At 70.4% G+C, this 115343-nt stretch carries 97 protein-coding genes (1 of these 97 running past the window's edge); 62 read left to right on the top strand and 35 right to left on the bottom strand.

Annotated features, from left to right (window positions below):
- The 3 genes in view from ME121_RS02955 to ME121_RS02945 are tightly spaced (at most 8 nt apart) and all read right to left on the bottom strand, a layout consistent with a single transcriptional unit that may run on beyond the window.
- Window positions 1–1183, bottom strand: partial view of a branched-chain amino acid ABC transporter ATP-binding protein/permease gene (locus ME121_RS02955; protein ID WP_059408328.1) — the 5' portion only. 1286 nt of this gene lie to the left of the window's left edge; only the first 1183 of its 2469 coding nucleotides appear in the window; its start codon is at window positions 1181–1183; its stop codon lies beyond the left edge, outside the window.
- A 4-nt stretch (window positions 1184–1187) separates the two neighbouring features.
- Window positions 1188–2057 (bottom strand): branched-chain amino acid ABC transporter permease, encoded by an 870-nt coding sequence (locus ME121_RS02950; protein ID WP_043348786.1) that lies wholly within the window; start codon window positions 2055–2057, stop codon window positions 1188–1190.
- Between the two features lie 8 nt (window positions 2058–2065).
- Window positions 2066–3247 (bottom strand): ABC transporter substrate-binding protein, encoded by a 1182-nt coding sequence (locus tag ME121_RS02945; RefSeq protein ID WP_053620493.1) that lies wholly within the window; start codon window positions 3245–3247, stop codon window positions 2066–2068.
- A gap of 197 nt (window positions 3248–3444) precedes the next feature.
- Here ME121_RS02945 and ME121_RS02940 point away from each other — a divergent pair, with 197 nt between their 5' ends.
- A complete protein-coding gene (locus ME121_RS02940) occupies window positions 3445–3861 on the top strand; it encodes a nuclear transport factor 2 family protein (RefSeq protein WP_012320244.1) in 417 nt (138 codons plus the stop codon).
- 9 nt (window positions 3862–3870) lie between these two features.
- Here ME121_RS02940 and ME121_RS02935 read toward each other — a convergent pair whose 3' ends face one another.
- Window positions 3871–4578: a GntR family transcriptional regulator gene (locus tag ME121_RS02935; RefSeq protein ID WP_043074106.1), complete on the bottom strand. Its 708-nt coding sequence runs from the start codon at window positions 4576–4578 to the stop codon at window positions 3871–3873.
- Between the two features lie 536 nt (window positions 4579–5114).
- Here ME121_RS02935 and ME121_RS02930 point away from each other — a divergent pair.
- The 4 genes from ME121_RS02930 (at window position 5115) to ME121_RS02920 (ending at window position 9842) form a co-directional block, all read left to right on the top strand.
- Window positions 5115–5495, top strand: coding sequence for a hypothetical protein (locus ME121_RS02930; RefSeq protein WP_012320242.1), 381 nt, complete (start codon window positions 5115–5117; stop codon window positions 5493–5495).
- A gap of 213 nt (window positions 5496–5708) precedes the next feature.
- On the top strand, window positions 5709–6572 hold the full coding sequence (locus ME121_RS02925; RefSeq protein WP_059408327.1) for an outer membrane protein: 864 nt from the start codon (window positions 5709–5711) through the stop codon (window positions 6570–6572).
- A 366-nt stretch (window positions 6573–6938) separates the two neighbouring features.
- A complete protein-coding gene (locus ME121_RS33185) occupies window positions 6939–7172 on the top strand; it encodes a hypothetical protein (protein WP_158682012.1) in 234 nt (77 codons plus the stop codon).
- An 888-nt stretch (window positions 7173–8060) separates the two neighbouring features.
- Complete coding sequence (locus ME121_RS02920; RefSeq protein ID WP_012320240.1) at window positions 8061–9842, top strand: putative bifunctional diguanylate cyclase/phosphodiesterase; 1782 nt, start codon at window positions 8061–8063, stop codon at window positions 9840–9842.
- A gap of 407 nt (window positions 9843–10249) precedes the next feature.
- On the opposite strand, the gene ME121_RS02915 is transcribed toward ME121_RS02920, so the two are convergent.
- From ME121_RS02915 to ME121_RS02905, 3 genes are all read right to left on the bottom strand, one after another.
- A complete protein-coding gene (locus ME121_RS02915) occupies window positions 10250–10537 on the bottom strand; it encodes a hypothetical protein (protein ID WP_053620491.1) in 288 nt (95 codons plus the stop codon).
- Between the two features lie 202 nt (window positions 10538–10739).
- The gene (locus ME121_RS02910; protein WP_012320238.1) at window positions 10740–11003 is read right to left on the bottom strand and encodes a hypothetical protein; all 264 of its coding nucleotides are present in this window, start codon (window positions 11001–11003) and stop codon (window positions 10740–10742) included.
- 1 nt (window position 11004) lies between these two features.
- Window positions 11005–12696 carry a methyl-accepting chemotaxis protein gene (locus ME121_RS02905; RefSeq protein WP_012320237.1) on the bottom strand — a complete coding sequence of 564 codons (1692 nt, stop codon included), beginning with the start codon at window positions 12694–12696 and terminating at the stop codon, window positions 11005–11007.
- A 554-nt stretch (window positions 12697–13250) separates the two neighbouring features.
- Here ME121_RS02905 and ME121_RS02900 point away from each other — a divergent pair.
- Window positions 13251–13670 carry a Ros/MucR family transcriptional regulator gene (locus tag ME121_RS02900; protein WP_059408326.1) on the top strand — a complete coding sequence of 140 codons (420 nt, stop codon included), beginning with the start codon at window positions 13251–13253 and terminating at the stop codon, window positions 13668–13670.
- A 264-nt stretch (window positions 13671–13934) separates the two neighbouring features.
- Here the strand turns inward: ME121_RS02900 and ME121_RS02895 are convergent, their stop codons facing one another.
- Both ME121_RS02895 and ME121_RS02890 read right to left on the bottom strand, forming a co-directional pair.
- Window positions 13935–14117 carry a hypothetical protein gene (locus tag ME121_RS02895; protein WP_024829393.1) on the bottom strand — a complete coding sequence of 61 codons (183 nt, stop codon included), beginning with the start codon at window positions 14115–14117 and terminating at the stop codon, window positions 13935–13937.
- Window positions 14118–14315: 198 nt separating this feature from the next.
- Window positions 14316–14720: a DUF983 domain-containing protein gene (locus ME121_RS02890; RefSeq protein ID WP_206406684.1), complete on the bottom strand. Its 405-nt coding sequence runs from the start codon at window positions 14718–14720 to the stop codon at window positions 14316–14318.
- Between the two features lie 199 nt (window positions 14721–14919).
- Between ME121_RS02890 and ME121_RS02885 the strand changes: the two genes are divergently transcribed.
- The gene (locus ME121_RS02885) at window positions 14920–16311 is read left to right on the top strand and encodes an aminotransferase-like domain-containing protein (protein WP_012320233.1); all 1392 of its coding nucleotides are present in this window, start codon (window positions 14920–14922) and stop codon (window positions 16309–16311) included.
- A gap of 160 nt (window positions 16312–16471) precedes the next feature.
- A complete protein-coding gene (locus ME121_RS02880) occupies window positions 16472–16981 on the top strand; it encodes a c-type cytochrome (RefSeq protein ID WP_012320232.1) in 510 nt (169 codons plus the stop codon).
- Between the two features lie 61 nt (window positions 16982–17042).
- Here the strand turns inward: ME121_RS02880 and ME121_RS33180 are convergent, their stop codons facing one another.
- Together ME121_RS33180 and ME121_RS02875 are read right to left on the bottom strand one after the other, a co-directional pair.
- The gene (locus tag ME121_RS33180; protein ID WP_012320231.1) at window positions 17043–17174 is read right to left on the bottom strand and encodes a hypothetical protein; all 132 of its coding nucleotides are present in this window, start codon (window positions 17172–17174) and stop codon (window positions 17043–17045) included.
- Window positions 17175–17398: 224 nt separating this feature from the next.
- Entirely contained in the window at window positions 17399–19153 is a 1755-nt protein-coding gene (locus ME121_RS02875) for an ATP-binding response regulator (RefSeq protein ID WP_012320230.1), read from the bottom strand.
- 134 nt (window positions 19154–19287) lie between these two features.
- On the opposite strand from ME121_RS02875, the gene ME121_RS02870 reads away from it, so the two are divergent.
- The 5 genes from ME121_RS02870 (at window position 19288) to ME121_RS02850 (ending at window position 24956) form a co-directional block, all read left to right on the top strand.
- Window positions 19288–20049, top strand: coding sequence for a response regulator (locus ME121_RS02870; protein ID WP_012320229.1), 762 nt, complete (start codon window positions 19288–19290; stop codon window positions 20047–20049).
- 140 nt (window positions 20050–20189) lie between these two features.
- Complete coding sequence (locus ME121_RS02865) at window positions 20190–20447, top strand: hypothetical protein (RefSeq protein WP_012320228.1); 258 nt, start codon at window positions 20190–20192, stop codon at window positions 20445–20447.
- Between the two features lie 15 nt (window positions 20448–20462).
- Window positions 20463–20696, top strand: coding sequence for a hypothetical protein (locus ME121_RS02860; RefSeq protein WP_024829399.1), 234 nt, complete (start codon window positions 20463–20465; stop codon window positions 20694–20696).
- 262 nt (window positions 20697–20958) lie between these two features.
- Entirely contained in the window at window positions 20959–23322 is a 2364-nt protein-coding gene (locus ME121_RS02855) for a sensor histidine kinase (RefSeq protein WP_059408324.1), read from the top strand.
- Entirely contained in the window at window positions 23319–24956 is a 1638-nt protein-coding gene (locus ME121_RS02850) for an ABC transporter substrate-binding protein (RefSeq protein WP_059408323.1), read from the top strand. Before ME121_RS02855 ends, ME121_RS02850 begins: the two co-directional genes overlap by 4 nt.
- 33 nt (window positions 24957–24989) lie before the next feature.
- Here the strand turns inward: ME121_RS02850 and ugpB are convergent, their stop codons facing one another.
- Together ugpB and ME121_RS02840 are read right to left on the bottom strand one after the other, a co-directional pair.
- Window positions 24990–26297 carry a sn-glycerol-3-phosphate ABC transporter substrate-binding protein UgpB gene (ugpB, locus tag ME121_RS02845; protein WP_089231076.1) on the bottom strand — a complete coding sequence of 436 codons (1308 nt, stop codon included), beginning with the start codon at window positions 26295–26297 and terminating at the stop codon, window positions 24990–24992.
- Window positions 26298–26347: 50 nt separating this feature from the next.
- Window positions 26348–28693 (bottom strand): sensor histidine kinase, encoded by a 2346-nt coding sequence (locus ME121_RS02840; protein ID WP_012320224.1) that lies wholly within the window; start codon window positions 28691–28693, stop codon window positions 26348–26350.
- 209 nt (window positions 28694–28902) lie between these two features.
- On the opposite strand from ME121_RS02840, the gene ME121_RS02835 reads away from it, so the two are divergent.
- The 3 genes from ME121_RS02835 to efeB all read left to right on the top strand — a co-directional run bounded on the left by ME121_RS02835 (window position 28903) and on the right by efeB (window position 31538).
- Entirely contained in the window at window positions 28903–29088 is a 186-nt protein-coding gene (locus ME121_RS02835; protein WP_024829403.1) for a hypothetical protein, read from the top strand.
- Window positions 29089–29329: 241 nt separating this feature from the next.
- The gene (gene efeO / locus ME121_RS02830; RefSeq protein ID WP_043074092.1) at window positions 29330–30217 is read left to right on the top strand and encodes an iron uptake system protein EfeO; all 888 of its coding nucleotides are present in this window, start codon (window positions 29330–29332) and stop codon (window positions 30215–30217) included.
- A 79-nt stretch (window positions 30218–30296) separates the two neighbouring features.
- Entirely contained in the window at window positions 30297–31538 is a 1242-nt protein-coding gene (efeB, locus tag ME121_RS02825; RefSeq protein WP_012320221.1) for an iron uptake transporter deferrochelatase/peroxidase subunit, read from the top strand.
- A 308-nt stretch (window positions 31539–31846) separates the two neighbouring features.
- On the opposite strand, the gene ME121_RS02820 is transcribed toward efeB, so the two are convergent.
- The 6 genes from ME121_RS02820 to ME121_RS02795 all read right to left on the bottom strand — a co-directional run bounded on the left by ME121_RS02820 (window position 31847) and on the right by ME121_RS02795 (window position 40570).
- Window positions 31847–32527 (bottom strand): helix-turn-helix domain-containing protein, encoded by a 681-nt coding sequence (locus ME121_RS02820; RefSeq protein ID WP_012320220.1) that lies wholly within the window; start codon window positions 32525–32527, stop codon window positions 31847–31849.
- A 72-nt stretch (window positions 32528–32599) separates the two neighbouring features.
- Window positions 32600–33007, bottom strand: coding sequence for a response regulator transcription factor (locus tag ME121_RS02815; protein WP_024829406.1), 408 nt, complete (start codon window positions 33005–33007; stop codon window positions 32600–32602).
- A gap of 191 nt (window positions 33008–33198) precedes the next feature.
- Entirely contained in the window at window positions 33199–33816 is a 618-nt protein-coding gene (gene fixJ, locus ME121_RS02810) for a response regulator FixJ (protein WP_012320218.1), read from the bottom strand.
- On the bottom strand, window positions 33806–35359 hold the full coding sequence (locus ME121_RS02805; protein ID WP_024829407.1) for a PAS domain S-box protein: 1554 nt from the start codon (window positions 35357–35359) through the stop codon (window positions 33806–33808). Before ME121_RS02805 ends, fixJ begins: the two co-directional genes overlap by 11 nt.
- A gap of 137 nt (window positions 35360–35496) precedes the next feature.
- Complete coding sequence (gene hemN / locus ME121_RS02800) at window positions 35497–36843, bottom strand: oxygen-independent coproporphyrinogen III oxidase (RefSeq protein ID WP_059408321.1); 1347 nt, start codon at window positions 36841–36843, stop codon at window positions 35497–35499.
- A gap of 388 nt (window positions 36844–37231) precedes the next feature.
- The gene (locus ME121_RS02795) at window positions 37232–40570 is read right to left on the bottom strand and encodes a PAS domain S-box protein (protein ID WP_089231060.1); all 3339 of its coding nucleotides are present in this window, start codon (window positions 40568–40570) and stop codon (window positions 37232–37234) included.
- A 287-nt stretch (window positions 40571–40857) separates the two neighbouring features.
- On the opposite strand from ME121_RS02795, the gene ME121_RS02790 reads away from it, so the two are divergent.
- The 3 genes from ME121_RS02790 to glpT all read left to right on the top strand — a co-directional run bounded on the left by ME121_RS02790 (window position 40858) and on the right by glpT (window position 44830).
- The gene (locus ME121_RS02790; protein ID WP_012320213.1) at window positions 40858–41619 is read left to right on the top strand and encodes a DeoR/GlpR family DNA-binding transcription regulator; all 762 of its coding nucleotides are present in this window, start codon (window positions 40858–40860) and stop codon (window positions 41617–41619) included.
- 97 nt (window positions 41620–41716) lie between these two features.
- Window positions 41717–43219, top strand: a complete 1503-nt coding sequence (gene glpD, locus ME121_RS02785) for a glycerol-3-phosphate dehydrogenase (RefSeq protein WP_024829410.1) — start codon at window positions 41717–41719, stop codon at window positions 43217–43219.
- 270 nt (window positions 43220–43489) lie between these two features.
- Complete coding sequence (gene glpT, locus ME121_RS02780; protein WP_012320211.1) at window positions 43490–44830, top strand: glycerol-3-phosphate transporter; 1341 nt, start codon at window positions 43490–43492, stop codon at window positions 44828–44830.
- Window positions 44831–44939: 109 nt separating this feature from the next.
- On the opposite strand, the gene ME121_RS33175 is transcribed toward glpT, so the two are convergent.
- The 10 genes from ME121_RS33175 to ME121_RS02740 all read right to left on the bottom strand — a co-directional run bounded on the left by ME121_RS33175 (window position 44940) and on the right by ME121_RS02740 (window position 53941).
- Window positions 44940–45128: a hypothetical protein gene (locus ME121_RS33175; RefSeq protein WP_306419131.1), complete on the bottom strand. Its 189-nt coding sequence runs from the start codon at window positions 45126–45128 to the stop codon at window positions 44940–44942.
- 101 nt (window positions 45129–45229) lie between these two features.
- Window positions 45230–45406: a hypothetical protein gene (locus ME121_RS33170; protein ID WP_306419132.1), complete on the bottom strand. Its 177-nt coding sequence runs from the start codon at window positions 45404–45406 to the stop codon at window positions 45230–45232.
- Window positions 45407–45510: 104 nt separating this feature from the next.
- Entirely contained in the window at window positions 45511–46794 is a 1284-nt protein-coding gene (locus ME121_RS02775) for a TRAP transporter large permease (protein WP_012320210.1), read from the bottom strand.
- Entirely contained in the window at window positions 46791–47378 is a 588-nt protein-coding gene (locus tag ME121_RS02770) for a TRAP transporter small permease (RefSeq protein WP_059408320.1), read from the bottom strand. Before ME121_RS02770 ends, ME121_RS02775 begins: the two co-directional genes overlap by 4 nt.
- Window positions 47379–47406: 28 nt before the next feature.
- Window positions 47407–48408: a TRAP transporter substrate-binding protein gene (locus ME121_RS02765; RefSeq protein ID WP_059408319.1), complete on the bottom strand. Its 1002-nt coding sequence runs from the start codon at window positions 48406–48408 to the stop codon at window positions 47407–47409.
- Window positions 48409–48534: 126 nt separating this feature from the next.
- Window positions 48535–49338, bottom strand: coding sequence for an enoyl-CoA hydratase/isomerase family protein (locus ME121_RS02760; RefSeq protein WP_024829414.1), 804 nt, complete (start codon window positions 49336–49338; stop codon window positions 48535–48537).
- The gene (locus ME121_RS02755; RefSeq protein WP_245337765.1) at window positions 49335–50591 is read right to left on the bottom strand and encodes a CaiB/BaiF CoA transferase family protein; all 1257 of its coding nucleotides are present in this window, start codon (window positions 50589–50591) and stop codon (window positions 49335–49337) included. The genes ME121_RS02760 and ME121_RS02755 overlap by 4 nt, the downstream gene beginning before the upstream one ends.
- Before the next feature lie 16 nt (window positions 50592–50607).
- Window positions 50608–51723 carry an acyl-CoA dehydrogenase family protein gene (locus tag ME121_RS02750; RefSeq protein ID WP_245337766.1) on the bottom strand — a complete coding sequence of 372 codons (1116 nt, stop codon included), beginning with the start codon at window positions 51721–51723 and terminating at the stop codon, window positions 50608–50610.
- A 5-nt stretch (window positions 51724–51728) separates the two neighbouring features.
- On the bottom strand, window positions 51729–52880 hold the full coding sequence (locus tag ME121_RS02745; RefSeq protein WP_059408316.1) for an acyl-CoA dehydrogenase family protein: 1152 nt from the start codon (window positions 52878–52880) through the stop codon (window positions 51729–51731).
- Window positions 52881–52930: 50 nt separating this feature from the next.
- A complete protein-coding gene (locus tag ME121_RS02740) occupies window positions 52931–53941 on the bottom strand; it encodes an ABC transporter substrate-binding protein (protein WP_245337767.1) in 1011 nt (336 codons plus the stop codon).
- A 323-nt stretch (window positions 53942–54264) separates the two neighbouring features.
- On the opposite strand from ME121_RS02740, the gene ME121_RS02735 reads away from it, so the two are divergent.
- The 21 genes from ME121_RS02735 to ME121_RS02635 all read left to right on the top strand — a co-directional run bounded on the left by ME121_RS02735 (window position 54265) and on the right by ME121_RS02635 (window position 76827).
- Window positions 54265–55101, top strand: a complete 837-nt coding sequence (locus ME121_RS02735) for an IclR family transcriptional regulator (protein ID WP_059408314.1) — start codon at window positions 54265–54267, stop codon at window positions 55099–55101.
- A gap of 189 nt (window positions 55102–55290) precedes the next feature.
- A complete protein-coding gene (locus ME121_RS02730; protein WP_245337768.1) occupies window positions 55291–56484 on the top strand; it encodes an MFS transporter in 1194 nt (397 codons plus the stop codon).
- A 320-nt stretch (window positions 56485–56804) separates the two neighbouring features.
- Window positions 56805–57614 (top strand): N-acyl homoserine lactonase family protein, encoded by an 810-nt coding sequence (locus ME121_RS02725; RefSeq protein WP_012320200.1) that lies wholly within the window; start codon window positions 56805–56807, stop codon window positions 57612–57614.
- A gap of 12 nt (window positions 57615–57626) precedes the next feature.
- On the top strand, window positions 57627–57953 hold the full coding sequence (locus tag ME121_RS02720; RefSeq protein ID WP_053621025.1) for an NIPSNAP family protein: 327 nt from the start codon (window positions 57627–57629) through the stop codon (window positions 57951–57953).
- Between the two features lie 55 nt (window positions 57954–58008).
- Window positions 58009–58881: an NAD(P)-dependent oxidoreductase gene (locus ME121_RS02715; protein ID WP_059408313.1), complete on the top strand. Its 873-nt coding sequence runs from the start codon at window positions 58009–58011 to the stop codon at window positions 58879–58881.
- 4 nt (window positions 58882–58885) lie between these two features.
- Window positions 58886–60322, top strand: coding sequence for an aldehyde dehydrogenase family protein (locus ME121_RS02710; protein ID WP_059408312.1), 1437 nt, complete (start codon window positions 58886–58888; stop codon window positions 60320–60322).
- Between the two features lie 58 nt (window positions 60323–60380).
- Window positions 60381–60782: a carboxymuconolactone decarboxylase family protein gene (locus ME121_RS02705; RefSeq protein ID WP_059408311.1), complete on the top strand. Its 402-nt coding sequence runs from the start codon at window positions 60381–60383 to the stop codon at window positions 60780–60782.
- Window positions 60783–60874: 92 nt separating this feature from the next.
- Complete coding sequence (locus tag ME121_RS02700) at window positions 60875–62251, top strand: MFS transporter (RefSeq protein WP_059408310.1); 1377 nt, start codon at window positions 60875–60877, stop codon at window positions 62249–62251.
- 26 nt (window positions 62252–62277) lie between these two features.
- Window positions 62278–63183, top strand: a complete 906-nt coding sequence (locus tag ME121_RS02695; protein WP_029358585.1) for an NAD(P)-dependent oxidoreductase — start codon at window positions 62278–62280, stop codon at window positions 63181–63183.
- 9 nt (window positions 63184–63192) lie between these two features.
- Complete coding sequence (locus ME121_RS02690; RefSeq protein WP_024829427.1) at window positions 63193–63582, top strand: cupin domain-containing protein; 390 nt, start codon at window positions 63193–63195, stop codon at window positions 63580–63582.
- Window positions 63579–64343, top strand: a complete 765-nt coding sequence (locus ME121_RS02685; protein ID WP_059408309.1) for a carboxymuconolactone decarboxylase family protein — start codon at window positions 63579–63581, stop codon at window positions 64341–64343. Before ME121_RS02690 ends, ME121_RS02685 begins: the two co-directional genes overlap by 4 nt.
- 85 nt (window positions 64344–64428) lie before the next feature.
- A complete protein-coding gene (locus ME121_RS02680) occupies window positions 64429–65121 on the top strand; it encodes a GntR family transcriptional regulator (RefSeq protein ID WP_024829429.1) in 693 nt (230 codons plus the stop codon).
- Between the two features lie 282 nt (window positions 65122–65403).
- The gene (locus ME121_RS02675) at window positions 65404–66342 is read left to right on the top strand and encodes a MurR/RpiR family transcriptional regulator (protein WP_053621031.1); all 939 of its coding nucleotides are present in this window, start codon (window positions 65404–65406) and stop codon (window positions 66340–66342) included.
- A complete protein-coding gene (locus tag ME121_RS02670) occupies window positions 66339–67316 on the top strand; it encodes an isoaspartyl peptidase/L-asparaginase family protein (protein WP_053621032.1) in 978 nt (325 codons plus the stop codon). The genes ME121_RS02675 and ME121_RS02670 overlap by 4 nt, the downstream gene beginning before the upstream one ends.
- 8 nt (window positions 67317–67324) lie before the next feature.
- Entirely contained in the window at window positions 67325–69238 is a 1914-nt protein-coding gene (locus ME121_RS02665) for a dipeptide ABC transporter ATP-binding protein (RefSeq protein ID WP_059408308.1), read from the top strand.
- Window positions 69239–69269: 31 nt separating this feature from the next.
- Complete coding sequence (gene gsiB / locus ME121_RS02660) at window positions 69270–70817, top strand: glutathione ABC transporter substrate-binding protein GsiB (protein WP_245337769.1); 1548 nt, start codon at window positions 69270–69272, stop codon at window positions 70815–70817.
- A 105-nt stretch (window positions 70818–70922) separates the two neighbouring features.
- Window positions 70923–71843: a glutathione ABC transporter permease GsiC gene (gsiC, locus tag ME121_RS02655; protein ID WP_058608377.1), complete on the top strand. Its 921-nt coding sequence runs from the start codon at window positions 70923–70925 to the stop codon at window positions 71841–71843.
- A gap of 7 nt (window positions 71844–71850) precedes the next feature.
- A complete protein-coding gene (gene gsiD / locus ME121_RS02650; RefSeq protein ID WP_012320185.1) occupies window positions 71851–72753 on the top strand; it encodes a glutathione ABC transporter permease GsiD in 903 nt (300 codons plus the stop codon).
- Entirely contained in the window at window positions 72753–73826 is a 1074-nt protein-coding gene (locus ME121_RS02645; RefSeq protein WP_059408306.1) for a DmpA family aminopeptidase, read from the top strand. Before gsiD ends, ME121_RS02645 begins: the two co-directional genes overlap by 1 nt.
- Before the next feature lie 3 nt (window positions 73827–73829).
- Entirely contained in the window at window positions 73830–74645 is an 816-nt protein-coding gene (locus tag ME121_RS02640; protein ID WP_024829436.1) for a M55 family metallopeptidase, read from the top strand.
- A gap of 142 nt (window positions 74646–74787) precedes the next feature.
- The gene (locus ME121_RS02635) at window positions 74788–76827 is read left to right on the top strand and encodes a molybdopterin-containing oxidoreductase family protein (protein WP_059408305.1); all 2040 of its coding nucleotides are present in this window, start codon (window positions 74788–74790) and stop codon (window positions 76825–76827) included.
- A 199-nt stretch (window positions 76828–77026) separates the two neighbouring features.
- Here the strand turns inward: ME121_RS02635 and ME121_RS02630 are convergent, their stop codons facing one another.
- The 3 genes from ME121_RS02630 to ME121_RS02620 form a co-directional block, all read right to left on the bottom strand.
- The gene (locus ME121_RS02630; protein ID WP_059408304.1) at window positions 77027–78163 is read right to left on the bottom strand and encodes a M48 family metallopeptidase; all 1137 of its coding nucleotides are present in this window, start codon (window positions 78161–78163) and stop codon (window positions 77027–77029) included.
- Window positions 78164–78166: 3 nt separating this feature from the next.
- On the bottom strand, window positions 78167–79459 hold the full coding sequence (locus ME121_RS02625) for a YjgN family protein (protein WP_059408303.1): 1293 nt from the start codon (window positions 79457–79459) through the stop codon (window positions 78167–78169).
- A 275-nt stretch (window positions 79460–79734) separates the two neighbouring features.
- Window positions 79735–81024 carry a cystathionine gamma-synthase family protein gene (locus tag ME121_RS02620; RefSeq protein WP_012320179.1) on the bottom strand — a complete coding sequence of 430 codons (1290 nt, stop codon included), beginning with the start codon at window positions 81022–81024 and terminating at the stop codon, window positions 79735–79737.
- Between the two features lie 628 nt (window positions 81025–81652).
- Here ME121_RS02620 and ME121_RS33165 point away from each other — a divergent pair.
- The 12 genes from ME121_RS33165 (at window position 81653) to ME121_RS02560 (ending at window position 94696) form a co-directional block, all read left to right on the top strand.
- Window positions 81653–82291 (top strand): response regulator, encoded by a 639-nt coding sequence (locus ME121_RS33165; protein WP_139342574.1) that lies wholly within the window; start codon window positions 81653–81655, stop codon window positions 82289–82291.
- A 976-nt stretch (window positions 82292–83267) separates the two neighbouring features.
- Complete coding sequence (locus ME121_RS02610; protein ID WP_059408302.1) at window positions 83268–85484, top strand: TonB-dependent siderophore receptor; 2217 nt, start codon at window positions 83268–83270, stop codon at window positions 85482–85484.
- A gap of 821 nt (window positions 85485–86305) precedes the next feature.
- On the top strand, window positions 86306–87337 hold the full coding sequence (locus tag ME121_RS02605) for a polyamine ABC transporter substrate-binding protein (RefSeq protein WP_089231062.1): 1032 nt from the start codon (window positions 86306–86308) through the stop codon (window positions 87335–87337).
- Window positions 87338–87373: 36 nt separating this feature from the next.
- Entirely contained in the window at window positions 87374–88237 is an 864-nt protein-coding gene (locus ME121_RS02600) for an ABC transporter permease (RefSeq protein WP_059408301.1), read from the top strand.
- The gene (locus ME121_RS02595) at window positions 88237–89055 is read left to right on the top strand and encodes an ABC transporter permease (protein WP_059408300.1); all 819 of its coding nucleotides are present in this window, start codon (window positions 88237–88239) and stop codon (window positions 89053–89055) included. Before ME121_RS02600 ends, ME121_RS02595 begins: the two co-directional genes overlap by 1 nt.
- Window positions 89036–90262, top strand: coding sequence for an ABC transporter ATP-binding protein (locus ME121_RS02590; protein WP_059408299.1), 1227 nt, complete (start codon window positions 89036–89038; stop codon window positions 90260–90262). Before ME121_RS02595 ends, ME121_RS02590 begins: the two co-directional genes overlap by 20 nt.
- Window positions 90259–90867: a glutathione S-transferase N-terminal domain-containing protein gene (locus ME121_RS02585; protein WP_059408298.1), complete on the top strand. Its 609-nt coding sequence runs from the start codon at window positions 90259–90261 to the stop codon at window positions 90865–90867. The genes ME121_RS02590 and ME121_RS02585 overlap by 4 nt, the downstream gene beginning before the upstream one ends.
- A 281-nt stretch (window positions 90868–91148) precedes the next feature.
- A complete protein-coding gene (locus ME121_RS02580) occupies window positions 91149–91571 on the top strand; it encodes a RidA family protein (protein WP_024829447.1) in 423 nt (140 codons plus the stop codon).
- Entirely contained in the window at window positions 91568–92242 is a 675-nt protein-coding gene (locus tag ME121_RS02575; RefSeq protein WP_024829448.1) for a DUF1028 domain-containing protein, read from the top strand. Before ME121_RS02580 ends, ME121_RS02575 begins: the two co-directional genes overlap by 4 nt.
- A gap of 59 nt (window positions 92243–92301) precedes the next feature.
- On the top strand, window positions 92302–93249 hold the full coding sequence (locus tag ME121_RS02570; RefSeq protein WP_024829449.1) for a LysR family transcriptional regulator: 948 nt from the start codon (window positions 92302–92304) through the stop codon (window positions 93247–93249).
- Window positions 93250–93311: 62 nt separating this feature from the next.
- Window positions 93312–93767 (top strand): type II 3-dehydroquinate dehydratase, encoded by a 456-nt coding sequence (locus ME121_RS02565; RefSeq protein ID WP_058607671.1) that lies wholly within the window; start codon window positions 93312–93314, stop codon window positions 93765–93767.
- Window positions 93764–94696 carry a 2-hydroxyacid dehydrogenase gene (locus ME121_RS02560; protein ID WP_089231064.1) on the top strand — a complete coding sequence of 311 codons (933 nt, stop codon included), beginning with the start codon at window positions 93764–93766 and terminating at the stop codon, window positions 94694–94696. The genes ME121_RS02565 and ME121_RS02560 overlap by 4 nt, the downstream gene beginning before the upstream one ends.
- A 69-nt stretch (window positions 94697–94765) precedes the next feature.
- Here the strand turns inward: ME121_RS02560 and ME121_RS02555 are convergent, their stop codons facing one another.
- Window positions 94766–96016 carry a flavin-containing monooxygenase gene (locus ME121_RS02555; RefSeq protein ID WP_059408297.1) on the bottom strand — a complete coding sequence of 417 codons (1251 nt, stop codon included), beginning with the start codon at window positions 96014–96016 and terminating at the stop codon, window positions 94766–94768.
- A gap of 1012 nt (window positions 96017–97028) precedes the next feature.
- On the opposite strand from ME121_RS02555, the gene ME121_RS02550 reads away from it, so the two are divergent.
- The 10 genes from ME121_RS02550 to ME121_RS02505 all read left to right on the top strand — a co-directional run bounded on the left by ME121_RS02550 (window position 97029) and on the right by ME121_RS02505 (window position 109320).
- Window positions 97029–98582, top strand: coding sequence for an ABC transporter substrate-binding protein (locus ME121_RS02550; RefSeq protein ID WP_059408296.1), 1554 nt, complete (start codon window positions 97029–97031; stop codon window positions 98580–98582).
- A gap of 118 nt (window positions 98583–98700) precedes the next feature.
- Complete coding sequence (locus tag ME121_RS02545) at window positions 98701–99672, top strand: ABC transporter permease (protein ID WP_024829453.1); 972 nt, start codon at window positions 98701–98703, stop codon at window positions 99670–99672.
- Window positions 99669–100508: an ABC transporter permease gene (locus ME121_RS02540; RefSeq protein ID WP_012320163.1), complete on the top strand. Its 840-nt coding sequence runs from the start codon at window positions 99669–99671 to the stop codon at window positions 100506–100508. Before ME121_RS02545 ends, ME121_RS02540 begins: the two co-directional genes overlap by 4 nt.
- An 11-nt stretch (window positions 100509–100519) precedes the next feature.
- Window positions 100520–102277 (top strand): ABC transporter ATP-binding protein, encoded by a 1758-nt coding sequence (locus ME121_RS02535; protein WP_059408295.1) that lies wholly within the window; start codon window positions 100520–100522, stop codon window positions 102275–102277.
- On the top strand, window positions 102277–103626 hold the full coding sequence (locus ME121_RS02530; protein ID WP_053621046.1) for an aspartate aminotransferase family protein: 1350 nt from the start codon (window positions 102277–102279) through the stop codon (window positions 103624–103626). The genes ME121_RS02535 and ME121_RS02530 overlap by 1 nt, the downstream gene beginning before the upstream one ends.
- Before the next feature lie 5 nt (window positions 103627–103631).
- Window positions 103632–105071: an amidase gene (locus ME121_RS02525; RefSeq protein ID WP_179239940.1), complete on the top strand. Its 1440-nt coding sequence runs from the start codon at window positions 103632–103634 to the stop codon at window positions 105069–105071.
- Window positions 105072–105115: 44 nt separating this feature from the next.
- Complete coding sequence (locus tag ME121_RS02520) at window positions 105116–106183, top strand: phosphotransferase (RefSeq protein WP_059408294.1); 1068 nt, start codon at window positions 105116–105118, stop codon at window positions 106181–106183.
- A gap of 9 nt (window positions 106184–106192) precedes the next feature.
- Window positions 106193–107494: an aspartate aminotransferase family protein gene (locus tag ME121_RS02515; protein WP_059408293.1), complete on the top strand. Its 1302-nt coding sequence runs from the start codon at window positions 106193–106195 to the stop codon at window positions 107492–107494.
- Window positions 107495–107528: 34 nt separating this feature from the next.
- The gene (locus ME121_RS02510; protein ID WP_059408292.1) at window positions 107529–108383 is read left to right on the top strand and encodes a GntR family transcriptional regulator; all 855 of its coding nucleotides are present in this window, start codon (window positions 107529–107531) and stop codon (window positions 108381–108383) included.
- A 4-nt stretch (window positions 108384–108387) separates the two neighbouring features.
- On the top strand, window positions 108388–109320 hold the full coding sequence (locus ME121_RS02505; RefSeq protein WP_012320156.1) for a 2-hydroxyacid dehydrogenase: 933 nt from the start codon (window positions 108388–108390) through the stop codon (window positions 109318–109320).
- Window positions 109321–109833: 513 nt separating this feature from the next.
- On the opposite strand, the gene ME121_RS02500 is transcribed toward ME121_RS02505, so the two are convergent.
- On the bottom strand, window positions 109834–111924 hold the full coding sequence (locus tag ME121_RS02500; RefSeq protein ID WP_059408291.1) for a response regulator: 2091 nt from the start codon (window positions 111922–111924) through the stop codon (window positions 109834–109836).
- Window positions 111921–115343: response regulator (locus tag ME121_RS02495; RefSeq protein WP_491892819.1), on the bottom strand; the 3423-nt coding region annotated here is incomplete at its 5' end. The genes ME121_RS02495 and ME121_RS02500, both read right to left, overlap by 4 nt.

Here is a 115343-nt window from a genome sequence, read left to right as displayed (position 1 = left end):
CGCCGAGCCGGATCGCCCCGGCGCTCGGGCGGTAGAAGCCCGAGACCATGTTGAGCACGGTCGTCTTGCCGGCCCCGTTCGGGCCGATCACGCTGGTGACCGCGCCGGGCCGGGCGGTGAGGTCGACGCCCTCCGCCGCCGTGATGCCGCCGAAGCGGATGCCGATCCCCTCGAGGACGAGGGCCTCGCGCGCCGCCGTGCCGGGCAGCGGCGCCGCCCCGATCTCCTCGGCGGCTCCGTCGGCGCGGCCTCGGGGCAGCAGGCGGGCGAGGCTGCCGACCAGCCCCGACGGCACCAGCCAGAGCACTGCCAGGGTCGCGATCCCGAAGAACAGCAGGCGGTACTCCGCGAGGCCGGACAGCGCCTCCGGCAGCAGCACGGTGACGAGGGCCCCGAGGAGCGGGCCGAGCACCGTGCCGGCGCCGCCGACGATCACCGACAGGACGAACAGGATCGACTGCGAGAACGGGAACGAGCTCGGTGCGATGAACAGCATCAGCGGCGGCAGGACGGCCCCCGCGAGGCCGGTCAGGGCGGCAGAGATCGCGAAGGCCAGGGTCTTCACCCGGACCGGATCGAAGCCCAGAGCCGCGGCCGCGACGTCGGCGTCGCGCACGGCGCGCATCGCGCGCCCGAGGCGGCTGCGGGCGAGGAGGTCGAACCCGGCGAGGCTCGCGCCGGCGGCGAGCACCGCCAGCACCGCCAGCCCGGCCGCACTCACCGGCTCGCCGAGGAGCGTCGGCGGGGCGGTGACGACGAGGCCGTTCTGGCCGCCGGTCAGCTCCCCGCCCTCGATCAGCCCGTGCTCGACGATGAAGCCGAAGGCGATCGTCAGCATGGCGAGGTAGGGGCCCTTCACCCGCATCGCCGGCACCGCCACAAGGCCGCCGACGAGCGCCGCGATCAGGGCCGCCGCCGGGAGCGCCAGCCAGAAGCTGACGCCGTGGAGCGTCAGGATCGCGCTGGCGTAGGCGCCGATCGCGTAGAAGCCGGCCTGGCCGAAGGAGATCAGCCCGGTCAGGCCGAGGAGCACGTTGAGGCCGACCCCCGCCACCGTGGTCAGCGCCACCAGGGCGATCACGAAGTGGCTGTAGCCGGCAGTCAGCGCGACAAGGCCGAGCGCGGCGGCGGTGAGGCCGGCAATGCCGAGCCGCATCGCCGGGGCCGAGCGCAGACGGTGCATCGCGTCAGACCTTGTTGACCGCGGCGCGGCCGAGCAGGCCGTCGGGGCGCAGGGTGAGGGCCAGGATGATCACCGAGAACACCACGAGCTGCGTGTAGGTCGAGCCGAGGGTCGCGGTGACGCCGGCCTCGACGAGGCCGTAGAGCAGCCCCGCCAGGATTACCCCGGTGGCGGAGCCGATCCCGCCGAGGATCGCGACCGCGAAGGCCTTGATGCCGAACAGCGTGCCGAGCTCGGCCGAGACCGAGAACAGCGGCGCGATCAGGAGGCCCGCGATGCCGGCCAGCACCGCCGAGAGCGCGAAGGCGCAGGCCACGGTGCGGCGCACGTCGATCCCCATCAGGCGGGCGGCGTCGGCGTTCTGCGCCACGGCGAGCAGGACGCGGCCGAGATCGGTCCGGCGGAACACCGTGCGGATCGCGAAGGCGAGCGCGATCCCGACGACCGGGATCACGAGCTGCAGCGGGTAGATGCCGGTCCCGAGGATCTCCACCGGCTTCGTGGCCAGCGGCGAGGGCAGGCTCCGCGGCTCCTTGCCGAAGGTGAACAGCACGGTGTTGTCGAGGACGATGCCGCCCGCCACCGTCGCCAGGAGCCACGCATCCGAGCCGCGCGCCACGAACGGGCGGACCAGCGCCCGCTCGACCACGAGGCCGAACAGGGCGCAGCCGGCGAGCGCCAGGACGATCGCCGCCGGCATCGGCCAGCCGAGGGTGACGCCCAGCGCGTAGGCCAGGACCGCGCCCAGGGTGACGACGCTGCCCTGCGCGAAGTTCACGGTCCCCGACACCGCGTAGGTCACGTGGAAGCCCAGGGCCACGAGGCCGTACATGCTGCCGAGGCCGAGGCCGCTGACGAGGATGGAGGTCAGCATCGCCGGGCTCAGTTGGTCACCGCGACGATCTCACCGTCCTTGAAGCGGGTGAACACGTAATCGTTCGGTCCCAGCGCGTCGTGCTGGCCGGGGGCGAAGGGCTTGTCGTAGGTTTTGATCAGGCCCGGATAGGTGCCGATCTTGTAGAAGCCGTCGCGGACCTTCGGGCCCTCGGTCGAGCCGGCGGCCTGGATGGCGAGCGCCAGCAGATGCGTCGCGTCGTAGGCGTTGGCGATGCCGACGGCGGGGGTGACGTCGGCCATCGACTTGATCGCCGGGTACTTGGTCTTGAGCGCGTCGAGGACGGCGCTCGCCTTCGGCGACGTGTTGCCCGCGAAGGTGAAGGTCTGGATGAAGTGGACCTTGCCGGCGCTCGGGCCGGCGAGCTCGTCGAAGCGGCCGCCCGCCGGGCCCCAGTGCGAGACGACCGGCACCGACCAGCCCATCCGGTCGAGGGATTTCACCACCTGGGCCGAGGGGCCGACATTGCCGACGAGGAACAGCGCGTCGGCGCCGGCCTCCTTCAGCCGGGACAGCTGGGGCACCATGTCGACGTCGTTGGCCTCGTACTTCTCGATGCCGGCCGCCGGCAGGTTGGCTGCCTGGAGGGCGTCCTTGAGGCCCTTCTGGTTCGACTCGCCCCAGGCGTTGTTGACGAGGATCATGCCGGGCTTCTTCGCCCCGTAGGTCTTCACCGCGTAGGATACCAGCGCCTCGTCGACGAGGGCGTCGACCGCGGAGACCCGGAAGGCGTAATTGTCGGCGGCGCCGTTGCGGGTGATGCCGGTCCCGGCCGCCCACGGGCCGATGAACGGCACCTTCATCTGGTTGGCGATCGGCACGATCGCCATCGAGACCGGCGTGTCGAGGCCGCCGACCACCGCGACGACGCCGACCCGCTGGATCAGCTCGCGGGTCGCCAGCACGCCCTTGGACGGGTTGGCCTCGTCGTCGCGGGCCACGAGCTCGAGGGGGCGCCCGAGGACGCCGCCCTTGGCGTTGATCTCGTCGATCGCGAGCCCGATCCCGCGGGAGATCGCCTCGCCGGATTTCGCGGACTGGCCGCTCAGGGCGGTCACGAGGCCGATCTTGACGGTGTCGGCCGCCTGCGCGGCCGAGACGGCGAGGCCGAGCAGGGCGCTCGTCGTCACGGCGATGCGGCGCAGGGTCGGGGGCAGGAAGGAGGCCATGGCTGTCTCCGAGGGGCGGGGCAGCCCAGCCGACCGCAACCTCCATGCCACTGAAAAATCGAAGCTTCGCCGCCCGCACGTGACCGTGCGTGCTGCACCGAAGGCAATCTGTGCTCAATCGTCGATCAAAGTGCATACACTTCCTGCATGCACAGAAGAGGCTTTTGCGGCACGTTAGGGCCGACAGGAGGCCTGCCATGACCGACGTGACCCACGATGCCGCGACCGCGCGCGACGCCGCCAACGTCACCGCCTATCTCGAAGCTTCGATGGTGCCGGATCCCGAGACGGCCGCGCGCTACATGGCGCCGGGCACCCGGATCGTGTTCACCGGCGCCCGGGTCTTCAACCATCCGTCCGAGGTCACGGCCTTCAATGCCGGCCGCTACGCCTGGGTGAAGAAGCGGATGGAGCGGCTGGACGTGGTCCCGGGCGACGGCGTCACCACGGTCTACAGCCTCGGCACCCTGTACGGTGCGTGGCCGGACGGCACGCCCTTCGAGGGCAACCGCTACGTCGACCGTTTCACCGTGCGCGACGGCCTGATCGTCGGCATGGAGGTCTGGAACGACAGCGCCGAGCGCCTGCTGACGAAGCACGGCCTCACGGCCTGAGGCGGGAGGTCAGGCTCCGCGGCCGGCACCCGCGACGTAGGGCGCCAGCAGGCGGGCGAGATCGCGCTCGCGCGGGGTCGGCGGCACGATGCGCGCCCGCTCGGCGACGGCGTCGAGGTGGTGGTCCATGAGCGTGGCGGCGCGCTCGGCATCGCCCGCGACCAGGGCGGCGACGATGTCGCGGTGCTCGCTCACGGCGCAGTCCGAGGAGTGCGGCCGGCTGTAGAGGGACAGGATCAGGGCGCAGCGATAGCCGAGTTCGGCGACGTAGCGGGTCAGCACGGCGCTGCCGGTCATCTCGGCGAGCATCAGGTGGAACTCGGTGGCGAGGCGGATCGACAGCGCCTCGGGCCCGCCCCGGGCGGCCTCCTCGCGGGCGATCTGGTCCAGCAGAACCTGGCGCTGCTCCGGACTGAGCTGTCCGGCGAGGCGGCGCACCACGAGCCGCTCCAGGCCGAGGCGCACGTCGAAGGTGTCGCGCGCCTCCTCCCAGCTCGGCGTCGCCACGACGGCGATGCGGTTGCGGCGCAGGTCGACCAAGCCTTCCCCGGCCAGCCGCAGCAGGGCTTGCCGCGCGATGGTGCGGCTGACCCCGAAGCGCTCGCCCAGGGCATCCTCCGGCAGGCGGTCTCCGGGGGCGAGCGCCCGTTCCACGATGGCCCGTCGCAGGGCCTGGCAGATCGCGCCCACGCGATCGCCCTCGTCCGCCGCCTTCATGGACGGCGCCTGGACTCTGTCGCCCGTATCCGCGCGGACTGAACCGTCATGATCCTCCCTCGGGTGCGATCCATCGCGACGCGTCGGGCCTGTGCCCGATCGGCTCTTCGCAGACCTGATGCCGGGTGTGCAACGGTCGCGCCAGCGCCGGCGGCGACCGCCCGGAGCCCGGAAAGACCGTCGATCGGGCGGCGCGGGCGGCCACATAGCCATCGCGGAAGCGCGTCTGCCGACTCGCCGACGGCCCGCGTCGTGCGGGCCGTACGGTGATCGTGAACAAAGTGTCGCCGATCCTCCGACCTGATCCCTCGCCATCGGTGGCCGCGCGATCGCGATGTCGCCAAATGTCCGCTCGGTGTTCGGCAGGACGCTCTGTCTCAAAATCGGTCTTCTGCGTCCCAAAACACGGGTATGATCCGCGGTGTGTAGGGCCAGCTACAGCGGCTTCACGGATCGGACCTTACGGACCTTCGCGGACGCAGACGACGTCGAGGTCGCGCGAAAGATCGCGACGACGATCGTGCGGGGGCGGGGTCATGAAGCAAATCGTTCTTCCATCCGTGGTCGTGGGCATCCTGTGCGGTGCCTGCGCGACCTCTTCCGACAAGGTCGCCGCGACGTACGTGTCGCCGATCCAGTACAGCAACCTGTCCTGCACCCAGATCCGCGAGGAGGCCGGCCGCGTCTCGGTGCGCGCCGCGCAGGCTGCCGGGGCGCAGGACGAGAAGCGCCGCGGCGATCAGGTCGCCACGACGGTCGGCGCCGTGGTGTTCCTGCCGGCGCTCCTGTTCATCGACGGCGACAATCACCAGACGGCCGAACTCGCGCGGCTCAAAGGCGAGGTGAAGGCGCTGGAGCAGGCTTCCGCCGAGAAGCGCTGCGGTCTCGACTTCGAGCCGCAGCCCGCGCGCCGCTGAGCCGTCCGGCCCGGACCCGCGCGAAGCACAACTCAAAGACGATGTAGTTTGTGACTTCTATTCTTTGAGTAGATTATGGACGTTGAGGAGTTGGTAACTCTATGTAATTCAATCCCTGAAGACATGCAAAGTGTTGCCGGTGCGTTACATCGTCAATGAAGCGCGCCTGATAAGTCATCGCCACTCAATGGCACCAACGGAAACTGCGCAGACATGACCAAGATTCTGGCCTCTCTGGCCGCCTTCACTGCCCTCAGCGCCGCGGCTTCCGCTGCCGACCTGCCGCGTCGTGTTCCGCCGCCGGTGTTCACGCCGGTGCCGGTGTTCACCTGGACCGGCTTCTACGTTGGCGTGAACGCCGGCTACGGCTTCGACGCCAACAGCCGCAACACCACCAACTACGCCCTGCGCGGCGGCACGCTGGCGAACTCGCCCGACACCAACGCGGTGGTCAGCGTCAACAACCGCAGTAACAACAATGGCTTCTCGGGCGGCGCCCAGATCGGCTACAACTGGCAGCTGACCCCGGGCTCGGGCATCGTGGTCGGTTTCGAGGCCGACGCCCAGTACGTCGACTTCGCCCGCCGCGCCAACGGCACGCTCAACTATGGGCTGACCGGCACCCCGGGCTTCGCTTTCTCGGCGCCGCGCGCCTACGTGGCGACCAGCGGCAACGGGCTGGATTACTTCGGCACCGCCCGCGGCCGCCTCGGCTACGCCTTCGACCGCACCCTCGTGTACGGCACCGGCGGCTACGCCTACGGCTCGGGCCAGGACGACCAGAACTTCGCCGGCCGCAACTTCCGCAGCAGCTTCCGCAACGGCTACGCGGTCGGCGGCGGCGTCGAGTACGCCCTGCCCACCGACTCGTTCCTGAACTTCTTCCGCTCCTCGGCCGTCACCCTGAAGGTCGAAGGCCTGTACGTGAACCTCGACCGCCAGAAGAACACTGCCAGCGGCGTCTTCATCCCGAACCTGCTGCCGCCGCGCGGCGTCGCCTACCTCAACGGCGCCGCCGCCGGGACCGAGTTCGCCGTCGTCCGCGCCGGCCTGAACTACAAGTTCGGCTCGTACTGAGCCGAACCCGCGCCTCGAGGGTTGGCATCGGCCCGCGCGGCGGCTCGGCATGGGACTGGTCCTCTGCATGCCGGTCGCCGCGCGGCGGCGATGCCCTTCGTTCGATCCTTGCATCCCCAGCCCGATCAAACTGGCGCGAGGTCGACAGAGCCCCGGGAGCCGACCGCTCCCGGGGCTTTCGTTCGAAGGGCCCTCCGCGGTCCGGGACGCGCATCGGGACCGGGTCGCGCGGGGTTGCCGTCCTCGCGCACCTGCGCACCGTCGCGCCGCGCGGGCCGTGTCGATCCTGGGACGGCCGTCCGCGCCACGGGCATGGGCCGCGCTCGACCCCGGTGTCCGACCGCGTGTCGCTGTTCGACGCGGAGAATGCGGACCGACGTCGGCGAGATTTCGGACGACATGGAGAAGCGGCTGGGCGTCGCCCTGGCCGCCGGGTCGATCGTCGGAATCGGCGTGACGCTGTTACCGCAGGAGCAGGAAGATGCCCTGCTGGGCGGATCTGGCCAGCGACAGGGCCAACATGCTCACCGACTGGCGGGTCGACAGCGCCTGCGAGTTCGCCGAATCCCGGCTCAACTCGGCGTCTGTCGGGTGATTTGATGAACCCGTTCCTCGTGCCTGCGCGATCTCAGGCCTAAAATTCGATGTCACTGATGTGTCCGAATGGCCGTGAAAGGTTGTGGCAAAGTAAATAGGCCGTGAGAACGGTTTTACCCAGAACTCGCCGAAGATGTCTACTGCTGGTTGATTTGATGCTGGCCCTGGGATGCCGGGCCCCGAGGGAGGTCGGAGGATACCGGACCAGTCCGGGGTCAGGGACCGTCCGTCCAGGGTCCGGGCCGCACGATGTGGCGCCCGACACCGCGAGACGGGCGACTGACCCTCATCAAAGTCGAGCCCCGCGAGAGAAAGCCGATCCTTAGAGGTCGTCCTGTCCCCAGCTTCTGCGCGGAAGCAATGCTGCCATGCAGGGACGGGGCCGCAGGCAACCTCACGGCCCTCCGCCGATCCATGAGCGGCCAAAGCCGGATGATCGGCGACGAGAAGTGCGTCGAGGTCCCCTATCGGCAGATCGAGAATTTCGCATGACGGTAGTGGTCTCAGGCCAAAATTCTACTCCTAATGTAAATTTCCGTCGATATTTGTTAAAATGCTTCGCTCTCAAAATAGTGGCGCGCTTGCAATTCGGAACGTGATGTACTTACGTAGAGGATGTATCGACAGCGGTCTCTTGTTTCTGCATCCGACATGTTCCTTCTGCACGGCTCTGGTTCGGGATCACGCGCGTGACGGGTTTGTCCCAGCCCACCGGGTCCGGTCCGCGATCACGGGCCGCCCGCCATCCGCCGATCGCACCGACGATCCCGGCGCTCGAGGCGGTCACACGCCAGACCTGCGCGGCGGCCTCCCGGACGATCGCTTAGCGCGCCCGACCGATCGCGCCGCCCCGCGCGGCTCGGCGCCCCTTTCCCACTCGAGGACATCATCGTGCCGCATACCAGTCTCCGGCGCAGCGAGACTTCGGACAGTTCGCAGTGCGTTCCGGTTCTGCGGCCGAGAGCCGAGGGCATCGACCGGCTCGCGGCGCTGAACGCGGCCCTCTCGGAGCAGATCCGCCTGTTCGAGGGCGCGCTGCAGAACATGAACCAGGGCCTGTGCATGTTCGACGCGCAGTCCCGCCTCGTCGTGTCGAACAAGCGCTACCGCGATATCTTCAACATCCCGCAGGACATGGTCCTCACGGGCATGGCCCAGCACGCGATCTGCTCAGCTCTGGTCGCGCGCGGCCTCTACTCGCCGGAGGTCACCGTCGCGGAGATCGAGCGCAGCACCCGCGCCGCCCTTCAGGCCGCCGAGCCCGCGCCGATCACGCGCGAACTCTGCGACGGGCGCACGCTGGCGATCAATCACCGGGTCATGGACGGCGGCGGCTGGGTCTCGACATTCGAGGACATCACCGAGCAGCGGCGGAGTGCGGAGCGCATCGCCCACCTGGCCCATCACGACGCCCTGACCGACCTCGCCAACACGCGGGCGATGCGCCAGGGCTACCGAGATCTGATCGCGGCGCAGGACGACGAGCGACCGCTGCTCGCCATGTATTACATCGACCTCGACCGGTTCAAATTCGTCAACGACACCTACGGACATGCCGCCGGCGACGAGCTCCTGCAGGAGGTCGCCGCGCGGCTGCGGAGGAACACGCGGCGGGGTGACGTCGTGGCCCGCCTCGGCGGCGACGAGTTCGCGCTGGTCCACAGGGTCGTCGACGCGGCCGCCGCGACGTCGACCGCCCAGCGCCTCGTCAACGTTCTGTCGGAGCCGTTCGATCTCGCGAGCGGGCGCGTCCATACCGGCGCCAGCATCGGCCTCGCGATCCGCGCGGTGCAGGACCTGGACATGGACCCGTTGCTGCACGACGCCGATCTCGCCCTGCGGCACTCGAAGACCGAGGGGCGCGGCGTCTTCAGCGTCTTCGAGGCCAGCATGTCCGAGGCCTTCGAGGCGCGCCGCCAGATCGAGGCCGACCTCCAGGCCGCCCTGGCGGCGGATCAGTTCGAGCTGCACTATCAGACCCTCGTCGATGCCCGCGACGGGCATGTCGCCTGCGTCGAGGCGCTGGTGCGCTGGCGCCATCCCACGCGCGGCCTGGTCCCGCCGCTGTCCTTCATCCCCCTGGCCGAGGAGACCGGTCTCATCCTGCCGCTCGGCCGCTGGGTCCTGGAGCGCGCCTGCCGGGATGCCCTGGCGTGGCCCGAGAGCGTCGACGTCGCCGTCAACGTCTCCAGCGTCCAGATGCGTCAGAAGGGGTTCGGCGCGGAAGTGCTCGCCGTGCTGGCGGAGACCGGTCTGGCCGCGGCGCGGCTGGAGGTCGAGATCACCGAGACGTCGCTGCTGGAGGAGAGCGAGGCGACGCGGGAGAATCTCGCCACGCTCCACGGCGCCGGCATCCGGATCGCCATGGACGATTTCGGCACCGGGTACTCGTCCCTGAGCTATCTGCGCCGGTTCCCGATCGACAAGATCAAGATCGATCGCTCGTTCATGAGCGAGGCCGAGACGAGCGCCGACGCGCGCGCCATCATCCGGGCGGTGGCGGGGCTGGGGGTCAGCCTCGGCATCACGACGGTGGTCGAGGGCGTCGAGACGGCGCAGCAGCTGGAACTCGCGCGGGCCGAGGGTGTCGGGCAGGTTCAGGGCTATCTCCTGGGACGTCCGCAGCCGCAGGCGTCGCTGTCGCGCGCGGGCCTGCCGACGCATCGATGGTGATCCGATCGGCCATCCGCGGGGCCTCGGACCCGCGTCTCCGTAATGCCACCGGGCCGGAGACGGGTCATCGAGCGGGCGCGCCGGAGCCGCGCCGCTCAGGTCGAAGGCGGTCATCACGGGACGGAAGGTCTCCACGAAGGCGGGATCCAGGTTGCCGGACATCGATCGCAGGAGGCCGCAGGCCACTTCATCCGACATCGACGGTCGGTAGGGCCGCCGCGCGGTCAGCAGCCCCGGCTTGTTGAGGATCGACAGCGGGATCTTCGTCTTCCCGACATCGTGCGGCCGCGCGGCCTCGGTCAGGCGGTAGGCGTCGAGATCGCCGAAGCCCAGCTCGATCGCGAAGGCGGCCGCGAGGCCCGTCACCCGCAGGCAGTGCCGATGGGTGGCCTCATCGAGGCCGGGCGTCACCGTCCGGCCGGAGAAGAAGGTCTCGACGGGAACGGCCGGGCCACCTCCGTCAGCCCGGCCGCGGCGGCGGAGCCGCCCTGATCCCGGAGCTGATCGATCCTGTCCTGCACGATTCTCACCGCCGACGCGGCCGGGAGGGTCTCGCTCGTACCCAGCAGCCGCGCCAGGGCCTCGGTCGGCGCGGCGTTGCCGTGGATCAGGAGCGGCGACGGCGCGCCCGTGTCGCGGGCCGGCGCCAGTATCCGTCGCAGGCGCACGATCGCGTGCGACGTGAGTTGCGCCACGTCGCCGACGACGAGGTCGGCTCCGGCCGCCGGCGCGGCCTCGTCATAGAGGTCGTGGGTGCTTCACGGCCGGGCCGGATCGACGTCGCGCGCCAGACGCTCGGTGCGGGACAGGTCGTCGGAGACGAACAGCAGCCCGCCCAAGCCGGCTTCCCTGAGTCGGGGTGCGCGACGCCGTGACCGATTGGGGTCGCGGTCGCGATCAGGAGCCGAGCAGGTGCCGGAGGGCTGCGCCCGTTCCCGGATCCCGCAGCGTGAGGTCGTCCAGCGACTGATCCATCCCGCCGATGGCCTGCTCGAACACGTGGCTGAGTTCGGGCAGCCGCTCTCCGCAGCCCTGGATGTGCGGAGCGCGAGCCGAGATCCTCGCCGCGCGCGTGCGCGGCGACGAGATCCGCGCGCAGCCGGCGGACTGGTCCGAGCCGCGGGGCCGGACCGGGAGGACGCGGATCTCCGCCGCGATCACCTCAAGCGGCGCGGACGGTGGCGAGGAAGCGTGCGACTTCGGCGCGGAGATGCTCGGATTGCCGCGACAGCTCCGAGGCCGCCGACAGGACCTGACCGGCCGCGGCCCCCGTCTCCTCCGAGGCCTGCGCCACGCCCGCGATGTTGCCCGTCACCTCGCCGGCGCCGGTCGAGGCCTGCGCCACGTTGCGCACGATCTCCTGGGTCGCCGCACCCTGCTGCTCGACCGCCGCCGCGATCGACGTCGCCACGCCGTCGATCTCCCGGATCCGCCCCGTGATCCCGCCGATCGCCGTCACCGCCTGCGCGGTCACCCCCTGAACCTCGCCGATCTGGCGCGCGATCTCCTCGGTCGCCTTGGCGGTCTGCTCGGCCAGCGCCTTCACCTCGGAGGCCACCACCGCGAAGCCCCGCCCCGCCGCGCCGGCGCGCGCCGCCTCGATCGTGGCGTTGAGCGCCAAGAGGTTGGTCTGGCCGGCGATGCCCGAGATCATCCCGACCATGTCGCCGATCCGCGCCGCGTTCTGGCTGAGCGCCTGGACGAGGTGCGCAGTCTGGTCGGCCTCGCCCACCGCGGCCTGGGCGAGATGGGCCGAGCCCTGCACCTGCCGGCCGATCTCCTGCACCGACGAGCCGAGCTCCTCGGCCGCGGCCGCGACCGTGTTGACGTTGGTGGCGGCCTCTTCCGCTGCGGCGGCCACGGTGGTCGATTGCGCGGCGGTCTCCTGGGCGGTGGCGGTCATCTGCTGGGCGGTGGCCTGGAGCTCGGTGGCCGAGGACGAGACCAGGCCGACGATGCCGCCGACGGCGCGCTCGAAGCCGTCGGCGAGCTCGATCATGGTGCGCTTCCGCTCGGCGGCGGCGGCCGCGTCGGCCAGGCGCTTGACCTCGGCCTCCTCGGCGGCCTTGCGGGCGACCATGGCCTTGATGCCCTCGACCGCCTTGCCGACGGCGCCGATCTCGTCGCCGCGGCCGGCCTCGCGGATCTCCGCGTCGACCTCGCCCCGGGCCATCCGCTGCAGCACGCCGACGAGGCTGCCGAGCGGGCGGGTGATCCCGAAGATCACGATCAGCGCCGAGAGCGCCATCGCGCCGATCAGCCCCGCGACGGTGGCCGAGGCCAGGACCATCTTGGCGGTGCTCGCGGCTTGTTCGGCGCCGTCGCGCGCCTGCCGCAGCTCCGATGTCAGCCGGTCCACCCGGCCCTGGACGAAGTCTCGCACCTTGGCGCGGGCGACGGAACCTTCGGTCAGCAGGATCTTTGCAGCGGCTTCATTGTCGTTCTTGAGGCCGAGGCTGTTGGACCTGTCCATGGCGGCGAAGAACTCCTCCAGGATACCCTGGAGAGCCTGATTGGTGTTCTTCCGCTCAGGGGTGTCGGCGAGCGCGATCAGCGCCTTCGTCGCGTCGAACGCCCCCTTCGCCGCGGCATCGTAGCGGGCCCGGTAGCTGCCCATCTCCTGCTCGCGGGTCTCGAGAATGAGATTGCGCGCGTTGACGGCGGCCTCGTTGACGTTGATCCGGACGGCGAGGATCTTCTCCAAGCGAACGACCTGCAGATCGACGATGTCCCGGGTCTGACGCGACAGATCGTTCAGGTTAGCGTTCGCGTAGAAGATCAAACCAGCGGAGAGCGCCGCCATCAGCAGAAGTGGCAGGAACGATTTCACCAGGACTTTAGTATTGCGCAACATCACGGCCCCCGTCAGTGTCTGATGTGCTAGGTGTCAGTTATCATACTTAAAAAATAGTGAAGACAGGTTTTGACCGACTTATCGTCGTCGCGTAGATTGTCAATATCCGCGTGATGCAACTTGAGAGATCAGTTCTGGTCCGTGGCCGACACAGGGACGTGGACGTTGTCCGCCGCCGGGATTGGAGAGGATCTGCGGCGCGGGTCCCGTCATCAGGGTCGTCCGAGGAGCCCCTTCCGACCTCGGACCGTGACGCGCCCGGCACGCTCGGAGCCGAAGGTCTGCATCCCCGCGGCGCGTCCGCATTTGTCCGCGGCGCGAGGATCGCGCTCAGTGTCCGGTGGGACGATAGGCGGACGATATACGGACGAGGTGTGAAGGGTGCGCGATATGCATAACGCCCCTTTCTGGTTGAGCTATTTCTCTATCGATGTTTCCATAAGTAGAATATCGATCACAGGGTTCTTTTTTCAAGCTCAATCAAGGCAACGGATTGACATGCGAAAATTGATATACAACTCTTACGCTGCGTGTCTTGAGGGGGATTGGCAGGTATGCTACCTGAGGTTGGTACTGGCGGGAGAAATGTTTTTGACGCGGCTTTGAAAAATTCAATAAAGATCGTTTGTGCCTACGTCTCCCGAAATTCGGTCTCGCACACCCAGCTCTGTGAGATTTTGGTTAGTACGTACGAGATGCTTTGCCAGATCAGCGTGGGACCGGCGCCCGCGGTCGCGACGCCCGAAGCCGCGACCGCGCGGGAGATCCGCACGTCCATCCAGGCCGAGGGCCTGATCAGCTTCATCGATGGCAGGTCCTACAAGACGCTCAAGCGTCATCTGACGGCGCACGGCCTGACACCGCAGGATTACCGCGCCAAGTACGGGTTGCCGCGCGACTATCCGATGGTCGCTCCGGGTTACGCCGCCAAGCGCTCGGAGATCGCGCGATTGCTGCAGCTGCGCCATAAGTGAGGATAGGCCTGCGCGACCGCGCGAGGATCGGTCCGCCGGGATGGGTCCGACATCGCGGCGGGCGTCGCCGAACCGGCCGCGACTGCCACCGGCGCCACCGGAGGCCGGCCCCGCCGCGCTGCGCGCGCACGCCCGAGCGTCGCGATCGCGGTCTCCTTCGCGGAGGCGGTCGCGGCCGGCGGCCGCGACGACAAACGAGAAGATATCCTCGAGCCCTGAGCGGCGCTCTCGGGCGAGACGCGCTGACCCCCTCCCTTCGGGCTGTCAGGCGCGTCCGAGCGGGTATCGCGCCTTCTGCTCGGCCGCGAACCGGCTCGCCTCCGCCCGCATCCGGGTCCGGAACCGGTCGGCCTCCTGCCGATCGTCAACGCCCTCGGCGCTGATGAGCCAGCGGGACGTCGCCGCCGCGACGGCTGGGCCGACGCCGACGAGGGTGCCGTCGCGCATGTCCCGCTCCATGGGCGCGCCCCGGCCGCGGGCAACGCCCAGGCCCGCGGCCGCGCTGCCAGTCTTCGAAGAGGCGGATGTTGCGCTGGGCGGAGGCGGGAGCCGCCCGAGACGGAGGGCGCGATCGAGAACTCGGATCCCGGCGAGCTGCGGGGGCCACGCCTCGACCAGGATCGGCCGGAGCGGGCGGCGACGCGGTCAGTCCCGCGGTGTCGGGCCGGCGACGGGCGCCTTCGGCACTGCGAGACGTCCCTCCGCGGCCTTGTTGATGTACTGGCTGGCGATGAAGAGTCCCTTCAGCGGCCGGATGATCGGCACGCAGGCCAGGATGAGCAGCGGGAGCGTCACCGCCGCGTGGACCCAGAGCGGCGGATCGTAGGCCAGTTCCAGCCAAATCCCGAAGGCGGTGACGGGGAACGCCATCGTCATCATGATGAAGAAGGCGGGCCCGTCCGCCGGGTCGGCAAAGCTGTAGTCGAGGCCGCACGCCTCGCAGCGCGGCCGCAGGGTGATGAAGCCGTCGAACAGACGGCCTTCCCCGCAGCGCGGGCAGCGGCAGCGCAGCCCGACCGACATGAGCGATTGATCGGTAGTCCTCTGCATCATCCACGTTCCTGAACAGCGGGCCGGTCCCTGTGCGGACGGGCTTGTGCCTGTCGATTGTATGGCATATTAAACCATACAATAGCGGTGGAAACCGAGCGACCCGGTGAATCGTCCGCCGAGCGCGGAACGGACGCACGGCTGTGCTCGCCGGTCGTACTCTGAATGTATGCATACGCTAGCGCGAGAACAGGGGTCAATGTTGGAATCCTGGAGCCCGACAATCGCCGGCGAGACCGGGCCCAAGTACCTCGCCATCGTCCGGGCGCTGACCGCGGACATCCGTGCCGGCCGGCTCGCGCCGGGAGCGCGCCTGCCGCCGCAGCGCGCGCTGGCGAAGCAGCTGAACGTCGATCTCACGACGGTGACGCGCGCCTTCAACGAGGCGCGCCGAGTGGGATTGATCGACGCGACGGCTGGCCGGGGCAGTTTCGTCCGGGGGCCCCGGTCGCCGGCCGCGGAGGTGCCCCGGCCTGATCCGTCCGGCAGCATCGACTTCAGCATGAACATGCCGCCCCAGCCCGCGGCGGCGCGACTGGCGGAGCGCCTGGAGGCAGGTCTGTCGCGGCTCGCCGGATCGTCCGGCTTCCTCGCCCGAATGCAGTACCAGGACAGTGCCGGGAACCTGGCCGACCGGGCGGCGGCGGCCCACTGGCTCGGTCAACGGCTCGGGACACTCCCGGTGCAGCGCGTCCTCGTGGCGGGCGGTGCCCAGGTCGTGCTCGCCGCCGTGCTCGCCGCCATCCTGAAGCCGGGCGACGCCCTCTGCGTCCCGGCGCTCACCTATCCCGGGCTGCGCACGGCCGCGGAGCGCCGCGGAGTCCGCCTCGTGCCGGTGGCCGGCGACGCGGAAGGGCTCGAGCCGGACGCCTTCCGCGAACGCTGCGAAACCGAGCGTCCGCGGGCTCTGTACCTCGTTCCGACGCTCGACAACCCGACCACCGCGACCCTGCCGGCGGTCCGGCGGCGGCAGATTGCCGAGATTGCCAGAACGCACGGCGTCGCCATCATCGAGGACGACGCGTACGGCGCACTGCCCCTGGACGCTCCGGCTCCCATCGCGTCCCAGGCGAGCGACATCACGTGGCACATCGCGACGCTGTCCAAATGCGCGAGTCCCGGCCTGCGCGTCGCCTACGTCGCGGTCCCGGGAACGAACGAGGCGGTGCGGCTGGCGGCCGAACTGCGCGCCATCAACTTGATGGCCTCGCCTCTCACGGCCGCGCTCGCCTCACACTGGATCGCCGAGGGCGAGCTCGACGCCGTCGTCGCGGCGATCCGGCAGGAGAACGCGCTCAGGCAGGCCGTCGCGCGCGAGACGCTCCAGGGTCTCGACGTCCGGGGGCATCCGTGCGGGCACCATCTGTGGCTCCGGCTTCCCGCTTTCTGGCGTCGCGGCGAGTTCGGCGCCCACGCGCGGCAGCTCGGCGTGTCGGTCATCCCGAGCGACGCCTTCGCGGTCGGGCCTGCTCCGGAAGCCATCCGCGTCTCCCTGGGCGCGGCGCCGGACGCCGAGACGCTCCGATACGGCCTCAGCCTGCTCGCGACGTTGCTGGCGCATCCGCCCGGCGCGATCTCGACCGTTGTCTGAGCCGGCCGAGGCGGCCCGTGCCTCGCGCGTTCGGGCAGTCCGCGCCGCCCGGACGAGCGCTGTCCCTCGATCGTCGGCCGACTCCTGCTGGGGGAGGCGCGCTCCCCGTGGGACGCCCGGCGCGTGCCGATCCGAATCCGCTCACCGCGAAGGGAACGCGATGCTGTGCTGTCTTGGGCAGACGCGATCGCGGATCCTGCGCCGTCCCGCGCGCGCCGTGGCGCTCGCGCTGGCCCTGCTCGCGTCCGCCTGCTCGGACGATGGGCGGGAACGCCGCCGTGCCCTGGGCGAGACGTCGACGTTCGACGACGTCATGCGGGTGGCCGACGCGGAGCGCGGCGGGCGGCTGTTCGGTCAGTGCGCCGCCTGTCACACGATCAGCCCCGGCGCGGGCGATCGGAACGGTCCCGGACTCTACGACGTGCTCGGCAAGCCCGTTGCCAGCAACAGCAGGCGCTACGGCTATACCGGGGCGCTGCGGTCGCTGGGCGGCGTCTGGACCCCGGAGCTTATGGACCTCTGGCTCTCCGCCCCGGCGAAGCTCGCGCCCGGCACCAGCATGAGCTTCCGCGGCCTCCCCGATGCCCTCGATCGGGCGGATATCATCGCCTACCTTCTGACGCAGTCGCCCGGGGACGGTGACGCCGAGCCGCGGCCGGCGCGGCCCTGAGCCGGTCCTGTCGGCGTCGCTCGTCCGCCCGCACAGGTCGGAAGCGGGGCAGTGCTGCCGGTCAGACGAAATGCGCCGGCAGGGCCACGTCCTGCGCGTACTGGATCACAGCCAGTGCGAGACCCGCGATCATCGACCAAGCGACGATGCGGTCGGATCCGGACGCGGTGTTCGTCATCATGCGCGTGACCATCTGCCGTCTCCTCCTCGTCGCGGCCCGAGATCGGCCGCCGTGAGGCGGCGTTATGGTCAAGCTCCTTTGCCGCAGGATTGCGCGAAGTATTTCGTCCCGTGCGGCGGCATGGGCTGACCCGACGATCCCGGCCCGCGCGGGATCGCCGGAACCGGCAGTCTGCGGCCGTCCTTCGCGACGGCGGCAAGCCGACGTCGGTCCGGCAGAGCTCCGGGAGCCTCCCCTCAGAACAGGCCGACGGATTCTTCCGGGAAGCGGATCGCGAAGACCGCGCCTAAGCCCGGCCCGGCGCTCTCGGCCGTGGCGCGGCCGCCGTGCAGCTCGGCGATCCGACGGACGATCGAGAGCCCGAGACCGGTCGAGTTCTCGCCGCCGGTGGGCTTGGCCGACAGGCGCTGGAACCGGCCGAACACGCGGGACGAATCCTCCGGCGACAGGCCGGGCCCGTGATCGGCGACGGCGCAGACCAGCTCCGCGCCCCTCGGGCCCGGCTCACGGCTGACCCGCACCGTGATCGCGCCGCCGGCCGGGCTGTACTTGATGGCGTTGGAGACGAGGTTGTCGAGCGCCTCGCGGAGGCGCTCGGCGTCGCCGCAGAGGAACAGCTCGTCCGGGCCCTCGCAGACCAGGGTCTGGCCCTTGGCGTCGGCCAGCGGCCGGTCGGCCTCGCAGACCTCCTGGGCGAGGCCCGCGAGGTCCACCGGTTCCCGGCGCAGGCTGATGTCGAGGGCGTCGTTCATCGCGTCCGCCATGAGGCTGTCGATCATGGTCGTCAGCCCCTTCGCGCTGGTGCGCACGTGCTGCACCTGCGCCCGCATCTGCTCCCGGTCCCCTTGCATGTCGATCAGGTCGGACAGCATCTCGGCGCGGCCGAGGATCACCGCCAGCGGATTCTTCAGATCGTGCGCGATCGTGCCGAGGATCTCGGTCTTGAGGCTGTTGGCGCGCCGCAGGTCCGAGCGCTGCAGGTCCAGCCGGCGGTTCGCCCGGATCAGCTCCGCGGTCCGCTCGACGACCCGCCGCTCCAGGTCGGCGTTGGTTTGCTGCAGCCGCTCGTAGAGGATGACGTTGTCGAACGCGATCGACAGCCGGCTCGTGAACAGGGCGATGAGCGACCGGTCCGTCTCGGAGAGCTGGCGGTCGGCCTCGATCAGCGCGACGATCTCGCTGCCGCTCGCCGTGTGCAGGTACAGGGTCGACCAATGCTCGCCGAAGCTGTGGCGGCGCTCGGCGAAGGCCCGCTCAACGAGGGGTTGCACCCGCTCCTCCAGCGGCCAGGCCGGCTCGCGCCCGGCATAGTGGCCATAGCAGCCGGACCCGGCCAGGACGCAGAAGCGCTCCTGCGGGGCGGCGGTCTCGCGCAGGACCAGGATCCCCGCGCAGGCGACGTTCAGGAGCGAGGCGACCTGGGTGAGGACACCCTCGGCCAGGCGCTGCATCGATTTGTGGTCGAGGAGCATCGGCGCCGCGTCGATGATGATCTCGAGCCCACGCCGGGTCTCGTCGAGGCGCTTCAGCTGCTGATGGGCGCGCAGGGCCGCGGTGAGGCTGGTGAACAGCTTGTCGGCGGTCAGTTCGGTCTTCGCCTTGTAGTCGTTGATGTCGTAATCGACGATGATCCGCCGCTCCGGTGCCTGGCCGGGCTGGCCGGTCCGCAGGATGATGCGCACGGTCTCCTGCCGGAGTTCGCGCCGGATGTAGTCCACCAGCTCCAGCCCGGCATTGTCGGTCTCCATCACCACGTCGAGCAGCACCACCGCCACGTCGCGGCGCTCGGCGAGCAGCACCCGCGCCTCCGCGGCCGACCGGGCGGTGAGGATCTCCAGGCCCCGCCCGTCGAGGGTGTAGCTCGCCAGCGCGTAACGCGTGCCGTCATGGACCGCCGGATCGTCGTCGATCACGGCGATCACCCAGGCTCCCGCGGTCGGTTGCGCCTCATCGGGATCGTCGGGGATCAACGTGAGGGTATCATCGTCCATGGCTATGACCCGAAATGCTGCTCGCAACCGGACGACTACGCTAGAAATCGTGTTGAAAACTTGTCACGGTAACGTGAGCCGATACGATTCCTGCATTCGTTCCAGAGCGAACCCGGAAAGTGCGCACCGCTGCGATGACCATTCCAGACAGCCCCGCCCCCGGCACCGCCCGCGGCGTCGCGGCGATCCCGTCGATCGCCGTGGTCGACGACGAGGCGGCGACCCGCGAGATGGTCGGGGATTACCTCAAGCTCCACGGGTTCGCGGTGGTCCTGTGCGACGGCGGGCGCGCCCTGCGCGAGCACCTCGCCCACCACAGTCCCGACCTGATCGTGCTCGACCTGAACATGCCCGAGGAGGACGGGCTCTCCATCGTGCGCGACCTCAAGGCCCGCACGGCGATCCCGATCATCATGCTCACCGCCACGGCGAGCGCGATCGACCGCGTGGTCGGGCTGGAGCTCGGGGCCGACGATTACCTGCCCAAACCGTGCGAGTTGCGGGAGCTGGTCGCCCGCGTGCGATCGGTGCTGCGCCGCGTGCAGATGCCGGGCGCCGCGCCGGCCCCGGCTCCCGTGGGCGGACGCCGGATCCGGTTCGGCACCAAGTGGCTGGAACTCGACGCGCTGCGCCTGAGCGACGATGCCGGTCTGGAGCAGGCGCTCACCCGCTCGGAATTCGATCTGCTGAAGGCCTTCGCCGACAACCCGCGGCGCGCGCTCTCGCGCGAGCGCCTGCTCGACCTCGCCGACGCCCGCGACCCGGACGCGTTCGACCGCGCCATCGACGTGCGGATCAACCGCATCCGCAAGAAGGTCGAGCCGGATCCCGGCAATCCGCGCTACATCCGGACCGTGCGGGGTCTCGGATACATATTCCGCCCCGAGGGCGACTGATGTTCCCAGCTCAATGTTGCGTCGTGACGTGACAACGCAACAATTCGTGCTCCGACTTGGGCTGGAAGCAATATCGGCGGTACCGAGCTACCCTATCAGCGTGGCAGGACCGAGGGCCGCGGGTGCCCGGAGGACGGGCCATGCAACACGTGATCGGAACCTCGTCGGCCGCGGCGGTCGGCACGCTCTGCATCCTGGCCTTCGTCGGCTGGACCCCGGTGCCCGGCACCGTGACCGTGGAGGCCCGCGGCGGCGGCCGGGCCGCCGCGGCGGCCCGTGACGGCGTTCCCTGTGCTGGAGCGACCTGGCCCTACCCACCGGGCGCCTGCGCGGGTGCCGGCCCGGCCGCCCGGCGCGTCCGCCTCATCGCGGTCGATGCCGCGCCCGGCCCGCGGTGAGGGGCGGACCCGGCCATGCCGCACTTCAGCGATGATCCCGGCTTCGACGAAGATCCCGACCTGCTTCTCCGGCTGCGCCGCATGCTGCGCGGCGGCGATCCCCGGCCACGGCGTCTGCCGACCTGCGCGGAGCGGTTCGGCGTGCCCACGCCTCACGGCGCACCCACGCCGCGCGATGGCGCGCGTGACGCGCAGGATCCGGTGCTGGCCGGCCCCGCCCCGCGACGGGTCGGATCCCGACCGCGCTGAGACCGCGCGTGGTGGGTGGCTGCGAGGCGGCCTTTGCGAGCACAGCGAAGCGATCCGGCGGCGCCAGACCGACCGGGCGCGCGCAGCCCTGGATCACTCCGCTGCGCTCGTGACGGCGGAGCGGGCGGCATCGACCGAAGGCTGCGAGCGGCGACCGGAAGACTTGGTCGCCCGGGCGCCAGGACCCGTCGGAGCGCCGCCCGATTGCACCGCACTCCGGCCCGGCCTTAAGTTGCTGCCGGACCCCTATGTCGGGACGCGGATGCGGGTTGGACCCAAGATCGCCCTGGTCGGAGGCGTGCCGATCCTCGCCGCCGGCGCGATCGCCATGGCCGGCTGGCTGCTCCTGGCGCAGGAGGAGCGCGCCCGGCGCGGTGCGGTCCTGGTGGCCGACGTCTACCACGACATCGCCACCGCACGCTTGGTCCGCGATCAGTACGCCGCCGCGGACGCGCGGGACCGGTCCGCCTATGCCGAGCGCTTCGCCGGCCTGACGGCGCGGGCCGAGGCCGGTCTCGGCCGGCTCGCCGGCTTCGCCCGCATCGACGAACAGCGCGCGCGGATCGCCTCTGTGGAGCGGGCCCTGGCCCGCTATCGGGGCGAGATGGACGCCTTCGTCCGGCGGACGCGGGAGAATGACGGCCTGATCCGCGAGATGACGCAGCGGGCCGACACCCTGATCGACCTCACCGATCGGGCACGCCTGCGGCAGCAGGCCTCGAACGCGGACCTCGCGCGCTCGATGGCCGAGAAGGTCGAGGCGCTGCGTGTCGCCCGGGGACTCGTCGCCCGCCTCAACGCTCTGAGAGCCCGGAGCGCGGAGGGCGCCGTGGTCGCCGCCCAGACCGCCGCTCAGAATGCCGCCCAGACCGCGGCCCAGGCGGGAGCGCAGGTTGTGGCCGGGAGCGACGCCCCCGCGGGAGCGGCGGGCGCGGAGAGCGAGGGCCCGCGCGCGCAGAGCCTTTTCCGCGCCGCCAGCCGCGATCTCGCGACCGCTCTGCGGGCCGACGGCCGGGATGCCGACGCCGAGTCCCTCGACGGGCTCGCCGCCGAGGCGGCGGCGCAGAAACCGGATCTCCGCGCGAAGCTCGACGGCTGGATCGAGCGCGTTCTGAAGATCGAGACCTCCGGCCAGGAGAGCCTGCACGACGAGGTGGCGCAGCTGCTCGCCTATTCCGTGGAGGCCAACGAGATCGAGCAGGCCACCCAGAACGTCGCGATCGGCACCCTCAAGCTGGGGCCGCGCACCGCCGGCGCCCTCCTGCACCGGGATGCCGCCCTCGCCGAGCGGATGCGCGACGAGGGCGAGCGCCTCGCCCGGAGCGCCGCCTCGCTGCCGATCTCGCCGCTGATCCAGGCCGAAATGATTCAGGCCCTCGACGGCTGGCGCGCGCGCCTGACCACCACCATCGGGGGCCTGCGGCAGCAGAACGCCATGATCGTCGCGATGGACGGGCTCGCCGCGACGATGATCGACAGCGCCAAGGCGCTCAACGACGCCTTCGTGGAGGATGCCGACCGGTTCGGCATCTTCATCCAGCGGATCCTGCTCGCCGGCGCGGCCGGCCTCCTGCTGTTCGGCGCCCTGGTGGTGATCTTCGTCGCCCGCTCGATCCTGGTGCCGCTGCGCGCGCTCCAGGGCGATATGGTCATGCTGACCGGGAACCCGGCGGGGGCGGCCGTGCGGGGCACGGCACGCCGGGACGAGCTCGGCGACATCGCCCGCGCCACCGCGGTCTTCGTGTCCGAGATCACCCGCCGGGAAGGCGCGCTGCGCCGGGCGAAGGATCAGGCGGACGTCGCCCTGGTCGAGCTGCGCCGGACTCAGGACGACCTCGTCCGGGCCGAGAAGCTCGCCTCCCTCGGGCAGCTCGTGGCCGGAGTCGCCCACGAGATCAACACGCCGCTCGGCATCGCGCTGACCACCGGGACGCTCATGAGCGACGAGGCGCGGACCTTCCGGACGGGACTGTCCGCCGGCACGCTATCGCGCTCCCGGCTGACTCACTTCGTCGACCGGGTCGAGGAGGGCGCCACCCTGCTCTGCGCCAACCTCACCCGGGCCGCCGACCTCGTCCAGGGCTTCAAGCAGGTCGCGGTCGACCGGGTCAGCGACGAGAGCCGCAGCGTCGCGCTGGCGACCTGGCTCGACGACCTGCTGACGAGCCTGCGGCCGATGCTGCGCAAGGGCGGCCACGTCGTGGAGCGCGCCTGCCCGGCGGACCTCGTCATCGTCACCAATCCCGGGGTGCTGGCGCAGATCGTGACCAACCTCGTCGCCAACGCGGTCGTGCACGGGTTCCGGGCGGGCGAGCCGGGACGGATCACCGTGGACGTGTCGGAACGGGAGGGGGGCCTCGTGCGGATGGAGGTTCGCGATACCGGTCAGGGCATCCCGCCGGAGCACCTCGAGCGCATCTTCGACCCGTTCTTCACGACGGCCCGGAGCGCCGGCAGCACGGGACTCGGCATGCACATCGTCCACAATCTCGTGACCGCCAAGCTCGGCGGCCGCATCGCGGTCAGCAGCGAGCGCGGTCAGGGGACCGTCGTGCAGGTCGATTTTCCCGCAGAGGGCGCGGGAGCGGCCGCGCGGCCGCGGACCAGCGCGATCGGCACGCCGTGAGGCCGGCCGCGGCATGCCGGGCCGGGCTCCTCGCCCTGGCGGCCGGCCTGGCTTCCGGCCCGCTTTTCGACCCCGGCCCGGCGGCGGCGCGCACCTTCGTGTTCTGCTCGGAGGGCAGCCCCGAATCCTTCGATCCCGCCCGCGCCACGACCACCACCACGATGAACGCCGCGTGGCAGGTCTACAACACGCTGGTGGAGTTCGCGCCCGGCACGACGACGATCCGCCCGGCCCTCGCCGAATCCTGGACGATCTCGGAGGACGGCCGGACCTACGTCTTCGCCCTGCGGGACGGCGTCCGCTTCCACGCCAACGCGCGCTTCACCCCCACGCGGCCCCTGAACGCCGACGACGTGGTGTTCTCCTTCGCCCGGCAGCGGCGCTCCGGACCCGACGGCGCCGCGCCGGGCTTCCCCTACTTCCACGACCTCGGCCTCGCCGACCTGATCGAGGCCGTCGACGCCCCGGATCCGCGCCACGTCCGGTTCCGGCTGCGCGAGGCCGACACCACCTTCCTCGCCAACATCGCCCAGGCCTTCGGCGCGATCCTGTCGGCCGAGTACGCGGCGACCCTCGCGGCCGGCAACGCGTCGGACGAGATCGCGCGGGCGCCGATCGGGACCGGCCCGTTCGTGTTCGAGGGGTACCGGCCGGATCAGGTCCTGCGCTACCGCGCCTTCCCGGAATACTGGCGCCGCGCCGCGGACGACGGCGAACCGGGCGAGCGCCCCGACGGCCTCGTCTTCGCGATCACGCCGAACGCGGCGGTCCGGCTGACCAAGCTGCGGGCCGGCGAGTGCCACGCGATGGCGTTTCCGGCGACCGGCGATCTCGACGCGATCCGGGCGGAGCCGGGCCTGACGCTGCTCGCGCTCGCCGAGCTGAACGTCGCCTACCTCGCCCTCAACACGACCCGCTCACCCTTCGGAGACGTCCGGGTGCGGCGCGCGGTCAACCTCGCCATCGACCGGCGGGCGATCGTGGCGGGGGTCTACGGCGATGCCGGGATCCTGGCTCAGGGGCCGCTGCCGCCGGGGATCTGGGCCTATGACGCCGACCTGCCGGACACCCCCTTCGACCGCGGCGAGGCGCTGCGCCTGCTGGCCGAGGCCGGGCTCGCCGAGGGCTTCGACGTCGAGCTGTGGTATCCGCCGGTCAGCCGGCCCTACAATCCGAACGGTCGGCGCGTCGCCGACATGATCCAGGCCGACCTCGCGCAGGTCGGCATCCGCGCGCGCCCGGTGACGCGTCCCTGGAACGCGTACCGCGCCGCCCTGTACGGCGGAGAGCCCGCGCTGATGCTCTACGGCTGGACGAGCGACAACGGCGACCCGGACAACTTCCTGAGCGTCCTGCTCGGCTGCAAGGCCGCCCAGACCGGCGGCGCCAACCTCGCCCGCTGGTGCGACCCGGCCTACGACCGGCTGGTCGAGGCCGCCCGCCGCACCGGCGACCGGGCGGCGCGGCAGGCGCTGTACCGTCAGGCCCAGGCCATCGTCCGGCACGCGATGCCCTGGGTGCCCCTGGCCCACACCAAGGTGCATCTGGCGCTCCGCAACGACGTGCGCGGCCTGACGATGGATCCCCTCGGCCGCCACCTCTTCGAGACGGTGCGGTTCCGCGCCGCCCGGTGACGACGGCGGCGCGGGCCGACCTATCCGCCACGCTCACTTCTTGGTCCGCTGCTGGAAGACCCGCAGCACTTGGTTGCCCTGCGCCACGGCGTCGTCGAGGGCCTGCTGCGGCGACTTCGCACCGTTGAGCGCCGCCTCCAGCTCCTCGGCCCAGAGGTCGCGGATCTGCAGCATGTTGCCCAGGCGCAGGCCGGCGGTGTTGCGCGTCGGCGGGCGCCGGGTCAGCTCCTGCACGGCGACGTGGAGCTGCGGGTGCCGCTCGAAGAAGCCCTCCGCCACCGCGTCGGCGTAGGCGGCGCGCGTCGTGGGGATGTAGCCGGTGTTCCGGTACAGCGCGGCCTGCTGCCGTCCCTCCATCAGGAACGCCAGGAACCGGGCGACGCCGCGGTACTCGTCCGGCGTCTTGCCCTGCATCGCGTAGAGCGAGCCGCCGCCGAGGATCGCGTTCTGCGGCTCCGCGACGACGTCGGGATAGAAGGGCATCGGCACGACCGTCCAGTCGAACCGGGCCGCGGTGGAGACCTTGCCGTACAGGCTCGACGAGGTGAGGAAGATCGCGCAGTCGCCCGAGACGAACCGACTCTCGCCGCGATTGACGCGGTCGTTGTACTCGAACACGCCCGCGCGCTTCAGGTCGACGAGGTTCTGCAGGTGACGGACTTGGAGCGGGCCGTTGAAGACGAGCTCGGCGTCGTAGCCGTCCAGGCCGTTGGAGCGGGTCGCGAGCGGCCGGTCGTGCCAGACGGACAGCTGCTCGATATGCACCCAGGTCGGCCAAGCCGACGACAGGGCGCACCGCTTGCTGTCCGCCGCCTTGAGCCGCCGCGCGGCCTCGAAGACCTCCGGCCAGGTGGCCGGGGGTTTCTTGGCGTCGAGGCCCGCCAGACGGAACCGGTCGCGGTTGATCCACATGACCGTCGACGAGACGTTGAAGGGCAGGGACAGCATCCCGCCCTCGGCATCCAGGTAGTTGGTGGCGACGACCGGCAGGAAATCCTCCGGCGCCACCGAGAGCCCCGCCTCCCGCATCACGGTGGCGACGGGCCTGACGGCGCCGATCGCGGCCGCCATGGTGCCGTTCCCGACCTCGAAAACCTGCAGCAGGTGCGGCGCCGCGCCGGTACGGTAGGCCGTGATGCCGCTGCTGATCGTCTCGGCGTAGGAGCCCTTGTAGACCGGCACGACCCGGTAGTCGGGCTGCGAGGCGTTGAACGTCTCGGCGATGCGGGTCACCAGCTCGCCGTTCGGCCCATCGAGGGCGTGCCAGAACTGGAGTTCGGTGAGGGCTTCGGCGGGCAGCGGGCGCAGCGCGAGGAGCAGGCCGGCGAGCGCGCCGGACATCAGCGGCCTCAGGCGGCCGTCCCCGCGCCGCGCCGGTTGCCGCGCTCCGCTCATGCCAGCCGCTCCGGAAGCCACAGCCGCAGCACCGTGCCGGCGCCCGCGCTGCTCTGCAGTTCGACCCGCCCCTGGAGGCGGTTGACCACGAGGTTGTGGACGATGTGCAGGCCGAGGCCCGTCCCGCCGCGGGCACGTGCCGTGGTGAAGAACGGGTCGAACACGCGGCCGAGGTCGGCGCCGTCGATGCCGCGCCCGTCATCGGCGATCGAGAGGCCGATGCCGTCCCCGGACCGGATCCCCGTGATGGTGATGCGGCCACCCTCCCGCTCCTGAAAGCCGTGCTCGATCGCGTTCTTGACAGCGTTCGACACGACCTGCGCCAGGATGCCCGGCAGCGTGTCGACGACGAGATCGGGCGGGCATTCGACCACGAAGACGTGCCGGCCCGGTCGCGCCAGGGCGCGCAGGCTCTTCAGCAACTCGTCGATCCAGTCCGCGAGGTTCAGCGCGCGGCGGTCCTCGATGGCCTGATCGGCCGCCACCTGCTTGAAACTGTAGAGGAGGTCGGCCGCGCGCATCAGGTTGCTGGTCAGGAGCTGAGCGCCCTCCCGCATCCGCCCGGCATACTGGGTCAGCCGCGAGCGGGAGAGCTGGTTCTCGCCCACCAGCCGCTCGAACGCGGCCGAGTCGGACTGGACCTGCGTCGCCGTGGTCAGGGCGATGCCGAGCGGGGTGCTGATCTCGTGCGAGACGCCCGCCACGAGCTGGCCGAGCGACGCGAGCCGCTCCGCGCGGATCAGGTCCTCCTGGGCCTGCCGCAGAGTGGTGAGCGCGTCGTCGGCCCGCTGCGAGGCGTTGCGCCGGTCCGCCTCGCGACGGCGGATCTGCTCCAGGAACGCGTTCGTCGCCCTGGCGATGTCGCCGAGTTCGTCGCGCCGCGTGAGCAGGTGGCCGTCGCGGCCGATATCCTCTGGGGCGGGCGCGGCGGCGGCCGTGACGATGCTGTGCTGCAGGGCGTGCAGCGGCCGGGTGATCGAGCGCGCCACCGCGGCGGCGGCGCCGATCCCGAGGCACAGGGCGCCCACTGCCCCGACGACCAGGAGCTGCCGGATCACGCTGCCGAACTGGTCGGCATCGTCGATGAAGGCCCGGCTCAGGGTCTGCGCGTTGGCGCTCATCGTGGCGGCGCGGCTGTCCATGTCGGCGATGGTGTCGTTCTGCTCGCCGATCTTCTCGATCGTCGCGGCGAGCTGCGCGCGCCAGCCGTCGATCGCCTCCGCCATCTCGTCCCGGATGCTCACCGGGATGAGCAGCGTCCGGGACGTGCCCGACAGCTCCGCGCCCGCCTCCAGCACCCGCGACGCCTCCGCGGTGTCCCGGCGCGCGAGCGCCGCATCGGTCCGCCGGGCGAGGCGCAGGGCCGTGAGGGCGATGTCCTGGGCGGAGAGTTCGGCCTCGTTCGAGAGGACCGAGTGACGGATCAGGAGCGCGACCTCCTCGTACAGCCGGTTCTGGCGGGCGACGCTCACTTGGACGAGCTGGTCGCACCACTCGACCAGGACGCGGCCGGCCTGGGTGGCGCGGGTCAATTCGAAGCCCTCGGACAGGACCCGGTTGAGGTCGTCCTCGGTCCGGCTCCGGTCGCGATACGCCTTCAGGAGCTCCGTCGCCCGGTCCGCCGCCCCCGCCTCGCCGTCGACCCGCAGGACGCGGCGCAGCCGGTCGCCCACGGCGTCGAGCTGGCGCAGGTCGGCGGCGAGTTCGTCGAACTCGATCGGGAAGACCGGGCGGCCGATGCGCGCCCGGTTCAGCTCCGCGGTGCTGATCGCCTCGCGCAGCTCCCGGAGGGCGGTGACGACGCCCTGATTCCGCTCCAGCTCGGCATCCTTGACGGCCAGGACGGCGATCAACTGGGCATTGTCCTGCTGCTGGCGCCGGCGCGCGACGTCGGTCAGCGCGACCAGGGCGTCCGCCCGCCGGGCCATGTCGGCGATCGTGGCGGTCGCCGTGCGCTCGGAGAGCAGGAGCGAGCGCATCCGCGTCACCTGCGAGTTCAGATCGCCCGTGACGGTCGCCACGAGCGCGGACTGGCCGCGCGTGCGCGCGAGACCCTCGAGACGTTCGAGCTGCCCGGCCGCGGTGGCGGCCCGCTCGTCGAAGCGGCGCTCGGCCTCGTCCCGCCGCGCGGTGCCGCCGCTGACGGCGTCCGCCCGCGCCCGGTTCATCGACGTGAGCGTCTGCGCCGTCTCCGTCGCCACCACGGCGCCGGTCCGGGCGCGCTCGGCCTCGTAGAGCAGGATCCAGGCGCCCAGCGCGATGGCGGCCGCGACGAGGATCGGGATCGCGCCGACCACGAGGACGCGGCGCGCGATCCCGGACCGCCCGAACCCGCGGGTCATCGCGCCTCGCACCGTGTCCCGCGCCCCGTCACCCGTGCGGCCTCCCGATCGGTCGCCGATTCCGCGACGACACATTCCGTTATTCTGCCATCGGCGCGATGACTTCCCGAGAGCGCTGAAGCAACACGGGACGCAATATTCCCGCAGCACGGCTTCCGTAGATACCGCCTCGCACAACGGTCCTCGAAGACCGAACGAGGGGAAACACCATGCTCGACGTCATCGCCCGCCTCCTGCTCTCGGCCGGGATCATGGTCGGTACGACCTACCTGCCCGCGCTCTCGCGGGCCGTCAGCGGGCAGCCGGCCGGCACCCGGGTCGCCACCGCCCCCGCGCCTGCCTGCCCGGCGAAGCCCGCGACGGCCGGGATCCGCGCCCTGGCCTGCCTGGGCTGACCGGCATGGAGACGCTGCCTCTGGTCCTGCTCGTGGGCGGGAATGTTCTGCTCGCCATCCTGATCCCGCTCCTCGTCTGACAGCGCCGCGATCGTGATCTGCGAGCCGCCCGGGAAGCCGGTCGATCAGCACCGGCCCCGAACCGCCGCTGCGGTCGGAAGTTGCCCGACGGTGAGGCCTCGATTAGCCGGACCCCGCGGCCGGCTCGGGCCGCGCCCCGTGTCACGATCCGCCGCCGCCCATGCCCGAGTCTCCACGCCTCGCCCGGGACCGATCCCGCACCGCGGCCCTCGCTCTGGCGATGCTGATCGGCGCCGGCGATACCCGCCCGGGCTGGTCCCTCGACCTGCCGGACGGCCCGCGGCCCGCGCGGCCGTCCCGGCCGGTGGCGCCGGAGCTGGCCGCGGCCCTCGCGGCCTACAGGACCTACGTCGTGGCCCAGGCCGACGCCTTCGTGCGCGAGACCGCGCGCTTCGTCGCGGCGATCCAGGCCGGGCAACTCGCGGAGGCGCGCCGGCTCTACGCCCCGGCGCGCGCGCCCTACGAGCGCATCGAGCCGGTGGCGGCGCTGTTTCCCGAACTGATCAAGCGGCTCGACGTGCGCAGCGACGAGTTCGAGCTGCGCGAGCGCGATCCCGCCTTCGTCGGGTTCCATCGCCTGGAGATGGTCTTGTTCACCCTGAGCACGACGGAGGGGCTGGGCGAGATCGCGGAGCGGCTCGCCGCCGAGACCGTGACCCTGCGCGACCGCATCGCGGCGCTCGCTATCCCGCCCGCCAAGGCGGTCGGGGCGGCCTCGGCCCTGATCGAGGGTATCGCCGCCACCAAGATCAGCGGCGAGGAGGAGCGCTACAGCCGCACCGACCTGTGGGACTTCCAGGCCAACATCGAGGGCTCGAAGGTCGTGTTCACGCTCCTGCGCCCGCTCCTATCGGACCGCGACTTCGTGGCCCGGGTCGAGCGCAGCTACAAGCGGGTCGAGGACCTGCTCGCCCGCTACCGCAGCCCGGACGGCGGTTTCCAGAGCTACGACAACCTGACGGCCCGGGATCGCAACGCCCTGAAGGGTCCCATCACCCTTCTGGCTGAAGATCTGTCGACGCTGCGTGGCCGGCTCGGTCTAGACTGATATCATTGCCGAGGTGTCACCCTGTGGCCTTCCTTATAGGCTACAGTGCGGTAGCACGACCAGATTTTGCCGAGCGACAATGCGGTTCCCTTCACCGGTCACCACCCGCCGCCGGTTCCTCGGCGGCTTCGGCGCCGCCGCGCTCCTCGGGCCCGCCCGGGCCGAGGACGCGACGCCGACCACCGCCACCGAGGGCACGCTCGTCGCCCAGCCCTTCTACGGGCCTCATCAGGCCGGGATCGTCACCCCGCAGCCGGCCGCCGCCCTCTACGTCGCCTTCGACGTGCTGGCCGAGCGGCGCGGCGAGCTGCCCCACCTGTTCCGGACGCTCACCGAGCGCCTCGCCTTCCTGACGCGGGGCGGCGCCGTGCCCGATCTCCACCTCCAACTGCCGCCGCGCGATTCCGGCATCCTCGGGCCGACGGTCCTGCCGGACAATCTCACCGCCACGGTCTCGGTCGGCGCGAGCCTGTTCGACTACCGGTTCGGCCTGGCCCGCGCCCGCCCGCGCCATCTCGGACCCATGGAACGCTTCCCCAACGACGCCCTCGACCCGGCCCAGTGCCACGGCGACCTGTTGATCCAGTTCTGCTCGAACACCGCCGAGACCAACATCCACGCCCTGCGCGACGTCATCAAGGCGACGCCCGGCCTCCTCACGCCGCGCTGGAAGATCGAGGGTTTCCTCCCGCCCCACGTGGTGAAGACCATGGGGGCCGACACCGTGCGGAACATGCTCGGCTTCAAGGACGGCACCGCCAACCTCGACGTGCGGGATCCCCGGCTGATGGACCGCTACGTCTGGGTCGGGGCGGGACAGGACGAGCCGGCCTGGACGGCGGGCGGAAGCTACCAGGTGGTGCGGATCATCCGCACCCTCGTCGAGCGCTGGGACCGCACGCCGCTCGGCGAGCAGGAGGCCATCATCGGCCGGCACAAGGGCAGCGGCGCGCCGCTCAGGCAGGGACACGAGCGCGAGGTTCCCGACTACGCCGCCGACCCGGACGGCGAGGCCATCTCGCTCGCCGCCCACATCCGTCTGGCCAATCCGCGCCTGCCGGGCACCGAGGGCAGCCTGATCCTGCGCCGCAGCTACAACTATTCCCGCGGGCTGACCGCCGCCGGCCAGCTCGACATGGGCCTGCTGTTCGTCTGCTACCAAGCTGATCTCTCGGCCGGCTTCATCACGGTGCAGAACCGTCTGTCCGGCGAGGGCCTCGAAGAGTACATCCGCCCGACCGGCGGCGGCTACTTCTTCGCTCTTCCCGGCGTTCCGGGGCCCGAAGCCTTTCTCGGGGAAGGCCTGCTGGCCGCGGTCTAGACATCGCCGTACCAGGTACCGGTTTCCGGATGCGACGGAGCGGCCGCCGGATGTCGGGTCCGATCCGTTGCGTCGGATCATTGCGCGACGGCCGGCTCCATCCATCCTGACCGGACGGACGGGACGGCGGGACGAGCCGGGCGATGCGCCCCGCCGTCGCGGGGAGCCGACATGCTGGTCGATACCGGGGCGTGCGAGGGGATCGCGCACCTCTGCCGCGACGGGCGCGCGGTCCCGTGAGGGCCTGTGGCATCGACCGGGATGGCCTGCCTCCCGAACCGTCCCAATCCGATCGGACCGCGCGCCCGTCAGTCGGCGAGGTGCCGCAGGGCGGCGGCGTTGCGCAGGATGACGGTCCGGCGGTTCGGAGGCAGCTCGATCAGCCCCGCCCGCTCGAGCTGGGTGACGGCGCGGGAGACGCTCTCGATCGTCAGGCCCAGATGGTCGGCCATGTCGTTGCGCGACATGGGCAGGCAGACCGCCCCGCCAGCGTCCGCCGTCCGCTCCGAAAGGGCGAGCAGGAAGCTCGCGATCCGTTCCCGAGCGGATTGGCGGCCGAGCAGCATCATGTGCTCCTGCGCCCGCTCCAGGTCGCGCATCATCGCGGCCACGACCTCGCGGGCGAGGTTGCCGTCGTCGCCCGTCAACGCCCGCGGCTCGCGGCGATGGACGACGAGCCGCGTCTCGGTGACGGCGTCGGCGCCGAACCGGTGTTCCTCACCGCATTCCAGACCGAAGATGTCGCCCGGCAGGTAGAAGGCGCCGATCTGCCGCCGACCGTCCGACAGCAGCTTGTAGGTGCGCACCACCCCGACGACGATCTTGTAGAAGGACATCGCCCGGTCGCCCTCGGCGTAGATCTCCTCGTTGGCCGCGAGGGTCCTGCGCGTCACGGTCCGCGCGTCGGACGCGAGCGACGCGGGGAGGGCTGCCGGCGCGCCGCGTCCGAAGACGGGGGCGAGGCCGGCGGCGGCGAGGGCGGTCTGCATGGGAGCCTCCGGGAGCGGAACGTGGCTCTTGGCTACGCCCTTCCCCGGCGCGGCGACATTCGGGGGCTTCTCTTAAGGGGTTTTACGGAGGCCGATCCGGTCGTCGGGGTGGAGGGCCAGGGCCTCGTGGATCCCCTCCAGGAGCGAGCCGTCCTCGAAAGGCTTCTCGACCACGCGTCTGAAGCCGGCATCCGCCGCGAGGCGGCCCAGGTCGCCCGACAGGCGGCCGGTGATCAGGATCGCCGGCAGAGCGACGTTGCGCGCGCGCAGCCGGGCCACGAGTTCGAGCCCGTCCATGTCGGGCATCCGGTAATCGACCAGGAGACAACCGTCCGTCGGCAAGGCGACGTCGCGCAGAAGCTGCGCGGCGCCCGCGTACAGGCGGACCTGCAATCCTTCGAGCTCCAGGACGAATTTCAGGGAGTCGCGGACGGCCTCGTCGTCGTCGACGACGAGGACCGGCCCCGTGAGCTTCGGCATTGCGGTGCCCGATCCTTCGTTGGGCCGGCGTAGGCCCGCCTCGGGCCGGGCGCCTTGATCTGCCTCAAGCAGGTCCCCCGCGTGTCGCGTGGCCCGCGAACGCGGTTCCCGCTTCGCGCCCGACGCTGCCCCGACACGGTGCCCCGGAGGTCCGGAAGACTGGCCGGACACATGCCGGGTCGCCGCCGCGCTCAGTCGCCGTCCGCCTGTCCCGCGATCAGAGCCATGCGGACGAGCTCGGAGAGGCTGCCTGCCTGAAGTTTGGACATGACGTTCGCGCGGTAGATCTCCACCGTCCGCGGGCTGATGCCGAGGTCGAGGCCGATGACCTTGTTGGCCTTGCCGGCGACCAAGCCTTCCAGCACCTGCCGCTCGCGCTCGGTCAGCTCGGCCAGGCGCGCCCGCACCGCGTCGCGCTCGGACGCGCGCTTGCTGGTCCGGTCCGCCCGCGCCAGGGCCGAGCGGATGCTGGCGAGGAGCACCTCGTCGTCGAACGGCTTCTCGATGAAGTCGACCGCGCCGGCCTTCATGGCCTCGACCGCGAGGGCGACGTCCGCGTGGCCCGTCATGACGATGACCGGCGGCAGGCCGCCCCGTTGGCGTAGACGGTGCAGGAGCTCGACGCCGTCGATGCCGGGCATCCGCACGTCGGTGACGACGCACCCGACGCGCTCGGTCTCCGCGGCCAGGAAGGCGGTCGCGGAGTCGTGGACGCGGACGGCGAGCCCGTCGGTCGCCAGCAGGAAGGCCAGCGCCTGGCGCACCGCGAGATCGTCGTCCACGATGTGCACGGGCGCGTCACTCGACATGAGCCATCTCCTCGCGGTCGAGGGTGCGCAGGGTGAAGCGGAAGGTGGTCCCGCCGTCCGGGCCGGGGCCGGCCTGGATCTTGCCGCCGTGGGCCTCGACGATGGTCCGGCAGATGGACAGGCCGACGCCCATGCCGTTCGCCTTCGTGGTCACGAAGGGCTGGAAGAGCTGCTCGGCGATCTCTGGGGCGATGCCGGGTCCGGTATCCGACACGCGCACCTCGACCAGGCCCTCGGCGGGGAGCGCCCGCGTGGCGACGGTCAGGTCGCGCCGGGCGACATCCTGCATGGCCTCGATCGCGTTGCGGATCAGGTTGAGCAGGACCTGCTGCACCTGGATCCGGACCGCCATCACGAGGGGCGCGTCCGGGTCGAGGTCGAAGCGGACGCGCACGCCCTTCTCCTTGGCGCCGACGAGGGCGAGGGCGCTCGCTTCCTCGATCAGCTTGGGCAAGCCCTCGATGTGCCGCTCGCTCTCGCCGCGCGACACGAAATCCCGCAGGTGCCGGATCACCTGCCCGGCTCGCAGGGCCTGGTCGGCAGCCTGGTTCACCGCGTCGGCGAGCAGGGGCACCTCGGGACCTTCCATGCGCCCGAGGAGGCGGCGGCAGCCTTTCAGGTAGCTCGCGATCGCCGTCAGCGGCTGGTTGATCTCGTGGGCCAGGGTCGATGCCATCTCGCCGAGGGCGGTGAAGCGCGACATGTGCACCAGCTCGGACTGCAGCTCCTGCAGGCGGGTCTCGGTCTGGTTCCGCTCGGTGAGGTCGCGGATGAAGCCGGTGAAGTAGCGCTCGCCGCCCGAGCGCATCTCGCCGACCGACAATTCCATCGGGAAGGTCGAGCCGTCCTTGCGCTGCCCGACCACGACTCGGCCGATGCCGATGATCCGGCGCTCACCCGTCACGAGGTAGCGGGACATGTAGGCGTCGTGCTGGCTGCGGTACGGTTCCGGCATCAGCAGGCTGACGTTCCGGCCGACCACCTCGTCCGAGCCGTAGCCGAACTGGCGCACGGCGGCCGCGCTGAACGATTTGATCTGCGCCTGCTCGTCGATGACGATCATCGCATCGGGCACCGTGTCGAGGATCGAGCGCAGGTGGGCCTCGCGCGCCCGCAACTCCTCGTCGGCCTGCTTCTGCTCGTGGATGCTGAAAACCACGCCGCGGTGCCGGCACGGCCGACCGTCGGCACCGACCTGCACGCGCCCGCGCGAGCGCAGCCAGTGAACGCGTCCGTCGGGATGCACGGTGCGGAAGTCGATCTCGTAGCTCCCGCCGTCCGTCAGCGCCCGCCCGATCGCCGCCGCCCTGGCGGCGCGATCGTCCGGATGCACGAAGGCCTGCGTCTCGGCAAAGGTCGTGAGACGCTCCGGCGGCACACCGAACAGGCGGATGCAGGACGGGAGGATCGTGACGCGCCCGGTCGGGATGTCGAGGGCCCAGCCGCAGATGCCGGCTTCGTCGAGCGTCAGCCGCAGGCCGTCCGCGTCGAACGGGTCGCCGTTGCCCGCGGCGGGCACGTATGGGGGTTCAGGCGTCGTCATGTCGGCCGCGCAGGGGGACGGCACCGTCATCCGTCCAGGTCGTCGGCGCCCGTCTTACACCGCCGGTTGCATCGGAAAACAGCCGGCGCGCGGGGATGTCCTCGGTCCGGCCTCATCACCGCGCGCGGCGCTGCCGGCTAGGCCGCGCGGCTGTGCATCGCGGCAGAGGTGCCGAGATGCGCGTCGAAGGCGGCGGCGACGCTTCTCACGAAGGCCCTCGCGTCGTCGGGGACGTGGAGGGTGGCGCCTTCCCGGCGGACCAGCCCGTCGGCCAGGAGCCGCGGCAGGCGAGGCAGCGCGGCGAGGAGCGCGTCCGGATCGCGCCGATGCGCGCGGCACACGGCACCGACATCGACTCGGAACTCGCACATGACCCGCTCGATCAGGTCGGCCCGGAGCCGATCGTCCGGCGTGAGGGCGTAGCCCTTCAGCGTCGCGAGCGCCCCTCCGGCGACCCGGTCCGCGTAGCCGCGCAGCGCCGGGTCGTTCTGGACGTAGCCCTGCGGCAGCCGCCCGATCGCCGATGCCCCGAAGCCGATCAGCAGGTCGCCCGGATCCGTCGTGTAGCCCTGGAAATTCCGGCGGACCGCACGTCCCGCCCGCGCCAGCGCATCCCCCGGCAGCGCGAAGTGGTCGAGCCCGATCCGCGCGTAGCCGGCCTCACCGAGCAGGGCGGCGATGGCCTCGGCTTGGGCCTGCCGGACGCGGCCATCCGGCAACGTCGCGTCCTCGATGTGGCGCTGATGCTTCTTGAACGTCGGGACGTGGGCGTAGCCGAACACGGCCAGGCGATCGGGCCGCAACCGCAGGGATTGCCGGACCGTCTCGACGCAGGACGCCACCGACTGATGCGGGAGGCCGTAGATCAGATCGAGATTGATCCCGTCGACGCCCGCGGCCCGGAGACCCGCGACGGCCGCCGCGGTCTCCGCGAAGCTCTGGCGGCGCCGGATCGCGTCCTGGACCACCGGGTCGAAGCTCTGGACACCGAGGCTGGCCCGCGAGACGCCCGCGGCGCCGAGCGCCCGCGTCATCGCAGGGGTCAGGGTGCGCGGATCGATCTCGACGGCGATCTCGGCGTCCGAGGCGACGGGGAAATGGTCGCGGAGGAGCGCGACGAGCTCGCGGAAGGCGTCCGGCGTCACGATGGTGGGCGTACCGCCCCCGAAATGCACGTGGCGGACGCGCGGAGCCCGGTCGAGGTGGCGCGCGACGAGCACCGTCTCGGCCCGCAGGGTGGCGAGGTAGGCGGCGATGGGCGCGTCGTGCTGGGTGATGGTCGTGTAGCACCCGCAGTACCAGCACATCGACCGGCAGAAGGGGACGTGCAGGTAGAGCGACGCGGTCGCGTCTGCGGGGATCCCGCGCAGCCAGTCCCCGTAAGTTCCGGCATCGACCGCGTCGGTGAAATGGGGACTCGCCGGGTAGCTCGTGTAGCGAGGCAACCGCTCCGCGCCGTAGTGCGTCCGCAAGACCTCGCGCATGCGCGTTTCCTCATCGTCCGCGCCGGGACCCGCACCGGCCCGCGCTGTCGAAGCAGCCGTATCGTCTGGCTGCCTGCGCGACCTTGATCTGACGCAATCGCCCTGACGGCAGGACGTGCGGTGGCGCGCGCCTCCGGGTTGGCAGACTGAACCGCTCCGGATGCCGCGGCCGCGTGACGTCGGCCGTCGTGCAGGACGCGGGACTCCGCGCCTCGGCGATTTTCGCCAGCGCGGTCGCCATCGGGCGCCGGCCGGAGAGGGCGATCCGGTGAGGGCCTCTGGCTGTCCGCTTCAGCGGAGTCCTACCGAGGGACCACGGTTGCGCATCTGATTAGGGACATCAGGCCGAGGGTCTGACGTTCTCCTGTCCTGTGCCGAACAAGGCCCGTCATCGCGTCGACAGGGCGTCCCGCTTCGGCGCGGTGACCTGCCGGAGCAGGCGTCCGAGCTGCTCGGCCGAGTACGGCTTGTGCAGGACGGAGAACCCGTGCGTGCCGTCCTGTGCGAGGACGTGGCTGTAGCCCGAGGCCAGGAGCACCGGCAGTCGCGGCATCCGGCGCCTGAGCTCCTGCGCGAGGGCCAACCCGCCCATCCCCGGCATCACCACGTCCGAGAACACGACGTCGAAATCCGCCCCCTCGGATCCGAGCCGGTCCAGAGCCTCCTCGGCATTCGCCGCCCAGCTGGTCTCGTAACCGAGATCCTCCAGGATCTGCGTGGCGAAGGTGCCGACCTCGACATTGTCCTCGACCACGAGAACGCGCTGTCCGGAACCGATGGGAGAGGCCGGCTCCGCGGCGGCGACGGCCACGTGCGGCAGGGTCTCGGCCGCGACTTCGGGCAGGTAGAGCGTGAAGGTCGTCCCCGCGCCGAGCACGCTCTCGACCGCGACATCGCCGCCCGATTGCTTCGCGAAGCCGAACACCTGGCTCAGGCCCAGGCCCGTCCCCTTGCCGACCTCCTTGGTGGTGAAGAAGGGCTCGAAGATCCGGTCCAGCACCTCCGGGGCGATGCCGGAGCCGGTATCGGTCAGCGCGATCGCGGCGAAGGGCTGGGCGCTGGCCGCGTGGCCCCGGATCGCCGGCAGCGGGCAGGTGCAGGTCAATCGCAATGTGAGGGTGCCTTCGCCGTCCATCGCGTCGCGCGCGTTGACGGCGATGTTCACCAGCGCCGTCTCGAACTGGCTCAGGTCGGCGCGCACGGCGCAGGAGATTTCCGGGACCTCGGTGACGACGCGGATCCGCGCCCCGGTCACCGTGTCGAGCAGCTCGGCCACGGCCCGCAACCGGTCGCCGAGGTCGAAGACCTGCGGGGCCAGGGTCTGGCGGCGGGCGAAGGCGAGAAGCTGGCCGGTCAGCTTGGCGGCGCGATCGACCGTGTTGGACACCGCGTCGAGGTAGCGGGCCTTGCGCGCCTCGGGCAGTTCGGGCCGGCGCAGGAAGTCGACGGACGAGCGGATGATGGTGAGCAGGTTGTTGAAGTCGTGCGCGACGCCGCCCGTGAGCTGACCCACCGCCTCCATCTTCTGCGACTGGCGCAGCGCTTCCTCGGTCTTGAGCAGCTCCCCGGTGCGTTCCGCGACACGGCTCTCGAGCGTCTCGTTCAGCTCGCGCAGACCGTCTTCGGCGAGCTTGCGGTCGTGGATGTCGGTCGACGTCCCGAACCAGGCGGTGATGGTCCCGCCGGGATCGCGCAGCGGCTCGGCCCGGGCCATGTACCAGCGATACGCTCCGTCGTGCCGGCGGTAGCGGACCTCGATCTCGTAGGTGACGCCGCGCTCGCGCGCGTCCGACCAGACCGCCGCCGTCCGCGCGCGGTCGTCCGGATGAACCGCCTCGATCCAGCCATCGGGCAGCGACGCCCGCGTGTCGAGGCCGGTATACGCGCACCAGCGGTCGTTCAGGAAATGCAGCTGGCCGTCCGGCGAGGCGAACCAGACGAAGGCTGGCACGACGTCGGTCAGCGTGCGCAGCCGTGCCTCGGCCTCGCGGCGCTCGTCGATGTCGATCACCGACCCGAAGTAGCCGAGAAACGCGCCGTCGGCGTCGAAACGCGGCGAGGCGGCGTCGAGCGCCCAGCGGTAACGTCCGTCCCTGTTCCGGAGGCGGTATTCGAGGCGGAACGACGTCCGGTCCGCGTTCGCTACCAGGAACGCCTGTTCGGACCGGATGCGGTCGTCGGGATGGATCGCGTCGAGCCAACCGAGCCCGAGTGCCTCGGCCTCGGCCTGCCCCGTGAACTCGTACCAGCGACGGTTCAGGTAGATGCACGCGCCGCTCTCGTCGGTGATCCAGGTCATCACCGGGGCGTCGTCCGCCATGGCGCGGAACCGCGCCTCGCTCTCCCTGAGCCGCGCGTCGGCCTCGTGCCGGAACGTGACGTCGCTCGCCATCCCGAACCACTCGGTCACGGTCCCGTGCCGATCGATCACCGGCACCGCGCGCGACAGCGTCCAGCCGACGCGGCCGTCGGCGCGCCGGACCCGGTGCTCGAGCTCGAACAGGCCCTTGCGGCGGACCGCGTCGTTGACCGCAGCCTTGACCGCCGGCCTGTCGGCCGGATCGACGTAGTGATCGAGCCAGCGCACGCTCGGCTCCGCCAGGTCGGACAGGAAGCCGCGGCCGTCGAGCTGGCGCATCTCCTGCCAGTCCGAACTCATGTGGTAGACCACGTCGGAGGTGGCGTGGACCAGGGCCCGGAGCCGCGCCTCGCTGACCCGCAGGCTCGCCTCGACCCCGACACGCTCGATATGCGCCCAGCAGCGCTCGGTGACTTCGCGGATGAGCGCGAGCTCGGCGTGCGACCAGCGGTGGGGGTGCGCGTGGTGGATGGCCATCAGGGCCGCGAGCCGGCCGTCCTTCACCAGCGGCATGCAGATGGTGGCCGCGATCCCGATCGCCCGGAAGGTCTCGGCCTCGTGCGGGGCGAGCTCGGCGACGTTGTCGTTGACGATGAGGGGCCGACCGGCATTCAGCTCCTGGACGGCCAGCGCGCCGAAATCGGCGAGGCTGTAATGCCCCAGGATCGAGGGCGATGTCGGGGCGTGCCAGTTGCCGCGGATGGTGAAGCCGTCGCCGTCCGGATCCATGTCGGCGTAGGCGCAGTTCGACAGGTTCAGGTGCGCGCCCACGCAACGCGTGGTGATCTCCAGGATCGCGCCGGCGTCGCGAGCATTCGCGGTTGCCTGACCCAGCTGGTCGAGGAAGCGGAAGCGGCTCTCGTTCTCGGCGATCCGGCGCGCGCTGAGGACGCGTTCGGTGATGTCGAGCGCCGTGGCGAGCGTGCCGATCGGCGTGCCCCGATCGTCCAGGACAGGGGTGTATTCCAGGTCCATCCAGGCCGTCTCGGCGCGCCCGTGCCGCCAGAGCTCGAGTTCGTGGGCGCGGAAGCTGAGCGGGCGACCGGACAGGCCGCTCGCGATCACGTGCGCGTTGAAGGCGCGGGCTTCCGGCCAGAGCTCCAGGAGGCGCCCGCCGAGGGCCTCCGGATGATGGGGGCCGCAGATCTCCGCGTAGCCCTGATTGTAGACCAGGATGCCGTCCCGGCCCCAGATCGCCACAGTCGGGACCGGCGAGAGCAGCAGGGTCTGGACGATGGTGCGGACGGGCGCGGGCCAGGTGCCGATGGCTCCGAGCGGTGTCGCCGCCCAGTCGTGGCTGCGGATCAGGTCGCCGAGCGCCCCGCCTCCGACCGGAGACCAGTTCTGCGGGACGGCCGCGCCCGTCATCGATGTGAATACGGAAACCAATGCATCGCGGTGCTTGTCGACGCGCGGGCGCGCGTCGTCAACGGGGCGGGCGCCTCGGGGCAGGCGGCGCCCTGATGGCGCGCCGCGCGAGTCCCGCCTTCGCACCCAGCGGGGCGACCGGTCGGCCTCGGGCGTCCCGACGTTCCCTCCCGGGGGCGAATCCGCTAGGCGTGGTCGCCGGTCCAGAACGCGCTTTCGCTTTCCCACGACGCTGGCGCGCTCGCACCGAAAAGGGTTTCGTTTTCGTCGCGCGGAGGTCTGCCGGTATGCTCTCGGAGCGTCAGAACGCGATCATGGACATCGCGCGGACCGAAGGGCGTGTCTCGGTCGACGCCCTGTCCGGTCGGTTCGCGGTCAGCGTGCAGACCATCCGGAAGGATCTCAACGACCTGTGCGACGCGCGTCTGCTTTCGCGCATCCACGGCGGGGCCGTGCTCGGCGCGGGGGCCGAGAACCTCGACTACGAGGCCCGCAACGCGCTGGCGGCGCCCGAGAAGGCGGCGATCGCGCGCGCGGCCGCCGACCTGATCCCGGACCGCTCCTCGCTGTTCATCAATATCGGTACCACCACCGAGGCCGTCGCCCGGGCGCTCCTCGGCCATTCCGGGCTCATGGTGATCACCAACAACCTCAACGTCGCGCTCGCCCTGCGGCCGAGCCCCGAGATCGAGTGCATCGTGGCGGGCGGCCTGATCCGTCGCTCGGACGGCGGGATCGTCGGGGAGGCGGCGGTGGACTTCATCCGCCAGTTCAAGGTCGATTTCGCGGTGATCGGGGCCTCGGCGATCGACGAGGACGGGGCGCTCCTCGATTTCGATTATCGCGAGGTCCGGGTCGCCCAGGCGATCATCGCCAACGCCCGCCACGTCGTGCTGGTCGCGGATTCCACCAAGTTCGAGCGGAGCGCCCCGGTCCGGCTCGCCCAGCTCGGCCAGATCGGAACCTTCGTGACCGATCGCTGCCCCAGCGAGACGCTGCGCGACCTCTGTCGCGCGTCCGGCGTCCGCCTCGTCGAAACCGGTCGTTGAGCGTATCGCTTTCGATTGACTTTCCTTTGGTTTCGTATTCAATTCCTCTGCTTTCGCAGTCGCGCGCCGGACGCCGCGACACGAAAGGGGGAGGATCATGCGCACGTTCGACGTTGCCGTCATCGGCGGGGGGATCAACGGCTGCGGGATCGCGCGGGACGCGGCCGGCCGCGGATACTCGGTCTCGCTGACCGAGCAGAACGACCTCGGCAGCGGCACCTCGTCATGGTCGACCAAACTGATCCACGGCGGCCTGCGCTACCTGGAGCACTACGAGTTTCGCCTCGTGCGCGAGGCGCTGGCCGAGCGCGAGGTGCTCTGGGGCATCGCGCCCCACATCGTGCGCCCGCTGCGCTTCGTCCTGCCGCTGCATACCGGCCTGCGTCCGGCCTGGCTGCTGCGGATCGGGCTGTTCCTCTACGACCATCTCGGCGGCCGCAAGCGCCTGCCCGGCACGCGCCCCGTGGACCTCTCCGGCCCGATCGGCGCCCCGCTCAAATCCGAGTTCCGGCGCGGCTTCGAGTATTCGGACGCGCGCGTCGACGACACGCGGCTCGTTGTGCTCAACGCGCGCGATGCCGAGGCGCGGGGCGCCGAGATCGCGGTCGGAACCCGCGTCGTCTCGGTCCGCCGCGAGGGCGATCTGTGGCGCATCGTCCGGCGCGAGCTGCAGACCGGCCGCGAGGACGAGATCGCCGCGCGCTTCCTCGTGAACGCGGCCGGACCCTGGGTCGACCGGGTGATTCAGGGGCCGCTCGGCCGGAGCGAGGCGAAGCACGTGCGCCTCGTGCAGGGCTCGCACATCGTGACGCGCAAGCTCTACGACCACGACCGGGCCTTCATCTTCCAGAACGCGGACGGGCGCATCATCTTCGCGATCCCCTACGCGAACGACACGACCCTGGTCGGCACGACGGACCGTGATTTCTCCGGCGATCCCGCCGACGCGGCGATCACCGAGGAGGAGACCGCGTATCTGCTGAGCGCCGCCAGCGAATACTTCGCGACGCCGCTGCGCCGCGACGACATCGTCTGGTCCTTCTCGGGCGTGCGCCCCCTCTACGACGATCACGCCTCCGCGGCGCAGGAGGCGACGCGCGACTACGTGCTGAAGACGGACGGCGCGGCCGGCGAGGCGGCGGTGCTCAACATATTCGGCGGAAAGATCACGACCTACCGCAAGCTGGCCGAGGATGCCCTGAAGGAGATCGGTCAGCGCCTCGGCGCGCGCGGCCGCCCTTGGACCGGAAGCGCCGCGCTGCCGGGCGGCGATTTCCCGGTGGACGGGGTGGCCGAGCTCGAGGCGCGCCTCGCCCGCGCCGCGCCCCAGCTCGCGGCCGCCACGGTCCAGCGCCTGGTGGCCGCCTACGGGACGGACGCGCTGCGCATCGCCGCGAATCTCGGGCCCGACCTCGGGCACGGCCTCCACGAAGGCGAGCTGCGCTGGATGATGGACCGGGAATGGGCCCGCACCGCCGAGGACGTGCTCTGGCGTCGGTCCAAGCTCGGCCTCGCCTTCTCGGCTGACGAGGTCGCGGCGCTGCGGGCGCGGATCGCGACCATGACCGGCCGGCACGCCGGCGCGATGGCCGCCGGCTGAGCCGGCCGCCCCGCGCGGGCGGCAGGGGAACCGCACGACGGCGACCCGGCTGAGCCGGAGACGCGCCGCACCACAAGGAGGAAACGATGCCGCGACCGGACAACGCCGTCCACCATCGCCAAAGGTCGAGACCGGACGCGCGGATCGCGCGTCGGCACGCCGCGGGATCCGCTTCGGCGCGACGCTGAGCGCGGCCCGTCACCACCCCGTCCAATCCGAGATGCGCCCGGGATGAGCCTGGGTCCGTCCGCGATCTCACGAAGGCGCGCCATGATCGGCTTCCTCGCTCCCGCGGCCCATCGGCCACCCATTCAGACGGATCGCGTCGATCCGACCTACCGCAAGCTGCGTTGGCAGATCTTCGCGGGAATCTTCCTGGGCTATGCGGGCTATTACCTGCTGCGCAAGAACTTCTCGCTGGCCATGCCCTACTTGGTCGAGCAGGGCTACAGCCGCGGTGAGCTCGGCACCGCGCTCTCCGCGGTGGCGATCGCGTACGGCCTGTCCAAGTTCCTGATGGGCATGGTCTCGGACCGCTCCAACCCGCGCTACTTCCTGCCGATCGGCCTCGTGCTCTCGGCGCTGGTGATGTTCCTGTTCGGCTTCGTGCCCTGGGCGACGTCCAGCGTCGGCATCATGTTCGTGCTGCTCTTCCTCAACGGCTGGTTCCAGGGCATGGGCTGGCCGCCGAGCGGTCGCACGATGGTGCACTGGTGGTCGCAGAAGGAGCGCGGCGGCGTCGTCTCGGTCTGGAACGTGGCGCACAACGTCGGCGGTGGCCTGATCGGGCCGCTGTTCCTGCTCGGCCTGGCCTGGTTCAACGACTGGCACGCGGCCTTCTACGTGCCCGCCGCCGTGGCGCTCGGCGTCGCGGTCTTCGCCTTCCTGACCATGCGGGACACGCCGCAATCCTGCGGGCTGCCGTCCGTGGAGACCTGGAAGAACGATTACCCGGAGGGCTACGACGCCAACCACGAGCGCGAGTTCTCCACGCGCGAGATCTTCGTCGAGCACGTCCTGAAGAACCGGATGCTCTGGTACATCGCCTTCGCCAACGTGTTCGTCTACCTGCTCCGCTACGGTGTGCTGGACTGGGCGCCGACCTACCTGAAGGAGGCCAAGCACTTCTCGGTGGACAAGACCTCCTGGGCCTACTTCCTCTACGAGTGGGCCGGCATCCCCGGCACCCTGCTCTGCGGCTGGCTGTCCGACAAACTGTTCCGCGGCAATCGCGGCGCGACGGGCGTGGTGTTCATGTTCGGCGTCATGGCGGCGACGCTGGTCTACTGGCTCAACCCCGAGGGCAACCCGGGCGTCGATCTCGCGGCCCTGATCTGCATCGGCTTCCTGATCTACGGGCCGGTGATGCTGATCGGTCTCCAGGCCCTCGAGCTCGTGCCCAAGAAGGCGGCCGGGACGGCGGCGGGCTTCACGGGCCTGTTCGGGTATCTGGGGGGCTCCGTCGCGGCGAGCGCGCTGGTCGGCTACACGACCGACCATTACGGCTGGAACGGTTGCTTCATCCTCCTGCTGGCGGCCTGCGTCCTCGCGATCGTCTGCCTGGCCCTGACCCTGCGGCACACCGGCACCGCGGCCCCGCAATTCGCCTGACCGCCGGTCCTGTCGGCGCGGCAGGGAGGCTGAAGCCCCCCTGCCGATCCCGTGCCGGCGGATCAGGCCGGAGCGCCCAGAGCGGCCGACTGGCCCGCGCGGCGGTCGATCAGGCGCGTGGTGACGGGGCCGCAGGTGCCCCTGATCGCCGTCCACAGGCCGCGCGGTTGCCGTCGGCTTCGGTGAGCCACGTCGTGACCGGGGGCGTGAAGCCGCCGGGCAGGGCGGTCGCCAGCGGGTCGGCGAGGACGAAGCCGGCCGTGCGCACCCTCGCCGGGACCACCTCGGTCGGCGCCACCACCATCGCGCCGTTGCCGCTGCCGTACAGGAAGGACAGCCGAGGAGCGCGATCAGCACGTTGCCGACGCTCGCGTTGGCCGCGGGCCAGCCCAGCACCGCTTAGGCGGTGCGCAGGGTGAGCGCCGAGATGACGAGCAGGATCGGCTTGCGCCCGATCCGGCCGGACAGCGCCCCCATGACCGGCAGCCAGAACAGGTTCGACAGGGCGGTGCAGAACGGCAGCAGCAGGCTGTCGGTCTCGGACAGCTCGGATCGGCGGAGCGGTCGCGCTCGCATCTGCTGCCGAGCGGGCGGGGCCGGTGGCGCGCGTCGATCTGCGCGTGCCCCGGGCGCCGCAACGCCGGCCGAGCCCTGGGCTGCACCCGCGCGGCGCGCGCCCGTCACATCGCCCCGAGCGCCCGCGGGAGCCACAGGGAGAGGGCCGGCCAGTAGGTCACCAGGACCAGGAAGGCCAGCATCGTCAGGAGCCAGGGCAGCACCGCCACCGTCAGCTCGGAGATGCCCATATGGGCGATGCCGCTGGCCACGTAGAGGTTGAGCCCGACCGGCGGGTGGCACAGGCCGACCTCCATGTTGACCGCCATGATGATCCCGAAATGGATCGGATCGATCCCGAGCTTGACGGCGATCGGGAACAGGATCGGCGCCATGATCAGCAGGATCGAGGACGGCTCCATCACGTTGCCGGCGATCAGCAGGATGATGTTGACGACGAGCAGGAAGACCAGCGGGCTGAAGTTCATGGCGATCAGCCACGCCGCCATCGTCTGCGGGATGTTCTCGGAGGTCATCAGGAACGAGAACAGCACCGCGTTGGTGATGATGTAGAGCAGCATCGCGCTCATGTTGGCGGAGGCGAGGAGCACCCGAGGCACGTCCGACAGCTTCAGGTCGCGGTAGACGAACACCGCGATGACGAAGGCGTAGACGGCGGCGGTCGCCGCCGCCTCGGTCGGCGTGAAGATGCCCGCGTAGATGCCGCCGATCACCATCACCACGAGGAACAGGCCCCAGGCGCTCTCGCGGAAGGCGCGCAGGCGCTCGGCCCAGGAGGCCCTGGGCATGCGCGGATAGCCCCGGCGCTTGGCGATGACGAAGGTGACGGTCGCCAGCATCGCCGACAGGACGATGCCGGGCATCACCCCGGCCAGGAACAGGTTGCCGATCGAGGAATTCGTCGACACCCCGTAGAGCACGAGGATGATCGAGGGCGGCACGAGGATGCCGAGCGCCCCCGACGTGGTGATCACCCCGGCGCCGAAGCGCCGCGGGTAGCCCTCGGCCACCATGGCCGGCAGGATGATCGAGCCGATCGCCACGACCGTCGCCACGCTCGATCCCGACACGGCGGCGAACAGCGCGCAGGCGACCACGCCCGCGAGGCCGAGGCCGCCCGGCCAGTGCCCGACGAGCGAGGTCGTGAAGGCGATCATCCGCCGCGCCACGCCGCCATGGGCCAGGAAGTTGCCGGCGAGGATGAAGAACGGGATCGCCATGATCGAGAAGTTCTCGATCCCGGTGAACAGCTTGAGCGCGACGCTCTCGATCGGCACCTGCGTCAGCGTGAACAGGAAGGTCAGCACCGTCAGGCCGAGCGCGATCGAGATCGGCATGCCGGTGAGCATGAGGGCGATGAGCAGCCCGAAGATGATCAGGCCGCTCATGCGGGGCCTCCCTCGCGGCCGAGCTGGACCGGGTCGACGCCCTCGACGGTCGGGACGCCGTCGACATGGGCGTGGTCGCGCGCGGGCAGGTGCCCGGTCGTCCAGTAGCCCCACGCGACCTGCAGGAAGCGGAAGCACATCAGGTAGGAGCCGAGGGGGATCGCGAGGTAGACGATCCAGACCGGGATCTCCATGTCGGGCGTCGTCTGGTCGGTGTGGCCTATGCGCCAGACGAAGTTCGTGCCGAGCGTGCCGACGATCCCGGTGAACAGGGCGCCCGCCGCGAGGCTGATCAGGACCATGATCCGGCGCGCGCTCGGCGGCAGCCGGTTGACCAGCACGTCGACGCCGACATGGATGCCGGTGCGCACGCCGTAGGCCGCGCCGAACTTCGCGACCCAGATGAACATGTAGATGCACAGTTCCTGCGACCAGCCGAAGTCGATCCGGTCGGTGTAGTCCTGCAGCGCCGGGATGCCGGAGAGGAACCGGTGCACCACCGTGGCGAAGGTGATGACGGTCGCGGCCGCCATCAGCGTTCCGATCAGCACCTCTTCGAGCCGATCGAGCAGTTTCAGCAACATGGTCGGTCCGGGCGGCGCGGCGGCGGGATCAGTTGTTCGGCGCCGCCTCGGCTTCCTTGTTGAGCGCCGCGACGAGATCCTTGCCGACGCGGGAGGCCATCTCGCGCTGGACCGGTGCGAGCGCCTTGCGCCACGCGGCGTTCTCGGCCTCGGTCGGGGTGTAGACCTCGGTCTTGCCGGTGGCGCGGATGTCGGCGAGCGCCTTCTCGTTCTGCTTGTCGGCGATCTCGTGCTCGTAGGCGGTCGCGTCCTTCATGGCGCCCTCGAGCGTCGTGCGAATGTCGGCGGGCAGGCCGTCCCAGAAGCCCTTGTTCACGATCACCGCGTAGCCGATGTAGCCGTGATAGGTCAGCGTGGCGTGCTTCTGCACCTCGTTGATCTTCTGGGTCGTGACGTTCGACGGCGGGTTCTCCTGGCCGTCGACCACACCGGTCTGCAGCGCCTGGTAGAGCTCGGAGAAGGCCAGGACCTGCGGCAGCACGCCGAGCTGCTTGAACTGCGCCTCCAGCACCTTCGAGGACTGGATGCGGAACTTCAGGCCCTTCACGTCCTCGGGGGCGTGCATGGGCTTGTTGGCGGTGAGGATCTTGAAGCCGTTGTCCCAGTAGCCGAGGCCCTTGATCCCCTTCGATTCGAGCTTCTTGAATAGGCCCTGGCCGATCGGCCCGTCCTGGACGCGGCGGAGCACCTGCTCGTTGGGGAAGATGTAGGGCAGGTCGAAAGCCTCGAATTCCTTCACGCCGAGGGGGCCGAACTTGCTCGTGGACGGCGCCAGCATCTGCACGGCGCCGAGCTGGAGCATCTCCACCTCTTCCTTGTCCTTGTAGAGCGTGCTGTTCGGATAGATCTCGACCTTGACCGCGCCCTTGGTGCGCTCCTCGGCGAGCTGCTTGAACCGCTCGGCGCCCTGGCCCTTGGGCGTGTCGGTGGTGACGACGTGGCTGAACTTGATGACGATCGGGGTCTGCGCCGCCGCCGGCGCGATGAAGGCGAGCGCACAGGCGAGCGCACCGAGAATCCGAGCCGTCATCGCGTCCTCCCAGACTGATTCCGCGTCGTTGCGCGGATTGAATTTTGGATAGACTTGCAGGTAGTCGCGGTGGCGACAAGCACCAAAGCGTGATGCTTGGGGGGAGATGTTGTTCGCGCCGGTGGTTCAGCCCCTGTCGCGCTGGCCGATAAAGGCCTGCACCGCCTCCCGATGCTCTGGGGTCGCGGTGACGACGGCGTAGTGCGAGGAGATCAGGTCGAGGTTGGTGCGCAGGTCGTTGCGCATGCCCTGATAGACCGCGCGCTTGATCAGGCTCAGGGTCAGCGGCGGCGCCTGGGCGATCTTCCGCGCCAGCGCCGCGACGGCCGGCATCAGGTCGGCGTCGGCGTGGACGCCGTTGACGAGGCCGATCCGCAGGGCCTCGTCGGCGTCGACGAAATCGCCGGTGAAGAACAGCTCCAGCGCCTTCGCGGTCCCGACGAGCCGGGGCAGGAAATGGGCGCCGCCCGCGCCCGGGACGAGGCCGACCCGCACGTAGGTCTCGGCGAAGCGGGCGCTCCGCGCGGCGAAGCGCAGATCGCACATCAGGGCGAGGTCGAGGCCCGCGCCGGTGGCCACGCCGTTCAGGGCGGCGATCACCGGCTTGTCGAGATCCTCCAGCGTCAGCGGGATGCGCTGGATCCGCCCGTGGAGTTCGTCCTTGCGCCGGGCCGGAGGCTGGTCGAGGCGCTCGCCCATCTCGACGATGTCGCCGCCGCTGCAGAAGGCCGAGCCCGCGCCGGTCACGACCACGACGCGGATCGCCGCGTCGGTGCGGCAGCGCTGCAGGGCCGCCGTCCAGGCCTCGATCATCGGGAAGGTGAAGGCGTTCTTCCGCTCGGGCCGGTTCAGCGTGATGGTCGCGACCCCCTCGGCGACGGAGAACAGCAGGTCCTCGCCCGCGTCGCGGGTCCCAGTCTCGGCACTCATCGGGCGGCCTCCAGGGGCGCGGGGTGGGTTTCGCCCGGCGCGTCGATCAGGGCCGCGATCTCGACCGGGTCGAGCCCGGCCTCGGCCAGGACCTCGGCGGTGTGCTCGCCGTGCCGCGGGGCGTGGCGGCGGATCGCGAAGCGGCTGCCGCTAAACGAGGCCGGTCGGCGCATGGTCCGGTAGGCCCCCTCGCTCGGGTGCTCGGCGGTGCCGAAGAAGCCCACCGCCTTCAGGTGCGCGTCCTCCGGCAGGTCCTCCAGCCCGAGGACCGGCATGCACGGGATGCTCACCGAGTCGCAGAACGCGACCCACTCGGCGGTGGTCCTGCGCGGCGCCTCCTCCTCCACCAGCGCGTAGAGGATCTCGATGTTCTCCACCCGCACGGGTAGCGGCGCGAAGCGCGGATCGTCGACGAATTCGAGCCGGCCGGTATGGATGAAGAAGTCGCGCCAGTTCCGGTCCGAGTAGGGCAGGATGCAGGCGTAGCCGTCCCGGGTGCGGTAGGGCTTGCGCTTCGGGCTCAGCACCCGGTTGAAGCCCGGCGGCCCCAGCGGCGGCTCGAAGGCGTAGCCGACCATGTGCTCGACGAAGTTGAACTCCACCATGGTCTCGAACATCGGCACCTCGACCGCCTGCCCGCCGCCGCCGGACCGGCGCTCGTAGAGGGCGGCGAGGATCGCGCAGGCGATGGCTTGGCCGGCGATCTTGTCGCACAGCACGGTGGGCAGGTAGCCGGGCCGGCCGGTGGCGGCCGTCTGGAGCGCCGCGAGGCCCGAGCCCGCCTGGATCAGGTCGTCGTAGGCCGCCTTGTGGGCGTAGGGGCCGTCGGCCCCGAACCCGTAGGCGCCGCAGAAGACGATGTCGGGCTTGAGCGCGCGCACGCGCTCGTAGCCGTAGCCCAGGCGCAGGATCGCGTCCGGCCGCATCGAGTGGACGAACACGTCAGCCGTGGCGATCAGCCGGTCCAGGGCGGCCCGGGCCGCGGCCCGCTTCAGGTCGAGGCGGACGCTGCGCTTGTTGCGGTTGAGGTGCAGGAAGTTGCCGCCCATCCCGGCGCTCCGGGCGGGCCGGTAGTGCCGGAAGGAATCACCCTCCGGCGTCTCGATCTTGATCACGTCGGCGCCGAGATCAGCGAGGATATGCGTCGCCGAAGGACCCATGATCACGCTGGTCAGGTCGACCACACGCACGCCCGCGAGCGGCCCGGCCTTGTTCGTCTCGGCGGAGTGAGTCTCGGCAGAGTGATCCGGCACGCACAGGTCTCCCATCTCAGCCGGCGCCGCCCCGGAGCCGGACCAGCATCGGCCAGAGGGCCGCGCCGCCGCCCGCGCAGACCGCGCGCCCGATCCGCTCCTGCCAGAGGGCGTCGGATCCGAATTCGTCGCGCCAGGACCACAGCCGCCGCGTCGCGCGGTGGAGCGGGTGCTCCTGGGTGAAGCCCATGGCCCCGTGGATCTGGTGGCCGATCGCCGCGACGTGGCCCGCCGCCTCGCCGCAGCGCGCCTTCGCGATAGCGGTGGCGAGGACGAAGCGCGGGTCGCCCCAGCAGGCGGCCGCGAGGTCGGCGGCCGCACTCGCCGCCGCGACGTGGCCCGCGGCCTCGGCCAGCATGTGCTGGATCGCCTGGAACTTGGCGAGCGGCCGGCCGAATTGCTGCCGCTCCTGCGCATGATCGAGGGCGGAGCCGAGACAGCTCTCCAGGGCACCCACCATCTGCTGCGCCCGGACCCAGGCGCCGACCGCCTCGACGGCCGGCACACCCGCTCCGGTGGCCCAGCCCGGCGCAGCCCGGACTTCGCCGGTGGAGACGGTGCAGCCGGTCAGGTCGAGCGTGTCGCGCGGCTCGCCGGCGAGGTTGTGGTGCGTGTCTCGGATCGTGCCGGGCGCGGCGATATGCACGAGGTGCGGCTCGCCCGTCGCGTCGACGGCATCGAGGAGCAGGGACGCGACTGAACCGCCCCAGGGCACCTGCGCGACCCGGCCGTCCAAGACGAAGCCGTCCGTGTGGGGTGCGATCCGCACGGGGCCGCCCGGGACAAGCGACAGGGCGTCCGCGTTCGCGTCCCCGCCTGCCGCGCTCCAGAGCGCCGCGCCCACGACGGTCTCCGGCAGCGGCAGGGGCAGGGCGGCCCCGCCGCAGCGCCGGATCAGCCGGGCGGCCGTCGTCGCGGCGAGGCCGATCCCGTCCTCCGCCTCGGGCACCAGCGCCAGCGGCAGGCCGCTCTCGGCGAGCGCCGTCCAGAGATCCGCCGGCCAGGCTGTCGCGTCCACGGCCCCATCGCACGCCGCCAGCAGCGCCGGCGTGAGGTGCTGGGCGAGCAGCCGCTCGACCTGATCGAGGACGATCCCGTCGACCATGTCGCCGGCCTCCACCGCGTGGTCCATCCGGCTCATCGCAGCCCCAGCCCCCGGGCGATGACGCCGCGCAGGACCTCGCGGGTCCCGCCGCGCAGGGTGAAGGACGGCGCCCGCAGGGTCACGCCGCCGAGCGCCTCGCGGAAGGCGTCGCCCTGCGCCGACAGGCTCGGCTCGACCGGCACGAGCCGCCGGGCGATCTCCGGCACCGCGCGCTCGAAGCCGTTGCCGACGTCCTTGACCAGAGCCGCCTCGATGCCCGGCACGATGCCCTGGTCGAGGAGGCGGGCCACCGAGGCCGACATGCCCAGCAGCGCGGTGAGCTGCGCCACCATCCGCCCGGTCTCGACCGCCTGGAAACGGTCCGGTTCCGGCCCGATCCGGTCGACGAGTTCGACGAGCAGGCGGTAATCCGACAGGAACCGGTCGGGTCCCGAGCGCTCGAAGGCGAGCTCCTCCGTGACGAGGTTCCAGCCATCGCCCTCCGCACCGACCCGCATCGCGTCGGGAACGCGGTAGTCGGTGAAGAACACCTCGTTGAACTCGTGATGGCCCGACAGGTCGAGGATCGGGCGCACCGTCACCCCGGGGGCGGCCATGTCGACGATGAACTGGGTCAGCCCGCCGTGCCGGTCCGGCCCGGGCTCGCCCGTCCGAACCAGGGCCAGCAGATAGTCGACCTGATGGGCGTTCGTCGTCCAGATCTTGGAGCCGTTGATGACCCAATCGTCGCCGTCGCGCACCGCGCGAGTCCGCACGGCGGCGAGGTCCGAGCCGGAATTCGGCTCGCTCATGCCGATGCCGAAGGCGCACTCGCCCCGGCAGATGCGCGGCAGGATCGCCCGCTTGGCCGCCTCGGTGCCGTGCCGCAGGATCTGCGGGCCCGACTGGCGGTCGGCGATCCAGTGCGCGCCGCAGGGTGCGCCCGCCGCCAGCATCTCCTCGGTGATGACGAAGCGGACGAGGCCGGAGCGGCCGTGGCCGCCATAGGCCTCCGGCAAGGTCAGCCCGATGAGGCCCGCCGCCCCCGCGCGCCGGCTGAAGGCGGCGTCGAAGGTCGTCCACGAGGTCCGGTGCGGCACGAAATGCCCGGCCGCCCGTTCCGCGTCGAGGAAGGCGCGGACGGACGCGCGCGCGGCCTCGACCTCGGGCGGGAGCGGCTCGGCGCTGAAGCGGAAGCTGTGCATCCGGGTTCCGTGAGCGATGGGACGTGTGGGCGGCGCCGGATCCGCGTCGCTCAGCTCCCGTCGCGGCCCTGGAGGCCGGGGAAGAAGATCTCCTGCCAGTCGCCCGGCACCTTCCGCAGGAAGCCCTGCGTCGCCATCGCCTTGGCCAGGTTCACCATCCCCTTCGGCGCCACGTCGTAGACGATGGAGCCGTCGGTCAGGATCGTCTCGACCTGCGCGCGGTCGATCTGCACCTGCTCGGAGGCGAGGTAGATCGTCGCCGCGCGCTTGGGGTCGCTCCGGATCAGCGCCACCGCGTCCTCCATCCCGGCGCGGATCGCCTGCGCGACCTTCGGGTTCGCGTCGACGAAGCCCTGCTTGGCGTTCAGGGTGGCGGCGGTGATGTCGCCGCTGCCGATCAGGCCGGTCGAGGTCATGATCGCGCGGATCTTGGGGTCCGCCTGCAGGACCTGCGTGAAGGGCGGCGTCGCGAAGTAGCCGGCGATGCCCTGTCCGGCGCGCATCGCCGCGGTGGCGTCCGGATGGGGCAGGCTCACCATCAGCGCGTCGGCCTTGGCCGATCCGCCGAGCTGCTGCGCCGCCGCGACCCGCAGCAGGATCGCCTGGGGCGAGTTGAAGGCTGGGACCGCGATCTTGTCGCCGAAGGTGAAGTCCTTCAGCGCGGCGACGCCGGGCTTGCCTGTGAACAGCGTGTAGACGACCGAGCTCAGGGCGGTGAGGCTCTTGATCTGCTGGTTCCCGCGCGTCTTGTCCCACGCGATCAGGGCGCCGGCCGAGCCGAGGGTGCCGAGCTCGACGCTGTCGGAGAGCAGCGCGTCGTTCATCGCCGTCGAGCCGCTGAAGCGGGTCAGCGTCACGGTCAGCCCGTCGAGCCCGGCCTCCTTGGCGCGCTTGTCGAACAGCCCCTCGCTCTGCGCGATCATCACCGGCAGGTAGACGAGGCCGTACTGGAGACCGATGCGGACGGAGGCCGTCTCGGCCCGCGCCGCCCCGCCGAGGACCGGAAGCGTCAGCGCGGCGACGAGGAGGCGCGCGGCGGCGGCCGCGTGGCGGATCGACATCGGCATTCCTCCCGGACAGGGCCGCGCTTGCCGCGCGGTCTCCCGGTGCCGGTCGGTCAGACCGACGCGACACCGCGGACGAATAGGGCAGAGCGCGGACCCGGCTTCAACCGCCATCGGCCATCTGCTGAAGAATATCACATCCGTGATGGTGGCCACCGATCGTGCCGGCGCTATACTGCCGATCGACGACGATCCGGGGTCGCGTCGCAGCAACGGGGACGCGCCGGCGATGCGCCGCGATCACCACGGCTTCGGGCAGGGACGCGCAGGGCCGTCTTGCGCCATGCGGCTTCCGGGGACCCCGTTCCGCGGGTCCCGGCATGGGTGAGCGCATCGGCGAGCGGGGCGCCGCGTGCACGGACCTGACGGTCGGGGCCGATCCCGCCGGCTCGGATCTGGCCCTGGTGAAGTCCGCCGGACGGGTGCTCCAGATCCTGGAGATGTTCGACGAGATCCAGCGCGAGGCCCGTGTCTCCGAGATCGCCGAGCGGCTGAAGGTCCCGCAATCGTCGACGTCGGTGCTCCTGAAGAGCCTCGTCCGGCTCGGGTACCTCGACTACGACCCGGCGAGCCGCAGCTTCCTGCCGTCGCCTCGTGTGGCGCTCCTCGGCGCGTGGCTCGACAAGGGGCCGGTGCGCGACGGCAGCCTCGTGCGCATGCTCGAGCACCTGTCGGAGCGCACGGGCGGCACGGTGATCCTCGCCGCGCGCAACGCGATCTTCTCGCAATACGTCCACGTCCTGCAGGCGCGCACCGCCATGCGCTTCCACGTCCCGCCCGGGACGCGCCGCCTCGTCGTCTGGTCGGCGACCGGCACCGCGCTCCTTGCCGACAGCCCGGAGGCCGAGATCGGTCCGCTGGTCCGCCGCACGAACGCCGAGGCGCCGGCCGGGCAGCCGCCGATCGCGCTCGCGGCCGTCCTGGCCAATCTGGCCCAACTGCGGCGGGACGGGCATTTCTTCTCCCGCGGCCTCGTCACGCCGGGCGCCGGCTCGATCGCGGTCCCGCTGCCCAAGCGCATCGACAGCAGGGGCCGCCCGCTGGCGGTCGCGGTGTCCGGCCTGCTCGATGAATTCGAGCGTCGGGAAGCGGAGTTCGCCGCGACGATCCACGACGCGGTCGCGCGGTTCCTGCCCGAGGATCCCTTGAGGTCTTGAATCCCAATTGCCGTCGCAATCGCCGCGACCTCCGAAGCGCGCGCACGGCTGCAGATCAAGGATTGCGGGGCTGGAGCGCCCGGCGGCGCGCTAGTGAAGGGCGAGGCCCTGCAGCCTCGAACGCGACCCAGCGGAGACATCATCATCGTGCCCGGCGCCCCATTTGCGCGCAGTTCCGAGCCAACCGAGGTGCCGCCGCGGCCGACCCTCGCCGGCAACACCGCCCTCGGCGTGACGCAGATCGTCCTGTGGGGCGGCACCTTCTTCCTCACCGCGGTCGTCTCGGACCCGGTCGTCGCCGAGACCGGCTGGCCGCAGGCGATGGTGGTGGGTGCCCTATCGCTGGCGATCTTCGTGTCGGGTCTGCCGGCGCCCTTCGTCGGCCGCATGATCCGGCGCCACGGCGGGCGGCCGGTCCTGGTCATCGGTGCCACGATCATCGCGGCCGGCCTCGTGCTGATGGCGGTCGCCCAGACCCTGCCGGTCTTCCTGCTCGCCTGGGTGGTCGCCGGTCTCGGCATGTCGGCCGCGCTCTACGATCCCCTCTTCGCCGCGATCGGCCAGGCCTACGGCCCCGCCGCACGCGGGGCGATGACGCAGATCGCGATCTCGTCGGGCTTGGCGGTCTCGCTCTGCTGGCCGGCGACGCGGTTTCTGGTCGATCATGTCGGCTGGCGCGGGGCCTGCCTCACCTACGCGATCCTGTCCGTCGCCTTCGTGGCCCCGCTCTTCGCCTGGGCGCTTCCGGCGCGGAGCCGGGCTGCTGCAGGACCGACGCCGCCGCGGCCTGCCGGGCCGGCGGGGTCGGCCGAAGCCGCGCGTCTGCCGGCCGAGCGCCTGCTCGCGGTGACCTTCACGATGGCGGCGATGATCATGACCGCCGCCTCGGTGCAATTGCTCAACCTGCTCCAGACGCTGGGCGTCGGCGGCACCGCCGCCGTGGCCCTGACCGGCCTGATCGGTCCGGCCCAGGTCGGCGTGCGCGTCGTCGAACTCGCCTTCGGCCGCCGCGCCCATCCGGCCTGGGCCCTGCTCCTGTCGAGCGCCAGCGTCGGGCTCGGCCTCCTGCTGCTGGCGACTTTGCCGTCGCTGGCGTGGCTCGCGATGCTGCTCTACGGCGCCGGCAACGGCATGCGCACCGTCGTGCGGGGCACGCTGCCGCTGGCGCTCTACGGACAGCGCGAATACGCGGCCGCGATGGGCCGGCTCGCCCGCCTGCCGCTCCTCGGTCAGGCGGTCACCCCGCTGGCCTGCGGCTACATCGCCGAACGGTTCGGCCTCATGCCGCTGCTGGACGTCATGCTGGCCGTGGCGGCGATCAATCTCGGCCTGTCCCTCTGGGTCTTCGGCTTCGCGATGCGCCGCCCGAACGAGCAGGCGTGATCGGCTCCGCGCGCCGGTCACGGAAGCGAGGCAGCGTTCCGCGGGGGGCTCGCCCGGGCCGTCCGCAGCGATCCCCGATGCCGCGTCCAGGCGTGCCCCGGGGTGCTGACAGACGCCAACGCCCCCGGGCTGGCCGTTTCCATCCCACGCGAACGACCTGATGGCGCCCGGCATCACTGAGCGGGACGATCGACTGCGGCCGTCAAAAACGCTATCGCCTGATTGACAGATTGTCGGACGATATGCTCAATTCGAGTCGCGGATGAGATGCACCCGCGAGGAAGAGCCGGTTCAACCGGCCGCCTGAAGGAAACGCCCGCATGGACGCAGAGATCTACAAGATCTACGCGATCAAGTACGCGCATCATCACCGTATGGCCCGCGAGAACTTCATCGGCGGGGACATCCACGATGGGCCAATGCCGATCGACTACTTCGTGTGGGTCGTCGCGGGCGCTGGCCGAACGATCGTCGTCGACACGGGCTTCGACCGGGCGATGGCGACGAAGCGGGGCCGCGACATCGTCCGGCCGGTCGAGGAGGGGCTGGCGCGGATCGGGGTCGACCCGCTTCAGATCGAGGACGTCGTCCTGACCCACCTGCACTACGACCATGCCGGCAACCACGACCTGTTCCCGAAGGCCCGCTTCCATGTCCAGGAGCGCGAGATGGCCTTCTGCACCGGCCGCTGCATGTGCCACCCGGAGGTCCGCCACCCCTTCGCCGCCGAGGACGTGAAGGCGATGGTGGACCGGCTGTTCGAGGACCGCGTCCGCTTCCGCGAGACGACCGACACGCTGTATCCGGGGATCACCCTCCACCGGGTCGGCGGGCACTCGGATGGCCTGCAGATCGTCCGGGTCCGCACGGCGCGCGGCTGGGTCGTTCTGGCCTCCGACGCCGCGCACTTCTTCGCCAATATCGGCCGCCGGCTCGCCTATCCGATCGTCTTCAACGTCGGCGACATGTTCGAGGGCTACCGGACCGTCCGGCGCCTGGCCGAATCCGAGGATCACATTGTCCCGGGCCACGATCCGCAGGTTCTCGCGATCTACCCGCCGGCGGCCGAGGATGTCGCCGGATGGATCGCGCGCGTCGACCTGCCCCCGACCGCTTCACCGACCTACTGACTGGAGGATTCCATGATCGTCGAGATGCGTGTCTACTACTGCGCCCCGACACGTCTGCCGGCCCTGCTGGAACGCTTCCGCTCCACGACGCTCGGCTTCTTCCAGAAATACGGCATCGAGCAGATCGGCTTCTGGACCACGCTCGTCGGTCCCGACAACCACGCGCTCACCTACCTGCTCAAGTGGGACGACATGGCCCAGCGCGAGGCGCGCTGGAACGCCTTCCAGGCCGATCCGGACTGGATCGCCGCCCGCGCCGAGACTGAGAAGGACCGGCCGATCGTCGCCCGGATCGAGAACACCTTCCTCAGCCCCACGGACTTCTCCGCCCTGCGCTGACGGGGACACGCGGCGTCGAGCCGCTCCGGCTGTCGCCCAGAGGGACATTCACGGCATGGAACAGAGAACCATCGGCGTCATCGGTCTCGGCATGATGGGCGACCCCATGAGCCGGTGCCTCGCCAAGGCGGGGCACGTGCTCCGCCTGCTCGACGCGGACGCGGGCCGGACCGACGCGCTCGCCCGGGACCTCGGCGCGACGACGCTGACGCGGGAGAACGCCGCCGGGCTCGATCTCCTGATCACGATGCTGCCGAACTCCGCCATCGTCGAGGCGGTGCTGCTCGACGAAGGCTGGGCCGACGCGCTTCCGGTCGGCGCCACCGTGATCGACATGAGCTCGTCGGAGCCGGTGCGGTCCCGCGCGCTCGGCGAGACGCTCGCCGGGAAAGGGCTCGGCTACCTGGACGCGCCGGTCTCGGGCGGCGTGAAGCGGGCGGTCAACGGCACGCTCGCGATCCTCGTCGGCGGCGCGGCGGACCTCCTCGCCCGCTGGCGGCCGGTGCTGGAGGCGATGGGCACCTCCGTCCTGCATATCGGCCCGGCGGGATCGGGCCACGCCGCCAAGGCGCTGAACAACTTCGTCTCCGCCGCGGGCCTGCTCGCCACCGTCGAGGCGCTCCACGTGGCCCAGCGCTTCGGCATCGCGCCGGAGGCCATGACCGACGTGCTCAACGCCTCGTCCGGGCGCAGCAACACCTCCGAGAACAAGGTCAAGCAGTTCATGCTCAGCGGCAGCTTCGCCTCGGGCTTCTCGCTGAAGCTGATGGACAAGGATCTCGGCATCGCCGGGGCGCTGGCCGAGTCGGTCGACTACCCGCTCGACTTCGGCCGCCACTGCATCGAGACCTGGCACGCGATCGCCGGGGAGGTCGGGCCCGCGGCCGACCACACCGAGATGTACCGCCTGCTGGCCAAGGGAGCCTGAGACGATGGCACTCCCGGACCTGAGCCGCTTCTACATCGACGGCGCCTGGGTCGAGCCGGTCGCGGCCCGGCCGTTCCCGCTGATCGATCCCGCCACCGAGACCGCGTTCGGCACCCTCGCGCTCGGCAGTGCCGAGGATGTCGACCGGGCCGTCCGCGCGGCCCGCGCCGCCTTCCCGGCCTTCTCGGAGACGGCGCCCGCCGCGCGCGTCACGCTGCTGCGCCGGATCCTCGCGCTGTTCGAGGAGCGGTTCGAGACCTTCGCCGAGACGATCCGGCAGGAGATGGGCTCGCCGATCGGCTTCGCCCGCAAGGGGCAGGCGGCGCGGGGACCGGCGCACCTCAACGCGCTCATCGAGGTGATGGAGCGCTTCGCCTTCGAGGAGGATCGCGGCACCACCCGGATCCGGCGCGAGCCGATCGGCGTCTGCGGTCTGATCACCCCCTGGAACTGGCCGATCAACCAGATCGTCGTGAAGATCGCCCCCGCGCTCGCGGCCGGCTGCACGATGGTGCTGAAACCCAGCGAGTACTCGGCCGTCAGCGCGATGCTGTTCGCGCAGGTCCTGCACGACGCGGGCGTTCCGCCGGGCGTGTTCAACCTCGTCAACGGGGACGGCCCCGGCGTCGGCGCGGCGATCGCCTCGCATCCGGGGATCGACATGGTCTCGTTCACCGGGTCGACCCGCGCCGGGATCGAGATCGCCCGGGCGGCGGCCCCGACCATCAAGCGCGTCGCGCAGGAGCTCGGCGGCAAGTCCGCCAACATCCTGCTCGAGGACGTCGACTTCGATCAGGCGGTCCGGCGCGGCGTCGCGGCCTGCTGCACCAATTCCGGCCAGTCCTGCTCCATCCCGACGCGGATGCTCGTGCCCCGAGCCCGGATGGACGAGGCGGCCGCCATCGCGGCCGAGGCGGCCTCCGGCTTCCGGCTCGGCCCGACCGCGGATCCTGAGACGGATCTCGGCCCGGTGGTCAACCGCACCCAGTACGAGCGCGTCGTCGGGCTGATCCGCACTGGCATCGCGGAGGGCGCGCGGCTCGTCGCCGGCGGCCCGGAGCGGCCGGACCACCTGGACCGCGGCTTCTACGTCCGTCCGACGGTGTTCGCCGACGTGACCCCCGACATGACCATCGCGCAGGAGGAGATCTTCGGCCCGGTCCTGTCGATCCTCGCCTACGACAGCGAGGACGACGCCGTCGCGATCGCCAACGGGTCGCGCTACGGGCTCGCCGCCTACGTGCAGGGGCGAGACCGCGACCGGGCGCGCGCCGTGGCGCGGCGGCTGGTCGGCGGCCAGGTCCACATCAACTACCCGCCCCCGGACGTCCACGCGCCCTTCGGCGGCTACCGCCAGTCCGGCAACGGCCGGGAATGGGGCGAGGCCGGTCTCCAGGAATACCTCGAGACGAAGGCGATGATCGGCTTCGGCCTCGACTGATCCGTCCCGCGTGATGCGGCCGGCGTCTTCGCGCGTCGGCCCCGACCAGGAGAAGTAGATGTCCGACGAGAGCGAGCTGTTCGGTAAAGGTTTCGAGAACCGCAAGACCGTCCTCGGCGCCGCCCATGTCGAGAAGTCCTGGGCCAATGCCGACGCGTTCAACCGGCCGGTCCAGCGGCTCGTCACCGAGTATTGCTGGGGCGCAGTCTGGGGCGACGAGACGCTGCCGTTCAAGACCCGCAGCATGCTCAACATCGCCATGCTGACCGCGATGAACCAGCACCACGAGCTCGGCGTCCACGTCAAAGGCGCGCTCAACAACGGCGTGACCAAGGACGAGATCCAAGCCGTGCTGATGCAGGCCCTCGTCTATTGCGGCGCCCCGGCGGCCCTGGCCGCCTTCCGCACCGCCTCTGCGGCGATCGCCGCGTGGGACGCGGAGCAGGCCGGCGGGCGCTGATCCCGCGGACGACCGCGCGGGCTCGGCGCCCGCGCCCACGCTCCGACGCAGTCAAAAAAGTTGCGCGGCAGTACAACAGGGAGGGAGACGCCATGTCGGTCACGTCGGCGGCCTTGGCAACGGACGCAGCGGGCGCGCGCCCGGCCTCGTCCCAGTCGATCGAGGAGAAGCGACGAAGCGCCATCCGCGGCGCGTTCTTCTCCGAATACATCGACATGTTCGACATCTACCTGCCGGTGGTCGCGCTGGCGCCGGTGATGTTCATGTTCCAGCCGAAGAACCTGTCACCCCAGATGGAGACGGTGCTGGCGTCGCTGGTGTTCATCACCACGCTGCTCGGCCGCCCGATCGGCGCGCTGATCTTCGGGCTGATCGCCGACAAGGTCGGGCGCCGGGCCGCCTCGATCTACTCGGTGGCGGGCTTCGGCGTGATCACGCTGCTGATCGGCCTGCTGCCCGGCTACGAGACGCTCGGCCTCGCCTCGTACATCCTGCTGGTCCTGCTGCGCTTCCTCGACGGGATCTTCCTCGGCGGCGGCTACACCGGGGCGATGCCGCTCGCCATCGAGTACTCGAAGAAGGACAAGCGCGGCTTCGTCGGCGGCCTGATCATCGCGGGCTTCCCGGCCGCCTATGTCAGCATCAACCTCATCACGATGCTGATGTTCTACCTGTTCCCGCTGGACGGGCCAGGATCGCCCTACACGGTCTGGGGCTGGCGCATCCCCTTCATCGTCGGCGCGGCGCTCGCCGGCCTGCTCGCCCTCTACTACGTCCACAAGGTCTCGGAATCGGAGGTCTGGAAGAAGGAAGCGGCCGGCGGCGCGGTCCAGGCCGAGACATCACCCATGGCGGGTCTGCTTTCCGGGAAGGGCGGGCGCGATCTCCTGCAGGTCCTGCTTCTGATGACCGGCTTCTGGACGACGCAGAACATCATCACGATCTACATGCCGACCGGTCTGCTGGTGAAGACCCTGCACCTCGACGGCTTCGCGCTGACCGCGACGCTGATGATCTGCTACACGATCCTGTTCTTCAGCTACATCGGCTCCGGACTGCTGGGGCAGATGATCGGCCGCCGGCGCTTCTTCCTGGTCGTCGGCCCGCTGATCGCGACCGTCGGCGCGTACATCCTCTACACGCTGACCGTCACGCCCGGGATGGCCTTCGGCACCCGCGTGCTGCTGGTCAGCCTCCTGGCGGTGATCGTGACCTCGCCCTGGGGCGTCATCGTCACCTACATCAACGAGCGCTTCGCCACGGATGTCCGCGCCACCGGCTTCGGCATCGGCTTCAGCCTCTCGGTGGTGATCCCGTCCTTCTACGCCTTCTACATGGACTGGCTGAGCGCGCTGATGCCGCTCGCGCTGACGCCCGTGGCCCTGCTGATCGTCGGCGGCCTGATCGGCACCGTGGGCGCGCTCATCGGGCCGGAGACCAGGGACGTCGATTTCGGCACCGGGCACTGAGACGGACGCCGCGCGGAGGTTGCAGCATGAACGGGAACCGGATCGGCTTCATCGGGCTCGGCAACATGGGCGGCCGCATGACGCGCCGCCTGACCGGGGCGGAGATCGACGTCGTCGGCTTCGACACCGACCCGGAGGCCGCGGCGCGCTGGGGCGCGACGGAAGCGGCCTCGATCGCCGCGGTCGTCGAGGCGGCGGACGTGGTCCTGATGTCCCTGCCCGACAGCAAGGTGGTCGAGCGCGTCGTGCTCGGCAAGGGCGGCGTCCTCGCGGGCTGCCGGCACGGGCAGATCGTCGTCGACCTCAGCACGGCCTCGGCCAGCTCGACGCGCCGCATCGCCGCGGCGCTGGCCGAGCGCGGCGTCGCCTATGTCGACGCGGGCATCTCCGGCGGCGCCGCGGCCGCCGAGAAAGGGACGCTGACCCTGATGGTCGGCGGCGATCCGGCCGTGATCGACCGGCTGGGCTGGGTGTTCGCGCCGATCGCCCGGAAGGTCGTCGTGATGGGCGGCTCCGGCGCCGGCCACACGACCAAGCTGCTCAACAACTTCCTGAACGCGGTCAGCCTCGCCGCCACCGCGGAGGTCATGGTGGCGGGCCGGAAGGCCGGGCTCGACCTGCACCGGCTCCTGGAGGTGCTGAACGCCTCCAGCGGAGTCAACTTCGCGACGCTGAACCGCTTCCCGAAGATCGTCGACGGCGACTACCTGGAAGGCGGCCTGACCGGCAAGCTGATGACCAAGGACGTCGTGCTCTACACCGATCTCCTGCACGAGCTCGGCGTCGCCTCCCTGAACGCGTCGGGCCCGATGGCGAGCTTCGGCCTCGCCACGGCGCTCGGCTACGGCGACGTCATCTCCAACCGCGTCGTCGACGCCATCGGCGACGTCTCCGGCGGTGTCCGGCTTCACGGCAACCGACACGAGAACTGAGAGGATACGATGCAGATCTTCCACGGTCGCGAGAACAGCGCGAAGTCCGAGAGCCGCGGGCCGACCTTCACCGGGCAGGTCTGGGCCGATCCGGTCATGCCGTCGACGGGCGGCGTGATGATCAACAACGTCTTCTTCACGCCCGGCGCGCGGACCTTCTGGCACGCGCACGCGCAGGGTCAGATCCTGCAGGTCACCGCCGGCAAGGGCTGGATCTGCGTCGCGGGCCAGCAGGCGCAGCCGATCCGGGCGGGCGACACCGTCTGGATCCCCGCGGACGAGCGGCACTGGCACGGCGCGGCCGCCGACAGCTACCTGATCCACACGGCGATCTCGCTCGGCAAGACCGACTGGCAGGACGAGGTGGTCGAGGCCGATTACGCCGGAGCCACGGCATGACCGGAACCGCCCCGAACCCGGAGAGCCTCCGGCACACCGTGCAGGGCGAGCTCGGCTACTGGGATCCCGAGCAGGCGGCTCTGGCCGAGCTGGCCCCGGGCTTCCTCGACGCCTGGGCGCGGCTGGCGACGGTCCCGGTGCGCAAGAACCATCTCGGCGCCAAGGACCGCGCCCTGATCGCGCTCTCGGCCGCGACGGCCGCGACCCACCTCTACGCGCCCGGAACCCGCCGCCAGATCCGCAACGCCCTCGACGCGGGCGCGACGGCCGACGAGATCACGGAGGTGCTCGCGCTCACCGCGACGCTCGGTATTCACGCCTGCAACATCGGCGTGCCGCTGCTGCTGGAGGTGCTGGAAGAGGCTGGCCAGCGGAGCGGCCCCGCGCCGCTGACACCGCGCCAGGAGCAGCTGAGATCCGACTTCACCCGCGACCGGGGCTACTGGCACACGTTCTGGGACGGTCTTCTCGAACTCGATCCCGACCTGTTCGAGGGCTACCTCGACTTCTCGGCCTGGCCCTGGCGCCACGGCGTGCTCACGCCGAAGATGAAGGAGTTCGTCTACTGCGCCTTCGACGCGGCGGCGACCCATCTCTACGTGCCGGGCCTGAAGATGCACATGAAGAACGCCCTCGGCTACGGGGCGACCAAGGAAGAACTCATGGAGGTTCTCGAGATCGTCAGTCTGATCGGCATGCACGGCGCGGAACTGGCCGCGCCGATCCTGCGCGACGAGCTGGAGGCTCGGGGCCGGGGCTGACGGGCGCGCTGCGGGGCATGCCTTGCCACCCGAGGCCGCGCCATGTCACCCGTGCGGCCCAGCCGCGATCCCCGAACACCCAGCGATGAACAAGATCAGCGCCATCCAGCCGGACACGCTCCGTCGCAAGGTCGAGGACGCCGTCCGCGAGGCGATCACCTCGGGCGTCTACGCCCCCGGCGAGCGGCTGATCGAGCGCGAATTGTGCGAGGGGCTCGGCGTCAGCCGCGCCTCCGTGCGCGAGGCCCTGCGCCGGCTCGAGGCCGAGAAGCTCGTCCACACGGTGCCGCATCGCGGCCCGGTCGTGGCCTCGATCTCGGTGGAGGAGGCGCGTCAGCTCTACGCACTGCGCGCCGTCCTCGAGGGCTACGCGGCGCACGAATTCGCCACGCAGGCCGCGGATGCCGCCATCCTGCAGTTCGGGCGGGCCGCGGCGGATCTGCGCGAGGCCGCCGGCAGCGGCGACACGGACCGCGTCCTGCGCGCCAAGGGCATCCTGTACGACGTCATGCTCAGCCATTGCGGCAACGATCTCGTCCGCGAGATCCTCCGCGGGTTCTACTCCCGGATCAACCTGCTGCGGGCGACATCCCTGATGCATCCGGAGCGGCTGCCGCACAGCCTCGCCGAGATCGACGCCCTCGTGGCCGCTTTCCAGAAGCGGGACGCCGCGCAGGCGGAGCAGCTGGCCCGCCTCCACGTCACCAACGCGTGCGCGGTCGCCCTGAAGCAGCTCGCGTCTCGGACCGCGCAGACGCCGCTCGACGCGGTGAGCTGAGCCGAAACCCCTCGGCCGCGAGCCCGCCCGTCCTTCGGCCGACCCGCTGACACGATCCGGTGCCGGTCGCCGGCGATGGCCGACCAGCCATGCCGCCAGGCCGGGGAGGGGCGGCGGGGCGCGCCGCAGCGCGCGTTCGCCGCCGATGCGCCTTCCGGCGACTCATGGAACGCGATGATTTGTACAGGGGATGTCACCGGAAGCGGCAGGTCTCGGCTTGCAAATGATCTAAAAGTTTCTCAATCTCGGCTCAGTTGAGAATTTTCGATCGAGCCTGGCGCCGTGGCACTGCAACCGGGGGAAGCATCCGTCGCCCAGCGCATCGCGCAGGCGTACCCGTCCCTCAGCGCCGCCCATCGGCAGGTCGCCCGGTTCGTCCTCGATCACCCGCTCCGCGCCGCGACGCTCCCGGTGAACGAGCTGGCGGATCTCGTCGGCGTCTCCGTCGCGACCGCCAACCGGTTCGCCCGCGCCGTCGGCTACGCGGGCTACGCGAGATTCCGCGCGGCCCTCGTCCTCGGCTACGAGAAGGCGCTCGCCCCGGTCGAGAAGCTGCGCGGCGGCCGGGAGCAGCCCGCGACCGTGTCCGGCATCCTCGACGGGGCCCTGGCCGACATCGTCCGCAACATCGAGGCGACGCGGCGCGGGCTCGACAGCGAGACGTGCGGGCGCGCGGTCGAGGCGATCCGGCAGGCCCGGCGGGTCTACGTCGTGGGCCTGGGCAGCAGCAGCTGGCCGGCCGGCATCCTCGCGCGCAACCTCGACGTGAACCGCGAGGACGTGCACCTGCTGGCGACGCTGGAGGGACCGGGCTTCGCCGCGCGGACCCTGCGCCGGCTGACGGCCGACGACCTCGTCATCGCCCTCGCCACCCCGCGCTACTTCGCCGACACGGTGCGGCTGGCCGAGATCGCCCGGAAGCACGGCGCCGCGGTGCTGGCGCTGACCGACGGCCCGCACTCGCCCCTCGTGGCGACCGCCACCCTCGCGCTCTACGCCCAGACGGACTGCCACTACTTCGCGGCCTCGGATGCCAGCCTGACGGCCCTCGTCGAGGCCCTCGCGAGCGCCTTCGCCCACGCGACCGTGGATCTCGTCCCGGCCGCGACGCGGGTGACGGAAGCGGTGCTGCCCTGGCTCGACCGCGACTACGCCGCCTGGCCGCCGCAGGGCGGAGCCGACGACCTGCCCGACACCCCGCCTCCGGGAACCGTTCCATGAGCGACCACCGCCCCGTTCTCGTGATCCACGGCGGCGCCGGGACGATCGCGTCGGGCCAAGCCGATCCCGGCGAGGCGCGCTATCACGCGGCCCTCGCCGACATCCTGGCGGCCGGAGCGGCCTGCCTCGCCGCCGGCGGCAGCGCCCTCGACGCCGTGGGTGTCGCCGTCGACCTCCTCGAAGAGTGCCCGCTCTTCAACGCCGGCCACGGGGCCGTCTTCACCAGCGCCGAGACCCACGAGCTCGACGCCGCGATCATGGACGGCGCCACCCTGCGGGCCGGCGCCGTCGCGGGCGTCGCGCGGGTGCGCCGGCCCGGCCGCGCGGCCCGCGCGGTGATGGAGGCGGGCGAGCACGTCCTGATGGCCGGGGCCGGCGCCGAGGCCTTCGCGCGGCAGCACGGCCTGGAGATGGTCGAGCCGGACTTCTTCTCGACGGAGGCCCGCCGCGACCAGCTCCGCCGGGCCCGGGCCGCCGGACAGGTCGCCCTCGACCACGACGCGGCGTCGGGCCCCCTCGACGAGACCCGCAAGTTCGGCACGGTGGGTGCCGTCGCCCTCGACCGGGACGGCCATCTCGCCGCCCTGACCTCGACCGGCGGCATGACCAACAAGCGTCCCGGCCGGATCGGCGACTCGCCGCTGATCGGCGCGGGCACCTACGCGGACGACCGGACCGCCGCAATCTCCTGCACCGGCACGGGGGAAGCCTTCATCCGCGTCGCGGCGGCGCACGATGTCTGCGCGCGCATGGCCTACGGGGGCCAGGACCTCGCGGCGGCGGCTCGGGCGGTGGTCGAGGACGCTCTCCCGGCGGTCGGGGGCCGCGGCGGATTGATCGCCGTCGACGCGCACGGCCGGGTCGCGATGCCGTTCAACACCGAGGGCATGTATCGCGGTGTCGTCCGCCCCGGCGAGGTGCCAACCACCGCGATCTTCGGCGAATCCCGCCGCGTCCCGGCTCCCGCGCGCTGAGATCCGCCATGCCGACCATCGCAGCCGGAACCGGCTCTCCCACCGCGATGCCCGACGAGCGGGTCGTCTCCGTCAGCGGCCTCACCGTCCGCTTCGCGACCTCCGAGCGGGTCGTGGAGGCGGTCCGCGACCTGTCGTTCCACGTCGATGCCGGCGAGACCCTGGCGATCGTCGGCGAGTCCGGGTCGGGCAAGTCCGTGACCTCGCTGAGTCTGATGCGCCTCGTGGAGCACGGCGGCGGCCGGATCGCGGCCGGGCAGATGCTGTTCCGGCGCGGCTCGGGCGAGGTCCTCGACCTCGCCGCCGCCCCGAACGCCAAGATGCGGGCGATCCGCGGCGCCGAGATCGCGATGATCTTCCAGGAGCCGATGACCTCCCTGAACCCGGTCTTCACCGCCGGTGACCAGATCGCGGAATCGATCCGCGTCCATCAGGGAAAGAGCGCCTCCGCCGCCCGGGCCGAGGCCCTGCGGATGCTCGACCTCGTGCGCATCCCCGAGGCGCGCAGCGTCCTCACGCGCTACCCGCACCAGCTCTCCGGCGGCATGCGCCAGCGCGTGATGATCGCCATGGCCCTGTCCTGCAAGCCGCAACTGCTCATCGCCGACGAGCCGACCACGGCCCTCGACGTCACGATCCAGGCCCAGATCCTCGAACTGATCCGCAGCCTCCAGGCCGAGATGAAGATGGGCGTCGTCTTCATCACCCACGACATGGGGGTCGTGGCCGAGATCGCCGACCGCGTGCTGGTCATGTACCGCGGCGACAAGGTCGAGGAGGGGGCGGCGCCCGCGCTCTTCGCCGCGCCGCGCCATGCCTACACCCGGGCGCTGCTCGCGGCCGTGCCCCGGCTCGGCGCGATGGCGGGCAGCGACCTGCCGCGGAAGTTCGACCTGCTGCGGGCCGGGGCCCGGGAACAGACGGCAGGGCAGGGGGCGGCCGCCGCGGTCGACGCGCCCCACGACACAGTCCGCGCCGGCGCCGGTCCGATCCTGCGTGTGCGCGACCTCGTCACCCGGTTCGACATCCGCGGCGGCCTGCTCAACCGCGTGCGCCGCCGCGTCCACGCGGTGGAGCGGGTCAGCTTCGATCTCCATCCCGGCGAGACCCTGGCCCTCGTCGGCGAATCCGGTTGCGGCAAGTCCACGACGGGCCGCTCGCTCCTGCGCCTCGTGGAGAGCGAGAGCGGCCTGATCGAGTTCGACGGCGGCAACGTCCGCGACCTGCCCCCCGGGCAGCTCCGCGGCCTGCGGCGCAACATCCAGTTCATCTTCCAGGACCCGTACGCGTCCCTCGATCCCCGCCTGACCGTGGGCTTCTCGATCATGGAGCCGCTGCTGGTCCACGGGATCGCGACGCGCCGGGAGGCGGAGGCGCGGGTGGCGTGGCTGCTCGAGCGCGTCGGGCTGACGCCCGACCAGGCGCAGCGCTACCCGCACGAGTTCTCGGGCGGGCAGCGGCAGCGCATCGCCATCGCCCGGGCCCTCGCCCTGAACCCGAAGGTCATCGTCGCCGACGAGGCGGTCTCGGCGCTCGACGTGTCGATCCAGGCGCAGATCGTGAACCTGATGCTCGACCTCCAGCGGGAGTTCGGCCTCGCCTACCTGTTCATCAGCCACGACATGGCGGTGGTCGAGCGGATCAGCCACCGGGTCGCGGTGATGTATCTCGGCCAGATCGTCGAGATCGGCCCGCGCCGGGCGATCTTCGAGAACCCGCAGCACCCCTACACCCGCAAGCTGATGGCGGCGGTGCCGGTCGCCGACCCGGCCCGCCGGCACCTGCGCGCCCGCCGGCTCCTGACCGACGAGATCCCGAGCCCGGTCCGGGCCATCGGCGACGAGCCGCAGGTCGCGCCCCTCGTCGAGATCGGCCCCGGCCATCTCGTCGCCCGCCACACCGTCGGCGGCCTCGCCGCCTGACATTGCCTATCCCCGCCAGCAGGATCGTCCCATGCCCCGAGGTCTGACCATGTTCGAGCGCTTCCTCCTCGCCGCCGGCCTGCTCGCCGTGGCGGCCGCGCCCGCCGCCGCGGCGGGCGACCCGATCCTGGCGATCAGCGGCCAGCCCGAGACCCTCGACCCGTACAACACGAACACCACGCTCACGACCGCCGTCACCAAGTCGTTCTACGAGGGCCTCTTCGGCTTCGACAAGGACCTGAAGGTCCGCAACGTCCTGGCCGAGAGCTACGAGACCTCGCCCGACGGCCTAGTCTACACGTTCAAGCTGCGCGAGGGCGTCAAATTCCACGACGGCACGACGTTCGACGCCGCTGCGGTGAAGGCCAATCTCGACCGCGTCCTCGACCCGGAGAACCACCTCGCGCGGTACAACCAGTTCAACCGCATCAAGACGATCGAGGTGCTCTCGCCCACGAGCCTGCGCATCACCCTGAAGGAGCCCTTCGGGCCGTTCATCAACTCGCTGGCCCACGCCTCGGCGGCGATCATCTCGCCCATGGCCCTCAAGAAATACGGCAAGGACATCGCCTTCCACCCGGTCGGCACCGGGCCGTTCACCTTCGTCGACTGGAAGCAGACCGACTACGTCAAGGGCGCGAAGTTCGCCGATTACTGGCAGGCCGGCTTGCCCAAGGTCGACACCATCACGTGGAAGCCGGTGCCCGAGAACGGTACGCGCGCCGCCATGCTGCAGACCGGAGAGGCCGACTTCGCCTTCCCGCTGCCCTACGAGCAGGCCAAGATGCTCGAAGCCAGCAAGAAGCTGAAGATCGAGGTCCACGCCTCGATCATCGAGCGGTATCTCAGCATGAACGTGCTGCAGAAGCCGTTCGACGACCTGCGCGTCCGCCAGGCGATCAACTACGCGATCAACAAGGAGGCGTTGGCCAAGGTCGCCTTCGCGGGCTACGCCTTCCCCGCCCAGGGCATCGTCCCGCAGGGCGTGCGCTACGCCCACAAGATGGATCCCTGGCCCTACGACCCGGCCAAGGCGCGCCAGCTCCTGAAGGAGGCCGGCTACGCCAACGGCTTCGAGGCGACCCTCTGGAGCGCTTACACCACCACCACGGCCCAGAAGGCGATCCAGTTCCTCCAGCAGCAGCTCGGGCAGGTCGGCATCAAGGTCCAGACCCTGGCCCTGGAGCCCGGCCAGCGCACCGAGTGGGTGCAGACCGCTCCGGATCCGAAGACCGCCCGCGTCCGCCTCTACTATGCCGGCTGGTCGTCCTCGACCGGCGAGGCCGACTGGGGCCTGCGGCCGCTGCTGGCGACGGAGGCGTGGCCGCCGAAGCTCAACAACACCGCCTATTACAGCAACGCCGAGTTCGACGCCCTCCTCGCCAAGGCGCTGGTCTCAACGAACGACGCGGAGCGGGCCGAACTCTACGCCAAGGCCCAGGAGATTGTCATGAAGGACGCCCCCTGGGCGCCGCTGGTCACCGAGCAGAACCTCTACGCGACCTCCGCGCGGCTCTCCGGCGTGTACGTCATGCCCGATGGCAACATCGATTCCGGCGAAATCGCCGTCGCTCAGTAGCCGCCGATCGCGGACCCTGCGCCGGGCGGCCCGATCGATGGCCGGCCCGGCGCGGCGCTCCCGCGCGATCGCCTCACGGAAACCCCGGATCCCGGGCGCGAGCCTATGCTGACCTTCCTGCTCAAGCGGCTCCTCGGGCTGCTGCCGACGCTGCTGATCGTCTCGGTGCTGGTCTTCCTGTTCGTCCACCTGCTGCCCGGCGATCCTGCCCGGCTGGCGGCCGGGCAGGATGCCGACGCCCAGACGGTGGCGCTGGTGCGCACCGAACTCGGCCTCGACCGGTCCCTGCCGGAACAGTTCGTGCGCTACTTCGCCAACCTCGCCCGCGGCGATCTCGGCGTCTCGATCCGCACCCGCCGCCCGGTCTCGACCGAGATCGGCGAGCGCTTCCTGCCGACCCTTCTGCTCACGCTCACCAGCATGGCCTGGGCGGTCGCCTTCGGGCTGATCATCGGCATCGTCTCGGCGGTCTACCGCAACGAGTGGCCCGACCGGGTCGGGATGACGCTCGCCGTGTCCGGCATCTCGTTCCCCGCCTTCGCGCTGGGCATCCTCCTGATGCAGATCTTCTCGGTCGAGCTCGGCTGGCTGCCGACCGTCGGCGCCGACACGTGGCGGCACTACGTGCTGCCGTCGCTGACGCTGGGCGCGGCCGTGGCCGCCGTGATGGCCCGCTTCACCCGCGCGGCCTTCGTGGAGGTCATCGGCGAGGATTTCGTCCGCACCGCGCGCGCCAAGGGGCTCAAGGAGCGGGTCGTCATCGCCAAGCACTGCCTGCGCAACGCTCTGATCCCGGTCGTGACCATGATGGGCCTGCAGTTCGGCTTCCTGCTCGGCGGCTCGATCGTCGTGGAGGCGGTGTTCAACTGGCCCGGCATGGGCCGCCTGCTCGTCGATGCCGTGAACCAGCGCGACTACCCGGTGATCCAGGCCCTGGTCCTGCTGTTCTCCCTGGAGTTCATCCTGATCAACCTGGTCGTGGACGTGCTCTACGGCCTCATCAACCCGACCATCCGCTACAGGTGAGCCGGCCGTGACCGACATCCTCGTCCCCGCCGCCCCCACCGTCGCGCCCGTTCCCACCGGCATCCGGACGCCGTGGTCGGAATTCTGGCGCAAGTTCCGGCGCCAGCGCGTCGCCGTCGTTGCCCTGGGCTTCATCGGCCTGCTGGTCGTGGTCGCCGTGCTGGCCCCGTGGATCGTGCCCTACGACCCGGTCAACGACTTCGACTACGACCGGATCAACGAGGGCCCCTCGCTCGCGCACTGGCTCGGCGTCGATCCCCTCGGGCGCGACATCCTGAGCCGCATCGTCGAGGGGGCGCGGATCTCCCTCGCGACCGGCTTCCTGTCGGTCGCCGTCGGCGGCCTCGTCGGGACCGTGCTCGGTCTCCTCGCGGGCTATTACGGCGGCTGGTGGGACCGGATCGTCATGCGCATGTCCGACGTGCTGTTCGCCTTCCCGGGCATCCTCCTGGCGCTCGGCGTCGTCGCCATCCTGGGCTCCGGGCTCGTCAACGTCGTCGTGGCGGTCTCGGTCTTCAGCGTCCCGGCCTTCGCGCGCCTCGTGCGCGGCACGACCCTGGTCCTGAAGAACAGCACCTACATCGAGGCCGCGCGGAGCATCGGCGCCCCCGACCGGACGATCCTCCTGCGCCACATCCTGCCGGGCACGATCTCGGGCATCGTGGTCTACTTCACCATGCGGCTGGGCACCTCGATCATCACGGCCGCGAGCCTGTCGTTCCTCGGCATGGGCGCGCAGCCGCCGACGCCCGAGTGGGGCGCCATGCTGAACGAGGCGCGCGCCGACATGGTCTCGGCGCCGCACGTCGCGCTGTTCCCGAGCCTCGCGATCTTCTTCACGGTGCTGGCCTTCAACCTCCTCGGGGACGGGCTCCGGGACGCCCTCGACCCGAAGATCGACCGCCTGTGATGCAGGCCGCTCCCGCGCGCCCCGCGCCCCGCGTCGGCCGCCTGCCGCGGGGCCCGCGCGACGCCATCACCGACGTCCCGGGCGTGACGGTCGGCCATTGCACGCTGGCCGAGGGCGACGTGCAGACGGGGGTGACGGTCGTGCGCCCGCACGGCGGCGATCCCTACCGCGACCGCGTTCCGGCGGCCGGCGTCGTGCTCAACGGCTTCGGCAAGTCCGTCGGCCTGATGCAGGTCGAGGAACTCGGCGTGCTGGAGACGCCGATCGCCCTGACCAACACCGTCTCGGTGCCGGCGGTGGCCGCCGCCCAGATCTGCGCCGCGATCGCCGACAATCCGGAGATCGGGCGCGCGCTGCCGACGCTCAACCCGCTCGTCTTCGAGTGCAACGACGGCTACCTCAACGACATCCAGCGCATGGCGGTGGCGGCGTGCCACTACCGCGACGCCCTCGACGCGGCCGGTTCCGCCGTCGCGGAAGGGTCGGTCGGAGCCGGGCGCGGCATGTCGACCTTCGGCCTCAAGGGCGGCATCGGCACCGCCTCCCGCCGTGTCCGCACGCGCGCGCGCGGCCGGTTCACGCTGGGCACCCTCGTCCTGTCCAATTTCGGCAAGCCGTCGCAGATCCGGGTGTGCGGCACGCCGCTCGCCGCCCACCTCCGGGCGGCCGCCGGGGAACCGGAATCCGGCGTGGAGCCGCCGGAGAAGGGCTCGATCATCATGATCGTCGCCACCGACGCGCCCCTCGACGCGCGCCAGCTCCGCCGCCTCGCCCTGCGGGCCGGGGCCGGCCTCGCCCGCACCGGCTCGGTGTTCGGCCACGGCAGCGGCGACATCGCGCTGGCCTTCACGACCGCCTACACGGTGCCGCAGGATCCCGACCGCCCGATGCCGGCGCCCACCCTGCTGCACGACGCGGAGCTCGATCCATTGTTCGAGGCCGCCGCGGACGGGGTCGAGCAGGCGATCATCCACGCCCTCTGGCGGGCCCAGGCGGTGACGGGCCGCGACGGCCACCGGCGGGACGCGCTGACGGATCTCCTGCCCGGCTGGGCCGAAATTCTCGGAGCCTGAGCGATGCGCGTCCTGATCTCGACGGATATCGAGGGTGTCGCCGGGATCTATCACCGCGTCCAGACGACGCCGGGGAATCCCGAGTACGAGCGCGCGCGGGTGCTGATGACGCGGGAGGCCAATGCCGCCGTCGCGGGCGCCTTCGACGGCGGCGCGCGGGCGGTGCTGGTCAACGACTCGCACGGCGACTTCCGCAACATGCCCCCGGACCTCCTCGACCCCAGGGCGCAGGCCGTGCAGGGCAAGCCGCGGCCCCTCGGGATGATGGCCGGGATCGATCAGGACATCGATGCGGTCTGCCTCGTCGGCTACCACGCGCGGGCGAGCGGCCGGGGCATCCTGGCTCACACGGTTAACAGCTTCGCCTTCGCGCGGATCGCGATCAACGGCCAGGAACTCGGCGAGGCCGGCCTCTACGGCGCGCTGGCCGGCGCCTACGGCGTGCCTGTGGCGATGGCGAGCGGCGACGACGTGTTCGTCGCGGAGAACCGCGCGCTGCTCCCGGGTACGCGCTTCGTCGAGACCAAGCGCGCGACGGGGCAGAACAGCGGCATCAGCCTCTCGCCGGCGCAGAGCTGCGCGGCGATCGGCGAGGCCGTCGCAGCGGCCCTCCGGGAGTCGAGCGCGCGGCCCTTCCGCCTCGAGGGTCCGCTGGAGGTCCGCGTGCGCGCGCAGACACCGGCCCTGGCGGACCTGTTCTGCCTGTGGCCGAGCCTCCGGCGGGGGGAGGGCAGCGAGGTCGTGTTCGCGGCGGCGCACGTCGCGGAGGCGGTCCAGGTGATCAACGCCCTCTCGGCGATGTCGAGCGCGCTGCGCTGAGCCCTCGCGGCCGGCGCGACGGCGACGATCCGCACGGCGTCGCCCGAGAGGCGGCGGCATGCGCGCCTTGCGGTCTTCCGGCCGAAGGCCCAGAACCGCACGGTCCTTGCTTCCCCATGCTGGCGCCACGGGAGTTCGTCGCTTGGTCCGGACCGTCTGCCCGCACGATTGTCCCTCTGCCTGCAGCCTCGACGTGCAGGTCGCGGACGGGCGCGTCGTGTCGGTCCGGGGCGGCGACAATCCCTACACGGCCGGGGTGATCTGCGCGAAGGTCAGCCGCTACGGCGAGCGCGTCCACCACCCGGACCGGATCCTCCACCCGCTGGAGCGCGTCGGGCCGAAGGGCGGCGGGGCGTGGCGCCGGATCTCCTGGGACGCGGCGCTCGACCGGCTGGCGGCGGCCTTCTCGGAGACGGCGGACCGTTGGGGGGCGGAGGCGGTCTGGCCGTACAATTCGGGCGGGACCATGGGCCTCGTCCAGCGCGACGGTATCCACCGGCTCACCCACGTGATGGGCTACTCGCGGCGCAAGCGCACCATCTGCACGGCGGTCGCGATCGCGGGCTGGAGCGCCGGGGTCGGCCGGATCGCCGGCCCGGATCCCCGCGAGATGGCGCTCTCCGACCTGATCGTTGTCTGGGGCGGCAACCCGGTGAGCACCCAGGTCAACGCGATGACCCACATCAGCCGCGCCCGCAAGACGCGGGGCGCCAAGCTGGTGGTGATCGATCCGTACCGCACCGGGACCGCGGCGGCGGCCGACCTCCACCTCGCGCTCCGGCCCGGCACCGACGGGGCGCTCGCCTGCGCGGTGCTCCACGTCCTGTTCCGCGACGGCCACGCGGACCGGGCCTACCTCGCCGCCCAGGCTGAGGACACGGCGGCGCTGGAGGCGCATCTGGCGTCGCGCACCCCCGAATGGGCGGCGGCGATCACCGGCCTGGAGCCCGCCGCGATCGAGGCCTTCGCGGCCCTCTACGGGCGCACGCCGCGCAGCTACATCCGCTGCGGCTTCGGCTTCACCCGCAGCCGCAACGGCGCGGTGAACCTGCACGCGGTGACCTGCCTGCCGACCGTCACCGGCGCCTGGCAGCACGAGGGCGGCGGCGCCCTCTGGCAGCACGCCGCGATCTTCAACTGGGACAAGACCCTGACGGAGGGGCTCGACGCCAGGGCGCCCGGCGTGCGCGAGCTCGACATGAGCCGGATCGGCGCCGTGCTCACCGACGATCCCGACGCCCTGCTGGGCGGCCCGCCGGTCCGCGCCATGCTGATCCAGTCGGCCAATCCCGCGGTCTCCGCGCCCGACAGCGCCCGGGTGCGCGCGGGGCTGACGCGGCCGGACGTGTTCGTGGCCGTGCACGAGCAGTTCATGACCGAGACGGCCGCGCTCGCCGACCTCGTGCTGCCGGCCACCACCTTCCTGGAACACGACGACATCTACGGCGCCGGCGGCCACAGCCACATCCAGGCCGGGCCGGCGATCCTGGAGCCGCCGGGCGAGTGCCGCTCGAACCACGCGCTCCTGTCGGGGCTCGCCGCCCGGCTCGGCGCGGACCACGCGGGCTTCCGCCTGACCGCCCGGGACCTCGCCGACGCCACCCTCGCGCGCTCCGGCTGGGGCGGTCTCGACAGACTGGAGGCGGAGGGCTGGATCGACGCGCAGCCGGATTTCGCCGAGAGCCACTTCCTGACCGGGTTCGGCCATCCCGACGGGCGCTTCCGCTTCGCCCCCGACTGGGCGGCGCTGGGTCCGCGCGCGGCCGGCATGCCGGCCCTCCCGGATCACTGGCCGGAGGCCGAGCCCGCCGACGCGGAGCACCCGTTCCGGATGATCGCCCCGCCGGCCCGTCAGTTCCTCAACGCGACCTTCACCAACGTGCCCGAGTCGCTCCGCCGCGAGGGGCGGCCGACCTGCCTGATCCACCCGGCGGACGGCGTGCGGCTCGGGATCGGTACGGGCGACGCCGTCGAGGTCGGCAATGCCCGCGGTCGGGTCCGGTTGCACGCGCGGCTCGCCGAGGGGCAGCAGCCGGGCGTCGTGGTGGTCGAGAGCCTGTGGCCGAGCGCGGCCTTCGCGGGCGGGGACGGGGGCATCAACACGCTGATCGGGTCGGCGCCGGCCGCGCCCAACGACGGTGCCGCCTTCCACGACACTGCGGTCTGGGTTCGAGCGGCCTGAGCCGGGCGTTCGGGCCGTCGAAACTCACGCTCCTTTTCCGGTGCCCCCCTCGCAGAAGCCGGGGACGGACAATCGACAGCAATCCGTTGCCCGGAATCCCGGTCAGGCGCACGGCCGGTCGGGGTCGACGGGGTCGGGCGGCGCTCTCCCGCGCCCGCGCTTTCCCGCCCGCGGGCGGTGATCGTGACCGCGGGCCGGGCTAAGGCTCGGCCCTCGTCGACCCCGCCCCGCAGATGCCCTGGAGCGCGGTCCACGCGGCGCCCGACAGGATCTGCCGTTCGGGCGCCGCGGGTCCCGCCTGGGCGCGGATCGCGGCCGCGCGCTCGCGCGTGAAGGGATGGCTGCGCAGCAGGTCCAGCACGTCGCTCTTGCCGTCGTGCTTGTCCTTGGCGATGCGCTCGAGGATGTCGGCGAGCGCCGCGCCGTTGCCGCCCGCGCGCGTCATCAGGTCGACCGCGTAGGCATCCGCCGCCCGCTCGGCGTCGCGGCTGTAGCCGGCCGAGAGCACCGCGTCGCCCAGCGCGATGATGATGGTCGAGCCGGTCAGATCCCCGAGGACGAGGCTCAGGAGGAACGAGGTGCCCGATGCCCGGATGAGGGAGCGGGTCGGATCGCGTCTGCGGACATGGCCGAGCTCGTGCGCCAGAACCGCCGCGGCCTCGTCGGCCGATCGCGCCCGCGCGATGAGGCTCGAGAGCACGATCACGCGGGCGCCCGGCAGGGCGAAGGCGTTGGCCATCCCGTGCCGGCGCACGCTCACGGCGAGAGCCGGCGGCAGTGAGCCCTCAGCCTGCCCGGCCGCGACGAGGCGACCGACGAGCTTGTCGAGGGCCTCGCGCCCGGCGGGCTCCGCACAGGCCGGCGGGTCGCCGAGGAAGCGCAGGACTTGCGGCTCCGCCACCGCCCCGAGCCGCGACTCGGCCGCGTCCGGCACGAGCGGGGCGAGCAGGCCGGCGATCTGCGGGACGCCGAAGACCGCCACGAGCAGGACCGAGAGACCCGCCGCCAGAGACCAGAGCACGAGCCGCACCGTGCCGCCCGAACCCTCCCGAAGGTGCAGGTCCGGGCAGCGCGCGGCGAGCGCCGCGGCGAGCGTCGCGTCCGAGAATTCCACGCGGGCCGGCTCGTCGGCCGGACCGATCCGCATCAGCGGCGGCACCGAGACGGCGGCGCGCAGGTCCAGCAGGTTCCAGTCCCGGGCGACGTCCGGCCCGGAGACGCGGAAGCGGTCGTCGAGGCGCAGGGTGACGGGATGAGCCCGCGCGCTGACGCCGTCGAAGTAGCGGCCTTCGACCTCGATCGGCGCCCCGGCGGTCGCTTCGGAAGGGCTGATCAAGTCTCAGAAGCCGATCTGGAGGGCGCCCCCGACGTCGAGCGCGTCGGCGAGACCCTCCTGCAGGCCGCTGCCGGCGCCGCGGGACGAGGCGAGGACACTGTCCAGGGCTCGGGGATCCACGACCGTCGTGCTCGTCGCCACCGCCGCCCACAACCGGGCCTGCACCACGCGCACGTACAGCACCGCGAAGAGCGGCGCGCCGACGAGGTAGATGAGGACGACGAGCCCGTGGAGCATCCCGAGATCGCCCGCCGCCCGCGCGGCGAAGATCAGCAGCGCGGCGACAAGGCCCAGCACGACGAGGAAGCCCAGAAGCGACAGCATGTAGACGATGTAGGGCCAGTAGAACTGGCGCGCCTTGAGGCTCGAGGCGAGGCGGGCGTGACCGAGGCCGGCGGCGGCCATGAAGGCCCGCGTCTCCCGGGCGCGGTAATAGGGGATCAGAAGCAGCGCCGCGGGCACGCAGATCGCGGCCGCGAAGCCCATCGTCCGGAGGAGGACGCCGATATGCGAGGCCGCGTAAGCGGGATTGAGGATCGTCTCGCCGGCCCTGCCGCCGGGCTTCGGCACCAGCAGGTCGCTGGGCAGCGAGAAATCCGCCGCCGCCAGGAGGGCGATGCCGAGCCCGATCAGCGGCCCGAGCCCGACCACGTAGAGCAGAAGCCAGGGGCCGAGCACGCTGCGTCCACGCGCCGTCGAGTGCATCCGGCTGGTGCCGACCAGGGTGTGACCGATGCGGTAGCGCTCCAGGCTCGCCCGCATGAACGGGACGGCCAGGCCGACGGTGACGAGCGTGAGCAGCCACCAAGCGCCCGCGCGCGCCGCGTAGGCGAGCCCGGAGCCGTCCTGTCCGAGGCGTATGCCGCGCCACAGGGTCCGCATCGCCCGGTAGCGGCGTCCGCGGTAGATCGCGAACTGGCCCAGGAGGAACAGGAACACGAAGGAAATCACCACCGAGAACGGGGCGAGCGCGGGCGCGACGAGCGAGACCGCGAACAGCGCGACGTAGATCGGCACCAGGATCGCGAGCGCGACGAGGAAGCCCAGAAACAGTTCCTTGCCGGTTCCGGTGTACTCGGCGGGCGAGCCGTCGAGCGCGGTGCGCTCCCAGAAGAAGCGGCGCAGATTGGTGACGTACCAGAACCGGTAGATGCCGAAGGTCACCACCGAGAGCAGAAAGCCCTTCAACGCGAGCCACGTGAGTCCCTCGACCCGCGGATCGAAGGTTACGGCGGCCACGCGCGTGGCCGGAGCGCTGCTCCGCGCGTCGAACTCGGTGCCGGTTGCGGAATCCATGGATTCGTCGATCGTCCCGTCGCATTTCGCGGCGGGACACTACGAAGTGAGACCCGCGGTGACCAGTTCCGCGCGGACGCAATTCAATTCCGTCCCCGCAATGTCGTGCGGCGACCGCACGAGACCTGCGGCGTCGTCAACGAGCGACTTCCGGGTTCGAGGCGGTCATCGCAGGCTATCGCGGCCGAGCCGGCCCGGTGAGGGAGGCGTCGCGCTCGGCCGGAGCGGCTCGACGGCGGCGCAGAACCGGCGCGACCGCCACGGCCTGAGCGCCGTCAGCCCAGGACAGCGAGGGCCGCGGCCAGATCGGCGACGAGATCGTCCGGGTGCTCGATCCCGATCGACACCCGGATCGTCGCGTCCGTGATCCCGAGCCGGTCGCGCACCGCCTTCGGCACGCCGGAATGGGTCGTGGAGGCCGGGTGGCTGGCGAGCGACTCCGTCCCGCCGAGGCTGACGGCGAGCTTGAACAACTGGAGGTGGTTGAGGACCTGGAACGCCTCGGCCTCGCCGCCGACGATGTCGAACGAGAATGTCGAGCCCGGTGCCGCGCACTGCCTGGCGTAGACCTGCGCCTGATGCGATCCGGGCTCGAGATGCGCGAGATGGTGAAGGCGCGCCACCTTCGGGTGCTCCGCCAGCATCCGGCCGACGATCTCGCCGTTGCGGTTCGCGGCGCTCATGCGCAGCGACAGGGTCTCGAGCGAGCGCCCGAGCATCCAGCAGGAATGCGGGTCGAGACCGGTCCCGATCGCCGAGCGCAGCAGCCGCACCGGCTTCATCCGCGCCGCCGAGCCGAGGGCGGCGCCGGCGATCAGGTCCGAGTGGCCGCCGACATACTTGGTCAGGGAGTAGACCGAGATGTCGGCGCCTTCGCGCAGCGGGTGCTGGAAGAGGGGCCCGAGCAGGGTGTTGTCGCAGACCACCATCGGCGCCGCGCCGCCCTGCCGGGCACCGATCTCCTCGGCGACCGCGCGGACAAGGCTGAGGTCGACGAGGGTGTTGAGCGGGTTCGAGGGGGTCTCGACCATGACGACGCTGACCCGTCCCGCGTCGGCCGCCCGGTGGGCCGCGGCGCGCACGCTCGCCGGGTCGGTCCCGTCCGAGAACCCGAACGGCGCGATGCCGAACCCGGCCAGGGTCTTGGCGATCAGCGTCTCGGTGCCGCCGTAGAGGGGCTGCGAGTGCAGGATCGCGTCGCCGGGCCGGGCGAACGCCAGGATCGTGGTGGCGATCGCCGACATGCCGGAGGAGAAGACCAGCGCCGCCTCGGCTTCCTCGAAGACGGCCAGCCGATCCTCGACGATCTCGCTGTTCGGATGATTGAAGCGCGAGTAGACCAGCCCCGCCGCCTCGCCGACCGGCGGTTCGCGCCGCCCGGAGACGTAGTCGAAGAAGGCTTTGCCGTGCTCGGCGGAGGTGAAGACGAACGTCGATGTCAGGAAGACCGGCGGCTTCACCGCACCCTCGGACAGGGCCGGATCGTAGCCGTAGCCGAGCATCAGCGTCTCGGGATGGAGCGGGCGGTTGCCGAGTTCCTTCTTGTGGTAGCGGTCGTCCGACATGCTGACCTCGCTCCGACAGGACGCCAGCGCGGAGCTGGACAGCCCGGATGCGCTCCGGGTGCGGGAGCACGGCACAGCCGTGCCGATCTTCCCGTACGGGCGCAGGGGCAGTTTAATGCGTGCCCGCGAGCTCGATCAATCTCGACTCCGGTCTTGAGCCGATCTGGAAACGTTCCGACCGATTGCTTGGTCTGCAGAGTGATATTAAATTTCACGATGATTTACATTCAAAGTGTTCGGCACACGTTCCGGAGCACGGACCGGTTCTCGACCGCGTCGCGGAGTTCGTTCCGATAGGCTGCCGGGCCGAGATACTGCCCGAGGGGCAGGTCGGGCGCCTCCTGAATCGCCCGCGCCTGGATGCCGTGCCGTCGACACCCGCTTCGGCGAGGATCCCGCTAACGTCCCGGCAAGCGTCGAGCTCGCGGCGGTCCGGGCCTCGCCGCGCGCTCCATGAGTTCGCGACCGCGGCTCATCGCAGCCTTTCACGACCTTCGATAGCGACCCGCTGACCCCCTATCGCGCTTCAGCCCCGTCCTTTCACCCGCGGTCACGTTGTCGCTGCCCGATCAGGTATGATCCAAGTGATGGAATTTTACCGCGAGAGACGCGAGCATGTGATCTTTCCGTGCGGCAGAAGACCATGTTTTTCGACCAAAAGGCGCTGATAGGTCGCCATATTCTAGTCGTGGAAGATGATTATTTTGCCGCAGCACACGTCAAAGACTGCCTGCGCACACATGGTGCAACCATCGAGGGGCCCTGGTCGAACGTCGAACATGCCATGTCATCGCTCGATCGGAGTATCGATCGCATCGATTCGGCCGTTCTCGACATCGACCTTCAGGACGGGAAGAGAAGCTATCCAATCGCCAAACGCCTCGATTGGGCCGGAATACCTTATATATTCGCGAGCGCCCATCCGCTATCGCAGATCCCGGAAGAATATCGAGACTGCCTCAACATCGGAAAGCCCCATTCAGATCACAGGCTGATCTGCGGCCTCAGCCAGCTTCTAGAGGGCACCTTCGAGAGCAAGCTCTATCGGGCGCTGACAAGGCTGGGGGCGGTGAGCCGACATATCCAAGCAGGAGAGCGGCGCGTCGCTCAACAGCGAGAGCGGGTTGCTCGATTCCGAGGCATGCGGCACAGCCTCAATCTTGCCGAAGAATTGCTGGAGGAGCTGTTGAATAGTCTTTCCGCCCTGGAAGACACCCGTGCGAAATTTCTTGACGAACTTCGCCTGATACAAGCTGGTGCGCTTTGATCCCGGGCGGGTAGCGTCGAATTCTACCTAGCGCGAGGAGCAGGCGTGACGCTGCTCGTGGCGTCGCCTTCAGGATTCGGGGAATTCACGTCGTCGTCGCTGAGCTCGGAACAATTGATGGACGGCGGAGGGTCGGGGCGACGAACGAGATGCTCCGTCTGATCCAGCAACGTCCGTGAGCGTCGGATCGCCTGCAACGAGGTCTCCAGGAGCCACTGATCGTATCCAGCCGACAGTCGAGCTTTGGGGGACGAGTTTGCCAAGAGGCTGCTCCGCGTCATGCAGGCGGGAGCACACGTATCTCTCAGCCACCAGCGCCCACGGGTTCGAGAACCGGCTGGTGATCGCGACATCCTACGCCGGTCTGGCTGGAGCGCCTAATCGCAGGCGGTCCGGACGCTCGGCGCGCATCAGCCAATGGGCGTGCTCTCGACGCTGGTCGTCAGCCCCGATGCGAAGTCGCGCGGCGGCCGACGGATCGACGCTCTCGGGAAGCGTCGAGGGCGTCCCCTGCGGCCGCCCTGCCGCGACCCGGACCGGCCGCTAGCGGCCGGACCGGGCCGATCGCCGAGCATGCGCTGTCGTCGGACCTGCGCCCGAGACCCTTGCACCACCGGCCGCTGGTCAGGGGGCGGATCTCGAAAGCAGCCACCACCGGCCGTTCGGCAACCTCGGCTCGGGGCGGTGAACGGACGTTTGTTCGACGCCGGGGATCGGAGATCCTGCTGCGCGCCGCTCGCGATCCTGCGCAATATGCCGTCTCGCGTGTCGAAAGGTGCGCGCTGCGCGCAGCACATCCGAGCACAACTCGGTTCCGGCGCTGTAAAACCTCGGCCGGTAATCCATACCTTAGAATAAATTCACTTTTGAATCGTTGTAAGTGTGTGATCTATAACACGTTTTCGGCTTGATCAACGATCCGTGAACGGCGAACACGTGGGCACTGCGCCGCCGGAGGCGCTCGTCAGCGTGATCTATGTCGTATCGCTCGCTCCTCACCCTCCTCCTCGCCACCACTGCTCTCGCCGGGCCCGCGAGGGCGCAGGACGGCTCCGTTCAGCTCAACGAGATCTCGGTCGAAGCGGCGTCGCCCGGCAATTCCGCCCCCGGCCTGACGGGCTCGGGCGGCCTCAACGTGAGCGGGGGCGACGGCGGTACGGCAAGCACCAGCGGCGGCGGTGGCGGTCCGTCCGGGATCACCGGTTACACCGCCCGGGTCGCCACGACCGCAACGAAAACCAACACGCCGCTGATCGAGGTCCCCCAGTCCGTGTCGGTGGTCACCCGCGAGCAGCTGAACGACCGCAACGTTCAGACCTTCACCGACGCGGTCAACTACGTCCCCGGCGCCGTATCCGCCCGGTCCGGCTTCGATCCGCGGTTCGATCAGATCTTCATCCGCGGCTTCGACGTGCTGACCAATCAGGGAATCTACCGAGACGGGTTGCGCGTGATCGGGACCGGCTTCGCCTACCCGAAAAGCGAGCCCTACGGCGCGGAGGCGCTCACCATCCTGCGCGGGCCCGCCTCCGGCCTCTACGGCCTCGGCTCGCCCGGCGGCATCCTCGACATCACGACCAAGCGTCCCGTCTTCGCGCCGTTCGGCGAGGTGCAGTTCCAAGCCGGCAGCTTCGACCGCTTCCAGGGCAACTTCGACGTCGGGGGGCCGATCGAGGGTTCGGGCGGCACCATGGCCTACCGTCTCACCGGCGTGCGCCGCGAGGCGGGCACCTTCATCGGTCTGGGCACGACCGACGACCAGCTCTATCTCGCTCCCGCGTTCACCTGGAAACCGTCGGCCGATACCACATTCACGTTCCTCAGCGAGTTTCAGGTCACGAATACGCCGGCGGCGACGTTCTTTTACAATGACCCGGGCTTTCGGGTGTCCAAGTTCTACCAGGGCGACCCGCGCTTCATCGGCCTCGATCAGACGCAGTACCGGGTCGGCTACGCCTTCGAGCACTTCATCACGCCGGACCTCATTTTTCGCCAGAATTTCCGGCACTACGGGCTCTTCCTGAGCGCCAAGTACGTCGACATCAACAACATCAACGAAGCACGCACGATCGGCACGCGCGATACGGGCTACATTCGCGAGGGCCTGGTGCAGCAGACGCTGGACAACCAGCTGGAAGCCCGCTTCGCTACAGGCCCGGTCGCGCACACCGTGGTCGGCGGCGTCGACTACGCCCGGTACAGCCTGAGCGCCCGCTTCGGGTTCGGGCTGGCTCCGGACCTCAACCTCGTCACGCGGAATTACGGCCAGCAGTTCATCCCGACGCCCCCCCTGGCGCCCGCGTCGCGCCAGAGCCAGGACCAGATCGGTGTCTACCTGCAGGATCAAGCCAAGTTCGGAAACTTCATCCTGACGCTGAACGGGCGGCACGACTGGGTCTTCCAGAACAACTACGCGACGCCGGACAGCGCGGTCTCACGTCAGGACAACAGCGCCTTCACGGGCCGGGTCGGCCTGGGCTACGTCCTGGCACCGGGGCTGGTGCCCTACGCCAGCTACGCCACGACCTTCACGCCGCAGGTGGGCATCGACCGGAACGGGCAGGCGTTCAAGCCCGCCACGGGCGACCAGATCGAGGCCGGGGTCAAGTACCTGATCCCCGGCACCAATATCCAGACGGCGTTCGCCGGCTTCGACATCAACCAGTCGAACATCCTGATCCCCGACGCGGGCAACCTCGCGTTCCAGACCGCCGGCGGCGCCGTGCGCTCGACGGGCTTCGAGGCCGAGGCCACGGCCAACCTCGCGCCGGGCACGAACCTGACGATCGCCTACACACACGTCGACATCCGGTTCGTGAACTCGGTCTCGGCCACCGGTCAGCCGATCGCCGGGAACCGCGTGTCCGGCATCCCCAGCGACACCTACGCGTCGTTCCTGACCTACGCCTTCCCGCCTTCCTCGGCCCTGCGCGGTCTGCAGATCGGCGGCGGCATCCGCTTCATCGGATCCAGCTTCGCCGACGACCAGAACACGGTGCGCAACACCGCGGTCACCCTCTACGACGCGCTGGTCGCCTACGACTTCGCGGCGCTGGATCCGAAGTACAAGGGCTTCCGGGCGCAGATCAACGCCTACAATATCTTCGACCGTAACTACACGACCTGCTCGTTCGGGTTCTGCAACTTCAACCAGCCGGCACGAGTCATCGGTAGCCTGATCTATCGCTGGTGAGAGCGTCCATCTCCGGCGCCTGCGTGTTCCGAGGCCCGGCCTCCAGGAGGACACGACGATCGTGGCCCGCCGCGCGGCGGGCCACGATCGCGATGGCGGGGGCGCGGATCGACGTCCGCCCGGGCGATCTGCGACCGCTGGATCACTCATCGACGGCGCAGGTCTTGAGGCGCTCCGATACGCCGGAGGGCGCGGGCCCCGGCGATGAGGCTCCGATCTACACGCGCCGAATGACCGACCCGGCCTTCCTGGCGGGTCGGGCGGCTACGCTCAGGCGGGTGTCGCCAGGTCGCCGGCGATAGGCCGCCCGGCGTTCGGCCCCACAAGGGCGCTGTGCGGCCACCGCGACATTCGCGCCGTCGACCGACGGTTCTCCACATCCTGACCGCGGCCTCGAGCGCGATCCGAACCCGATCGTCGTCTGCCTCAGGATTTCCGATCCAGACGCTTCCGGAAATCGTGCTTGATGAGCGGGTGCGGCCATTTAGCCTTTCCTATCGAGATCTGCTCGGGTTGAGGACGAACAGCTCTCCACGTGACGTCGGCAGGACGTCCTGAGCGGGCGTGACGCAGAAGCTCGAGGCAGACGCAGCGCCCGCGTCCGGAGAGACATGTCCGGGATAGGCGCCGATAGTCCGTGCGGCCGTTTCCGGGAGGGGGCGCTTGGATGATCGATCGGCGTAAAATGATCGAAAATCGAGACCGCGCTCTGACGGAGCGAATCTCGATCGAAACCGGAACAGTTTCTCCAGGATAAAATACATCTCTGGCATTCGATTTGCTCGGCGCGCGGTACTGCAGAGAAAGGAACTGTCGACGTGATGCGTCTTCTGACCCCGCTCCTCGCGGCCTCCGCCCTGGTCGCATCCATCATCCCGGTGCGGGCGGCCGAGAAGCTCGTCGTCAGCACCTGGGGCGGCAGCTTCCGCGATCTGATCGACGAGGCCATCGCCACGAAGTTCAAGGCGGAGACCGGCGCCGAGGTCGAGTACATCACCGGCGGTACCATCGACCGGCTCAACAAGGCCAAGCTCGCCAAGGACGCGCCCGAGAGCGATGTGACCTTCACGACCGCCCATGTCGGCTGGCTCTACGTCAATGACGGCCTGTTCGAGACGCTCGACATGGCCAAGATCCCGAACGCGGCGAACCTCGTCGAGCAGGCCCGGGTCAGCCCGGCGCATCTCGGCACTTGGGGCTACGTCTACACGATCGGCTACCGCGCGGACCTGACGCCCAAGGGCATGACCTTCGGCTCCTGGGCCGATCTCTGGGACCCGAAGCTCAAGAACAGCCTGGCCGCGCCCGATTTCGACCCGAGCCACATCATCGCCGTCTCGGCGCTGCTCTCGGGCGGCGACCCGGCGACCTGGGAGAAGGGGCAGGCCAAGCTGGAGGCGCTGAAGCCGAACTTCCGGGCCTTCTACACCAACGATGCCAACAGCCAGCAGCTGATCGCCACCGGCGAGACGCCCGTTCAGGTCGTGCTGACCATGAACGCCTACTACATGAAGGGCCAGGACGTGCCGGTCACCGTGGTGATCCCGAAGGAGGGTGGGGTTCTCGGCATCGACACGGTCGCGATCAACAAGGGTTCCAAGAAGGCTGAGCTCGCCTACAAGTTCATCAACATCGCTCTCGATCCCGAAGTACAGGCCAAGATCGCGCAGCTGAAGAAGGGCAGCCCGACCGTCACCAACGCCAAGGTCGATCCCGAGATCGCCAAGCTGCCGGGTGTGTTCACCACCGCCGAGCAGTGGAAGACCCAGGCGATCAACATCGACCCGAAGCTCCGGGCCGAGAAGACCGCGCTCTGGCGCAAGTGGTTCGCCGAGAACATCATGGCGCGCTAGGGCCCGCGCCATGCGCCTCGCTCGACGGGAAGCCTCATGACACCCGCGATCCGCCGCCGGCCCTTCCTGCCGCTGTTCGTGACGCCGGCGGTGCTGGTCGCCGCCGCCATCGTGGCCGCCATGGCGGCGATCCTGCGCTACAGCCTGCACGCCTACGTGCCGGGATCCCTCGACGTCGGCGGTCTCACGCTGGAGAACTTCTCCGATCTCGGCCGCCCGATCGTGCTCCGGGCGCTGCGCGACACGGTGCTGATCTGCTTCGAGACGGCGCTGATCACCCTGGTCGTCGGCTACCCCGTCGCCTACGCCCTGGTGCGCACCCGCTCGCTGCTGCTGAAGTCCGTCATCCTGATCGTCGCGGTGACCCCGCTCTTCCTCGGCGAGGTGGTGCGCACCTATGCCTGGACGGTGGTGCTCGGCAATTCCGGCTTCGTGAACGCCACCTTGCGCCAGCTCGGCCTGATCGAGCGGCCGATCCAGCTCATGTTCACCGAGCTCGGGGTGATCATCGCCCTCGTGCACGTCACGCTGCCGGTGATGGTCATCATGCTGGCCGCGGCCCTCGCGCATATCGACCGCGACTACGAGCGCGCGGCCCAGAGCCTCGGCGCCGGGCCGGTGCGCACGTTCCTCACCGTGACGCTGCCGCTCTCGATGCCCGGCGTGGTGGCGGGCTTCACCACCGCCTTCGCCTGGACGTTCAGCGCCTTCGCGACGCCCCAGGTGATCGGCGGCGGAAAGGTCGGGGTCGTCTCGACGCTGGTCTACCAGCTCGGCCTGTCCTCCTTCAATTTCCCGGTCGCGGCGTCCCTGAGCCTCGCCGGCCTGGTCCTGGCGCTCGGAACGATGTGGCTCGTGCGCCGCTGCGCCCGCCCGCTCGAAGCCCTCGGAGGCCACTGATGCGCCGCGGCCTCCGCACCCGGCTCCTCGGGATCTCCGGCAGGGTCCTCGTCGGGCTGATCCTCGCCTTCATCGTGCTGCCGGCCTTCGTGGTGACGCTCGCCGCGTTCAACGACCGGGCGATCCTGAGCTTCCCGCCGGCCAAGTACTCGACGCGCTGGTTCACCCGGGCCCTGACCTACCGGGATTTCCAGACGGGCCTGTGGAACAGCCTCGTCGTCACCGCCTGGGCCTCCACGCTCGCGCTCGCCGTGGGCACCGGCTTCGCGATCGCCCTGAAGCGATACGCTTTCCGCTTCAAGGCGGCGCTGGAGGGCGTGCTGCTCTCGCCGCTGATCGTGCCGCACTTCACCATCGGCCTCGGCCTCCTGGTCCTGGCCACCGGCATCGGTGCGGCGCGGGGCTTCTCCGTCGTGGTCCTCACCCACGTCGTGGTGGTGCTGCCCTTCGTGATCCGCTCGGTCTACATCTCGCTGCAGAACATTGACGAGCGGCTGGAGCTGGCCGCCGCGAGCCTCGGCGCCCGGCCGGGCCGCGTGCTCACCACCGTGACCCTGCCGCTCCTCGCGCCCGGCCTCGCCAGCGGCTGGCTGTTCGCGGCGATCCTGTCCTTCAACGAGTTCACCGCCTCGCTCTTCGTGACGGGGCAGGCGACCCAGACCCTGCCGGTGGCGATGTACGGCTACGTCCGCGAGTTCGCGGACCCGACGCTCGCGGCCGTCTCGGTGATCTACATCGCGGTCACGGCCCTCGCCCTGATCATCGCCAACACGTTCCTCGGGCTCGGCAAGGTTCTGAATGTTGAGCAAGGCTCTTGATCTCACCGCGGCGGGACCCCGGCCCGCCACGGCCGCGGCGCCCCGGGCAAGACCGGCGGTCCGCCTCGACGGCGTGGTCAAGCGCTTCGGCGCGGTCACCGCGCTGGAGGAGAGCTGGCTGCAGGTGGAGCAGGGCGAGTTCCTGACGCTGCTCGGACCCTCGGGCTGCGGCAAGACCACCCTGCTCAACCTGATGGCGGGCTTCCTGGAGGCGGATGCGGGCGAGATCTTCATCGGGGACGACCTCGTGACCGCCACTCCGCCCTACGAGCGCGAGGTCGGCATCGTCTTCCAGAACTACGCCCTGTTCCCGCACATGAGCGTCGCGAAGAACGTCGGCTACGGTCTGCGCGTGCGCGGCGTGCCGAGACGGGAGATCGCCGCGCGCGTGGAGGAGGTTCTCGCCCTCGTGAAGCTCTCGGGCTTCGCGGACCGCTCGCCCCGGCAACTCTCCGGCGGCCAGCAGCAGCGCGTCGCGCTCGCCCGCGCCCTCGTCATCCGCCCGAAGGTCCTGCTCCTCGACGAGCCGTTCTCGGCGCTCGACAAGAACTTGCGCGGGGCGATGCAGGTCGAGCTGAAGGAGATCCAGCGCCGGCTCGGCGTGACGACGGTCTTCGTCACGCACGACCAGGGCGAGGCACTGAGCATGTCGGACCGGATCGTCGTGATGTCGGCCGGTCGCGTCCGGCAGATCGGCACGCCGGATCAGGTGTACCGTCACCCGCAGGACCGCTTCGTGGCGGGCTTCATCGGCGACGTGAACCTCCTGCCCGGCCGCCTCGAAGCGCGGGCGGGCGAGCGCGCGACGGTCGCGGTCGGTGACCTGCGCCGCGAGGTCGAGGCCGACACCTTGCGGGACTGTGCGACCGGCGCCGCGGTCGACGTGTTCGTGCGGCCGGATCACCTCGGCGTGCGCCCGGCGGGCGAGAGCGGCACCCTGCCGGCCCGGGTCGCGGCCCTCGTCTACCAGGGCTCGCACATCGACCTGCATATCGACCTGCACGCCGACCTCCGTTCCGGTCCCATGAGCGGCGGGCGGGTGGTGGTGCGGATGCCGGGGCACGGGGCGCTCGCCACCTACGCCCCCGGATCGCCGGTGGCCCTGCTCGTGCCGCAGGCAGGCCTCGTCGCCTTCCCGGCCGAGCCGGGTAGCCCGAATGGACAAGCGGGCCGGACGGGCTCGGGACAGGACGATCCGGCCCGATGAAGCTCCTCTACGCGCGAACCTCGCCCTATGTCCGCAAGGTCCTGGTCCTGGCCCACGAGACCGGTCAGGCCGAGGCGATCGAGATCGTTCCGGTCACGGCCACGCCGACCGAACGCAATCCCGAGACGGTGGGCCACAACCCGCTCGGCAAGATCCCGGCCCTGGTGCTGGCGGATGGAACCGCGCTGTTCGACAGCCGGGTGATCTGCGAGTACCTCGACGCGCGCTCCGTCGGTCCTCGCCTCTTCCCGGAGGGGGAGGCCCGTTGGGACGCGCTCGCCCACCAAGCCCTCGCCGATGGGCTGCTCGATGCCGCGCTGCTGCTCCGCTACGAGCGCGTGATGCGGCCGGCCTCGTCGCGCTGGGATGCCTGGGAGGTGGGGCAGATCGCGAAGGTCGCCGGCGCCCTCGACCGGATCGAGGCGACCCGCGTCGGGCCTGCGGACGCGCTCGACATCGGCACGGTCGCCACGGCCTGCGCCCTCGGCTACCTCGATTTCCGCTTTCCCGACCTCGGATGGCGCACCGGACGGCCCGCTGCGGCCGCGTGGTACGAGGCGTTCGCGCGGCGTCCGTCGATGCAGCGCACGAAGCCCGAGGATTGATGCGCGACCTCGAACGCGGCGCTCGCGCCCGCCCCCGGAGCCCTCGGCGGCTTCGGATTTTCCGAACTACGACCCCAGCAAGTGCTTGTTGTTGAGACCGACCGGATTGCTATCCTCAATGCGCTCAAGCCTGAAGGCGGGCGCCACCGTTCGATCCCGACACGTCGCGCGGCCGGGTGCGTGCCCTCTGCCTGCCATGGCGGGCCGCCCTGTTCTCGGGGCGCCCCTCGGCGCCACGGCGACAGGCAGCCTGCGCTCTTGCCCGAGGTAGGAACGACCCGATGACCGTCCACAAGCGGATCCGTCCCTTCAACACCCGCGACACCTATCCGGAGCAGCAGCTCGACAACGATCTCTGCCAGACCGTGGTGGCCCGGGGCCAGATGGTCTTCGTGCGCGGCCAGATCGGTCAGGACCTCGACAGCTCCGAGAGCGTCGCGATCGGCGACGCCGCCGGTCAGGCCGAGAAGGCGATGGCCAATATCGCGATGCTGCTGGAAGAGGCCGGATCGCGGCTCGAGCACATCTGCAAGATCACGATCTACCTCGTCGACCCGCGCTACCGCGAGCCGGTCTACCGCACGGTCGGCCGCTGGTTGAAGGGCGTCCATCCGGTCTCGACCGGGATCGTGGTCTCCGCGCTCGCCCGGCCCGAGTGGCTGGTCGAGATCGACGCCATCGCGGTCATCCCGGAGGCGGCATGACGTTCTCGATCGTGGCGCGCTGCGCGTCGACCGGCATGTTCGGCGTCGCGGTCTCGTCCTCCTCACCCGCCGTCGCGGCGCGGTGCGCCCATGCCCGTGCGGGGATCGGCGCGGTCGCGAGCCAGAACGTGACCGACCCGCGGCTCGGCCGGCGCGCCCTGGACCTGATGGCGCTCGGCGCCGACGCCGAGGAGACCGTCGCCGTCCTGCGGCGGACCGGCGGCCCGATGGCGTACCGCCAAGTGCTCGTCGTGGACGCGGCTGGCGGCACGGCGATCCATTCCGGGCCCAAGGCGCTCGGGACCTGGGCCGAGGCGCGCGCCGAGAACGTCGCCTGCGGCGGCAACCTGCTGGCCGACGCGCGCGTGCCCGCCGCCATGGTCGAGGCTTTCCTCGGCACGTCCGGCCATCTCGGCGATCGTCTGCTCGTCGCGATGCGGGCGGCCCTCGCCGCCGGCGGGGAGGCCGGCCCGGTGCGGTCGGCCGGCCTGATGCTGGTGCGCGAGGTCGCGTGGCCCGTCGCGGACCTGCGCGTCGACTGGACGGAGGATTGCCCGATTGCCGGCCTCGCCGCGCTGTGGGACCTCTACCGGCCGCAGCTCGAAGCCTACGTCACCCGCGCCCTCGACCCGGTCTCGGCCCCGAGCTACGGAGTCCCGGGCGACCTATGATCGAGGACGGGACGCGAGGCGGCATCGAGGTCGGGCCGGCCGCTCGCTGAAGGCAGCGAATGCGGTTCACCCTGCGCCAGCTCGAATACTTCATCGCCGCCGGCCAGACCGGCAGCATCACGCTCGCTTCCGAGCGCATCCACATCTCGCAGCCCTCGATCTCGACGGCCATCGCGCATCTGGAGCGGGAACTCTCCGTGCAGCTCTTCGTCCGTCACCACGCGCAGGGGCTCACGCTGACGCCGATCGGCCGCGAGGTGCTGCGCGAAGCCAAGGCCCTCGTGGAGCAGGCCGAAGGCCTCTACACCCTGGCGTCCGAGGCGGGAGGACAGGTGCGGGGCCCCCTCTCGCTCGGCTGCATGGTGACGCTCGCGCCGATGCTGGTGCCCGAACTCGCCCACGCCTTCACCACCGCCTTCCCGGCCACGCAGATCCGCTACGTCGAGGGCGACCAGGAACAGCTCATCGTCGGCCTGCGCCGCTCCGAGACCGAGGTCGTGCTGACCTACGACCTGCACGTGCCGGACGACATCCACTTCACCCCGCTCGTCGACCTGCCGCCGCACGTCCTGGTGGCGGAGGGGCACTCGCTGGCGGAGCAAGCCGCCGTCGCGATGACCGACATCGTGGACGAGCCGATGATCCTCCTCGACCTGCCGCTGAGCCGCGAGTACTTCCTCGCCCTGTTCATGGCCGAGGGCCTGCAGCCGAAGATCGCCGCGCGCTCCGCCCACCAGGAGGTGGTGCGCACGATGGTGGCCAACGGCCACGGCTACACCCTGTTCAACGTGCGCCCGCGCTCCGACCTCGCGCTCGACGGGAAGCGGCTCCGGCGGGTGCGGCTCGCCGGCACGCATCGCCCGATGCGCATCGGCCTCGCGCGCCTGAAGCAGCTCAACCGCTCGCGCCTCGTGGAGGCCTTCGAGACCCATTGCCGGGCCTTCATCTCGGACGCCTACATCCCCGGCATGGTCGCGCCCGCCATCGAGCGGCGGGTACCGCGCTGAAGCCCTGCCCGGCGCGGCGAGCCCCCGAGGAACGTCCCGAGGAAATCCCCGAGGAAAGCCCGATGACCGCGCCGATCCCGATCCTGTTCCTGAACGGTCCGAACGCCAACCTGTACGGCCTCGACCCGAGCGGCACCTACGGCACGGAGAGCTTCCCCGTGCTCAAGGCGCGCTGCGAGCGGCACGCCGAGAGCGTCGGGGTCGGCCTCGACTTCCGGCAGTCGAACCACGAGGGCGTGCTCGTGGATTGGATCCAGGAGGCGCGGGGCACGGCCGCGGGCCTCGTCATCAACGCGGCCGGGCTCACCTACACCTCCGTGGCGATCCTCGACGCGCTGCTGGCCTTTCCCGGACCCATCGTCGAGGCTCACATGAGCAACATCTGGAAGCGGGAGCCTTTCCGTCACCATTCCTACGTCTCGCGGGCCGCGACCGGCGTGGTCGCGGGGCTCGGCGGCCTCGGCTACGAGCTGGCCATCACCGCCCTCGCCACCCTGGTGCGGGAGGCCCGCGCGTGACCGAGACCCTGGTGTTCGCGAGCGCCGTCGACCCGATCGAGCCCTGGCGCGCGGCGCTGGAGGCGCTGCTGCCGGACGTGCGCGTCAGGACGCCGGACGAGATCGGGCCCGGGGACGATGTCCGCTACGCGCTGGTCTGGAAGCCGCCGGCCGGATTCTTCGCGCGGCATCCCGGCCTGCGGCTCGTCACCATCCTGGGCGCGGGCGCCGACGCGCTCGTCGGCCGGGACGACCTGCCCGACGTGCCGATCACCCGCCTGTCCGACCCCGAGATGGCACGGATGATGACCCACTACGTGCTGTTCGCGGTGCTGCGCTACGCCCGCGACATCCCGGCCTTCGAGGCGGCCCAGCGGGCCGGCCGCTGGCACTACGTCCATCCGCGCGAGGCCCGGGAAATCCGGGTCGGCGTGCTGGGCCTCGGCGAGCTCGGCGGCGCGGCGGCGCTCGAACTTGCGCGGCAGGGGTTCTCCGTCGCCGGCTGGTCGCGCACGCCGAAGGCGCTTTCCGGAGTCGACTGCCACGCGGGACCGGACGCGCTGATCCCGTTTCTCGCGCGGAGCGAGATCCTGGTGGTGATGCTGCCGCTGACCCCTGAGACCCGGCGCCTGGTCGGAGCGGCCGAGATCGCTGCGCTGCCGCGGGGTGCCGCACTCATCAACGTGTCGCGCGGGGCCGTGATCGACGAGGCGGCGCTCGTTGCGGCTCTGGCGGCCGGCCACCTCGGCGGGGCGACGCTCGACGTGTTCGAGACCGAGCCGCTCGCGGCGGGACACCCGCTCTGGGGGATGGAGAGCGTCCTCGTCACGCCGCACCTCGCCTCGGTGGCGATCCCCGCCTCCGCGGCCCGGCAGATCGCCGAGAACATCCACCGGGTGCGCGCGGGCCGCGCGCCCGAGCACCGCGTGGACCTGACGCGGGGCTACTGAGAGGCTGGCACGGACGATCTCACGGCCGACGCCCGTTTCCTGCGGCGCCTCCGGCCCGGGTCCGGCCCGTCAGGCCCGGGTATAGGCGTCGTAGTTGCGCTGGATGACGATGTGGTCGGCGATGTGCTTCGCGTCCTGCCAGCAGCCGTAGATGAAGGCGGAGGCGCGGTTGGTCAGGTCGGGCAGGCCGAGGAAGTAGATGCCGTTCTCCGCGGAGACGCCGCGCTTGTGCAGGGGCATGCCCTGCTCGTCGAACGCGTCGACGTCGAGCCAGCTGAAATCGTACCGGAAGCCGGTCGCCCACAGGATGGTGCCGATGCCGGCTCTGCCCAAGTCGAGGCTGAGGATCGGCTCCTTGAGGCAGTCCGGGTCCTCGTAGCGCTGCCACGCCTCGGGCTCGGGCGGCAGGTCCATGCCCTTGCGCACGATATAGGCGTCGGCGTCCCGGAGGACCTCGAAATAGGCCTCGTCGCCCTCGGCGATGTTCCGCACGAGGTCGTCCGCGAAGTGGAGCGTGCCGTTCTCGTAAGCCTGGGTCACGCCGACCAACGTGACGCCCATATGCGCCAGGCGCCGGAAATCGACGGTCCGGCCGCCCTCGTAGCCGCTCACCGCGAAGGCGACGTGGCGCTTCTTGCGCTTCGACTTGACTTCGTCCCAGAGGCCGAGCGCGCCCAGCCACCAGCAGTAGTCCCGCTGGCGATAGGCGCGGGGCGGCCGGTAGTGCTCGCCCACGGACAAGTAGACTCGCCGTCCAGCCTTGCAGAGCTCCTCCGCGATCTGCGAGCCGGACGCGCCGCATCCGACGACCAGCACGGCGCCGTCCGCCAGCTGGCCCGGATTCTTGTACGCTGAGGAGTGTAACTGATGGACCGCCGCGTCCCCGGGAACGATGTCCGGGAACGAGGGCACTTGGAACGGCCCGGTCGCGGCCACGACGCGCCGCGCCTCGAAGATGCCGTCCGACGTCGTCACGGTGTAGCCGGGGCGACCCTGGCTGTGCCTGACGAGCCTGACCTCCACGCCGGTCCGGATGGGAGCCTCGATCATCGCGGCGTAATCGTTGAAGTATCTCGCGACGCGATCTTTGCCCGGAAAAGCGTCCGGATGCACATCCTCGAACGTCAGGTTCGGGAAGCGGTCGTGCCACGCCGGCCCGTTCGCCACGAGCGAGTCCCAGCGCATGGAGCTCCAGTTCTCCGCGATACGGCTCCGCTCCAGCACGATGTGCGGGATCTTCAATGCGCTGAGATGCTCGCTCATCGCGATACCCGACTGGCCCGCTCCCACGACCAGGGTGTCGGTGGTTTCGACTGCCATGTCAGCTCCCGAAAGCTCGCAGACTCTTCAATCACGAGATCCGCCGGCGGCGTCGGAACCGGCCGGATTGGACCTGCTGTACGCGGGGTCGGCGACGGTGATTGGTGAGTCGGGTCTGCTGGAACGGGCCGCAGATGAGAAGTACGATTATCGTATGGTGTGCTTCGGAAAATGCGAATTGCTCATCCGAGCTGACGTCTGCGGTGCGCGGTCGTCCTGCCGGCGCGGGCGCGCGCGCTGAGATCCCGAGGCAACCGACCCCGACCGGTCGCCGAAAGCGGATGATCGCACGGCAACGTCCGAGCGCCCTCATCTCACCGCGTCCGCTCGCGAGCACCCAGGACGGCGACGGCCTCTGCCGATCCGCCGCGCCCCATTCGATCCTAGAGACGGCATGCGGTTCTTCCGAAGATCCCCTCTCGGGCACTCTCCGACTCGCGCCTGGGCCAAGCGAGCATCCACTCGCTCACGGTCGGGCGTCGCAGCGAACAGACCGGTATCGGCCAGGATCAGCCGGTTGCTCCGCGCCCGTCGGGAGGTTCGCCGGTCGCCCCCGGCAGCTCCCAAGCAGACCTCAGCCCGGCACGCGTTGCCGGATGCGAATGTCCCTTCCTGTCGATTCCGGATGCTGTGAGGGACGGATCCGTCCCCGACAGGGGTGCGGGCCCGAACCGAGCAAGTGTCGCTGGTCTCCCGCGCGATTCAGAGTGAATAGATCCCGCCTGAACACACCAGCCTGCGGGCTCAATATTTGAGCGACCGTGACGCACAATGAGGCGCCGCGTGACGTCTTTTTCCGCCGCCTCGGTTTGACAAATCACTGATTCGGAAATGATATACCGATATATCGCTAAGCGCCGCCGGGGGCGGGACAGCCTCGCCCACCCGTTCGGGTCAGGCCGCCGGCCTTCGGGCGGCGAAGAGTAGATCTCGAGCACGACAAGATCAGAGCGAATAGGGTTTTCACGGGTTCGATTTTTCCGCGCATGTCGTGGCAGTGTACGGAGCTTTCATGTCGAACATTCTTCGAGCCTTGCTCACGATATCGGTTCTCGCCCTGCCATCTGTCGGACAGGCGCAGCCCGTCTCGGGCGGTCGCGCCAACCTGATCGTTCAGCCGGAACCACCCAGCCTGATGCTCGGTCTCGTGACCAACGCGCCGACGCAGCTCGTGGCCGGGCAGATCTACGAAGGATTGCTGCGCTACGACGACAAGCTCAAGCCGTTGCCGTCCCTCGCGAAGAGCTGGGATATCTCCCCTGACGGACTGCGTTACACGTTCCACCTCAATCAAGGCGTGACGTGGCACGATGGAAAGCCATTCAGCTCCGCGGATGTCCTGTTCTCGGTCAACGAATTCCTGATGAAGACGCAGCCGCGTCACAGGAACACGATGACCCGTGTGGCCGATGTCGGTGCGCCGGACGATCACACGGTGGTCTTCACCCTCAAGGAGCCCTTCGAGCCCTTCATCCGCAGCTTCGCCTTCTGGGTGATGCCGATGGTGCCCAAACATATCTACGCGGGTACCGACTACGCCTCCAACCCGGCGAACGACAGGCCGATCGGCACCGGGCCGTTCAAGTTCGAGAGCTGGCGGAAGGGGAGCGCGATCCACCTCGTGAAGAACGAGGCTTACTATCTCGCGGGCAAGCCGTATCTTCAGGACATCTACTATCACGTCATCCCGGACGGCGCCTCGCGCGCCGTTGCCTACGAGACCGGCAAGGTCGACGTGCTGCCGGGCGGGTCGGTCGAGAATTTCGACGTGCCGCGGCTGACGGCCCTGAAGAACACCTGCGTCTCGCAGAAGGGTCAGGAGTTCGACTCGCCCCTGTCGTTTCTCTGGCTCAACAACCGGAAGCCGCCGATGAACGACGTGCGGTTCCGCCAGGCGGTCATGTACGCCATGGACCGGCAGTTCGCCCTCGACGTCCTGTGGAACGGGATCGGCAAGGTCGCCACCGGTCCGATCGCCGGGACGACGCCGTTCTACAAGTCCGTCCAGCCGCAGTATCCGCACGATCCGAAGAAGGCGAAGGCGCTGCTCGCCGAGATGCACTACGACGGCAAGCCGCTGAAGCTGCTGCCGCTTCCCTACGGCGAGACGTGGCAGCGCTGGGCGGAGGCGGTGAAGCAGAATCTCGGCGAGGTCGGCATCCCCGTCGAGATCCAGGCCACCGACGTGGCGGGCTGGAACCAGCGCGTGTCCCAATGGGACTACGACATGGCCTTCACCTTCCTGTTCCAGAACGGCGACCCGGCCCTCGGCGTCGAGCGGAACTACATCACCTCGCAGATCTCCAAGGGCAATCCCTGGAACAACGTCGAGGGTTACTCGAACCCGACCGTGGACGCGCTGTTCGCCAAGGCGGCGCTGGCGACGCCGGCCGAGAAGCGCCAGGATCTCTACGACGAGGTCCAGAAGGCGGTTCAGGCCGACGTGCCCGTGGCGTGGCTGCTCGATCTGCGCTTCCCGGTCATCTACCGGTGCAACGTCCAGGACCTGATCACCACCGCCAACGGTCTCAACGACTCGCTGCGCGACGCGTGGATCAAGCGCTGACGGCGCCGGACCGGCCCGCACGACGCCTCATCCAGCGGCCCCGATCGCGGGGCCCCGTCCGACCCCGAGCCGCCGGCCGTTCCGGCGGGGCTCCCGCGCGCGGAGGACCACACCCGTCATGCCCCGCTTCATCGCCTCGCGCCTGGGCAAGATGGCGCTCATCCTGGTCGGGATCGTCATCCTCAACTTCGCGCTCATCCACGCGGCGCCGGGGGATCCGGCCTCGGTGATGGCGGGCGAGGCCGGCGATGCCGACGCCGCCTTCCTGCAGCAGTTGCGCGAGCGCTTCGGCCTCGATCGGCCGCTCCCGATCCAGCTCCTGACCTACCTCGCGAACGTCCTGCGGCTCGACTTCGGCTATTCCTACCGCCAGGGCATGCCGGTGATCGACCTGATCGCCGACCGGCTGCCCGCCACCCTGCTCCTGTCGGGCTCGGCCTTCCTGATCTCCCTCGTCCTCGGCGTGGCGGCCGGGGCGCTGGCGGCCTCGCGCCAGGGCAAGATCTCCGACTCCGTCATCTCGACCCTCGCCCTTCTCTTCTACGCCACGCCGCTGTTCTGGCTGGCGCTGATGGCGGTGCTGCTGTTCTCGGTGCAGCTCGGGTGGTTTCCCGGCTTCGGCTACGAGAGCGTCGGCTCCGGCTATAGCGGCCTCGAACGGGCGGCCGATATCCTTCATCACCTCGTCCTGCCGGCCCTGACGCTCGGCCTGTTCTTCATGGCGGTCTACGCCCGCATGACCCGGGCCTCCGTGCTGGAGGTGAGCCGCCTCGATTTCGTGCGGACCGCCCGCGCCAAGGGTTTGCGCCCCCGCGTCGTGCTGGTCCGCCACATCCTGCGCAACGCCATCCTCCCGGTCGTGACACTGGCGGGCCTCCAGGCGGGGCAACTCGTCGGCGGCGCCGTGCTGATCGAGACCGTCTTCGCGTGGCCGGGCATCGGCCGGCTGATGTTCGAGGCCCTCGAGCAGCGCGACTACAACCTCCTCCTCGGTATCTTCGTCGTCTCCGCCGCGATGGTGCTGGCCTTCAACCTCATCACCGACATCCTCTACCGGCTGGTGGATCCCCGTATCGGAGCTGCGGCATGACGGCGTTCTGGGCCCGATACGCCCGCAACCGCGGCGCGGTGGTGGGAATCGTCATCCTCGTCCTGGTGCTCGTCCTGGCGATCGCGGCGCCGGCGCTCTACCCGCGCTCCCCCTGGGCGATGGTGCAGCGCCCGTTCCTGCCGCCCTTCACCAACGGCGGCTACCCGCTGGGCACCGACACGATGGGCCGGGATATCGCCTCCGCGGTGGCCCACGGGGCCGGGGTGTCGCTGCTGGTCGGCTTCGTCTCGACCCTCGCGGCCCTGCTGATCGGCATCCCGATCGGGGCCGTCGCGGGCTACTTCGGTGGCCGGGTCGACGACCTGCTGATGCGCTTCACCGAGTTCTTCCAGAGCGTGCCGAACTTCGCCCTCGCGGTGGTGCTGGTGGCGATCTTCCGGCCGAGCCTCGTCTCGATCGTCACGGCCATCGCGATTGTGAGCTGGCCGCCGGTGGCCCGGCTCCTGCGCGGCGAGGTGATGGCGCTGCGCGGGCGGGAATTCGTGCAGGCCGCGGTGCTGTCGGGCCAGCGCAGCGGCCCGATCATCCTGCGGCAGATCCTGCCCAACACGCTCTCGCCGGTCATCGTCCTCGGCACCATGATGGTGGCGGCCGCCATCCTGCTGGAGAGCGCCCTGTCGTTCATGGGGCTCGGCGACCCCAACATCATGTCGTGGGGCTACGTCATCGGCGCCGGGCGCACGGTGATCCGGCAGGCGTGGTGGGTGAGCCTCTTTCCCGGCGTCGCGATCCTCCTGACGGTGCTCGCCCTGAACCTCGTCGGCGAGGGGCTGAACGACGCCCTCAACCCGCGCCTGTCGCGCAGGACGCGATGAGGGGCGCAGCCATGACCGTCGCCCCCCGAAACCACGCGCCCCAAAACCACGCCCCCGGCGAGCCGGTCCTCGTCGTCGAGAAGCTCGCCGTCGCCCTGCCGTCCGGCGCGGACCGCCCCTACGCCGTCGACCGGGTCAGCCTCACGCTGAGGGCCGGCGAGATCCTCTGCATCGTCGGCGAGAGCGGCTCGGGCAAGTCGATGTCGGCCAACGCCGCGATGGGCCTTCTGCCGGAGACGGTGCGGCTGGTCGGCGGCCGGATCCTCCTCGGCGGGACCGACCTGCTCACCCTCGACGAGGCGGAGCTCTACGCGGTGCGCGGGCGGCGCATCGCGATGATCTTCCAGGAGCCGATGACGGCCCTCAACCCGCTGATGCGGATCGAGGCGCAGATCGCCGAGGTCTTCGCCGCGCACGGCCTGCTGACGCCCCGGACGCGCCGGAGCCGGGCCCTCGAACTGCTGGCCGAGGTCGGCCTGCCCGACCCGGCGCGCGCCGCCGCCGCGTACCCGTTCCAGCTTTCGGGCGGCCAGCGGCAGCGCGTGATGATCGCTATGGCGCTGGCCCTCGAACCGCAGGTGCTGATCGCCGACGAGCCGACCACGGCCCTCGACGTCACCACGCAGGCGCAGATCCTGCGCCTGATCCGCGATCTCCAGGCCCGGCGCGGCATGGCGGTGATGTTCATCACCCACGATTTCGGCGTGGTCGCCGAGATCGCCGACCGGGTGGCGGTGATGCAGCACGGCCGGATCGTCGAGGAGGGCCGCGCCGCGGACGTCCTCGAGCGGCCGCAGCACCCCTATACCGCCAAGCTGATCGCCGCGATCCCCGACATGGAGGCCGGGGCCGGCCGGGCGGCGCGGGCGGCGCCTCGGGACTCGGTCCTCGACGTCGAGGGTCTGACCAAGAGCTACACGCTCGGCGGCGGCCTGTTCCGGGCGCCCCGGACGGTCGCGGCGGTGCGCGACGTCACGTTCACCCTCGGCCGCGGCGAGACCCTGGGCATCGTCGGCGAGAGCGGATCGGGCAAGTCCTCGGTGGGGCGGTGCCTCGTGCGGCTCCAGGACCCGGACGGGGGACGGGTGCGCCTCGGCGGCATCGACATGGCCGGCCTGTCGGGCGAGGCCCTGCGGCAGGCGCGGCGGCGGATCCAGATGGTCTTCCAGGATCCCTACGGTTCGCTGAACCCGCGGGTGCGCGTCGGGCGGGCCATCGCCGACGGCCCGATCGCCTACGGCGAGGATGTCGGGACCGCCCTGAAGGCCGCGTCCGCGCTCCTCGAGCGCGTCGGCCTCGATGCGTCGGCGGTGGACCGCTACCCCCACGAGTTCTCCGGGGGGCAGCGCCAGCGCATCGGCATCGCCCGGGCCCTGGCGCTCAAGCCGGAGATCATCGTGGCCGACGAGGCGGTCAGCGCCCTCGACGTCTCGATCCAGGCCCAGATCCTCGACCTCCTCGACGAATTGAAGCGGGAGCTGCACCTCTCGCTCCTGTTCATCACCCACGACCTGCGGGTGGCGGCCAAGATCTGCGACCGCGTGATGGTGATGGAGAAGGGCGCCGTCGTGGAGATCGGGCCGGGGCCCGAGATCTTCTCGAACCCGCGCGAGCCCTACACGCGCAGCCTCGTGGCGGCGATCCCCGGCCGCAGACCGCGCACGACGCCGCCGGAGGCGCCCGCTTCCGCGCCCTCTGCCTCCGTCTCCCTCGCCTCCGTTTCCCTTGCCCCCGTTCCCCTTCCGGCCGCGATCAGGACACCCGTCTGATGACCTTCATGCCCAACTCCGTCGAGGCGCGCGACATCGCCTACCAGCTCCATCCGCTGGTCGACCTGCGCAACTACGACAAGACCGGTGCGCTCGTGATCGAGCGGGGGGAGGGGATCTACGTCTACGACAATGCCGGCCGGCGCTACATCGAGGGGCTGGCGGGTCTCTGGTCGGTCGCCGTGGGCTTCGGCGAGCGGCGCCTGTCGGACGCCGCCAAGCGGCAGATGGACCAGCTCTCGTACTACCACATCTTCGCGCACAAGACGCACGGCCCCTCGGTCGACCTCGCCGAGAAGCTGATCAGCCTGGCGCCGGTCCCGATGTCGAAGGTGCACTTCACCTCCTCCGGGTCCGAGGCCAACGACCTCGTCGTCAAGCTGGCGTGGTACCGCTCGAACGCGCTGGGCAAGCCGGAGAAGAAGAAGATCATCGGCCGCCTGAAGGGCTATCACGGCGTCACCATCGCGGCTGGCTCGATCACCGGCCTTCCGCGCAACCACGAGAGCTTCGACCTGCCGCTCGACCGGATGCGGCACGTCTCCTGCCCCGACTACGCGGGGTCGGCCCTGCCGGGCGAGAGCGAGGCCGCGTTCTCCCGACGCATGGCGGACGAGCTCGAGAAGCTGATCCTGGCCGAGGGGCCGGACACCGTGGCGGCCTTCTTCGGCGAGCCGGTGATGGCCTCGGGCGGGGTCTACGTCCCGCCGGAGAACTACTGGGCGGAGATCCAGGCGGTGCTGCGCCGCTACGACGTGCTGCTGGTGGCCGATGAGGTGATCTGCGGCTTTGGGCGCACGGGGGCGATGTTCGGCTGCGAGACCTTCGGCATCGAGCCGGACGTGATGGTGCTCTCGAAGCAGATCTCCTCCTCGTACATGCCCCTCTCGGCGATCCTGATGAACGCGAACTTCTACGAGCCGATCGCCGACGAATCCGCCCGGCTCGGCGTGCTCGGCCACGGCTACACGGCCTCGGGCCATCCCGTCGCCACCGCGGTGGGCCTGGAGAACATCCGGATCATCGAGGAGCGCGACCTCGTGGGGAATTGCCGGCGCCTGAGCCCGCTCTTCCTCGAGCGGCTGGCGGGGCTCGCCGAGCATCCCCTGGTGAAGACGTGGCGCGGCGTCGGCCTGATCGGGGCCCTCGAGCTGAAGCCCGCGACGGCACCCGGCGCGAAGCCCGGCGCGGCCGGTGCCGCGATCCAGGCCGCCGCCCTCGAACAGGGGGTGATCGCCCGCGCCATCGGCGATTCCCTGTGCTTCTGCCCGCCGCTGATCATCACCGCGGAGCAGATCGGCGCGATGTTCGACGCCGTCGGCCGTGCCCTCGACACGATCGCCGCGTGAGCCCGATGGACCAGATCCGCACGACGGGCCGGACCGATCTCGGCGCGATGGACGCGGTGGAACTCGGGGCGCTGTTCGCGTCCGGCCGGGCCTCGCCGGTCGAGGCCGCGCAGGCGGCGCTGGCACGCATCGAGCGGTTCAACCCGCAGGTGAATGCCTTCGCGTATGTCGCGCCCGACCTCGCAATCGAGGCCGCGCGGGCCTCGGAGGCGCGCTGGGCGAAGGGCGAGGCCCTCGGCCCGATCGACGGGGTGCCGACGACGATCAAGGAACTGACCGCCGTCAAGGGCATCCCGTGGCGGCGGGGCTCGAAGCTCACCGGCGAGGCCCCGGCCACCGACGAGATCCTGGTGATGCGGCGCCTGCGCGCCGCCGGGGCAGTCATCCTCGGCACGACCACGTCGCCGGAATTCGGCTGGAAGGGCGTGACCCACGGCCCGGCCTTCGGCAACACCGTCAATCCCTGGGGCACCGATCGGGCCTCGGGGGGCTCCTCGGGCGGGGCCGGCGTCGCCGCCGCCCTGAACATGGGCGTGCTGCACGAGGGATCCGACGGGGCGGGCTCGATCCGCATCCCGTCGTCGTTCTGCGGCGTCTTCGGGATCAAGCCGACCTTCGGCTGGCTGGCCACCGACGCGCCGACGCCGCTGCGGGACATGGCCCATCGCGGCCCGCTCACCCGGATGGTGGCGGATTCCGCCCTGTTCCTGAACGCCGTCACGGGCCCGTCCCCGGACGGCCTGTACGGCGACTGCCCGAGCCCCGTCCCGGACTGGACGGGGGCCGCCCGCGGCGGCGTCGCGGGCCTGCGCATCGGCTACAGCCGGACCTTCGGCTACGCCCGCGTCGATCCCGAGGTCGCCGCCGCGGTGGACCGGGCCGCCGCCCGCCTCGCCGCGATGGGCGCCGTCGTCGAGGAGGCCGATCCCGGCTTCGCCTCGCCCCTGGAGGCGCTGCGGGTGATCTGGTTCTCCGCCATGGCGGTCCTCGTGGATCGCTTCGCCCCCACCGAGACGGATCGCGCGCGCATGGATCCCGGATTCGTCGCCGTCGCCGAGATCGGGCGCCGCACCAGCGCGGCGGACCTCCTGGCGGCGGAGCAGGTCCGGGCCGAGCTGAAGGTCACGATGGCGCGCTTCCACGCGCGCTACGACCTGCTCCTCTCCCCGACCATGCCGGTCACCGCGATCCCGGCGGGCATCGACTTCCCCGAGGGGAAGGGCATGACCGACTGGACCGACTGGAGCCCCTTCACCTACCCGTTCAACATGACCGGCCAGGCCGCACTCTCGGTGCCCTGCGGCTTCGATTCGGGCGGCCTGCCGATCGGGCTGCAGATGGTCGCCGCCCGGTTCCGGGACGACCTCGTCCTGCGGGCCGCCGCGGCCTACCAAGCCGCCTACCCGGAGGCGTTCCCGGACGCCCCTGTGGTCCGGCCCGCCTGAGGGCGCAGGGCGCGCCGGTCTCGAAGCACCTGTCTGGATCCCCGATGTCCCATCCCACGATCGACGCCCCCGAGAGCGGCATCGGCGCCGGCCTGTCGGTCGTGGCCGAGCCGGTCGATGCCCGCACCGCCGAGGGCATCGCCGCCGCGCATTACGGCATCGCCGGCGTGGCGTCGTGGCTCGCCGGGGAGAAGGATTCGAACTTTCGCCTCGATGCGGGGGCGGGGATCGCCTACTTCCTGAAGATCCTGAGCCCCGGCGAGGATCCCGCGGTGTCCCGCCTGCACAGCAACGCCCTGATCCACGTCGCGCGGGCCGCGCCGGACCTGCCGCTGCCGCGCATCGTGCCGACCCGCGCGGGCGAGCCCGACGCGCGCATCACCGTCGCGCCGGAGGATCTCCGCACCGTGCGGCTCACCACCTTCACCCCGGGGCGCTCGCAGGCCGCCGGCCCCCGGACCGACGGGCAGCGCCGGGCGGCCGGGGCGCTGCTGGCCCGCCTCCAGGGTGCGCTTGAGGGCTTCACGGACCCGGCGGCGGACCACGTCTCCTCCTGGGACCTGCGGCATGCCGGGCGGCTGCGCGCCGTGCTCGACGTCTTCCCCGAGGGCGGGCAGCGCGACCGCCTCGCCGGCATCCTCGACGCGTTCGCCGCGCGGATCGTACCCGCCCTGCCGGACCTGCCGCATCAGGTGGTCCACAACGACCTCGGCGGCGACAACATCCTCGTCGATCCCGACGATCCGGACCGGATCACCGGGGTGATCGATTTCGGCGACATGGTCCGCACGGCCCGGATGTTCGACGTGGCGATCGCGGCGGCCTACCAGCTCGGCCTCGATGCCCATCCCCTCGGGCCGGCCCTGGCCTTCCTGCGGGGCTACGCCTCGGTCGCGAGGTTGTCGGAGGCCGAGGTCGCGCTGCTGCCGACGGCGATCCGGACGCGGATGGCCCTGCGCCTCCTGATCCCGGAATGGCGCGCCCGCCGCTTCCCCGAGCGCCGGGACTACCTCACCCGCAACAGCGCCGGCGTCTGGGAGCAGTTCCGGCACCTCGACGACCTGGCGCCGGAGGCGATGGATGCGGCGATCGCCGAGGCCTGTCGTTCCTGAGGCCACGCCATGACCGCGTCTTCCACGTCCGCCCCGGCCGCTTCCGCCGAGGCCCTGATCGCCCGGCGCCGCGACCTCCTCGGCGCCTCGTACCGGCTCTTCTACGAGCGGCCGGTCCACATCGTGCGCGGCGAGGATGTCTGGCTGTACGACGCCGACGGGCGCCGCTACCTCGACGCCTACAACAACGTGCCCTGCGTCGGCCATTGCCACCCGCGGGTGGTGGAGGCGGTGACGCGCCAGATGGCCACCCTCAACACCCACACCCGCTACCTGCACGAGGCGGTGCTCGACTACTCCGAGCGGCTGCTGTCCACCTATCCGGCCGCCTTCGGCCACGTCATGTACACCTGCACGGGGTCCGAGGCGGTGGACCTCGCCCTGCGGATCGCGCGCTACCAGACCGGCGGCACCGGTCTGGTGATCACGCGGAACGCCTATCACGGGACCACCGAGGCCACGGCGGGGATCTCCCCGTCGCTCGGCCTGGCCGTCCCCCTCGGCCGCGATGTCTGGACGGTGCCGGCGCCGGACGCCTACCGGAATCCCGGCGTCGACGTCGGCGCGCGGCTGGCCGAGGACGTTCGGGCGGCCTTCGCCGACATGCGCCGCCACGGCGTGCGGCCCGCGGCGTTCATCGCCGACGGCATCTTCTCGACGGACGGGACCCTGGCCGAGCCCGCCGGCTTCCTCCGGCCGGCCCGGGAGGCGGTGCGGGAGGCCGGCGCGCTCTACATCGCCGACGAGGTGCAGCCGGGCTTCGGCCGGACCGGGGCAGGCATGTGGGGCTTCGCCCGCCACGGCATCGTTCCCGACATGGCCGTGATGGGCAAGCCGATGGGCAATGGCCTGCCCATCGCGGGGGTCGCGATGCAGCCCGAGGTGGCGGAACGGTTCGGCCGGGACGTGCGCTACTTCAACACTTTCGGCGCCAACACCGTCTCGATCGCGGCGGCCGGCGCGGTGCTCGACATCCTGGCGGATCAGGACCTGGTGGCGAAGGCCGCCGCCACCGGCGGCCTGATGCTGGAGGGGATGCGGGCGCTGATGGCGCGGATCCCGGCGATCGGCGACGTGCGGGGGGCGGGCCTGTTCCTCGGCCTCGACCTCGTCGCCTGCCGCGAGAGCCGCGCCCCCGATACGGCGCTGGCGAAGCGGGTCGTCAACGCTTTGCGCGAGGAGGGCGTCCTGATCAGCGCGTCCGGCCCCCACGACAACGTGCTGAAGATCCGCCCGCCGCTGACGTTCTCCGCCGAGCACGCCGCGCTCTTCCTTGAGGTCCTGGGAAAAACCCTGGACGGTGCGGCCTGACAAAAAGAACGAGAGACCTGGCAGGAGACGACCCATGCATCCGGCGGAAGCCCTGGATCCGAGTCCGACGGCGGGATCGGCCCTGCGCGCCGATCTGCCGAAGGCGGCGCGGGTCTACGCGACCCTGCGCGAGGCCATCATCGCCATGCAGCTGAAGCCGGGCACGCGCCTCGTGGAGAAGGATCTCTGCGACGAGCTCGGCGTGTCGCGCACGCCCCTGCGCGACGCGATCCTGAGGCTCGCGCAGCAGCGGCTGGTGACGGTGGTCCCGAGCGACGCCACCTTCGTCAACAAGATCATCCTGGACGAGGTGATCGAGGGCCAGCTCGTGCGCGAGAGCTTGGAGCTGCGGATGGTGGCCCTGGCGGCCGAGCGCTTCGAACCCGCCCGCCAATCCGCCTTCGAACTCGTCCTCTTCCGCGAGGCGGACGCGGCGCGGCGCGGCGACAACGCCGAGTCGTTCGCCCTCGACAACGATTTCCACCGGCTCCTGTGCGCCTGCGCGGGCTTTCCCCGCGTCTGGGACACGATCCACCTCGCCACCGGCCAGCTGGACCGGGTGCGGCGCAACGCCTTCCCGCTGCAGAACTATCACGTGGAGGTGCTCGACGAGCACCGGGCGATCTTCGAGGCGCTCTGCCGGCGGGACGCGGAGCATGCGGTCTCGCTCCTGCGCACACATCTGGGCGGGACGCTGAACTCGTTGCGGATCCTGCTCGCCCGGGAGCCCGATTTCGTCGCGTTCGACCCCGCCTCGCCGGCCTTCGCGCTGCTGAGGCGATCCGAGCAGGCCGGGGACGCTGCGCCGCCCGGAGGGGCCGAAGGATCGCCGAGGCGGCGCGCCCGGCGCAGCGTCGGGGACCGCCGAACTGCGCCGGGAGCCGTGTAGGGCGATGGTGATCCCCGTCGTTCTCAAGACCGTTCCGGAGCACGCCCGCGTCTGGCACCGCGTGTTCGCCCAGGAGGCGCCGGAGCTGAGCCTGGTCGACTGGGCGCACGGCACGCGGTTTCCCGGCGTGAGCGCCTTCGCCGGTTGGCAGCCGCCCGCGGACTTGGCCGAGCAGATGCCCGACCTGCGCCTCGTGTTCTCCGTCGGCGCCGGGATCGATCACCTGCCGCTCGATGCCCTGCCGGAGCCCGTGCACATCGTCCGCATGGTCGCCCCCGACGTGACGCGCTCCATGGTCGAGTATGTCACGCTCGGCGTGCTGGCTCTGCACCGGGACCTCGTTCCTTACGCGAGCGAGACCCGTCGGGGCATCTGGAAGCCGCGGGCGATCCGCACGGCCCGGACCACCCAGGTCGGAATCCTCGGCCTGGGCGTGCTCGGGAGCGCGGCGGCCGCGGCCCTGGCCGGGTTCGGCTTCCAAGTTCGCGGCTGGGCGAGAAGCCCCAAGACGCTGGACGGCGTCACGTGCTTCGCCGGCCGTTCGGCGCTCCCGGATTTCCTGTCCGGCTGCAACATCCTCGTGTGCCTGCTGCCCCTGACGCCGGAAACGCGCGGACTGCTCGACGGAGACCTGTTCCGGCATCTGCCGGCCGGGGCCGCGCTCCTGAATGCAGGGCGCGGTGCTCATGTCGTCGAGCGCGACCTGATCGCGGCGTTGGACACGGGCCAGCTCGGGGCTGCCATTCTCGACGTGCTGTCGGAGGAACCGCCGCCCGCGGATCATCCGCTCCTCGGCCACCCGCGGATCCTCGTGACTCCTCACAGCGCCAGCGCGAGCCAGCCGGACGATGCGGCGCGTCAGATGATTGCGGCGGTTCGAGCCCTTCGCGACGGGCAGCCGCTGCTCAACCGCGTTGACCGTCGCCGCGGTTTCTGAGCGCCGTCGACGATTTCCGGATCAAACCGGTCCGGCCGACGTCCGCTCCGTGCGGCGCGGAGAATCGGGCGGCGGGGTGCGGCGGCCCGAGTTCCTGTAACGTTGTCATCCTCTGGGGCACGTTCGGGAACAGGCACGTTCGGTGCTGTTTGCGGCTTATCCGGGGGCGCGTCTTCGACGAGGTCTCGCGCGCAACTTCTATCTCACCGCGCTGCATTGACGATCACAGGACCCGGAGAGTCTCCGGTTCAGTCCGGCTCACAGCCTACGCCAGCGAAGAACTTGGCGCGAAGTTCTAGCGGCGGCTTTCACCCCCCGCTCGCGCAGATCCCGACTGCAGGGCCGTCCCATCGGTCGTTCCTCACCCGGAGCGTCCGATGAATCAGCCCGTGACCTCTGTGTGGACCCAGCCGTAGCGACCCAGCGCAGACCGAAAACGCTCGTGCGCCTCGTTTAGCCGAAAAGCTCGCATCTGCGAGCACGCTTCAACGCGATCGTCGCTGTCGGATCTCTCTACCGGTCTGAGCTCATGACCTCATCCGTCTCGCCGATGAGTCCCCTCAATATTTCAATCAAATCCGCCGCTCGATATGGCTTTTGCAGCAGAGCGAAGCCGATCGTGTCCTGGTTTTCTTTCAGATAGCCTGACGACAGCAGGATCTGTATCTTTGGCCACCGCTGGCGAACCAAGTGTCCGAGGTCTATTCCGGTCATCGCCCCGGGCATGTTCACGTCGCTGAAGACGAGCGCGATATCCGGAACACTCTGCAGCATGTCGACGGCCTCGGCTCCGTCAGTCGCGCTCAAAACCTTGAAGGCAAGCGCCTCGAGCGTCGAGACAACAGTGGAGCGAACGTCGGCGTCGTCCTCGACGACGAGCACGGCCCTGCCAGCGCCGTCTAGCGGGTCCGGCACTCCCCTGGTCGCGTGCGGGTGCGCATGCTCCGGCGTGAAGTGACCTTTGACGATTTCAGGTAACGTGATGACGAACCGCGTGCCCTGGTCCGGATTGCTATTGACGGTGATGGTTCCGCCGCTCTGCTGCACGAAGCCGTAGACCATGCTCAGACCCAGGCCGGTGCCTTTGCCGGTCTCCTTCGTCGTGAAGAAGGGTTCGAACACGCGGGCCAGGACGCCCGGCGACATCCCCGTTCCCGTGTCGGTGACCGTGATCTCCACGCAGCGGACCGGCTCGATTCCGTCCTGTACACCGGGCTCGCCACGCCTGATGGAAATGCTCAACGTACCTCCGTTCGGCATCGCGTCCCGCGCATTGACAGCGAGATTGATGAGAGCGGCTTCGAACTGGGCATGATCGACGCAGACTTCCGGCAGGTTCTCCTCCAGCTTCGCCGAGATCGTGATTTGCTCGCCGAGCGTGCGCTCGAGCAGCTTGACCAGGCCAGGGATGAAGCTCGTGAAGTCCAGCGCTCTCGGCTGGAGCGGAGAGCGCCGGGAGAAGGCCAGCAGCCGGCTGGTGAGCTCTGCGCAGCGATGCGCTCCCTCGATGGCACTCTCGACGCGGCGGAGCGCCTTCTCGTTCCCCTGGAGCGAGCCCTTCATCAGGTCGAGATTGCCGATCACGATGCTCAACATGTTGTTGAAGTCGTGGGCGATCCCGCCGGTCAGACGGCCGACGGCCTCGAGCTTCGAGGCGTGCTGCAAGCTGAGCTCGAGCTCCTTGCGCTCGGTCACGTCGAACCACATGCCGAAGAGCTCGACCCCCGTGCCGCTCTCATCGCGGTTGACCGCGATCTGGTCGAGGATGTGCCGCTCCGTGCCGTCCGCGTTGCGCCAGCGATATTCCAGAGCCACGGCACCGACCTCGGAGACGGTGCGCAGATCCGCCAGCACGCGGTTCCGGTCTTCCGCTTCGAGGCGGGACTCCCAGAGGCTGGATCCGGCAAAAGCCTCGCGCGAGAAGCCGGTGATGCGCTCGATGCTGTCGTTGGTGAAGTGGAGCCGCCGGTCTTCCACGCCGAGCGGTGAGGTGTAGAGCGCGATGGGAAGGCCGCGCAGCACGGCGGCCTGATGCTCCGCCTGCCTGCGCAGCGCCTGCTCGGCCTCGAGCTTCTCGCCGCGCACGCGCAGGTTCTCCAGGAGCAGCTGCTTCTCAGCCGCCGCCTTGCGCTTGATCTCTTCGGTCTTGCGGTACAGGTCGACGAAGACGTCGACCTTCGACTTCAAGACGAGAGGTTGGATGGGCTTGAACACATAGTCCACCGCTCCGGCCGAGTAGCCGCGGAAGATGTGCATGTCGTCCTTGTTGTGCGCCGTGAGGAACAGGATCGGGACGCGCGACGTGCGCGAGCGGCTGCGGATGAGCGCGGCCACCTCGTAGCCATCCATGCGCGGCATCTGCACGTCGAGCAGGATCACGGCGAAATCCTCCCGGAGGGCCCGGCGCAGGGCTTCCTCCGGGGAGTTTGCCAGGACCATGTCGATTGCCGGATCAGCGAGGATCTCCGAAGCGGCGAGCAGATTGCGCTGATCGTCGTCGACGATCAGGATTTTCGCTCGGACTGCATCCGGAGTAGCGAGCCCGGCAAGCTGTTCGGCGGCGGCAGCGGCACCAGTCGGACGGAACTCCAGCCGGTCCGTCATTGTGTTTGCCGTTCAAGGCCCTGTGCGCCGCTCACCGGCGCGGCGCTGTCTACGACCTCACCACGCCTCGCCAATTGCACGCGCAGCACGGCGAGGAGTTGGTCCATGTCGATCGGCTTCGACACGTAATCGGACGCGCCCGCGTCGAGGCATTTCTCGCGGTCGCCTTTCATGGCCTTCGCGGTCACCGCGATGAGCGGCAGGCTTCGGAAGGCAGACTGAGCCCGAATCGCCCGCATCGTCTCGTAGCCGTCCATCCCGGGCATCATGATGTCGATCAACATCGCGTCGATGTTCGGGTTGGTCTGGAGCAGCGCGATGCCGTCCTGGCCGTTCTCCGCAAACAGGACTTCCAGCCCGTGCTGCTCGAGGGCGCTCGTCAGCGAGAAGATGTTGCGCAGGTCGTCGTCGACCAGGATGACGCGACATCCCTGGAGAGACTCCACGTCTTTCCGCTCGACGCGGATCTGCTCGTCGGGCGGAACGCTGGCGATGGCGCGATGCAGGAACAGGGCGGTCTCGTCGAGGAGCCGCTCGGACGAGCGCGTGTCCTTGAGGATGATCGTCGAGGCGGAATGCTTGAGCTGCTGCTCCTCGGGAGCCGTGAGTTCCCGGCCGGTATAGACGATGATCGGCAGTTCCTCGCCCTCCTGCGTGGCCCTGATCCGCTCGATCAGCTCGGAACCGCCGATATCGGGCAGGCCGAGATCGATGATCGCGCAGTCGAACCGGCCGCCGGTCAGGGCTTCCAGCGCGGCCGTGGCCGTACCGACCCCGAAGATCTTGACGTCCTCCTCGTCGAGCAACGCCGTGATGCTGGCGCGCTGGTTCTCGTCGTCCTCGACCAGCAGGAGGTTGCGCACCGGCCGCGTGATGAACTCCTTCGAGCGCTCCAGGGCCCGCATCAGTCCCTCGCGCTCGACGGGCTTCTCCAGGAAGCCGAAGGCGCCCGCGCGCAGCCCGCGCTTCTTCTCGTCGTTGACCGAGATGACGTGGATCGGGATGTGCCGGGTGCGCGCATCGTTCTTCAGGAGGTCGAGCAGGGCCCAGCCGTCCATGTCGGGCAGGCCGATATCGAGGGTGATGGCGTGCGGCTTGAAGCGGTGGGCGAGGCTCAGCGCGCCGGCGCCATCCTGCGCGATCAGACCCTTGAACCCGCGCTCGCGCGCCAGTTCCAGCAGCACCGAGGCGAACATCGCGTCGTCCTCCACGATGAGCACGATATGGTCGCCCGGATGGATGGCATGACGGTCATCCGCCGAGGCCGAGAGCGCCATCGCGGCGTTCGGCTGCCGGCCCATCAGCGCCGACGTTCCGTTCCCCTCGGATGTCTCCGCCCCGCGCGTCGTGACCGCCTGCACAGGCGGTTCGAAGGGCAGGAACAGGGTGAAGGTGCTGCCCGAACCGACGCGGCTCTCGACCACGATCTCGCCGCCCAGCAGACGGGCGATCTCGCGGCTGATCGCCAAGCCGAGGCCGGTGCCACCGTATTTGCGGCTCGTGGTCCCGTCGGCCTGCTGGAAGGCCTCGAAGATGATGCGCTGCTTGTCCTCGGCGATGCCGATGCCGGTATCGGTCACCGACAGGGCCAGCCACTGGCTCCCGGCGCGCAGCGGTGACCCCTCCGCGGAGCCGATCCTCAGGGAAACGCTGCCCTTCTCGGTGAACTTGAAGGCGTTGGAGAGGAGGTTCCGGAGAACCTGCTGCAGGCGCTTGGAGTCCGTGCGCACCGCGCGCGGCAGGCCCGGCTCGACGTCGATCACGAAGGCGAGGTGGCGCTCCTCGGCGAGCTGCCGGAAGGTCCTGTTGAGGTTCTCGACGAGGTCCTGCAGCGTCACGTCGCCGATCTCGAGCGACACGGTCCCGGACTCGATCTTGGAGAGGTCGAGGATGTCGTTGATGAGCGACAGGAGATCGGTCCCGGCCGCGTTGATGGTCTTGGCGAATTCCCGCTGCTTCTCGGTGAGGTTCCCGTCCCGGTTCTCGGAGAGAAGCTTCGAGAGGATCAGCAGGCTGTTGAGCGGCGTGCGCAGCTCGTGGCTCATATTGGCCAGGAACTGCGACTTGTAGCGCGAGGTCAGGCTCAGCTGCTCGGCCTTCTCCTCCAGGGCCGTCTTGGCGATGGAGACCTCGCGGTTCTTGCCTTCGACCTCGCGCTTCTGGATCTCGAGGAGGCGGGCCTTCTCCTCCAGCTCCTCGTTGGTCTGCTGCAGGCGCTCGCGCTGGCTCTTCAGAAGATCCTCGGATTGCTGCAGCGAGGCGGCCTGGAGTTCCAGGCGATCGTTCGTCTTCTTGAGTTCCTCCTGCCGGCTCTGCAACTCGCCGGTCAGGAGCTGCGACTGCTTGAGCAGCCCCTCCGTCCGCATGTTGGCGGCGATCGTGTTGAGCACGATGCCGATCGACTCGGTCAGCTGATCGAGGAAGGATTGATGCGTCTCGCTGAACCGGTTGAACGAGGCCAGCTCGATCACCGCCCGGACCTCCTGCTCGAACAGGACCGGCAGCACGATGATGTTGAGCGGCGGCGCCTCGCCGAGGGCCGAGCCGATGGTGATGTAGTCGCCGGGCACGTGGGTGAGGAGGATGCGCTTCTTCTCGAAGGCGCATTGGCCCACGAGGCCCTGGCGGAGGCGGTACCGGTTCGAGAGGTTCTTGCGCTCCGTGAAGGCGTAGCTCGCCATCAGATCGAGGACGGGCTCCCCGCCCTCGTCCTCCACCATGTAGAACACGCCGCGCTGGGCGTTCACGAGCGATGCGATCTCGGACAGGATCAGGTTCGACACGGTGGCGAGGTCGCGCTCGCCCTGCAGCATGCGGGTGAACTTGGCGAGGTTGGTCTTCAGCCAATCTTGCTCGGCGTTCTTGAGCGTCGTGTCCCGCAGGTTGCGGATCATCTCGTTGATGTTGTCCTTCAGCGAGGCCACCTCTCCGGAGGCCTCGACCGAGATCGAGCGCGCGAGATCGCCCTTCGTCACCGCGGTCGCGACTTCGGCGATGGCGCGGACCTGGGTCGTCAGGTTCGCGGCGAGCTGGTTCACGTTGTCGGTGAGATCGCGCCACAGGCCCGCGGCACCCGGCACCCGGGCCTGACCGCCGAGCTTGCCCTCGACACCCACCTCGCGGGCCACATTGGTGACCTGATCGGCGAAGGTGGCGAGCGTCTCGATCATCTCGTTGACCGTGTCGGCCAGGGCGGCGATCTCGCCCTTGGCATCCACCGAGAGTTTCCGCTTGAGGTCGCCCTGCGCCACGGCCGTGACGACGTCCGCGATGCCGCGCACCTGACCGGTGAGGTTGGCGGCCATCATGTTCACGTTGTCGGTCAGGTCTTTCCAGGTCCCGCCGACGCCGCGGACCTGGGCCTGACCACCCAGTTTGCCCTCCGAACCGACCTCGCGGGCGACGCGCGTCACCTCCGA

Origin of the sequence: Methylobacterium sp. ME121, from assembly GCF_000974725.1 — a bacterium.
Taxonomy (GTDB): domain Bacteria; phylum Pseudomonadota; class Alphaproteobacteria; order Rhizobiales; family Beijerinckiaceae; genus Methylobacterium; species Methylobacterium radiotolerans.
This window is presented reverse-complemented; position numbering and strand designations above follow the sequence as displayed.

Coding starts and splice junctions, on each gene's coding strand:
- glpD (WP_024829410.1), top strand. CDS start 41,717: ATGCGCACGTTCGACGTTGCCGTCATCGGCGGGGGGATCAACGGCTGC.
- ME121_RS02705 (WP_059408311.1), top strand. CDS start 60,381: ATGTCCGACGAGAGCGAGCTGTTCGGTAAAGGTTTCGAGAACCGCAAG.
- ME121_RS02575 (WP_024829448.1), top strand. CDS start 91,568: ATGACGTTCTCGATCGTGGCGCGCTGCGCGTCGACCGGCATGTTCGGC.
- ME121_RS02790 (WP_012320213.1), top strand. CDS start 40,858: ATGCTCTCGGAGCGTCAGAACGCGATCATGGACATCGCGCGGACCGAA.
- ME121_RS02605 (WP_089231062.1), top strand. CDS start 86,306: ATGCGTCTTCTGACCCCGCTCCTCGCGGCCTCCGCCCTGGTCGCATCC.
- ME121_RS02555 (WP_059408297.1), bottom strand. CDS start 96,016: ATGGCAGTCGAAACCACCGACACCCTGGTCGTGGGAGCGGGCCAGTCG.
- ME121_RS02595 (WP_059408300.1), top strand. CDS start 88,237: ATGCGCCGCGGCCTCCGCACCCGGCTCCTCGGGATCTCCGGCAGGGTC.
- ME121_RS02680 (WP_024829429.1), top strand. CDS start 64,429: ATGAACAAGATCAGCGCCATCCAGCCGGACACGCTCCGTCGCAAGGTC.
- ME121_RS02625 (WP_059408303.1), bottom strand. CDS start 79,459: ATGGATTCCGCAACCGGCACCGAGTTCGACGCGCGGAGCAGCGCTCCG.
- ME121_RS02720 (WP_053621025.1), top strand. CDS start 57,627: ATGATCGTCGAGATGCGTGTCTACTACTGCGCCCCGACACGTCTGCCG.
- ME121_RS02570 (WP_024829449.1), top strand. CDS start 92,302: ATGCGGTTCACCCTGCGCCAGCTCGAATACTTCATCGCCGCCGGCCAG.
- ME121_RS02815 (WP_024829406.1), bottom strand. CDS start 33,007: ATGCCGAAGCTCACGGGGCCGGTCCTCGTCGTCGACGACGACGAGGCC.
- ME121_RS02525 (WP_179239940.1), top strand. CDS start 103,632: ATGGACCAGATCCGCACGACGGGCCGGACCGATCTCGGCGCGATGGAC.
- ME121_RS02530 (WP_053621046.1), top strand. CDS start 102,277: ATGACCTTCATGCCCAACTCCGTCGAGGCGCGCGACATCGCCTACCAG.
- ME121_RS02515 (WP_059408293.1), top strand. CDS start 106,193: ATGACCGCGTCTTCCACGTCCGCCCCGGCCGCTTCCGCCGAGGCCCTG.
- ME121_RS02760 (WP_024829414.1), bottom strand. CDS start 49,338: ATGAGTGCCGAGACTGGGACCCGCGACGCGGGCGAGGACCTGCTGTTC.
- ME121_RS02930 (WP_012320242.1), top strand. CDS start 5,115: ATGAAGCAAATCGTTCTTCCATCCGTGGTCGTGGGCATCCTGTGCGGT.
- ME121_RS02745 (WP_059408316.1), bottom strand. CDS start 52,880: ATGCACAGCTTCCGCTTCAGCGCCGAGCCGCTCCCGCCCGAGGTCGAG.
- ME121_RS02895 (WP_024829393.1), bottom strand. CDS start 14,117: ATGCGCGACGGCACCCTCGTCGGCGTCGGCCCAGCCGTCGCGGCGGCG.
- ME121_RS02740 (WP_245337767.1), bottom strand. CDS start 53,941: ATGTCGATCCGCCACGCGGCCGCCGCCGCGCGCCTCCTCGTCGCCGCG.
- ME121_RS02500 (WP_059408291.1), bottom strand. CDS start 111,924: ATGACGGACCGGCTGGAGTTCCGTCCGACTGGTGCCGCTGCCGCCGCC.
- ME121_RS02840 (WP_012320224.1), bottom strand. CDS start 28,693: ATGACCCGCGGGTTCGGGCGGTCCGGGATCGCGCGCCGCGTCCTCGTG.
- ME121_RS02585 (WP_059408298.1), top strand. CDS start 90,259: ATGAAGCTCCTCTACGCGCGAACCTCGCCCTATGTCCGCAAGGTCCTG.
- ME121_RS02770 (WP_059408320.1), bottom strand. CDS start 47,378: ATGTTGCTGAAACTGCTCGATCGGCTCGAAGAGGTGCTGATCGGAACG.
- ME121_RS02925 (WP_059408327.1), top strand. CDS start 5,709: ATGACCAAGATTCTGGCCTCTCTGGCCGCCTTCACTGCCCTCAGCGCC.
- ME121_RS02805 (WP_024829407.1), bottom strand. CDS start 35,359: ATGACGACGCCTGAACCCCCATACGTGCCCGCCGCGGGCAACGGCGAC.
- ME121_RS02890 (WP_206406684.1), bottom strand. CDS start 14,720: ATGCAGAGGACTACCGATCAATCGCTCATGTCGGTCGGGCTGCGCTGC.
- ME121_RS02710 (WP_059408312.1), top strand. CDS start 58,886: ATGGCACTCCCGGACCTGAGCCGCTTCTACATCGACGGCGCCTGGGTC.
- ME121_RS02670 (WP_053621032.1), top strand. CDS start 66,339: ATGAGCGACCACCGCCCCGTTCTCGTGATCCACGGCGGCGCCGGGACG.
- ME121_RS02945 (WP_053620493.1), bottom strand. CDS start 3,247: ATGGCCTCCTTCCTGCCCCCGACCCTGCGCCGCATCGCCGTGACGACG.
- hemN (WP_059408321.1), bottom strand. CDS start 36,843: ATGCGCGAGGTCTTGCGGACGCACTACGGCGCGGAGCGGTTGCCTCGC.
- ME121_RS02685 (WP_059408309.1), top strand. CDS start 63,579: ATGACCGGAACCGCCCCGAACCCGGAGAGCCTCCGGCACACCGTGCAG.
- ME121_RS02550 (WP_059408296.1), top strand. CDS start 97,029: ATGTCGAACATTCTTCGAGCCTTGCTCACGATATCGGTTCTCGCCCTG.
- ME121_RS02860 (WP_024829399.1), top strand. CDS start 20,463: ATGCCGCACTTCAGCGATGATCCCGGCTTCGACGAAGATCCCGACCTG.
- ME121_RS02750 (WP_245337766.1), bottom strand. CDS start 51,723: ATGGACCACGCGGTGGAGGCCGGCGACATGGTCGACGGGATCGTCCTC.
- ME121_RS02875 (WP_012320230.1), bottom strand. CDS start 19,153: ATGGACGATGATACCCTCACGTTGATCCCCGACGATCCCGATGAGGCG.
- ME121_RS02520 (WP_059408294.1), top strand. CDS start 105,116: ATGTCCCATCCCACGATCGACGCCCCCGAGAGCGGCATCGGCGCCGGC.
- ME121_RS02880 (WP_012320232.1), top strand. CDS start 16,472: ATGCTGTGCTGTCTTGGGCAGACGCGATCGCGGATCCTGCGCCGTCCC.
- ME121_RS33180 (WP_012320231.1), bottom strand. CDS start 17,174: ATGGTCACGCGCATGATGACGAACACCGCGTCCGGATCCGACCGCATC.
- ME121_RS02545 (WP_024829453.1), top strand. CDS start 98,701: ATGCCCCGCTTCATCGCCTCGCGCCTGGGCAAGATGGCGCTCATCCTG.
- ME121_RS02855 (WP_059408324.1), top strand. CDS start 20,959: ATGCGGGTTGGACCCAAGATCGCCCTGGTCGGAGGCGTGCCGATCCTC.
- ME121_RS02565 (WP_058607671.1), top strand. CDS start 93,312: ATGACCGCGCCGATCCCGATCCTGTTCCTGAACGGTCCGAACGCCAAC.
- ME121_RS02735 (WP_059408314.1), top strand. CDS start 54,265: ATGGGTGAGCGCATCGGCGAGCGGGGCGCCGCGTGCACGGACCTGACG.
- ME121_RS02870 (WP_012320229.1), top strand. CDS start 19,288: ATGACCATTCCAGACAGCCCCGCCCCCGGCACCGCCCGCGGCGTCGCG.
- ugpB (WP_089231076.1), bottom strand. CDS start 26,297: ATGTCCGGCGCGCTCGCCGGCCTGCTCCTCGCGCTGCGCCCGCTGCCC.
- ME121_RS02820 (WP_012320220.1), bottom strand. CDS start 32,527: ATGCAGACCGCCCTCGCCGCCGCCGGCCTCGCCCCCGTCTTCGGACGC.
- ME121_RS33170 (WP_306419132.1), bottom strand. CDS start 45,406: ATGCGAGCGCGACCGCTCCGCCGATCCGAGCTGTCCGAGACCGACAGC.
- ME121_RS02885 (WP_012320233.1), top strand. CDS start 14,920: ATGTTGGAATCCTGGAGCCCGACAATCGCCGGCGAGACCGGGCCCAAG.
- ME121_RS02700 (WP_059408310.1), top strand. CDS start 60,875: ATGTCGGTCACGTCGGCGGCCTTGGCAACGGACGCAGCGGGCGCGCGC.
- ME121_RS02620 (WP_012320179.1), bottom strand. CDS start 81,024: ATGTCGGACGACCGCTACCACAAGAAGGAACTCGGCAACCGCCCGCTC.
- ME121_RS02505 (WP_012320156.1), top strand. CDS start 108,388: ATGGTGATCCCCGTCGTTCTCAAGACCGTTCCGGAGCACGCCCGCGTC.
- efeB (WP_012320221.1), top strand. CDS start 30,297: ATGCGGTTCCCTTCACCGGTCACCACCCGCCGCCGGTTCCTCGGCGGC.
- ME121_RS02590 (WP_059408299.1), top strand. CDS start 89,036: ATGTTGAGCAAGGCTCTTGATCTCACCGCGGCGGGACCCCGGCCCGCC.
- ME121_RS02725 (WP_012320200.1), top strand. CDS start 56,805: ATGGACGCAGAGATCTACAAGATCTACGCGATCAAGTACGCGCATCAT.
- ME121_RS02935 (WP_043074106.1), bottom strand. CDS start 4,578: ATGAAGGCGGCGGACGAGGGCGATCGCGTGGGCGCGATCTGCCAGGCC.
- ME121_RS02695 (WP_029358585.1), top strand. CDS start 62,278: ATGAACGGGAACCGGATCGGCTTCATCGGGCTCGGCAACATGGGCGGC.
- ME121_RS02600 (WP_059408301.1), top strand. CDS start 87,374: ATGACACCCGCGATCCGCCGCCGGCCCTTCCTGCCGCTGTTCGTGACG.
- ME121_RS02795 (WP_089231060.1), bottom strand. CDS start 40,570: ATGACGGGCGCGGCCGTCCCGCAGAACTGGTCTCCGGTCGGAGGCGGG.
- ME121_RS02775 (WP_012320210.1), bottom strand. CDS start 46,794: ATGAGCGGCCTGATCATCTTCGGGCTGCTCATCGCCCTCATGCTCACC.
- ME121_RS02900 (WP_059408326.1), top strand. CDS start 13,251: ATGCTACCTGAGGTTGGTACTGGCGGGAGAAATGTTTTTGACGCGGCT.
- ME121_RS02640 (WP_024829436.1), top strand. CDS start 73,830: ATGCGCGTCCTGATCTCGACGGATATCGAGGGTGTCGCCGGGATCTAT.
- ME121_RS02865 (WP_012320228.1), top strand. CDS start 20,190: ATGCAACACGTGATCGGAACCTCGTCGGCCGCGGCGGTCGGCACGCTC.
- ME121_RS02610 (WP_059408302.1), top strand. CDS start 83,268: ATGTCGTATCGCTCGCTCCTCACCCTCCTCCTCGCCACCACTGCTCTC.
- ME121_RS02765 (WP_059408319.1), bottom strand. CDS start 48,408: ATGACGGCTCGGATTCTCGGTGCGCTCGCCTGTGCGCTCGCCTTCATC.
- ME121_RS02940 (WP_012320244.1), top strand. CDS start 3,445: ATGACCGACGTGACCCACGATGCCGCGACCGCGCGCGACGCCGCCAAC.
- gsiC (WP_058608377.1), top strand. CDS start 70,923: ATGCTGACCTTCCTGCTCAAGCGGCTCCTCGGGCTGCTGCCGACGCTG.
- ME121_RS02905 (WP_012320237.1), bottom strand. CDS start 12,696: ATGTTGCGCAATACTAAAGTCCTGGTGAAATCGTTCCTGCCACTTCTG.
- ME121_RS02715 (WP_059408313.1), top strand. CDS start 58,009: ATGGAACAGAGAACCATCGGCGTCATCGGTCTCGGCATGATGGGCGAC.
- ME121_RS02645 (WP_059408306.1), top strand. CDS start 72,753: ATGCAGGCCGCTCCCGCGCGCCCCGCGCCCCGCGTCGGCCGCCTGCCG.
- efeO (WP_043074092.1), top strand. CDS start 29,330: ATGCCCGAGTCTCCACGCCTCGCCCGGGACCGATCCCGCACCGCGGCC.
- gsiB (WP_245337769.1), top strand. CDS start 69,270: ATGCCCCGAGGTCTGACCATGTTCGAGCGCTTCCTCCTCGCCGCCGGC.
- ME121_RS33185 (WP_158682012.1), top strand. CDS start 6,939: ATGCGGACCGACGTCGGCGAGATTTCGGACGACATGGAGAAGCGGCTG.
- ME121_RS02540 (WP_012320163.1), top strand. CDS start 99,669: ATGACGGCGTTCTGGGCCCGATACGCCCGCAACCGCGGCGCGGTGGTG.
- fixJ (WP_012320218.1), bottom strand. CDS start 33,816: ATGTCGAGTGACGCGCCCGTGCACATCGTGGACGACGATCTCGCGGTG.
- glpT (WP_012320211.1), top strand. CDS start 43,490: ATGATCGGCTTCCTCGCTCCCGCGGCCCATCGGCCACCCATTCAGACG.
- ME121_RS02535 (WP_059408295.1), top strand. CDS start 100,520: ATGACCGTCGCCCCCCGAAACCACGCGCCCCAAAACCACGCCCCCGGC.
- ME121_RS02580 (WP_024829447.1), top strand. CDS start 91,149: ATGACCGTCCACAAGCGGATCCGTCCCTTCAACACCCGCGACACCTAT.
- ME121_RS02950 (WP_043348786.1), bottom strand. CDS start 2,057: ATGCTGACCTCCATCCTCGTCAGCGGCCTCGGCCTCGGCAGCATGTAC.
- ME121_RS02665 (WP_059408308.1), top strand. CDS start 67,325: ATGCCGACCATCGCAGCCGGAACCGGCTCTCCCACCGCGATGCCCGAC.
- ME121_RS02510 (WP_059408292.1), top strand. CDS start 107,529: ATGCATCCGGCGGAAGCCCTGGATCCGAGTCCGACGGCGGGATCGGCC.
- ME121_RS02835 (WP_024829403.1), top strand. CDS start 28,903: ATGCTCGACGTCATCGCCCGCCTCCTGCTCTCGGCCGGGATCATGGTC.
- ME121_RS02690 (WP_024829427.1), top strand. CDS start 63,193: ATGCAGATCTTCCACGGTCGCGAGAACAGCGCGAAGTCCGAGAGCCGC.